Source organism: Mesorhizobium sp. B2-8-3 (assembly GCF_006440815.1).
Classification (GTDB): domain Bacteria; phylum Pseudomonadota; class Alphaproteobacteria; order Rhizobiales; family Rhizobiaceae; genus Mesorhizobium.
In genome coordinates, this window is record NZ_VFTW01000011.1 from 1 (window position 1) to 107,460 (window position 107,460).

The window sequence follows — 107,460 nt, forward strand, 5'->3', positions numbered from 1 at the left end:
TCAGCACGAATCGTTCCATCAAAAGCTTGAATCACGACCAAGCCAAGATGGGAATCCTGAATATCAACAAACCTTAGACCGCGACGATCTGCGTTACCGGCGTTCGGCGACTGCGCGTGCCCGCCCGACTTTGGCCCCATTGCGCGGCACAAGGAACTCCATCCCGCGCCCTGCATTCTATGAGAGGGAGCTGAAGGAGCGTTGCGTGAAGGCTTTGTTGGGAATTGCCGGCGGCTTCGTGTTGACCCTGGCCGTGTTTGCCAGCGGGCTTGCCTTCGCCACCTGGCTGCTCGCCGCCAAGCCGGTGCGGCAGGCAACGCCTGCGATCGGCGTTTCCGAGCTCTGGACGAAGGATGCCCAGCCGGTCGATCGGCAGGAACAGAACCTTCAACGCATTCCCGCCCGACAGGTAGTGGCTGCGCCCGCCAAGACTGGCGAGCCGGCCAAGGCGGATGGCGGAACGCAGACGACGGCGCTTGGCGGGGCCATGGCGCCTCCTGCGGCGCCGCCACTGCAGCCATTGCCCGACGTCTCTGGCCCGGGCCAGCCCGCGCCTGGCGCCGGCGCGACCCAGCAGCCGGCCGCGGCTGATCAGAAGGCGCAGCAACAGCAATTGCCCGTCGCCCACTTGCAATGGTGCGCCACCCGCTATCGCAGCTACCGCCCGGCGGAAAACAGCTACCGCTCCTACAGCGGCGAGCTGCGCCCCTGCGTCTCACCCTATTACGATCCTGGCGACGGCCGCACCGCCTCGACGGGCGCAGGCCAGAATGACCAGACAGCAGCGAGCGATCGCCAGAACGCCATGCCTGACGACCGGACGAGCGACGATCAGACGAGCGACGACCAGGCCGAGATGGAAGGCTACGCCCCGTCGGCCGACGGCTACGCCACCACCTATGGCGGCCCGCCGGAAGAGATTTCGCCCGAGGCAGAGGCCGCCCGGGAACAGGCATCGGGTCGCCCGGTATCGGGCGACCACGTCGACTACTGCTTCAGCCGCTACCGCTCCTACGATCCGCAGGACAACACCTACCAGCCCTTCGACGGCGGTCCGCGCCGCCAGTGCGAGTAGGGGAAGAGTCGCACTCCGAAAGGCTAGGGCCGCCAACCTCACCCTACGACCTTCCCCGGATTCATCACATTACCCGGATCGATCATCTCTTTGATCGCCTTCGCCAAATCCCGCTTCACCGGGTCCGCGTGCCGCTCATAGGCATCGCGCTTCTCCAGCCCGACCCCGTGCTCGGCCGAGAATGAGCCGCCGGCCTCGCGCAGACCCTCGTAAAGCACGTCCTCGATCGCCGCGTGCCGCTCATGCGAGACCGGCCCGTCGCAATTGATCGAGATGTGCAGATTGCCGTCGGCGAGATGGCCGTAGACGTATGGTGCGTAAGAGGCGTCGAGCGTCTTCAGCCCCGCCTCGATGCGCGCCACATATTGATCCAGCCCGCCGCCCGGCACGGACACATCGAAGGAGGGCGCCATGGGATGCGCGCGCTCGATCTGCTCCGTCTCCTCGCGCAGCCGCCACATCGCGGCGGCTTGCGCCTCGGAACTCGCCACCAGCCCGTCGATGATGCCGGCCTCTTCCCAGACCGCCGCCAACCCGTCCTCAAGCACTTGTCGAGCCGCCCCGATGCTGTCGGCGCCGAGCCCGAGCACCAGAAGGCAGGGCGCGTCGAGCGGCAGGCTGCCTGGCGCATAGTTCAGCGCTCGCTGCATGAGCGACGCGAAATTGCGCCACAGGATCTCGGCGGCGGTGAGCCGGGCGCCGGTCAAGTCCAGAAAATGCCGCACGGTGCGCTGAGCGCTTCGTGCGTCCGGCACGCCGACAAGCGCAGTGGCGCTGGCGCCGGCAACCGGATCGAGCCGCACCGCCGCGCGGGTGACGATGCCCAGCGTGCCCTCCGCGCCGATGAAGAGATGTTTCAAATCATAGCCGGCGCTGGTCTTGAGCACCCGGGTGAGATCGCAAAACACCCGCCCGTCCGGCAGCACCGCTTCCAGGCCGGCCACGCGGTGGCGCATCGTGCCGTTGCGAAACGCCATGATGCCGCCGGCATTGGTGGAAACCATGCCGCCGATCGTGGCGCTGCCGCGCGCGGCAAGGTCGATGCCCGGGTCGAGCCCATGCACCGCTGCCGCCTCCCGCAACGCGCCGAGCGTCACGCCCGCCTGCACGATCGCCACGCGCGCGAACGGGTCGATCTCCTCGATTTGGTTCAGCCCGCCGAGATCGCAGATCACCTGGCCGGAGCAAGTCGCCGCCCCGCCCGCCAGCCCCGTGCGCCCACCCTGGGGGACAAGGCTGATGCCGTGCTCCGCGCAGAATTTCACCAGCGCCGCAACACCCTCGACATCGCGCGGCCGCACCAGCGCCGAGGCGCCGAAATTGCGGGCATCGAAGCCGGGATCGCGCGACGCGAGCTCGGCGGCGTTCCAGATGGTCGAGGTGGCGCAGGCAATGCGAAGGGAGGTGATGAGGGCTTTGTCGTCGCTCACGCTGGCTGGCTCCATCCAGGAATCCTTATCCTATAGATGCAGCAAAGCATGGGAGTCACCGCCTTGGCGGGATTAGGATGTCCTGTGAGCGTCTTCCCGCCGTTTGACGTCTTGGATGTTCAGTTCGACAACCAGCTTTTCGGCCCGGCGTGTCCTGATGCCGACCATGATCTTCTGCTCGACCTCGGCAGGTTGGCCGGTGAAGATGTCGAAGACGGTCCAGCTGTTTGGCCGGTCCATTCGAAGCGCGTAACGGTTTGCCATGCTCACATTCCTTTTCGTTTGCGCCTCAGGCGACGGGCCGACCTTGTCAGGCCTTCACCATGACAAATACCGACACCGCCAAGGCGACGATCCAAAGCATCACATACAGCTTCAAGGCGAGCGATCCGTGTGAAGAGAGAGTCGCCAGCCCACGTGTCGCCGCATGCTCCAGGCGCTTGGATCTGACTGGCTCCGCCACGCTGGCGGCCGGCGCCTTGGCGTCGAATTTGCCGAAGGCGTGAGGCGTCGGTTCAGGCATGGAGAGGATCCCGAGTATCGAGGTGGTGGCGGGTGCCGGGAGCGGCGCGCCGGATGACGCGATTGCTTGGGAGAGCGGATTTCAAGGGTGCTTCTTCCTGTGTCGGCAAAGGCGAGGATGCCTGTCTTTATAGACCGCCTGACGGGCGATAGATAGGAATGCCGAAATCAACAGCTGGATTCCGTAAAAATATCGGGCGGAATAATTACGAGACTCGGAAAATATCAGCACGGATGAGAAAAATTTCTGTTTGTTTTTCAGTCTCCAAGCGACGCTTTTATTTAACCAGGAAAAATAAAGCGCGTCCGCCATCTTGTTCGCAGCGTAATTGGGGTGCATACATAAAATTCGTTGATTTGGTCGAGGTGGCTTTCGTCATAGTGAAGCCTCGCCATCCGCCTCCGAATTTTCGATAGCGAATGCACTGCGCCGCTCCCGGCGCGGCAACTCGCTTCGTTTGAACCCTGAAATGATGCCGGCGTTGACCACGGATGTACTGGCAGCGTCGGACATCGTTTCGGCGGTTCGGCTGGAATTGAAGCGGAAGGCGCATGCGCGCGTTTCCGCAGGAAGCCGCAAGTGACCACTCGCACCACGCCGACCGTCGTTCGCTTCAATGCGGCGTTTATGCTGCCGGGCTTCGATGCGCCGCGGCCGCCCGGCGACTACCGCGTCGATCTCGATGAGGAATCCCTCGAAGGGGCTTCGCGCAGCGCATGGCGCCGCGTGGCCGCCTTCGTTCACCTGCCGGCGATCTCCGCAAAAGAGTCCACGCGGCAAATGGTACCGATCGAACCGGCCAGGCTCGAGACCGCGCTCGTCGAGGACCGGAGACAACCATGACAACCCTCTTGCAACGCAACGCACGCCCCATCCAGCACGGGGCTCCCCCTCGTCTTTTTGACATCGGACAAGCGGTCCGGCTGAAGGGCGGTGTTGGCGCCGGTCCGAAGACTGACGAAATCTATCGTGTCACCGGCACACTGCCGCCAAAGGGAAGCTCCCCACAATACCGCATCCGCAGCGACGGCGAACCGCATGAGCGCGTGGTGACCGAGGACAGTTTGGAGCGCGCCGAGACGCCGGCATCGGACAATGGCATTGCCCTCATCGAAAGGACGTTCGGACATGGCCAGGGCACATAAGCGTTCCAACCGCGAGGCCAGGAAGCCAAAGCAGGAAAGTCTGTTTGGCAACCAGACCGAATGCGCCGTCATCAATGCCCAGGCGAAGGCTAAGAACTGATGGCGCGGCGGACCCCGATGAAGGTCGTGATCGAATTTTATCGCACGCGTGTCGCCGACGACGCGCGTGCCGTCATCGGCCGCGAAACGGCGCTGGCGGCCGACCTCGATAACGCCATCGCGATCGCGCGGCTCTTGGCGAGGACGCTGAACATGCCGCAATGGCCGGACGCCGTCACGATCTCCGAAGCCGATGGCGCAGCCCTTTATTCGGAGATCATTGCCGCGCAGGGAGGCGGGGAAAGACGGGTATGAACAGAACCATCCCCAACGACGAAACCGAGCGGGTTCAAAATGCCGTATTCGGCGGCTCGCGACATAACGGCGGCATCTTGGGCCATGACTTCAGCGACCTTCAATATGGTCGCCGCGTCGAATTTGATCATTCCTGGACTGTCTACCACGTCTTCACGGGAATTCCCGCCTATGTCGACGGCGTTCCGATGGTCGGTCTTACCCATGCGCATGCGACGAGAAGGATGTTGGATCTCAACCGTCGCAATGCCGAGGGCCGGAAGGAATGGAACGGGACCCGGTTGGCACTTGAACATACCGAAATGCGGGCGGATCAAACATGACGCTTGCCTTTCCAAATCCCAGCCGAAGTTTCGACGAGACGCGGAACGCCGTATGCTTCATTGGGCATGACGGTATGTTCCAGGTCCGTTTTTTCGTCGAAGTAGAGGCATTAGGCACATTTGGCGACTATCCTGGCGGCAAGGAAACTGCCGAGAACGCATACCTTTCGGCATTCGACGCGTTGCGCGGTTCCATCCAAGACGCCGCAAGCAAAGCTTATGCGCGCGAGCGGCGGAACTCCTACACCTTGACCTCCACCGGTTTCCGATAGGCGGGGAGCCGATATCGAAAGAACGAGCATGCAGGCAAGCGATGCGGCGGCTGGCAGTCCCCCTGGCTGTCGTCTTACGTGAAAGGATAACGCCGATGCGTTCGATGAAAACCCCCGAGGCACCGCCGGTCGCTATCAAGCCGGTCGTGAGGCGCTCAGACATCATGCCAGTGCGGCTGACGATCAGGAAGGACGAGGCAGCGCGGCGCAGACTCGCGGACACCGACGGGACAGTCAGGCGGGCACGCGAGATCGCGGAACGCAATCGCCTGATTTGATATTCCGCCACCGTCCGTTTGGGCCTTCTATCCTATGACCGGTTGCGACCCCAGGCATACCCAAATCCAGGCCGTACAATGATCCAGCGGGAGAAATGCCATGGCGATGAAGCCCAACTATCGATACGAGCGCAGTAAGCGCGACCAGGCGAAAGCGGCAAAGAAGGAGGCGAAGCTCGCGGCCAAAGAGGCGAAAGGCAAGGTAGTGGAGCAGGAAAACGAGCCGGAGCGGAATACTGACAACGGATGATGCCGCGTCAGGCCAGCCTTGGGGACTGCGATGACAAAGCGAGAGTCCGACCACTTCGAAATCGATGTCGAATGCCCTCGGTGCCACCACCAGGCCAAAACACGCGTAGGCTGGATTCGCACTCACACCCAGATGGAGTGCGAAAATTGCGGCGACATCATCGATATTGAAAACAGGAATTTCAGGTCCCGTGAGGAGCCTTAGGAGGTCACCAGAATAGCGGCCTCGCGGGCGGCGACTATGAACGCCTTTCGCGCGAATGAGGCCGGGCGGCGCCCACTATTCGTATCCGCGCAGGCCTGAACGGCCGCACGATGCTTTTCGCTGCGTTTGCCGCGCCATCTTCTGAGCAGGAAGTCCAGGCACGCGGCCGCGTCGCCGATTGTCTCGTGCCCGCCGCCAGTCAACTCGGTGACAACCGTCACTGGCTGGTCGAATTTTTCATTAGCCATTGCTGGGCTTAGGCCGGCGCCCCCAACATAGCAAGCATTGTTCTTACGGATCTGTCGAAAGGCGACCTCGATCGGGTCGCTCCGGCCGCGCGAAACAAAAAATAGTTTAGACGCGCGAACGCGGGTCATATCCATACGAAGCGACAGCGAAGCTTCTGGACAGTCCGAAGCGGAGCTTCTGGACCGTCCGAAGCGAAGCTGCTGGACAGCCCGACCCGTTTAGCAAGAGGTCAAGCCGGACTGTCCTCGCCGCATCAGCGAGAGTCCACTGTGCGCCCACATTTCCTGCCTGGCTAGCGGAACTATCGAGAAGCGAGCGCCGTTGGGGACGAAAGGGGAATGCAATGGCGCGCGACAAAAGCCAGCCGACGCTTGACGATATCGTCAAGCGGCTAGTGCGGCAGACCGGCATCACCGAAGCTCAGGCGCTCGAACTCATTTACCTTGTCGGCCTGAACTGGCCATCTCTTGTGAGAGAGGCAAAGGCGCTCAAGGCCGGGAAATCATAGTCGGGTCCATGCGCCTGGCATTCGACGTCCCTTGCACGACAAATCCACTTGCATCCTTGCGCGTTCTTTCGTCGCTTGCACGCTGGCGCCGATTGCCGACTGGCTGGAGCAGCTCGATCATCCGTCTGCGACGACGTACTCTGCCGCGACGCTTCCAGCCATCGTAGCCACGGCCGATCCCGCAGCAGACCTAGCTCACCCAGATCGAGCACCCCACCTTCTGCCCCGTGGCCGAGTCCCGCACCACTTTTGCAAACACACGCCTGAGCCCAACCCTGTTGGCCCCGACTTCCTTGCTGGCGAGGTAGGTCGGGTCGCCGACTTCCCAATGGTAGCGCGAGTTTGCCGGGGCTCGCTTCCAGGTGAACTTCGAGACGTAGGCCGGCTGTCCAGGCGTGGTGTCGGAGAACCGGCAGTCGATGGTCGCGGGTATCATGCCTTTCGCTGCCATGGCATCGACGGTCTTGTTGGCGTCGGCCGTTCTCAGCCACCGGTCTGCGCCCCGGTATGCGATGCTGCCCGTCTGGTCCCTCCCGCTCGTCATGCATCCGCCAAGCAGCAACAGCGCGCCGATTGCCGCGCCTGCCTTGCTTGCCCGCCGGGTGTCAGCCCATTTGCTGCCTGCTTGATTGATGCGCATGCCCTGTCTCCTTGCTCTGGAGGAAATCAATCGTGCAGGATGGTGCCGGTGCGACTTGTCTTCGTATATTAGGCGCTTCACATGCCTGGCCGGTCGGGCTCAGCTCATTGGCGGCCCCAGGGCGAGCGGCCGGCGCTGTGACCGCGCCGCCACAGAAGTTGGCCGCATCGGCTGTTAACGGCTCCAATCCCCAAAATTAACCTTTTGTTAACCATTGCCCCGGCACCCTTTAACCATTGAGTAAGGATTCGCCTGGACGTGACCTTCGCCGCCCCCCTGCACAACAAATCGATCCGCTTTCGCGCCCGCTCCTTCGTCGCTTTCACGCTGACGCCGGAGGCGCCGATCGCCGACTGGCTGGAGGGGCTGGATCGCTGGATCGCGAACTCGCCGGGCTATTTCAACGGGCGCCCGGTGGTGCTGGATTTGAACATCCTGCAGCCGGGGCCTGAGGAGATCGGCGCGCTGGTCGGCGTGCTCGGCTCGCGCGGCATCCGCGTCTATGCCATCGAGCTGGAGGGCGCCGAGCTTGGGCCTGAGCTGCCGCCGCTGCTCGCCGGCGCCAAGGAGGCGACCGCCGAGGGGCTGCTCGGCCGGGCGGCCCGCAAGGCCCGAGCGGAAGAACTCGAAATGACCGCCGCCGGGGAGCAGGTGCAGGTGACCCAAGAAACCATCCAAGCGGCGGCGTCGGCCGAGGCTCCGCAGATCGAGATGTCCGGCGACGAGCCGGTCGATCCCGAGCTGGCAAGGCTCGAAGCGGTGCGGATCGAGCCGGCGCAGACCGAGGCGGGGCAGGGCGCCGAGAGCGTGCGGACCGAGCCTTCGGCCGGCACTTTGATGATCAAGGCGCCGATCCGCTCCGGGCAGTCGGTCTTCCATCCGCATGGCGACGTGATCGTGCTGGGCTCGGTCGCGTCCGGTTCCGAAATCGTCGCCGGCGGCTCGATCCATGTCTATGGCACGCTGCGCGGCCGCGCGATCGCCGGCTCGGAAGGCAATATTTCGGCGCGCATCTTCTGCCGCAAGAACGAGGCCGAGCTGCTTGCCGTCGATGGCTGGTACACCACGGCCGAGGAGATGGAAGGCGTCTCGCGCGGCAAAGCGGTGCAGGCCTTCCTCGACAACGATGCGCTGTGCGTGGTGCCGCTCGGCTAGTCCGGCGGCGCAAGCTTCGGACCGGTTTCGCGTGCCAAAGTTGTTAACGAGTCCGCCGTGCCGCGCACGGCCAGAGAATAAAAACCGCCAATGGAGGCTGGATATATGGGCAAGGTAGTCGTGGTCACATCGGGCAAGGGGGGCGTCGGCAAGACGACCTCGACGGCCGCGCTCGGCGCCGCCGTGGCCAAGACCGGCAAGAAGGTGGCGCTGGTCGATTTCGACGTCGGCCTGAGGAACCTCGACCTCATCATGGGCGCCGAGCGCCGCGTGGTGTTCGACCTCGTCAACGTCATCCAGGGCTCGGCGAAGCTGTCGCAGGCGCTGATCCGCGACAAGCGGCTGGAGACGCTCTATCTGCTGCCGGCCTCGCAGACGCGCGACAAGGACGCGCTGACCGAAGAGGGCGTGGCCGAGGTCATCGCCCGGCTGCGCTCGGTGTTCGACTACGTGTTCTGCGACAGCCCTGCCGGCATCGAGCGCGGCGCCCAACTCGCCATGCGCTTCGCCGACGAGGCGGTCATCGTCACCAACCCGGAAGTGTCGTCGGTGCGCGACTCCGACCGCATCATCGGCCTGCTCGACGCCCGCACCATGAAGGCGGAGCAGGGCGAGCTGGTGCAAAAACACGTGCTGGTCACCCGCTACGACGCGGCGCGCGCCTCGCGCGGCGAGATGCTGTCGATCGACGACGTTCTGGAGATACTCTCCACGCCGCTGCTCGGCATCATCCCGGAAAGCCAGGATGTGCTGCGGGCCTCCAACCTCGGCTCGCCCGTCACGCTCTCGGAACCGCTCAATGGTGCCGCAAAGGCTTATCTCGAAGCGGCAAGACGCCTGGAAGGCGAGGACCTGCCGGTGGTCGTCCCCTTCGAACGCAAGGGCTTCCTCGACCGGCTTCTCGGAAGGAGGGCCGCATGAGCATCCTCGATCTCTTCAAGCGGCGCACCAGCGCGCCGGTAGCGCGCGAGCGGCTGCAGCTGCTGCTCGCCTATGAGCGCCAGAGCCGCGGCCAGCCGGATCTCGTCTCCATCCTGCGCGAGGAGATCATGGCGGTCATTGCCAGGCATGTGCAGATCGACCAGGACTACCTCCAGGTCTCGATGGATCGCGGCGCCACCATGTCGACGCTGGAGATCGACATCCAGATCCCCAACAAGAGCGCCGCGCCGCTCGCCATGGCGGGGTGAGTTGATGGGGTAGGCCGATCCGCGCAGCGGATCGGGAGGGGGCGTGCCCTGACGCTCGTCATCCTCGGGCTTGACCCGAGGATCCATTCCGTGACCTTGCCACGAGTTCGGCCGTGGAGAATTCTACAATCGTTGCAACGCTTTAGCGTAACGGCATGGATCCTCGAGTCTGCGCGCGTTGCTTCGCTCCTTGCTCCGCCCTGGGACGGCGAAGGCGACAAGCCTCGCTCCCCTTGCCCCATCGATCCGCCTCCCGCTGCCTCACGACAGCGTGGCGCCCGCGTCCTATCTCCATATCTAAACCAGGGATGGAGCCAGGATTGACCGCAGCACAGGAAGCTAACCAACAGGCCCCTGTCGGCGCCATGCCGGTGCTTGGCCTGCTCGGTGCAATGCTCTCCGTGCAGGTCGGCGCCGCCTTTGCCAAGGGGCTGTTCCCGGTTCTGGGCCCGGAAGGCACGACCATGCTGAGGCTCGCCATTGGCGCGCTGATGCTGGCGGCGGTGCTGAGGCCCTGGAAAGTGCTGCCCTCGCGCAAAAACCTGCCCTGGCTCGCCGCCTACGGCATCACCGTCTGCGCCATGAACATGTTGTTCTATGCCGCGCTCCAGCGCATTCCGCTCGGTGTCTGCGTGGCGCTCGAATTCACCGGGCCGCTGTTCGTCGCCACGCTCGGCTCCAGGCGCCTGCTCGACCTTGTCTGGGTGGCGCTGGCCGTCGTCGGCATCGTGCTTTTGTCGCCCTTTGCCGGTATCAGCCGCGGGCTCGATCCGACAGGCGTGGCGCTGGCGCTGGCGGCGGGCGCCTGCTGGGGGCTCTACATCATCTTCGCGCAGAAGGCCGGCGCCGAGCTCGGCGTGCGCACCTCCGCCTACGGCATGGCGATCGCCGCCGTGCTGGCGCTGCCCTTCGGCTTCAACGCCGCTCAGGCCTATCTCACCGACCCGCACATCATGGCGGGCGCCGCCGTGGTCGGCCTGTTCTCCAGCGCGCTGCCCTTCTATCTGGAAATGCTGGTGCTGGCCCGCATGCCGGCCAAGGTTTACGGCATGCTGGTCTGCCTGGAGCCGGCGGGCGGCGCGCTCACGGGCTTTCTATTCCTGCATGAGAAGCTCGACCTTTTGCAATGCGCAGGCGTCGCCGCCGTCATTGCCGCCGCTTTCGGCACGGCGGTTGCGGCGCGGCGGCCGATGCCGTTGCCGGCCTGAATCCATCTTCCGAACCAAGGCGATTCCTGGAAATGCGCGAAGCGGTCAGGCCCGGCGCTTCGCCGTGGCCTTCCGTCCGGAGCTGCTTCAAAACAAGGAGGCGCGGTGGTTTGCCGTTTCCGTGAAACAGTGAACCGCTTCGGAGCCCGCTGCTCGGAATTGGTAGGCTTTGGAAAATGCACTTCTGCGGCGGCAATGTTCGGCCGCACCCAGTGGTTGAAATAAGACTTAGGTCCTATGAAAGAATTGCAATAGGTCCGAGTGGACAAGACAAGGGTCGTGGGCCACTTCCTTATGCCTTGCCGATTGGGGATGCTTATGCTGCGACATTGCCGGTGGGGTAGTTCGGCCGACGGGCTGAAGGGTTGGCATGGGGAGAGCGGAATGCGCGCGTCGAGCGGGGGCTGCAGGCTAGTCTTGCCAGCACTGGCAGCGTTGGCGCTTGTCGTCACGCCTTTCAGTCTCTCCATTGATGGTCTCGTCGTGACCAAGGCCTATGCCGGCAAAGGCGGCGGTGGCGGTGGTAATGGCGGCGGTGGAAACGGGAACGGCGGCGGCAACAGCGGCGGGAACGGCAACAGCGGCGGCAACAGCGGGAACGGCAACGGCAACAGCGGCGGAAACAACGGCAATAATGATGGCAACAGCGACAATGGCAACAGCAGCGCCAGCGCGGCAAGCACCGCCGATGTCGATAGTCACGTCAATGCTATAACCGGCGACAAGGTCGAGGCCACACGCAACAGAATCCAGGTCACGCACCGCAATGGAATGAAGGAGAAGATCGAGAACGGCCGGTTCAGGATGGAAGACAAGTACGGACGCACCATCGTCGACCGGAAAGCCACCATGGCCGATCTCAATCGCCTGAAGAATCTGTGAGACAGAGTTTGTGAGAGCGAGGTTTTATCGGGATTAGATCTTAAGGGACCGGAGGTCAGCGCTGCAAAATCAGGTTGCCACCTTTTGCTTCGTCTCTGCGGTCCTGATCGTCTTGCGGTAGAACTTGGCTACTCACCTTACCCCCGCCTTCGTGCGGGGGTAATTTTTTGCGCGGCAAGACCTGTCCGTTGCGACATTGGTCAGCCATGGCGCCGGAAATGGTCCGACTGGCCGGGGCATGGGTCGTGGGCCGCTTTCGTCGCCTCGCCGGATGTGAATTCTTGCCCGGGTCAAGACACCGGTTCCGCCTCGGCTGTGCCGTGAGCGGAACTTCGGCCATGCCGAGGCAGAACCGGAACGAAGAGAAAATATGCGAAACCGCCTCTTCAGCAGGCTTGCTTGGCTCGCGCTGCGCGCGTTTAGCGCGCTGGCGCTGACCGTTGCGCCTTGGCACGTCATCTTTGAGGGTTCGCCGAGGATTGCCGTAGCCACGGCCGATGCCGGCAACAGCAATAGCGGCGGGAACGGTGGTAATGGCGGCAACGGCAGTGGCGGCAATTCGGGTTCCGCCGGCGGCTCGAACTCAGGCAATAGCGGCAACAGTGGAAACAGCAATGCCGGCGGCAATTCCGGCAACAGCAATGCCGGCGGCGGCAACCCCAATGCCGGGCCGGGCAACAACAGCGGCAAGGGCAATACCGATCCCGGCGGTAAGAACAATACTGATCCTAGCGGTAAGAACAGCTACACCAACGCGGCAACCGGCGACACGCTCTCGATCGATGGCGACAAGGTTACCGTCATCCATAGCAACGGCATGAAGGAGCAGGTCCAGAACGGCCGTTTCGAGATGAAGGACGCGCAAGGCCGCACCATCATCGAACGGCAGGCGACGGAGGAAGATCTGTCACGCCTGCTGAACCTGTGAGGGTTGAAGAATTGAAGAAAGAGGGAACCTAGTTCCTCAGTTCCTCAGTTCCTTTCCCTCGCCTCGTGCATCAGCAGCGCCGCCTCGGTGCGGTTGCGCACATTGAGCTTGGCCAGCACCCTGGTCATGTGATGCTTGACCGTCTTCTCCTGCAGCGACAGCCGGGCCGCCACCTCTTTGTTGCTGAGCCCTTCCGCGACCAGTTTCAGGATCTCGGCCTCGCGGCCGGTGAGTTGGCCGAGCGGATCGGGCTTGCTTCCGGTGGGCTGCAAAAGGTCGGAAAGCAGCCTCGCCGACAGGCTCGGCGATACGTAGCTCTGGCCGTTGGCGACGTCGCGCAGGATCTCGGCCAGCGCCTTGGAGCCGACGCCTTTCAGCACATAGCCGCGCGCGCCGGCCTTCAGCGCCAGGGCGACGTCGGCGTTGGTCTCCGACACGGTGAGCATGACGATCTTCTGCTCGGGCATCGCTGAAAGGATGCCGGCCAGCGCGTTGAGGCCGCCGCCCGGCATGCTGATGTCGAGCAGGAGAATATCGGGTGTGCTGGCGCGCGCCAGCCTTTCGGCGTCCTCGGCGCTGGCGCCTTCGCCCACAAGTTCGAAGCCGCCTATCTCGCCGAGGCTGCGCGCCACGCCCTCGCGAAACAGGGGGTGGTCGTCGACTATTGCGATGCGGATGGATGTGCTCACGGTTGCTCCTCGACAGACAAGGTGATCACCAGCCTGGTTCCTCCCGGGCCGGTCAGCGTTTCGAACTGCCCGCCTATGCTTTCGATCCGTTCCCTGAGGCCGGCAAGCCCAAGGCCTTCGCTTCGGGCCGGGTCGAAGCCGGGGCCGGTGTCCAGCACCTCGACCAGGAGCTTGCCGCCCTTCGTCGTGGCTCTGACCTGCTGGCCTTTGCCCTTGCCGTGGCGGTAGGCGTTGTTCAGGCCTTCCTGCACGAAGCGATAGATGCTGATCTTTTCCGAGGTGCCGAGCTCCGGCAAGCGCTCGGGCAGAGTTAGCAACACTTTGGTGCTGGTGCGCCGCTCGTGCTCGGCCACCGCCAGCCGCAAGATATCGGCGATAGCCTGCGTTTCGATCTGCGGCAGCACCAGTCCGTTGCAGATGCCGCGTATCTCCCGCATCGCCTCGCCGAGCGTCTTGTGGATGCCGGCGATCTCGGCCTCGCGCAGCGTGCTCGATGTGGTCGGGTCGACCAGCACCGGGCTGTCCATCCTTAGCGCGGCGAGCGCCACCAGTTGCGCCGGCCCGTCATGCAGGTCGGCGCCGATACGCCGCAGATACCGCTCGTTGATGGCGGTGGCGCGGCGCGAGGCGCGCTGGACGCGCTGGCGCAGCGACGAGTTCTGCGCCAGCGCCGCCTGCAATTCGGCAACCTTGGCCTCGAGCGCAGCCTGTTGGGTGACGATGGTGCGGCTGCCGCGGAAAACGATGCCGGAGAGCAGCGCCAGCGCCGCCGCGGTGGCGGCCGCCACCACCAGCCACGTCCATCTGAGCGCCGAGTTCAGCGTTTCCTGGAAATCGTCGGCGACCTCGTAGAATTCGGACACCGCCACCACTTCGCCCGACCAGGGCTCGCGCACCGGATTGTAGATCTCGAACAGCGGCGCGTTCACCGCTTTCTCGTCTCCCGATTCGGGATCGTCGCTGAGGTTGTTGTATTCGGCCACGACATTGCCGGCGAAGGCCGACTTCAGATTGGCGTTGGGCGGAAAGGTTCTGCCGATCAGGGCCGAGTCGTCGGAGTAGAGCACCATGCCGTCGCGTCGCCACAGCTTGAACGACACCAGCCTCTTTCCGAGCGCGCCCTGGCCGAGCGTCTCGTCCAGCGCCCGCTTGACCGAATCGTCGAGCTCGCGGCTCCTGCGCAGGTCAGGCAGCAGCGGCGCGATCACGCTGTCGACATAGAGCGCTGTCGTGGTGGCGGAATTGTGCATCACCCCTTCGCGAATCTGCGACGTCACCCACAGCCCGACCACGAGCATCACGGCCAGAAGGCCGATGCCGCCCGCGATCACGAACTGCCAAGCCAGCGACAGCCCGCTCCAGATTCGTGCAAGTCGCTTGAAATATCTCCCAAACATCGGCCCCGCTCACCCACCCGCTTGCAAGATTATAGGCGAGGGACGGCAATTGCGACACCGACCTTGGTCCGTGCCCATGGGGAAGGTTAATGGCGACGGGTTTGCGCGCTCGCGAACGGGCGGGCTTGGCTTCGCCAGCGGCGAGGGCGGCTCTCCCCGAGCGGCAAAAGCCCGCGTCATTCCTGTTGACGGGGAAGACGCGGGCCGGCTGCCACCTGAAATCATGGATGATTTTAGCAATGCCGAGACAACCACCAATCGAGCGCCGGGTCCATACCAAAAGACGTATAACCTGCAAGATATAGCGCCACGCCCGCGCCCTGGCCCGAGGCGGTCTTTTGTCGGGCGTTGTAGCTGTCATATAGCGGCGGACCTGCCGGTTGGATCGGCATGCAACCCGTCCACATCCGGCAGGCGGAGCCCGCATCGTCCCGGCAGAAGACGCGGACGCCGCGGCAAAATTTGCCCCCAAAAGAAGTCAGAGCCACGGTGTTGATGGGTCGAACAGCCGCCGCATATACGATGGGCTTCACCTCGCGGTTCTTGGCAACGCACTATGGACGCCGGCACAAAAAAACAAAAAAGAAACCAGCGGCTGTCGATCTTTGAGCTCGAGGCTCTGCGAGAAGCTTTCAGGCAGTCCGTTCGTGAGAACGACGTCGCGGAAGCGGAATGGGCGCAGCATGCCGAGCTTTTCGTCAGGAGGGCGCTGCAAAAGGGCGGCCGTCTTACGCGGGCTTGAGCGTTCGGGCGTAGAGCAATTCCAGGAAAAGTATGAGCGGTTAGGCTCGGCGCTTTCCCGTAGCCTTCCGTCCGGAATTGCGGCATCACGTCTCCAGCCGGTCGGACCATTGCGCTGGCGCATAGGACCTCAGCGACAATTGCGGGCGCAACGGGAAACGGACACTCTATTCCTGCGCCGGCTTCCCCCCAAGGAAACCCAATGGTCGGCGCTTTAGCCCGGCTTGTCCGTCAAAGAGCCGTACTCTTTTACCGCCAAGGCAAGCCGGGCTACCCCAGCCGCCGATCCGGCGCGCGCTCATGCTCGATACCGCTTGAAACAGGGCGCAAAGAAATGCGCCTTCGCGGGTATTGTGACGCATGGAGGTCCTGCCGCGCCACCGTCGAACCGGGAACGCGTTAGGGTCGAGGCCTCCGACCCGCCGCTTTCGACGGAACGAAAAGCGGGGCAAGCGCGTTTTCCGCCGCTATGTCGAGGATCCTTCACCATCGCAAGGCCGAAAGGCCTTTTCAGGCCTCGGTTGCCGAGGCCGAGCGCCTGGCGCGCGCGCAAAAGAATGCCAGGCTGAAGGATCTTCGCACGCACGCTTCGTGGCTGGTGCTCGATCCGCAGGCAAACTTCCAGGAGGAGATCGACTGTTCGGCGTTGTTCGGCGACGACCTATCGATCCGAAAGGTCGTCCACGACGGCTAATGCATGTCGCGCAAAAGTGTGCAGCGGTTTTGCGATAACGACATCCATGAAAACAAAGGCTTAAAGCGCGTCGACAGAATCCGCTCCAGCGCGACGCGCTTTTAAAGCAATTCCAGGAAAAGTGTGTAACGGTTTTCCGTCCGGAATTGCATAAGCACAGAGAGTTGGAGCGGTTCGGCGCTTCCGCGAAACGCTCTTTAGCAAAGTGGCGGCTCGAGCCTCAGACCGGCTGTAGCCCGACTGCGCCATCCTCGCGCGACATCTCGATGAGCCGCGCGACCGCCCATGGCGCCATCAGCGCAAAGAACGCCGTGACATCGAGGAAGAGCGCCCGTGCCAGATCGAACCCGCTGTGGTCGTAGCAGACTGCGAACTCCATCACGCCTGACCCCTAATTGAACCCACCCATTGCGCCTGCCATTTCACGCGCTCGGCCAGCATGGCCCTGATTTGCATAAATTACAAGGGACAGCTAATTTAGCTGCCGAGTGAGATTCCGCCGGCATGCGCGGCTGCGCTGGCTGAAGGATCTAGGCCGGCTTCGGCCAGAACAGCCAGGCGAGGGCCAACGCCGCAAGAACCCAGAGCGCGATCATGGAGGCGAGCCCGGTCTTGCTCACCGGCTTCTCGCGTCGCGCGGCCTCTTCGCGGAATTCCTGCATCAGATCGGACGGAACCAGCTTGACCGCGAGCATGATGCCGACAGGCACGATCAGCAGGTCGTCCAGGTAGCCGATGATCGGGATGAAATCCGGGATAAGATCGATGGGGCTCAGCGCGTAGGCCGCGACTGCGCCCGCGGCGGCTTTTGCATACCAGGGCACACGCGGATCGCGGGCGGCGATCCAGAGCGCAACCACATCGCGCTTGATCTTGCGCGCCCACCGCTTCGCCGTATCGAATGTCGACATGCCGCTTATATATGGGTGCGCGGGTCTTCAGGCCATTTGGCGATCGATGGCTCGGCCTCTCAGGCGCAGTCCCTCAACTCGACAACCTCGACGCCGAGGCGGAAGGCCTGGCCATCGGCATAGGAGCGCGCATATTGCTCGGCTTCGAAGGGAAAGATTAGCGTCGTGCCATAGGCGGTGACGCGCACCGTCCACTTCTGGCCCCTGACGAGTTCAACGCCGTGAAGCTTCGCCGTAACCATCTCACCCTCCTCAGATCCGGCACTTCGGCGACATCCGCATAACGTCGCCAAAGTCATTTGAATACAAATAATCCGACCTAATCGTGTCGTTGCGGTCTCGATTCCGATATTAGGCCGTTTACGTCCGTGAAATGGTTCACCGACAGCGGCGCTTTTTTGCGGACGGGCCGCGAGCGGGCTGGATGGCCTGGTGGAACCGCGACGGCCCCAGGCGGGTTAGGTTCTTGGCTCACAAGGAGACCGCCATGATCCGCAAGCTGAAATCCGGCGAATACAGGCTCTATTCGCGCAAAATCGATCCGAGAACCGGCAAGCGCCGCAATCTAGGCACCTTCAAGTCGCGCGAAGCGGCGGAAAAGCACGAACGCGAAGTGCAGTATTTCAAGCGCCATTAGACCGGTCATCGTCCCACGACAGAATCGCGGCTCGGCCCCGGCTCACCCATGCGGTCGCGGCGGGGTGCGTGGGCGAGGGTGGCCCGGCACGTTCGAGCCGATATGGTCTAGGTCGCAACGTCGCGTCACCATCTCGACCGACCGGGTGTCGACGGTCACGCGCCCCAGAACCTGCACGGTCGTGCGTCCGAGATCCTCGTCGACATGCACGACCTCGCCCTCGAGTCTGAGCTTGTCGCCAGCCCTGGCATTGGGCTCGACCATCGAATATTTATGGCTGTCGCCGTCGAGCCTCAGCATCACGCGGTCCTCGGTGCGTTCGACCACCGTGGCGATGACAGCCACCCTGTCGCCTATTTCCACTGTCGGCCGTGTCATCGCGGCCTCCTTTCCGCCCTCGGCGATACCTGGCCGACGCAGCCGGCTGGCGCCACGCTGTGTGCCGGCAGCCGCTGAAATAAACGGCAAAACAAGCATTTGGTTGCCGCCGGCCGCCTGCAGCCGCGGGCGGCCGATCACATGAAGCCCGGATTTCGCGGCAGATACTGCGTCCAGTCGCCATAGCCGGGCGATGCCATCAACAGCATAGGGAAGGTGATGCGCATGCCTTGATCGATCGCGAGGCCGAGCGCGCTCCCGCATGTGCCCGGCAGGAAGGCCGATACCTTCTCGGCCGAGCGATCCGCCGCCAACAGCAACGCCGTTGCAAACGCATCGCGAACGATATCGGGCCGCGTCACCGCCAGGGGGCCGATATGCCCGCCGGCATTGATGTAGCCGTAGCCGACCGCATCGCCGCCGGCAAAGAGCAGGACGCCCGTCGTCGAAGGATCGGTGCGCAGGTAGCGATGATGCTTCACCCGCGAGGCGCCCAGGGCACAGGCGTCGATCTCGGCAAGTTTCTCCATCGTCGCGGCGCTGTCGTCCATTTCGACGGCACGCAACGGTCGAGCCAATGCCTTGGTCACCCGTTCGCGCGCGGCGCTGAGAAGGTAGATCGGCGTTTTGGGAAACAAGCCGTGCCGCATGTAAAGCCCCTGCGACACACGATTGAAGGTGAATGTTATAAGTGCCTTGTGGGCTGCGCCTGATGCGCGGGCATGCTCCATGGTCCGTTCCAGCAGCGTGTTTCCGATGCCGCGGCCTTGTCGGCCAGGATCGACGAACAGCTGGGCGAGGAACCAGATATCGCCGCATACCCAGCTCCAGGCGAAGCCGGCAATGTCCCCGTCATCTTCCGCCACCCACAGGCCGCCGGGGTCGTCCTCGAGCGAAAACAGCTGAAAGTTGGGAGGGCTCGTCGCCGCCATCGGGCCAAAGCCGTGCCGAGTGGTAAGCTCATTGATGCTGGCCACCACCAGCGCATCGGTCGCCACGAGATCATCGGCGCGAGCAGGTCTGTAAACGAGCGACATTGAACAACCTCAGCCACGGAGCGTGAGCCGCAACGCCGATCGTATCAGTTGTCCATGCCTGCCGTCTCGGGCGCCATCAGCAAGCATCGTCCGGGGTCCGAGGCCGCGTTGACCCCCGGCGTTTGCCCACCGATGGCAAGCACGATGCCGGCAAGCGCCAGCGCCACGCCCAGCGCCTGCCAGCGGCTGATGGTTTCGCCGAGCACGAGATAGCCGAGCGCCAGGGCGAAAGGCGAGGTGAGCGAGAAGAGCAGCGCCGTGATGCGCGGGCCGACCGAATAGATGGTGGCGAAATAGGTCGAGCTGGCAATGCTGATGCCGGCGAAGCTCGATCCGGCAAGCAGCCAGAACTCCCTCGCTCCGATCGTGTGCCAGCCGCCGATCGCCAACGACACCGAGCCGGTCATCACGAAGGTTGCGAGCATCTGCCAGCGGGCAAGCTGGAGCAGGGGAACGCGGCCCTTGAGCTCGCTCAGGAACATGGAGCTCAGCGCGCTGCATAAGGCGGCGGTGACGGCGAAGGCTTCGGGGGCGAACATGGCTGGCGGCTGCGAATCCGGGAACCGGACAATTGCCGATGCTTACGCCTGCGCGCAGCGCTCGGCTAGGCCGCGCGGGCGCGCGGCGTGCCGAAGATGGACCATGCGGCGGCGACGAGCGCCGCTATCGTGGCAAGCAGCACGCAGAGGCTCGGCAGGTGGAAGACCATGTCGCGCCATCTGGGCTCGACGACGGCGCCGGTGCTGAAAGACTCGCCGCTATACTGGCACAGGATCCACGACGCGCCGCTGCGCACCATGTCGGCGTCGATATCGGAGATCAGTGCTTTCGCGTTGCGTTCGGCTGAGGGCATCGTCGCCATATGGGTGAGCAGCGCCTTGGCGGTGGCGAGGTAGGCGTGGCTGCATTCGTTGAAGGGGCTCTCCTCGTCGGCGAGGCTTCCCGGCATCAGGCCCCACAGGCAATAGGTGTATTGCAGATTGCCGTGATTGTAGAGCCGCCGGAAGGTCGGGTCGGTCGCGGTCTGGTGCTGGGCGAGCTCGAGGATCTCGCCGCGGTAGCGGGCGATCACGGCCATCTGGCCGTGTGTCAGGCTCGGGATCTGGATGCCGGGAGGAGGCGGGGCGAAGGATCCGCTATGCGCTTCGGCGGGTGCTCCCGCCGTCATGATCGAAAGGGCGGTCGCCAAAAAGAAAATGGCCGCCAGGGCAAGGAACCGTGGCGGCCGACGCATCGGATTTCAGGCGAAGCGGCGGGCAGGGCTGCGCTGGTCGCGCGCCGCGACCACGCGCTCGGCAACCGCGCCGAAGCCGAGCCCGACGACGGTCCATAGCACAAGCTGGATGCCGAGCGAGGCGACGCGGAACTGCCACAGCACCGTCGCCGAGAAGTTCTCCGGTACTTCGTTGATGTCTGGCAGGGCTGCCTTCACCAGCGCGAAGACGACGAGGAAGGCCAGCCCAGCCACGATCGAGGCGTTCCAGGCGCCGAGCCGGGTCCACAGCCGCTGCGCCAGGCCGACCGCCGCCACCATCGCCGCGATCGAGACCACGATCATGATGAAGAACAATTCCGTGCGGTAGCCGATGGTCTCGGCATTGCCGACCGCGGGCGGGTTGGCCGGGTATTTGAGGCCGGGCACCACGATCACCGCCAGGAAGCCGAGCAGCGCGATGAGCGCCGAAGTGCCACGGGGCCCAAGCGAACCCAGCCGGCCATAGGCATAGGCGAAGACCAGCGAGAACAGCCCGCCGAGGGCGGCGCCATAGACCAGCACGCCGGTTGCGAGACCGATGCCGGCCTGCGTGACGCGGCTCACCATCTCGGGCTCCGGCGCCTCGCCGGCCGTCTGGGCCTGCTGTTCCTCGAAGGCGATCGCCTTGTCGACCTGCGGCTCGCCATAGACGCGGGCGAAGGCGAATGCCAGAATCCCCGCAACCAGCCCGACAAGCATGCCGCGCAGCAAAAGTTTTCCGACCATGTCGTTAACCCTCTAAGCAATTCCAGGAAAAGTGCGTAGCGGTTTTCCGTCAGGAATAGCGTTAAACCAACCCAGCAATTCCAGGAAAACTGCGTGCCGGTTTTCCGTCCGGAATCGCGTTAGACCAAAATCGAAGCGAGTTCACCGATGCTGAACCGCCTTAGTGGCAGGGGAAGCCGAGCAGGTGGCGGCCGTCATGCACGAATTCGTGCACATAGGTGCCGCGGATCAGCGACGTCGCGCCTTCTTCCGCCCCGACGAAATAGATCGCCAGCATCAACAGCAGGCCGGCGAAGATGGCCCACGGCAGAAGCTCGCGAACCGGAATCGCAACCGGACCGTAGCTGGGGGCGAAGGTGGTGTCGGACATATTGACCTCCCGTGGGATACTGCGTCCCGTTGATCGAACAATGCTGCGGAATAAGGCCTGACTTTCGGCTGGTGCCGATCACAGTGGCGCGACCGTGCCGGACTCGCACCGGCTTCCAATCCCGTATAGCGCTAAAACACTTGTCAGCACTTCGTTCGCCTGTCAACGACATGTAATGGCCAACACGGCTTCGCGCGGCCGAAATTTCACTGGACCACGGAGTTTTGGGATGCTCGCCCGCCTGACGATGATCGCAAGCGGCGCGACGCAGGCCACGCGCAAGGGTCGTTTTCCGAGTGACGAGGCGCCGGAGCCGCGAGCCTTCGAGCGTGCCGGCGCGCTGGCCGCTTCGCTGCGCCGCGCCGACCGCGTCTGGACGAGTCCGGCGCGGGCCGCGCGGCAGACGGCCGAGGCGCTCGGCCTGGCGGCGACGGTCGAGCCGCTGCTTGGCGAACAGGATTTCGGGCGCTGGGCCGGCAAAAGTTTCGAGGAGGTGCAGGCGGAGGATCCGGAAGGCATGGCGGCATGGCTTTCCGATCCGGATGCCGCACCCCATGGCGGCGAGTCGCTTGCCGCGGTGGCCTCGCGCGGCGCGGCACTGCTGGAGCGCCTGGCCGCCGAGAGCGGCCACACCATCGCGCTCACCCATGCCGTGCCGATCCGCGCCGCCATGGTGCATGTGCTGGGTGCGCCGCTCTCCTCGGTCTGGAAGATCGACATCGAGCCGCTGTCACTCACCGAGTTCCGCGGCGACGGCCGCCGCTGGGTCCTGCACGCGAGCGGGGTCATCGTCTCTGGTTGAACCCTCTGGGCATGAAAGATCCCGATGAACGCGGTCGGCCTATGAAGCTGCCGTTCCGCGTTTCAGTGATTGCTAACGGAACGGAAACGCCTCGCTGCTATGGTGCTGCCCTGTTGCGAGGAGAGCCTTGCCTGAGGAGCCCGCCGGATATGGCCAATTTTCCCGAGACCGAGCGCCGTCTTCATGCGCGCGAATTCGTGCTCAAGGAAGCCACGATCATCGCCGCCGGCGTCAGGATCGGCTGCTCGGTCAGAAATCAGCACGAGCAAGGTGCGGAATTGCGCGTCGGCGCCGATGTGGAGATCCCGGACCGCTTCCTGCTCGAGGTCCCGGCCGACGATACGGCCTATCGCGCTCTGGTGCGGTGGCGGCGCAACGACCGCGTCGGCGTGGCGCTCTACAGCAACGCGCCGAAGGACTGATGCGCAGCCGTCCCACCAATTCGTTACTTGATCCTGCCCAAGGCGATGTGCAGCCTGGCATATCGGGAACGTAACCGCCGCGAGCGCGTTCATTGCCGGACCAACAGGGATTTGCGAATGAGCAGGACAGCCGTTTGGGTGGCGCTGCTCGCCATTTACCTGTTGCAGGCCAATGGCCCATGGTGGATCTCCTGTGGTTGTGCAGGGATGAACCTCTGATCGGCTGAGGGTTCCGCCGACGAAGCGAAAGCTGCTCAGCGAAGCGCCGCCCACCCCGTCACGAGGATGAGAACAAGCGTGACCAGCGCGCCCGAGACATAGAAGATTGTCCTGACGCTGCCGCCCTTGGCGGCGTTTCCTCCACGCAGGTAGATGACCATGTGTACGAGGCGTATCGCCAGGTGAACCCAGACAAGCACGGCGAGCGTCACCGGGCCGACGCCGACCATCATCGCCAGCATCACGGGCACGACGAAAGGGGCCAGCGCCTCGACCGAATTCATGTGGACGCGGTCGATCCGGTAGAGCCGGTTGTCGTCGTCCGCCGGGACGACCGGACCCGAAAGCTTGCCCGCAAATCCCTTGGACGAGCCGGAATAGACCGCCAGCGCCACCGACAGGAGACAGAGCGCAAGCACGCCGAGCGTGCTCAGCCAATAAGCTTCCATTTTCCGCGCTCCTTCCAATGGCTGTCGTGCGGGCCAAGCCCTTCGGTACCGGGTGGTGCTGTCAGGCTGCCCGGGAAAAGAGGTCCTGGAACCGCTGCAGGTAGAGCGGCCAGCCCTGATCGCTGTCGACCCCGCCGCGCACGCTTTCCCAGCCTTGGCCATGCCGCTCGATATGGCGGTGCTCGATTTCGACGCGGGTGCGGTTTTCCGCCTCGGCCGTGAAGCGGACTTCCCACTCGCTTGTGCGGGTGAGGTCGGTTTCGATCTGCCAGCGCGGGCTGATGTCCCAGCTCAGAAGCAGCCGGTTCGGCGGATCGTAGGCCAGCACACGGGCGAAGCGGCACTCCGAGCCATCGACGCCACGGTCGTAGACGTGGCCGCCGACCCGCTGCTCGAAGATCGTTTCCGCGATCGGGACGGCGAGCAGATTGTGCTCGCGCGGTTTGATGCTGCCGAAATCCTCGGTGAACACTTTGAAGGCGCGTGCGATCGGCGCCGCGACGACGACGGAATGTTTCACGGGCGCGGGTGCCGGTTGCTTGATCATGTTTCGTCCTCCGTCGGTTGCTCGACAAGCCGCGCGTAAGCCGCGAGCGTCTTCACCCAGAACTCGTCGATCTCCGCCCGGAAAGCCGCGAGGCCGTCCGGGTCGATACGGTAGATGCGTTCCTTGCCCGAGCGCGTGTCGGCCACCAGCCCGGCATCCTTGAGAACCTTCAGATGCTGCGAGACCGCCGGCCGCGTCACGGGCAGTGCATTGGCGAGCCCGCTGACCGAGCTGGGGCGGTCGACCAGCAGTTCGAAGATCGTGCGTCGCGTCGGATCGCCGAGCGCTGTCCAGTATTTCGCGTTAGTGGTCACTAACGCGAAAGCTAGGGCGGCGCGTCTGTCCTGTCAACCCGGATGGAGAGTGCCACCCATGCGGCACGCACGTGGTTGACCTTGCCGGCCGCGCCTGGCGAGCGGTTCTGGATGGGGCCGAAAATGCGATGGTGTCCTATCCGCTGCTGATCGGCGAGGATGGCGGCAACAGCGTGCGCGCAAAGAGCAACTGGCTGGCGAACCGCACCTTCATCGCCGAAGCGGTCAGGGCCGCATCATCGTCGGCTCGACCAAGGAAGCCTTCTTCTCCCTGGACAGGCCGGCGACCTCCCTGCTGAAAGCAGGACTCGACATCAACACCGCGCTCAATCTCGACGGCGGTCCCATCGTCGGTCTCAGCGGTGCGCCCGGGCAGCTACAGCCTGAAACATTACGCGTGGTGGGAGGCCCAGGTGTCGGAAGGCAAGGTTTCCCTGCTGCAGGCGCCAAGGAACATGCCTTGGGGCATGCCTGTCGTGCTCGCCGTGGAGCGCAAATAGAGCATCTTCGGCGGGTCAGCGCTGCCGCTTTGCCTTGAGGCTTCGCGCCGCTTGCTCGATCGCCGCGCGGTCGTTGCCCAGCCGGTCGAGCAGTTCCTGCGCCTCGTCGCCGGAAATGCCGGTGCGCATGGCAAGCGCCTCGACCGTCAGCACATCCGCGCTGTCGATCTCGCGCGTTTCGGGCAGCGCATCGCCTGCCGTCAGCGGCAGGGCGGCCTCGCGGTCGATCTCCAACTCCGCCTGATGCCAGTGCCGTTCGTGATTGCCAAAGATGCCGCCCTCGCGTTGAAAGATCTCATAGGCCCGTTGCCTGATCTTCTCGGTCCGATCGTCGTCCATCGCCGTTCCTCCTTGCGTGTCACAAGAACGCGGGACATGGCGGAACGATCCGTGGCATCGCGAAGGTGATCGGCTGATGCGCGCAGCCGGTCGAAATGCCCGTCCTGAGGACAATCCCATAGGGCGTCCCCCTCTTCGACTGGGGGACGGCGCTGATGATTACCGCCGGCCAGCGGCCATTCCGATCCGAAACTGCGAACCGGCTGCGCCGCTTCCCGCTTACGGCCCATAAATCGCCACAGGCTTGCCGAACATGCCGGGCTCCGGTTTCACGCCCAGCCCCGGCCGTTGCGGTACGGCGATGTGACCTTGCTTGATGACCACCGGGTGCTTCGCGTCGAAATGGCCCTTGATGTATTCCTGCGCGATCCAGGCGCCTTCCATGCGGCGCGGCTCGACCGTGGCGGCCAGATGCACGCAGGCCGCCGCGACGATGTCGCCGCCCCAGGCGTCGTCGCAGCTGTGCGGCAGCGAGCGGATGGCGCAGAGGTCGCGCACCGTCGTCATCTTGGTGAGGCCGCCAAGGCGCGTCACCTTGAAGCCGAAGCCGTCGGCGATGCCCATGGAAATTGCCCTCAGCACGGCGTTCTGGTCCTCGGTGCTTTCGTCGAGATAGACCGGATGCGTCACGCGGCCCTTCAGCGTCGCGATCTCGTCCATCGTGTTGCAGGGCTGTTCGAAGACGAAGGGGATTTGCTGGCAAAGCCGGTCGAGGTGGATCGCGGCGGCGACCGTCAGGCCTCGGTTGCCGTCGACAGCTAGCCGAGCCTTGTAGCCGACCGCTTCCCAGACCTTGTGGACGACGGCCACGTCCTCTTCCAGGTTGCGCCCGCCGATCTTGACCTGCAGGCGCGGATAGCCGGCCTTCACCTTGTCGGCGGCGATCCGCGCCGTCTCGTCCGGCGCCCCGACGATCAGCGAGTAGTAGGCCGGCACGCGGTCGGTCAGCGCGCCGCCCAAAAGCGTCGAGACCGGCACGCCGAGCTTCTGGCCGAGCAGGTCGAGGAACGCCATATCGAACGCGGCCTTGGCGTAGCCGTGCCCGCTAAGCCGCTCGTCCATCTGTTTCGCCAGCTGCCTGATCGAGGCGACCTCCGAGCCGATCAGGCCCGGCGCGATTTCGGCGATCGCGGCGCGGGCGCCCAGCGCATGATGCGGCTGGTAGACCGGGCCGATCGGGCAGCTCTCGCCCCAGCCGGCAAAACCGTCATCCGTAACGATCTCGACCAGCGTCGAGTCCAGCGCCTCCACATCGGCGCTGGCCATCCGGTAGACGCCGCCTTTGACCGGCAATTGCGCCGAATAGACGTTGATCCGGTCGATGCGCATACGGCTTCCCTCCGAAGGACACGTCGGCAACGGGGCCTTTGCAGGCCCCGCCTATTACATCCGCGCCCTGGCCGAGGTCGGATCGTAAGGCGAATCCGCGATCACCTCGGCGATCTTCCAGTCGCCCAGGATCGCGACGTCGAGCTTGGTGCCTGGCTTCGAAAACCGCTCGGGCAGCAGCGCCAGCGCCACGTCATGCCCAAGCGCATAGCCGTAGCCGCCCGACGTGATGCGCCCGACCAGCGCGCCGTCGCTGTAGAGTCCTTCATTGGCAAGGGAGCTTGCGCCTTCGGTGTCGATCCTGAGCGTCACCGAGCGGCGCTGGTCGTTGCGCTCCTTGTATTTCAGCACCGCGTCGCGGCCGACGAAGTCGCCCTTGTCGAGGCGGATGAAACGCTCCAGCCCGCTCTCCAGCGCGTTGAGCTCGGGATTCATGTCGCGGTACATGGCGCGATAGGATTTCTCGAGCCTGAGCGACTCCAGCGCATGCAGCCCGACCAGCCGCATGCCGTGCTTCTCGCCTTGCTTCAGGATCGCGTCGAGCAATTGACGCTGATAGGGCAGGGGATGGTAGAGCTCCCAGCCCAGCTCGCCTTCATAATTGACGCGCAGCAGCCGCACGGCGCTGGCCAGAGCCACATTGCCGGTCTTGACGCCGAACCACGGAAAACTTTCGTTGGAAAGGTCGATCTCGGTGAGAGGTTGCAGCACGTCTCGCGCCTTCGGTCCGACGACCGTGAAACAGCCGCGATCGTTGGTGACGTTTGTCAGCTTCACGCTGCCATCGGTGGGAAGCAGTTTTGTGAGGTCGTCGAAATTCCAGCGCTCGGCGCGCGGCGTCGAGATCAGGTAGAACAGGTCATCGCCCAGGCGCGCCACCATATATTCCGCCTGCACGCCGCCGCTCGCCGTGAGCTGATGCGCCAGCGCCACCTTGCCGACCGCCGGTAGACGGTTGGCGATGATCCGGTCCAGCCAGGCGGCCGCGCCTCGTCCCGACACTTCGAACTTGGTCATCGGCGTCATCTCGACCAGGCCGACGGCGTTGCGCACCGCGAGCACCTCCTCGCCGACGAGGTTGCCCTTCGGCGTCCAGCGCCAGCTATACTGGTCCTTGGCCTCGACGCCGTCGCGCGCGAACCAGTTGGGCATCTCCCAGCCATTGAGCACGCCCCAGACGGCGCCGAGCTCGGTCAGCCTGTCATAGGAGGGCGCGGTCTTTTGCGGCCGCGCGGCGGGCATGTCCTGTCCGGGATATTTCTGCTCGGCATGCGTGCCCCAGGCCTCGCGCACCTTTTCGCGCGTCCAAGCCTTGTTGGCGTAGTCGCCGAAGCGGCGTGGATCGAGATCGGAGGTGTCGATACTGTTGCTTCCCTCGACGATCCGCTCCGACAGATAATATCCGATCGTGCCGCCCCACAGGATGCCGCCCGGCACGCCCTCGGCCAGCCACACATTGGGCAGGCCCCAGGCCGGACCCATCAAGGGCAGCTCGTCCGCCGTCATCTGGAAGGGGCCGCGCACATTGGCCTTGATGCCGACACGTCCGAGCGCCGGGACGAGCTGCAGCGCCTGTTCCCAGTTCCACGCCACCGCGTCGAAATCCTCTTCCAGCAGGTCGGCGCCGAACCAGGACGGCACGCCATCCTCCGCGAAGAGTTTCAGGTGTTCGGTGCGCTCGTAAGGCCCGAACATGAAGCCGTCGCCTTCCTCGCGCAGATAGCCCTCAAAACCTTCGTCGCGCAGGATCGGCATCTCGGGCCGGCCCGCGCGCTTGCGCTCGACCACCTCCGGCACGGCTTCGGTGATCCAGTATTGATGCAGGATCGGGATCGCCGGGATGTCGAGGCCGAGCAGCGCGCCGGTCTGGCGCGCGTAATTGCCGGTGGCGCAAATCACATGCTCGCAGGTGATGTCGCCCTTGCCGGTCTGCACCACCCACTCGCCGCTGGCCATCCGCTTGAAGCCGGTCACCTCGGTGTTGAGATAGACCTTGGCGCCGAGATCCCGCGCGCCCTTGGCCATGGCATGCGTCACGTCGGCCGGCGCGATATGGCCGTCGTCCGGATGATAGAGCGCGCCGAGCATTTGCTTGTTGTCGAGCAGCGGCCAGAGCTTGCGCGCCTCGTCGGGCGTCAGCAGCTGCGCCCGCATGTTCTGCACCTCGGCGACGCTCATATAGCTCTTGTATTCGTCGAGCCGGTCCCTGGAATTGGCGATGCGCAGCTGCCCGCATTTGTGCCAGCCGACCGGCTGCCCGGTCTCGGCCTCGAGACCTTCATAGATCTCGATGGTCTTGTTGATCATCCGCCCGACATTGATGTTGCGGGCGTAGGACGGGATCAGCCCGGCCGCATGCCATGTCGAGCCGGCGGTCAGTTGCGTGCGCTCCAGCAGCGCGACGTCCGTCCAGCCGCGCTTCGCCAGCCCATAAAGGATACCGGCGCCGACGCATCCGCCGCCAACGATCACCACCCGCGCATGTGTCTGCATCAAACCACCGAAACCGTATCATTGTTGAACGAGCGCCGCCGAAGCTACAGGCGGGGAAAGCCCGTGTAACGTCTTCAAAAACTGGGGGTCATGATAAGCTGGATTTATGCAGCAGGTTACAGCTCGGCGGCCTCGACCGGCCGGCATTTCATTGCGCCTGCCCGTCTTGCGCCGTCTCCTGCTCGAAGTCGACTTTGGTCCCGGGCTTGACCATGGCGGCGAGGTCTTCGGCATCCCAGTTGGTCAGCCGGATGCAGCCATGCGAGAAGGTCGTGCCGATCTTGCCCGGATCGGGCGTGCCGTGGATGCCGTAGCTTTCGATCGTGAGATCGATCCAGACGACCCCGACCGGATTGTTCGGTCCCGCGGCGATGGTGAAGGGCCGCTTGCTCCTCACCCCCTTGAAGGCGAACTTCGGATTGTAATTGTAGGCCGGATTGTGGACGACGCGCTTGACCTCCGCCGCGCCACTCGGCGCCGGCTTTTCCTCACTGCCGATCGAGGCGGGATAGACCGCAAGCGCCTTGCCTGACGCATCGAGCGCGCGCACCTGGCGGGCGCCCTTGTCGACCTCGACGCTGGCGACGGTCGCGGGAGGGTCGCCGCGGCCGATATCAGGCACCACCAGCGTGGTGTCGGCCTTCCTGAAAACGGTTTTGGGATTGAGCAGCCTCAGCAGTTGTTCGCTGACATGGAAGCGCTCCGCCAGTTTTTCCCGCACGTTGCGATAGCCGAGCCGCTTCAGATGCGCCATCCGCTCCATGCGGGCGGGGATGCGCCTGGTGAACGGCCCGCGCACATCCTTGGCCGTGACCTCGTAGTTTATCAACACCGGGCCGGCGAAAGTCGCTGCGAGCTTGTCCCAGGTCTCCCGGGTGAGCTTGCCATCGGAGGGCAGTCCGTTCGCCGCCTGGAAGGCCGCGACGGCCTTGGAAAAATTGTCGGAAAGGCGGCCGTCGATCAGGCCGGGGGAGAAGCGGGCGCGATCAAGCAGGATCTGCGCCCTGAGCACCATCGGATCGACGCCCTTCGGCTCGCCCTCGCTGAATTGCGCCTGGTTGACGGCGGCGAGGTCGAGCTTGGCTGCCAGCGTCCCGCCGCACGCAAGCGCGAGCGCCAATGCAACGACACCAAGCAGCCTGACCATCGACGTCCCTCCAGGATCGCGACAAGAGCCTGTCTCTATGACGCGGCACGGCCGATGTGGTTCCTGTCGCGGGGAGCCGCACGAAGATCATCGCGAGTGTGCGCTTTCTCCCATAGACATTTGAATTTTAAGCTGGAAACCAGTTCCCATGAACGCAAAGAACTGGCATTATTGTGCCAGGGCCTGCGCATTTTCTGATTCCATGGCCCCTCGTGCTGGTAACCGACGGCTCCCCAACGCCCCCCGCCCATGCCGTCGGTTGCCCTGTTGGGCGCTTTCCGGTCTGAGCCCCATGGGCTCCGTCAGCAGCGGCTGGTCATTGGCTGGAATTGAGCTTCTGGATGCGCCCCTTATCCAGCCGGAATACGCCGTCCGTGCCGCCTTGAAGCTCGAAATCGGTTTGAAGCTCATCCCATGAGCCGAGATATTTGCCGCACTCGGCGCAATGGATCGCCGTTTCGGGTTGAGCATCGGCCGGAATTTGCAAACGGATGGTGCCGCAAAACGGGCATTCCAGTTTGTGGTCCAGATACTCGCCAGCCATGGTTGTGCAACATCGCGCAATCGGCACGTCTTCGCAAGGCTGGGATTTTGGCAAGCCTTTGCTTCAGCCCGGCCCGATCTCCTCAAACAGCCAATCGCGAAACGCCTTCACCTTGCGCTGGCGGATCGCCTCCGGCGGGTAGACGAGGTAAAAGCTGGAGACCGCTTTCAGCGCATGGTCGAACGGCCGCACCAGCCGGCCGGTGGCGAGATCGGCGGAAACCAGCATGGTGCGGCCGAGCACCACGCCTTCGCCCTGCACCGCCGACTCCACCGCGAAGGTGGCGGAGTCGAAGGTGAGGCCGCTGTTCGGGTCGATGCCCTCGACGCCGGCGCTGGCAAGCCACGTCGCCCAGTCGATGCGGTAGCCGTCGCGGATCAGCGTGTGGTGCCTGAGGTCCTGCGGCGTCCTGAGCGGATGCGGACCCTCCAAGAGCTTCGGGCTGCAGACGGGAAACACCTCCTCGCCCGTGAGGAATTCCGACGTCAGCCCGTGATAATGCCCGCCGCCATAACGGATAGCGACGTCGATGCCGTCGCCGCGGAAATTGGTCAGCTTGCCGGTGGTCGAGACGCGCACGTCGATGTCGCCATGCGCGCGGTGGAAACGGTAGAGCCTCGGCACCAGCCATTTGCCGGCGAAGCCGTCCGAGGTGCTGACATTCAGCGTCGAACCCGAATGGCGCGAGGTCGCCGTCTGCGTCGCCAGCGCGAGCTGGTCGAGCGTCTCGCGCACGGCAGCCGCATAAGGCTCGCCGACCGGGGTGAGCCGCACCGAGCGCGTGGCGCGTTCGAAGAGCTGCGCGCCGAGCTGCTCCTCCAGATGTTTTATCGCCCGGCTGACGGCGCCATGCGTGAGATTGAGCTCGTCCGCGGCCCTGGAAAAATTCAGGTGCCGGGCGGCAGCCTCGAAGGCCGGGAGGGCATTGAGCGGCGGCAGTCTGCGGGTCATGGCCAGATCGATTTGTGAGTGTTGGTAACAAATCCTTGCCAAACTTTGGTTTGTCCGTCGAGCTTTTTCCAGCCAAAAATCCTCACAGAATTTGTGATCAACGCTCACTTCAGATCAAACCTGCGAGGACACCATGGCCACCGTTCATCCCTTCCTCTGGTTCAATCTCGATGCCGAAGCCGCGCGAGATTTCTATCTGTCCGTTTTCAGGAACAGTCGCGCGCTGCGGACCATCGAGTTCACCGACAAGCCGCACGCGATCTTCGACTTCGAACTGGAAGGCCAGCGCTTTACCGCTTTGAATGCCGGCGGCGTGCCGCCCTTCAACGAGCGCATCTCGCTCTACATCGGGACGAAGGACCAGGCCGAGACCGACTATTTCTGGAACGCGCTGACTGCCGACGGCGGTTCTGAGCAGCCCTGCGGCTGGCTGAAGGACAAGTTCGGCGTCTACTGGCAGGTCATTCCCAGCGAAGCCCTGCGGCTGATGAACGACCCGGATCGCGCAAAGGCCGGCCGGGCGCGCCAGGCGATGTATTCGATGAAGAAGATCATCCTCGCCGACATCGCGGCCGCCCACGCCTGAACATCCCGCAATTGAAGAACGGAGAAGACCTATGGCCAGTCTCACGGGAAAGAAGCTCATTGTCGTCGGTGGCAGCTCCGGCATCGGTTTCGGCGTCGCGGCCGCGGCGCTTGCAAGCGGCGCGGAGGTGGTGATCGTCGGCCGTTCGGCCGAAAAGCTGAAGACCGCCGAAAAGCGGCTCGGCGGGGCAGGGCGCGTGACTGGCATCGCCGCCGATATGGCCAATGAGGCCAAGGTGTCCGGCTTGTTCGAGGCAGCCGGCGCCTTCGATCATCTGGTCGCGACGGCCGGCACGCCACCGCCCAATGATCCGATCGGCGAGACCGACATGGATTTCGTACGCGGCTTCGTCGACGGCAAGCTGATCGGCGCGGTGATGCTGGCCAAGCATGCCGTGCGCACGCTGAACAAAGGCGGCTCGATGATCTTCACTTCCGGCATCAACAAGGACCGCCCGCCGGTCCCGGGCGGCTCGGTGGTCTCGGCGGTCGCCGGCTCTTTCAGCTATTTCGCCCGCGCGCTGGCGCTGGAGCTCGCGCCGACCCGCGTCAACATCGTCTCGCCCGGCTGGGTCGATACCGAAATGTGGGACGAGATCGTCGGCGAGGCCAAGTTAGGTTATTTCGAGCAGATGGGCGCGCGTATCCCGGCGGGAAAGATCGCCAAACCCGCCGACATCGCGCCCGCCTATCTCTATCTGATGCAGAACGAATTCATGACCGGCGAGACCGTCCACATCGACGGCGGGCAGCGGCTGGTGTGAGCGGGCAGGGCCGGACCTCTGTCTGAGGATCTGGCCTCATCCATCGCCGCCGCAAGGGCCGGCGTCGCTTTCCAGGCCTTCGCCGGGCAATGGCGTTTCCGGCGGAACGCCAATATAGATGACGCTTGAATGAGCAGCGCCTCCGCTTCGTCGAGGAATGCCATGCGAAGGGTCATCGTCACAGCCATGTGGATTGGCGCCGCGACAGGCGCCAACGCCCATGACTGGTACGAAAACAAGGTCGACCCGGTAACGAACTTCAAATGCTGTGGCGGCACGGATTGCCGCCCCATACCGGAGTCTGCCGTGCAATCCAGGGCCGACGGCGGCTATGTCTATCTTCCCGAAGGTTTCAGCATCCCGCGAGAGCGCGTGCAGGAATCGCCGGACGGCCGCTACCATATCTGCGAGAACCATTACGTCATAACCAACCAGCCCTATCTGCGCTGCTTCTTCGCGCCGCGGCTCAAGGTCTCGCGGTTGCTCCCGCGCTGATCAAACGGTCGCTCCTCGACTACGCTTAGGTCTGGTGATCGACATCACCCGAATGCTCGGCCTGCGCGTATCCGAAATAGTCCATGATTTCCCGCGCTTCGCCAGCGTCGAAACGGCAAGCCACTTCCGTCGGCAGCGTGGATCGCCAGCCGCCCCTATAATCGGTGATCGGCTGGTTCACCTGGGCGTGCCGGCGAGCGGAATGCGCCGTGCGAACCGCCTTTTCCCGCCCCCATACAACAGGCTGCTCGTGATAGTTCAGAATGCCCGGATCGAAAGCCACGCCGATGAAGCGGCACAGCCGTTCGATGGAAAGCGCCGGCGATTCGATGAAGTCCTCATAGCGCCATAGGATGCTTTCGCCCTTTTCGACGCGAAGCATCGAGGCCTTGCTGTCGGCGATCCATCTTTGGAAGGCCTTGTCGAAATCGCCCTCGTAACGCTGCCCGAGCGACGCCACGACGTCCCTGCCGTCGCGCGTGACGACGATAAAGCGCGCGCCCGGGATCGTCTCGGTGATCTGCCTTGTATAGTGGATATGGTTCGGAGTCTTTTCGACCCAGACGCTGCGGCGTGAAATGGCCGCCTGCAATAAGACCAGGCTTAGCTTGGTCCATCGCGCGCCACTGTTGGAGACAAAAGCGCTTGTCTCGCGTCGAATGGCGAAGACATCCGGATGGGCAGCCAGTATCCGGGCGAGCAAGGTCGATCCCGTATGCCCACAACCGCAAATGAATATAGAAACCCTGGGCTTCGGAAGAAGCCGCACCACACCCCTATGCACGATTTTATTCTCCCCGGAAATTTTAATGAACCTTCTTCTTCCGGAGATTGCAACGGGAAATGCTTATATGCGGTCGGCGACGAACAGCTAATTGCCGCTGACGACAGTGATCTGGAGGGCCGGGGCAAATGCCGGGCGTCCGGCTGGTCCAGCCGGCGGAAACGACCAAGACGTTCTGCCGTCAAACGCGATGCCGAAGCGCCGCGACGACCACCGCCATCGCCGGCGAGAGCTGTCGCCGGCTTGGGTAATAGAGGTGGTAGCCTGGAAAGGGCAGGCCCCAGTCGTCGAGCACGAGCCTCAGCCGGCCCTCGGCCACATGCTGGCTGACAAGGTCTTCCGGGACATAGGCTATGCCGTATCCGTTCAGCGCGGCGTCGACCATGGGGATGGTCGTGTTGAAGGTAAGTTGGCCCTCCACCCGCACCCTGAGCTCGCGGCCCTTTTTCTCGAACTCCCAGGCATAGAGCCCGCCGAATGTCGTCTGCCGCAGGCAGATACAGTCATGCGCGACCAGGTCCTGCGGTGCTTTCGGGATGGGACGGCGCGAAAAATAGTCCGGTGAAGCCACCGCCACCAGCCGCCAGTCGGCGCCGATGCGCACCGCGATCATGTCCTTGTCGACGTTCTCGCCGAGCCGCACGCCGGCGTCGAAGCGCTCCTCGACGATGTTGCGCATGCCGTTGTCGCTGTAGAGCTCGACGCGCACGTCGGGATAGTCGCGCAGCATCGGCTGCAGCTTCGGCCAGACAACCATCCGCAGCGCATGGTCCGACAGTGTGATACGCACCGTGCCGGCGGGCCTGTCGCGGAAGGCGACCAGGCTCGACAGGTCGGACTCGATGCCTTCGAACCGCGGGACGAGCGATTCGTAAAGCCGCTCGCCTGCTTCCGTGGGCGCTACGCTGCGCGTCGTGCGGGTCAGCAGCCGCACGCCGAGCCGCGCCTCCAATTGCTTGATGGTATGGCTGAGCGTCGATTGCGACGTGCCGAGCTCGGCCGCCGCCCTGGTGAAGCTGCGCTCCCTGGCCACCGTCAGGAACCACAGCAAATCCTTCAGATCCTCGCGCTGCATGGGCACCATCCCGGCTCGACCGCTCGTTCAAGCTGTGGCGGTTCGTGGCCACCACTCGTCAATTCATATCAAGAATGGATAAGTTCATGCAGATTGCAATGGCTAATCCGGATAGTGTCGATGATCTATATAGCCGCCAGCGAAATGACTGGAGGGCTCGACGGCGAGCCGCGGCACATGGATACGACCTACGACAGCCAATTGGCGAAAGCCCAAGTGGGGAAAGTGCCCAGCGCCTGGGGAGCGGTGACATGTCTGTCGCTGCTCACCTTCGTGCTGGTGGCGTCGGAGTTCATGCCGATCAGCCTGCTCACCCCCATTGCCAATGAGCTAGCCATCTCCGAGGGGCAGGCCGGCCAGGCGATCTCCGTCTCCGGCTTCTTCGCGGTCCTCGCCAGCCTGTTCGGCAATGCGCTCTTGTCGCGGCTGGACCGGCGGACCGTCATTGTCCTCTACACGGCCATCCTCGTGGTCTCCGGCCTGGCGATCACCTTCGCGCCGAACTATCTCGTCTTCATGCTCGGCCGGGCCCTGATCGGCGTGTCGATCGGCGGCTTCTGGTCCTTGTCCACCGCTATCCTGGCCCGCCTCGTGCCTGGCTCCGACCTGCCCAGGGCAATTGCCATGCTGCAGGGAGGAACGGCCTTTGCCACGGTGATCGCGGCGCCGCTCGGAAGTTTTCTCGGCGGACTGATCGGCTGGCGCGGCGCCTTTTTCATCGTCGTCCCGATCGGCCTCCTCGCGATCGTCTGGCAACTTGCCGTCCTGCCAAAAATGCCAGCGGGTGAGCAGGCTTCGGTCGGCAAAATGCTGGGCCTGCTCGGCAATCGCGTCTTCGCCATCGGCATGGCGGCCACCACGCTCGCCTTCATGGGCCAGTTTGCGCTCTCCACCTATCTTCGCCCCTTCCTCGAAGGCGTCACCGGCCTGGAGGTGAATACGCTGTCGCTGGTGCTGCTTGGCCTCGGGCTCGCCGGCCTTGTCGGCGCGTCGCTCGTCGGCTTCATTCTTCGCACGCATCTTGGCGTGGTGCTGGTCGGCCTGCCGACGGTTTTGGCGATCATCGCGTTGCTGCTGATCGCGCTCGGCCCGTTCGCCATCGCGACCGCCGCCCTGCTGATCGCCTGGGGCCTGTTCACCACGCCGATTCCCGTCGCCTGGAACACCTGGATGGCCCGGGTGATCCCGCACGATCTCGAGGCGGGCGGCGGGCTGCAGGTCGCGCTGATCCAGTTCGCCATCACCTTCGGCGCGTTCGCGGGCGGGCTGCTGTTCGACGCGGCCGGCTGGTGGAGCCCATTCGCGCTCGGCGCCGTGCTGCTTCTCGGTTCGGCGCTGCTTGCCGCCGCGGCGACAGCGCGCGGGAGCAGCCATCGATGACGCGACGACCGGTCAGCCGGCGAACGCTGCTCTGCGCCGCGCTTGCAACCGTGGTCGTGCCGCGGCCGGCCAACAGCCAACAGGGCAGGAACCCGGCCAACCAGGAGCCGACCGACATGAGGATCAGGATGACGTTCGATGGCCGGACCATGACCGCCACGCTCCACGACAATCCGTCGGCGCGGGACTTCTTCTCGATGCTGCCGCTGGATCTCAAGATCGAGGACTACGCGCACAATGAGAAGATCGCTTACCTGCCGCGCAAGCTGACCGAGGAGGCCAGCGGTCCATTCGGCAACGAGCAGCCCTATGATCTTTGCTATTCGTGCCCTGGGGCAATCTGGCGATGTTCTACGCCGATTATCGCCATCCCGGGCTGATCAGGCTCGGCCGCTTCGACGAGGGTCAGGAGGCCTTGCACGGTCGCGGCGCTTTCCCTCTTCACATCGAACGCATTTGACGACGTAAAGGAGATTACCATGGACATTCTTCGCGCAGGCACGCGGCCTTCCGGCAAGGGTCCGGCAAGTTGGTTCACCGGCACCGTGCGGATCGATCCGCTCTTCAATCCCTTCGACGCCGAGCGGGTGCAAGGCGCGCAGGTGACTTTCGAGCCCGGCGCCCGCACCGCCTGGCACACGCATCCGCTCGGGCAGACGCTGATCGTCGTTTCCGGCCTCGGCCGCGTGCAGCGCGAGGGCGGCCCGGTCGAGGAGATCCGGCCGGGCGACATCGTCTGGTTCGCGCCTGGCGAAAAACACTGGCATGGCGCGTCCCCTGCAACCGCCATGACCCACATCGCCCTCCAGGAGGTCAAGGACGGCAAGGTCGTCGACTGGCTGGAACACGTCAGCGACGCCGATTACGGCGCCTGAGCTTCCTGCCCGACCCTGTCTGATTGAACGAAAGGAAAGCAAGTGCTCGCAACCGTTCTTCACAAGCCTGGCGACATCCGCTGCGAGGAAGTCGCCGATCCGAAAATCCTGCGCCCGACGGACGCCATCATCAAGCTCTCGGCCAGTTGCATCTGCGGCTCGGACCTGTGGCCCTATCGCGGGCTGCAGCCGGTCGACGGCCCGCAGCACATGGGTCATGAATATTGCGGCATCGTGGTCGAGGTGGGCAGCGAGGTGCGCAATGTCCGTCCCGGCCAGTTCGTCGTCGGCTCCTTCTGCCTCTCCGACAACACCTGCCCGCATTGCCGCTTCGGCTTCCAGTCCTCCTGCGAGCAGCGCGAGTTCATGAGCGGCGCCCAGGCGCCTTACGCCCGCGTGCCGCTGGCCGATGGGACGCTGGTGGCGACTTCCGAGGTTCCGCCGGTCGAGCTTATCCCTGACTTGCTGGCCGTGTCGGACGTGCTCGGCACCGGCTGGTACGCGGCCGATGCGGCCGAGGTGCGCGAAGGATCGACGGTGGTCGTCGTCGGCGACGGCGCGGTCGGCCTGATGGGCGTGCTCGCGGCCAGGGAGATGGGCGCCGAGCGCATCATCGCCATGAGCCGCCATGCAAGCCGCCAGAAACTCGCGCGCGAATTCGGCGCCACCGACATCGTGGCCGAGCGCGGTGAGGAAGGCATTGCGCGCATCAAGGAGCTGACCAGGGGCGTCGGCGCGGATTCGGTGCTGGAATGCGTCGGCACGGGAGAATCCTTCGACCAGGCGCTGGCCTGCTCGCGGCCCGGCGGCACGATCGGTTATGTCGGCGTGCCGCATGGCGTGAGCTTCGACGGCCAGCGCCTGTTCTTCGGCCAGAAGCGCATGCTGGGCGGCCCGGCGCCGGTGCGCCGCTTCCTGCCCGACCTGATGGAGCGCGTGCTGCAAGGCCGCATCAAGCCCGGCAAGGTCTTCGACCTCAAGCTGCCGCTGGCCGAGGTGGCGGAAGGCTACCGCGCGATGGACGAGCGCCGCGCCGTCAAGGTCATGCTCGAGGTCTAGGTTTCGCCGGCAGGTGGCCGCGAGCCCTCGGCAGTCGGGCCCAGGACCCGCGCATGTCAATGCCGGGGCACTTCGGCCCACAGTTTGGTGGCAAAGCCGCGCTTGTCGAGCACCCATGGCTGGCCGGTGATCACCGCCTTGCCAGCCGCGCATTTGTAGGCATAGACGGCGTCGTGTCCCGTCGCGAAAGCCGGCACGACGTCGCCATTCGGGTTGGTCCTGCAGAACTCGTCCGCGCCGGGATTGTCGCGCGCGGCGTTCATCTTCGCGCAGGGCAGGTTGGCGCCGACGAAGCAGGCCAGCAGCTTGCCGTTCATGCAGCGATAGTTGGCTTGCGTCGCAAGCTCCGATTCCTGCGGCGCGCTCTTGGCCTCCGGAAACAGCTTCTTGAACGCCTTGACGGTGCCGGCGTGAAGCGCGTGCGAATAGGGGCGGACCGTGTCGTCGTTCTTCACCTGGCGGCAGAGCTTGTGGAGATCCTGCGCAGCCGCCGCCGTGGCGTTGCCGGCGGCAGCGGCGGTAAAGGCAAGTGCCGATGCAAAAAGGCCGATTGCCGAAAGACGAAACGCAGCCATTGTGACCTCCTCGGACTGGCCGGAGCAAAACCCGCGGAAAACCGTTAGGTCCGATTAAGACCATGCAGGAAGCCGCAAGGATGGCACAATCTGTCAACAAACAGGAATCTCTCGCCTTCCACTTTGCCGATGACGGGCTGGTGCCCAACCATCCGCGCTGGCCGATGCTCGTCTATCCCGGCGCGGTGCAACTGCCGGACGACGCCGATCCGGCGGCCGTCTTCGAGGATATTTTCGGCGCCAATGGCTGGGGCGACAGCTGGCGAGACGGCATCTACGGCTTCGTCCACTATCATTCGCGCATCCACGAGGTGCTGGGCATCGCGCGCGGCGCCGCCGAGGTCCGCTTCGGCGGCGATAAGGGCAAGGTGTTGGAGGTGAAGGCGGGCGACGTGGCGGTGCTGCCGGCCGGCACCGGCCACCAGCGCCTGTCCGCCTCGGCCGATCTTCTGGTGGTCGGCGCCTATCCGCCCTTCGGCACCTATGATTTGTGCCGGGGCCCGGAGCAGCACGGCGAGGCGCTGCGCACCATCCCGAAGGTCGGCCGGCCGGACAAGGATCCGGTCCATGGCGGCGACGGGCCGCTGCTGAAAGCATGGAGCGAAGGCTGAAATGGCAAGGATCGTCGCCATCGAGCATCTGACGCTGGACGGTGTCTTCCAGGCGCCGGCGCGCGCCGATGAAGACACGCGCAACGGTTTTGCGCATGGCGGCTGGGGCATTGCGGGCAGCGACCCGCAGATGCAGGAGGTCATCGGACGCGCCATGGCCGGCGGCTGGTCGCTGCTCGCCGGCCGGACGACCTATGAGGATCTTCACGAAGCCTGGGCTGTCCGCCAGCCAGCCAGTCCGATGACCAGGGCGCTGACCGGCGCGCAGAAATTCGTCGCCTCGCATGACGCCGGCTACGAACCGCGCTGGGAGAATTCGACGCTGCTTGCCGGCGATGCCGGGGAGCCCGTGCGCGCGCTCAAGCAAGGCCACGACAAGACGCTGGTCATGTTCGGCTGCGGCAAGCTGCTGCGCGCGCTGATGCGGCACGGGCTGATCGATGAACTGGTGCTGATGGTCCACCCGCTGGTGCTGGGGGAAGGCTCGCGCCTTTTTGAGCCGGGGCAGGCGCAGTCGGCGCTGAAGCTGTCGGACCTGGTATCGACCGCGACGGGCGTGGCGATCCTCACCTACGCGTTCGACGGGGAGGGCGCGGCGGAGCGGCCGCGGTAGAAACCGGGCCGCGGCCCACCGCCTACGGATAATGCGTCTTCTTCGGCGCGTAGGTCGACGGATCGAAATCCAGTTCCTTCGGCAGCGGCTGGCTCGAGCACTGCAGGTGTATCTGGCGGGCGAGCAGCCGTCGCTGCTGCTGCTCGTGCTCCTTGGCGGCCGCGACGAGCCCCATGCTGTAGGGGCCAACCAGCACGCCGAAGCCCCAGCCGGGGTTCTGCTTCTCGCGGGTGGCGTAATCCGAGGCCGCCTTGCGGGCCTGCTGGCATTCCGGCGACGCCCATTTCGGATCCTGCTGGGGAAGCGAGGCGCCATAGTCGACTGGGGAGGATACGCACCCAGCCGCTGCCGCGCTCAGCGCGACGATCACCGCAATTCTCATTGTTTGAGTCTCTGCTAATTTAGGGCGAAGACTACACGGAACGCGTCTTCGCACAAGCGAGACGGCTCGAAAGCGAATGGAAGGACCGAGGGCCGCATCGTCGCACTTCGAGCCCGGTTCCCGGATTCTTTTCAACGCCCCGTTCCATTTCCGCCCGCCATTTCGTCCTTGGTTCGTCCACCGCAAAAAGGAGAACCGCAATGGCTGGAATGATCGTCATCTACAAGCAGCCGGCGGACGCGCAGGCGTTCGACAAGCATTATTTCGAGACGCGCATACCGCTTGCCAAGAAAATTCCGGATCTCAGGAAATACGAGGTCAGCCGCGGGCCTATCACGGTGCTGGCCGGACCATCCGACGTCTACCTGATCGGGATGCTGCATTTCGACGATCTCGACTCCAGGAAGAAGGGTTTCGCGAGCCCGGAAGGAAAAGCGGCGGGCGCTGATCGCCGGCTTTACGCACCTGACGAGTCGGGCGTTCAGATGTTCCTTTTCGACAGCAGTGAAGTTTAGAACCTGCGGCTGAGATAGGCCGATCCGCCGAGGCCAAAGCGCCACTCGGCTTCCACGCCCTTGGTCAGGCCGATCCGGCGACCGGCAAGGATCGCGGCCGGGTCGGCTTCGGAACGGGCGAATTCGAAAGGTGGCGCGGTCAGCGGCAGCCGGTTGTGCGAGCCGTCGATGCCCAGCGCCTGGCAAAGCTTGCCGGGGCCTGAGCAGAGCAGCCGCTCGTCATCCATTCCGCGCCGCGCGCGCATGGCGGCGATACCGGATTGCGGCTGGATGGCGCGGATCAGCACCGCGCTGCCCGGCAGGCACACCGCGTTCAGGCACCAATGCAGTCCGTAGGAGCGGTACACGTAAGCGGTGCCGGGCACGCCATACATCGGCGCGTTGCGCGGCGTGCGGCCGCGAAAGCTGTGCGAGGCCGGGTCGTCGGGCCGGTACGCCTCGGTTTCGACGACGATGCCGCCGACGCCACTGAGCTCGAGCCTCGCGCCGATCAGCGCGCGTGCCACGACAACCGCGTCGCGGGCGAAGAAGTCGGCGGCGGAGCCAGCACTAAATGGCATGGTGATTGACGTCGATCGGGCAGGCCATCTTTGGCGCGCCGCTCAACCCAAAAGATTGCGCGCCGTGCGCATGAAGATGCGCGAGCCGATCGGGATGAGATCGTCGGGGAAATCATAGTCGGGATTGTGCAGCGAGGGGGTTCGCTCGCCGGCGCCGAGGAAGAACATTGCCGACCTGGCATTGTGGCCGAAAATGCCGAAATCCTCCGAGGCGCGCATCGGCAGCGTCTCTTCGCTGCGTAAAACGCCTTCCTCGTCGAGCGCGCGGTTGAGATGCTCCACCGCGTCCGGCGCGTTGACGCTGGCGACGAAGATTTCGTGATAGTCGAAGCGCACGGCAAGGCCGTGCCTGGCGGCGATTTTTGCCGCAAGCGCTTCCGCGGCGGCGACCTGTTCGGCCATGCGGTCGTCGCGGCGGGTGCGCAGCGTTGCCCACACTTCCGCATAGCCGGGCGCGATGCCGAACACGGCTTCGCCCATCGCGCAATGGGTGACGGTCACCATGCCGAAATCCTCATCAGTGAAGGTCGCGCGCCCGAGCGCTGGGAGCGCCGGCATCAGCTCGCTCACCGCCGGCATCGGCGAGGTGCCGGTTTCCGGCATCGAGGAATGCGCGGTCTTGCCCTCGAGCACGATGCGCATGCCGCGCGAGGCGCAGTTGACGGTGCCGGCCTTCAGCCGCGCCTCGCCGAACGGCACGCCCGGCAGGTTGTGCAGCGAAAACGCGAAATCAGGCTGAATCTCGCCGAAGCGCGGATCGGCGACAACGCCGGCCGCGCCGTTGCCGGTTTCCTCGGCCGGCTGGAACATCAAGACGACGCGGCCGCGTGCCGGCCTTTCGCGCCCGAATTGACGGCCGAGCGCCGCCAGGATCGCGGTGTGCCCGTCATGGCCGCACATATGCGACTTGCCTGGCACCTGCGAGGCATGCGCGACGCCCGAAAGCTCCTCGATCGGCAGCGCGTCGAGCTCCGATCGGAACAGCACCGTCGGCCCGGCCTGTCCGCTGTCATAGACCGCCGCCACGCCATGGCCACCGAGCCCCGTCAGCACCTTGTCCGGCGCCGTATCGGCGAGGAAGGCGACGACCTCGCTCGCCGTCTTCTCCTCCTCGTTCGAGATTTCCGGCTGCCGATGCAGCTTGCGCCGCCATTCGGTCAGCTCGACGATGTCTCGATTGGTGAGGGTCATGGGTTGGGGCTCCGATTGGCTTGCCGGTCACACAAACACGATAGGGTTTTTCTCGCGCCGTGCCATGCCGATCAATTCCGATGGTCCATCGGCCTTCGCAAAAACAAAGCCGCTATCTGACCACCTTCACCTGCGGCAGGTCGCGGCTGATCGGGCGGAAGCCGACGCCGTAATACATGTACCGGGCGGCCGGATCCGCCGGGGCGCCGCGGCAGGCGACCAACATGCGCGTGGCGCCCGCGGCTTTCGCCAGCCGCATGCCGTGCAATTGCAAGGCGGTGCCCAGTCCGCGCCGGCGAAAATCGCGATGCGTGCCGACCGGTTCGAATTCGGCGGTCCGCGTCGTCTCGTCCAGCCAGATGATCGCGGTGGCGGCCAGCGTGTCGTCGGGCGCGGCGATGAGCACATGCAGGTCGCCCCGGCACGGCCAGGTCCGCCGCACGCGCTCGAACGCCGCCTCGCTGAAGCGCGACGCCCGCGACCTCATCGTGCCAGTCGAGGATTTCCCCGAGCATCGCGGCGCGGTGCGGATGCGTCTGCCAGATCAGATTGGCGGTCTCGACCTCGTGCAAGGTGCCGTCGCCGCGCGGCACCCGATGGGGCAGGCAGGCCCATCCCCATGCCGCCAGCCGCCCATCCATGAACCACAGCCGATGCCGCCAGAAGGGGCTGAGCGTATCGAAATCCTTGGCCCAGACCCAGGCCAATTCGCCGATTGTCGCATCGCCATTGAGCAGTTCCGGCCGCAGCGCCGTCACGTCCTGGTCGCCGCCCTGCATCAGCCTGAGCTCGGTCGGGCCAAGAGTGTCCATGCTCCACCGCTTATTCCGGCAGCCCCGCGAGCCGCAGCGCGTCCGTCACCTCATCGATAATCCCAGGCGCAATCCCGACGGCCGCCGTCCAGCCGCTGATCGTGAAATGCGTATCGAGCGCCATCAGCCGCCTGGCGGAGGCCTTTGCCTCCTCGATCCGCCCGACCCTGGCCAGCGGCGCCGCTAGCCAGCCATGCAGGATGCTGAAGCCCGGGGTCATCTCTACCGCGCGGCGGCCGGCAATGATGGCTTGTTCATGCCGGCCGGACAGAAAATTGCCGAAGCCGATAATGCCTTGCGGCACGCAGCTCATGGCGTCGAGCGGCGAGAGCCGCATCGCCTGCTCGCACCAGGCGATGGCACGTGCCGCATCGCCGCCATAGGCCACCGGCACGCAGCCGAAGGCATAGACGAAGGCGCAGGAGGCGCTGAGCAAAAGCGCCGCGGCAAACGCCTCGTCGGCAAGCCTGCGGTCATGCTCGACCAGACCGATGGTGAAGCCGGCCAAGGCCAGCGCCATGGCGTCGCCCGACCCATGTTCGATCGCCGCATGGGCGTGGCGGGCCGCCCTGTCGCGATGCTCTGCTTTGAGACCGCCGCGGATGAACAGGGTCTGGTGTGCCCAGGCGGCAAAGCCGTGGGCGAGTGCGTAGGTCGGCTCGATGGCCAGAGCCTGGTCGAGCAGCGGCAGGCCCTTGGCCGCACCTTGCGGCATGAAAGTGTAGACGGCGGGGAGCGCCCGTAGCAGAAGGTCGTAGGCATCGAGACTGTTGGGCCGCTGGCGCTTGACGCGTTCGATCTCGGCCCGGCGCAGGTTGGGCTCGATCGCCGCCACCACGGAGATGGTGATCTCGTCCTGCAGCGCGAACACGTCGGTGAGGTCGCGATCGTATCGCTCGGCCCACAGATGGCTGCCGTCCTCGGCATCGATGAGCTGTCCGGTGATGCGCACGCGGTTGCCCACCTTGCGCACCGACCCTTCCAGCACATAAAGCACGCCGAGCTCGCGCCCGACCTGCTTCACGTCCACAGCGCGGCCCTTGTAGGTGAAGCTCGAATTCCGCGCGATGACGAACAGCCAGCGGATACGCGACAGACCGGTGATGATGTCCTCGACCATGCCGTCGGCGAAATAATCCTGTTCCGGATCGCCGCTCATGTTCTGGAAGGGCAGCACGGCGATCGACGGGCGGGCGGAAGGCTCGGGGCAGGGCGGCTCCTCTGCCGAAGGGAGCGGCTGCGCCCCGCCTTCCTCGCGCACGCTGCCGACGAAGCGAAAGCCGCGGCGCAGGATGGTTCGGACGAGCCGCTGCTGCTCGCCGCTGTCCTGGAGGGCATTGCGGGCAGCGTTGACGCGGCTGGCCAAAGTCGCGTCGGAAACGATGCGGCCCTGCCACACGGCGTCGACCAGGTCGTCCTTGCTCACCACCCGGTCGCGGTTGCGGATCAGATATTGCAGAAGATCGAACACTTGCGGCTCGACGGCGATCAGGTCGCTGCCGCGGCGCAATTCGCGCCGGTCGCCGTCCAGTGCAAAGTCCTCGAAATGATACGCCAAAATCAATTGCTCCGGGCCGCGCCGTGAATATGGGACACTCTAATCGCGTCGGGCACGCAAAATCAAAGCGATCTCAAGGGAAAATCAAGAAGTCCTGAAGGCCGCCTGAAAGCGAGCCCGGCCGCGCCGTCGCATAGTCCTCCTGCAAGCAACGCAAACAACTTTGAAACAGGAGAACTCAAAATGTCGACCACCGCAGCAATCATCGCTTCCGCCGCGCTCGCTCTCGGCGCAACCGCATCGGCAACCTTCGCGGCCAAGGCCGAGCCAGCGAAATCCGTCGTCCTCGTCCATGGCGGCTTCGTCGACGGCTCGGGCTGGGACGGCGTCTACCAGCAGCTGAAGGAGGACGGCTACGACGTCACCATCGTCCAGAACCCGACCACCTCCTTGGCCGACGACGTCACCGTCACCAGGCGCGCCATCGCCGCCGCCAAGGGCGACGTCATCCTGGTCGGCCATTCCTATGGCGGCGTCGTGGTGTCGGAAGCCGGCACCGATCCCAAGGTGAAGAGCGTCGTCTATATCGCCGCCTTCGCGCCGGACGCCGGCGAGTCGGTCTCCTCGCTGATCGCCAACCCGCCTGCTGGCGCTCCGGTGCCCCCGATCCTGCCGCCCGTCGACGGCTTCCTGATGCTGGACAAGGCGAAGTTCGCCGCCTCCTTCGCCGCCGACGTCAAGCCCGAACTCGCGTCCTTCATGGCCGACTCGCAGGTTCCGTGGGGTGTGGCGGCGCTCGAAGGCAAGGTCACCCAGCCGGCCTGGAAGGTGAAGCCGTCATGGTACCTCGTCGCCACCGACGACCACATGATCCCGCCGCCGGCGCAGCGCCAGATGGCCAGCCGCGCCAAGGCGACGACGGTGGAAGTGGCCGGCAGCCACGCCGTCTACGTCTCCAACCCCAAGGCGGTCGCCGACCTTATCGAAAAGGCCGCCGCCGCGAAAAACTGATACCGCGTTATCCTTGCGAACAGCCCGGACGCCTGGCGGCGCCCGGGCTTTCCGGCTGCCGCGCCGGCCCCTGATCGAGAAATGCACCGTAAACCGCTGAAATCCTTAACACGATTTTCATTCCGCTCGCCTAACCACTATGGCCATGACAGGGCATGATGAGCGGCTGGTTGCAGGTCTCTCCTCCGAGGGACGCAGCGAAGCCGTGGAAGCAGGCATCCTGCGCGACCAGCTTGCGGATCTGAGCAAGTGCGTCTTCATCTCGATGCCCATAGGCACGGTGCTCTCGGCCCTGATCCTGGCGGTGCAGCTCTTGTCGGGCGGCGGCCTTGCCACGGTGCTGTGGTTTATCGCGACCGCCTTGATCAATGGCGCGCGTGTGGTGCTTGCCGCTGTTCAGTCGGATGCTGCCGACGACAGGCCGGAGGCGGTGGGCGCCCGGCTTTCCCTCTATGGCCTGCTGGCGCTGGCCTCGGGTGTCGCCTGGTCTTTCCTGGCGCTGCTCAGCGACGGATACACCACGCCGCAGGCGCCGCTCTATCTGATCGTGCTTGCCGGCACCTCGGCCGGTTCGGTCACTTATGGAACCTCCTACGTGCCGGCTTCGATCAACTTCATCGTCCTGCCGCTTCTTACCGCCGCCGGCTGCGTGTTCGCGCAAGGCGGCGTCGAAAATGGCGTGCTCGCCTTCACGATCCTGCTTTTTCTCGGCGGCATGATCAGGAGCGCGCTGCTCGGACAGTCCCGTTTCCGCGAGACCAGCCGCCTCAAATACGAGGCGCGCGAATTCGCCGCCGAGATGGAGCGCAATTCCAGGCGGGATCCGCTGACCAACCTTCTCAACCGCTATGGCCTGGAGCAGGCGATCGCCAAGCTCGGGCTTTCCGACGGCCCGTTCGTTGCCATGCTGATCGATCTCGACGGCTTCAAATCCGTCAACGACACCTATGGCCACAACATCGGCGACGACCTTTTGGTCAAGGTGGCGCGCCGGATCGAGGACCACGCCCCGCGGGGCGCTACGATCGCGCGCATCGGCGGCGACGAGTTCGTGCTGCTTTTCTCCGCCGACAGGTGTCCGCAGCAGGCCGGCGAGCTTGCGTCGGCCATCATCGCGGCCATCGCCAATCCGGATCCGGAGCTGAATTCGGTGCGCGTCGGCGCCTCGATCGGCATCTATCAGGCGGAAAAGCCGCGCCTGACGGAAATGCTGCTCAAGGCCGATTTCGCGCTCTACGCGGCCAAGCGCGGCGGCAGGAACGAATATTGCCTGTTCGACGCGGGGCTCGACGCCGCGCTGGAACGCAAGAACCGCATCGAGCGCGACCTGCGCGGCGCGATCGAGGCAGGCCGGCTCTGCTCCTGGTTCCAGCCGCTGGTGCGGCTCGACAGCAGCGCGGTCGTCGGCTTCGAGGCGCTGCTGCGCTGGCATCATGACGTCCATGGCGCCATCTCGCCGCCCGAGATCGTCACCGCCGCGCGCGAAACCGGCCTGCTTTCGCTTCTTACCGAGACGGTCTTCCTCAACTGCTGCGCCATGATCGGCGAACTCGTGAAACAGGGGCGCCTCGATGTTCGGGTCGCGATGAACCTTTCGCCGCGCGAGCTCGAGGCCGGCAATGTCGACGACATGATCCTTACCGGCCTGCGGGCGAACAATGTGCCCGCCGCGATGCTCGAGATCGAGATCACCGAGGAGGCGCCGGTCGACCGCGACCGGGTCGACGAAAAGGTCGGGCGCCTGGCGGATGCCGGCATATCGATCGTGCTCGACGATTTCGGCACCGGCTTCTCGACCCTGGTGTCGCTGAAGGACAGCCGCATCCGCAAGATCAAGATCGACAAGGATTTCGTCCGCGACCTGGCGAAATCCGTGGAAGACCAGGCGCTCGTCGAGGCGGTCATCGGCCTTGGCCGGACACTGGGGATAGAGGTGATGGCCGAGGGCGTCGAGACCGACGCCGACCGCATGATCCTGCGCTCGCTGGGCTGCATGATCGCGCAGGGCTATCTGTTTTCGGCGGCGCTGCCGATGCGAGACGCGCTGGCCTTCGACGCCGCTGCCGCTGAGGTTATTTTCGAGCCGTTGCGCAATCCTCGCAGCGGCAACGCCGCGTGATGGGTCGCTCGCCCGTGACCCAGCAGGCAAGCAGCCTGGAAAGGGTAGGGTTGCCGTGAGGCGCGGCACTCGGAGCGGCGGAGCGCTCCGAGAGTGTGACGGGCGTGACTGATCGACCTGAGCTTGATTGCCACGTGGTTCCCCCAATCCGTCGCTGCTTCGCAGCGCCACCTTTCCCCCCTCCGGAGGGAAAGGAAGGGAGCCTTGCCGGACGGGCGTTGACGGCAAAAAAGCTTGGCGCCTTTCCTCTACCCCGTCGATCGGGGGAGCGGTGGCTCGGCGAAGCCGAGACGGAGTGGGGGTCGACCAGAGCTACATTAGACAATGCATGCGGTTCCTCGCCCCCGCCAAAGGCGGGGTGGCTCGGCGAAGCCGAGACGGAGAGGGGGAGCGCCCTCGGCGATTGGCGTGGGCGGCCCGCATGAAACCTTTTGATTTTTGGGCCGTTGTCGCGCGATGCCCCCGGCCAAGCACAAACCGAAACCGGCCGACAGCGCCACGCAGCGCGGTGCAAGCAAGCCGCGTTCGGCGCCGCTGCGCCAGGACAAGCCGCGCCAGTCGAAACCGCGCGGCGCCGCGAAGCCGCGCGCGCAGAAGGCGCGGCAGGACAGACTTCAAGAAGACCAGCTGAAGGACGACGAAGTCCGGCAACGCAAGCCACAGGCCGACGAGAACCCGCCTAAGCAAAAGGCGCCCGCCGAAGCAGCACCGGAAGCCATCGGCCATGCCGGGTCGCCGCCGCCGGAGGCCGCCGAGCCGGGTCCCGCGCTTTCGCCGGAGGAAGCCGAGCGGGCGCGCAAGAAATACCTTTTGCGGCGCTTCTGGATCAGCGGTCGCGGCTATTGGGGTTTGCACGGCGACAGGCTCGCCTGGCCCCTGACGATCGGGCTGCTCACGCTGATCTGCGTCAATGTCGGGTTCCAATACGGCATCAATCGCTGGAACCGCGCGATCTTCGACGCCATCGAGCAGCGCGACGCCCACACCGTCTATTGGCTGAGCGGCATCTTCCTGCCGCTGGTCGCCGGCAGCATCAGCCTGGTGGTCGCGCAAGTCTACCTGCGCATGACCATGCAGCGGCGCTGGCGCTCCTGGCTGACCACGGCCGTCATCCAGCGCTGGCTGGCCAGCGGCCGCTACTACCAGCTCAACCTCGTCAAGGGCGACCATGCCAACCCCGAGGCCCGCCTGACCGAGGATCTGCGCATCGCCACCGAATCGCCGGTCGATTTCATCGCCGGCGTCCTCAACGCCTTCCTGTCGGCCTCGACCTTCATCGTGGTGCTGTGGACCATCGGCGGCGCGCTGAGTTTTACGCTGGGCGGCTCCACCATCACCGTGCCCGGCTTCCTCGTCGTCACCGCGGTCATCTACGCGGCGATCACCTCGACCTCGATGTTCGCCATCGGCCGCCGCTTCGTCCAGCTTTCCGAGGACAAGAACCAGGCCGAGGCCGAGTTCCGCTACGTGCTGACGCGCGTGCGCGAAAACGGCGAGAGCATCGCGCTGCTCGGCGGCGAGGAGGAGGAGAACGCCGGCATCGACCGCACCTTCGCCGGCGTGCTCGGCCGCTGGGCGCGGCTCACCGGCCAGCACATGCGCACGGCACTGGTCTCGCAAGGCTCCAGCCTGTTCGCGCCGGTGGTGCCGGTGCTTCTGTGCGCGCCGAAATTCCTCGACGGCTCGATGTCGCTGGGCCAGGTGATGCAGGCGGCCTCCGCCTTCGCCATCGTGCAGGGCGCCTTCGGCTGGCTGGTCGACAATTATCCGCGCCTGGCCGACTGGAACGCGTCGGCCCACCGCATCGCCTCGCTGATGATGTCGCTGGACGGGCTGGAGCGCGCCGAAGAGAACGACAAGCTCGGCCGCATCCAGCGCGGCGAGACCGAAGACGGGGCGATGCTCAGCCTCAACGATCTTTCCGTGACGCTCGACGACGGCACCGCCGTGGTCAAGGAAACCGAGGTGATGATCGAGCCCGGCGAGCGCGTGCTGGTCTCGGGCGAATCCGGCTCGGGCAAGTCGACGCTGGTGCGCGCCATCGCGGGTCTCTGGCCCTGGGGCAGCGGCAGCGTCGATTTCCACCCCGGCAAGCGGCTGTTCATGCTGCCGCAGCGTCCCTACATCCCGTCCGGCACGCTGCGCCGCGCCACCGCCTATCCCGCCGCCGCCGACAACTGGAAGACGAAAGAGATCGACGCTGCCCTCGACAAGGTCGGCCTCTCCTATTTGAAGGACCGGCTGGAGGAAGAGGCGCCCTGGGACCAGACGCTGTCGGGCGGCGAGAAGCAACGCCTGGCCTTCGCCCGCCTGCTGCTGCACGCGCCTGACATCGTGGTCCTCGACGAAGCGACCTCGGCGCTGGACGAGAAGAGCCAGGACAAGATGATGCGGACGGTGATCAAGGAGCTGCCCCAGGTAACCATCATCAGCGTCGCGCATCGCGCCGAGCTGGAAGCCTTCCACACGCGTAAGATCACGCTGGAACGGCGCCAGGACGGGGCGCGGCTGGTCAGCGACGTCGAGCTCGCGCCGAAGAAGCGCGCGCGAGGCCTGCTGCAGCGCGCGCTGTGGGGCAGCGGCGGGAATGGCAGCAAGGGGTAGGGGCACTCTAACGTGGCGCGTAATCGCCAGCGGTGCTCCCCCGCTTCGTCTCGGCGCTGCGCACCGAGCCACCTCTCCCGCACCTTTGGCGGGGGCGAGGAACCCAAGCTTGCAAAGGCCGCGCCTTGCCGATTAGCATTTCCTCGCCCGACAAAGTGGGGGAGAGGTGGCTCGGCGAAGCCGAGACGGAGCGGGGGGCAGCGCCGGCATCCGCGATGTTGCACCCGCCTTTGTGCCAACCGACGAACCTTGACGCCGCAACACACCCCAGTCTGTAATCGCCGCAGGGAGGAACCATGGAAAAGATCATCCTGGACTGCGACCCGGGGCACGACGACGCCATCGCCATCCTGCTTGCGGCCGGCAACCCGAACATCGACCTGCTCGGCATCACCACGGTTTCGGGCAACCACAATGTCGAGAACACCACGCGCAACGCGCTGGCCACCTGCACGGCCTATGGCATCGAGGTGCCGGTGGCGAAGGGCTCGCCCGGCCCTTTGGTCGGCGATCAGGTGCTGGCGATCGAGATCCATGGCGAGACCGGGCTCGATGGCCCCGTGCTGCCGCCGGCCTCCTTCGAGCTCGACAGGCGGCATGCCGTCGACTTCATCATCGATACCGTCATGGCGCATGAGCCGAACACCGTCACGCTGGTGCCGGTCGGTCCCTACACCAATGTCGCGCTCGCGGCCCGCAAGGACCCGCGCATCGTCGGCCGGGTGAAGAAGGTGGTGGCGATGGGCGGCAGCTTCACGCGCGGCAACATCACGCCCGCGGCCGAGTTCAACGTCTATGCCGACCCGGAGGCCGCCGAAATGGTGTTCCGCGCCGGCTGGGACGTCACCATGGTGGGCCTCGACCTCACGCACCAGGCCTTGGCCACGCCTGAGCTGCAGGACAGGGTGCGCGCCGTCGGCGGTTCGATCGCCAAATTCATCCTCGATATCTGGGAATTCATCGCCACCACGCATGGCGGCCTCCTGCAGATCGAATATCCCGCCGTGCATGACGCCTGCTGCGTGGCGGCCATGATCGACGCAAGGGTCTTCACCACCGACAAGGCCGACATCCGCGTCGAGACCGCCGGGCGCTGGACCAGAGGCATGACGGTCTGCAATTTCGAAAAGATGGGCGGCATGCGCCACTTCGGCGGTACGGCGAGCGAGCAGGTGAATTTCCGCCACACCGTGGCGATGAAGCTCGACCATCAAAAATTCTGCGACCTGATCGTCGACGCGGTCGAGCGGCTGAGCGGCAAGAAAGCCGGCCGAGGTCGCGGCCTTGGCGGTTAGCGTTCCTCGCCCCCATGAAATGGACTACGGCATGCACACATTCCACGCGGCTGGCCTTTGGCGATAGCGTGCATGGCAGCTTGGCGCATGCATTGTCTTATGCAGCGCTGGTCGACCCCCACTCCGTCTCGGCTTCGCCGAGCCACCTCTCCCCCGATCGACGGGGTAGAGGAAAGGCGCCAAGCTTTTTTGCCGTCAACGCCCGTCCGGCAACGCTCCCTTCCTTTCCCTCCGGAGGGGGGAAAGGTGGCGCTGCGAAGCGGCGACGGATTGGGGGAACCACCTGGCAATCAAGCCTCGGCCTGATCAGTCGCGCCAGTCACAGAAGATGTGTGCATAGCGTAGACAAAGTGGGGTAGAGGTGGCTCGGCGCGCAGCGCCGAGACGGAGTGGGGGCCAGCGCCGGCGTCTGCGATCACGCGCCAAACACGCCGATGCTAAACAGTCTGTAGAGCGGCCCGCCGTTTCCAGGCAACGAAGAACCGCCTAGAGTTCCGCACGACAGACTGAACCATCAGGGAGGGGAGCATCGCGATGAACGACGCCACGCCACATGATCCGAGACCGCTCGCGGAGATCGCCAGCTACCACGCCCATATCTACTATGGCGATGCGGCTGAGCGCCGGCAGGCCGAATGGCTGCGCCAGCGCATCGGCGAGCGTTTTCGCGTGCGGCTGGGCAACTGGCGCGACGAGCCGGTCGGTCCGCACGCTGAGGCCATGTACCAGGTCTCCTTCGCCACCGAAGTCTTCGCCACCCTGGTTCCTTGGCTGATGCTGAACCATGGCGGCCTCAGCATCCTCATCCACCCCAACACCACCAACCCCAAGCGCGACCACCTGATCGACCCGATCTGGATCGGCCGCGCGCTCGGTGTGCATGGGGAAGTGCTGGGCGAGGAGGACGAGGCGGAGGAGGCGCTGGAGGTGAACACGGTGCCGACGCTGGGGGCGTGAGGGGGGAGTGCGTGTGGTGTCTTGTCCCTGTCTACATCTTCCGGTAAATTTCGAGTATGGAATACGTCGACATTCTGACAGCTATTCTGAACCTCGCGGTAGCCGTGGTCGGCATCATCTCCTTCAAAAAAACGCAGTTAATGTCCAAGAATCCCGGGACAATAAGCTAACGACTTTCAGCGGTAAGGTAGGCGCTTTCTCGCGGTAGATATCTCAGATTTCCCTTCTAATTCAACTATATAGGGAAGCCGAGCTAGCTTGGCTACGGGGAAGCGCGGATCGTTCGTTACACCGCCCTCCGTGAAACACCATAGCGCCCACGGTATCTCAGAGAGCTTATAAAAATCCGAGAAATCCAGCTTTCGGTTCCCGAGAATCACGATATCTTTCATGAACGTTGCCGGTCCAATGACGGCCAGTTGATCTCGCTTAAGGACCGAAAAAGCGGCGCAAGCGTCCCTTCCGACTGCAACGATCATTTCTTTTGGGCGCGGGAATCCCGAGAGATATTTTTGATCCAGCAGTTCCCAAACTGCCCAGCGCGCGAATATTCCGGCGGTGAGTTCTTCATAAATGTACTGCTTGTCAGCAAGATAGTGGACCTCCAAGCCCGTGAAACCAGATAGGACAGTCCTGTTAAACGACTTTCGACGGTCTGCTTTTCCTGAACTTCCGGGCGAGGCTTCCCCCTCCAAGTAGCGGCAGCAAAGCTCGTTCAGCAGCGCCACGCCAGTTGGTTGACTCTGAACGAGCATATCGAGGACTTGACGTTTTCTTTTTGTCTGGCGCATCGACTGGTCATCTTTCGGCGCTGGCGATTGGCTCAGAGAAGAAGATGGCACGGTTGGGCTGCAAGTGTCATGATTGTTACCGCTCGCCGCACCAGCAGGCCATGTACCAGATCTCCTTCGCCACCGAGATCTTCGCCACACTGGTCCCCTGGCTGATGCTGAACCACGGGGCCCTCAGCATCCTCATCCACCCCAACACCACCAACCCCAAGCGCGACCACCTGGTCGACCCGATCTGGATCGGCCGCGCGCTCGGTGTGCATGGCAAGGTGCTCGGCGAGGAGGATGAGGCCGAAGAGGCGCTGGAGGTGAATACCGAGCCTACGCTAGGGGTGTGAGGGGGCGTGACTTCAATGAGGCCATCCGCGTTCCTCATCGTCTGTCAAAATCGCGCCCTGCTATGGACCTTAAAAGCTCATACAGCTCGACGCGGCTTAAGTTTGCAGAAGCCGATTCAGCCAAATAGTCAAAGTTAACAAGCAAAGCACAATTTCGCCGAGGGTTTAGCAGCAAGCAATCGGACCATACGTCATCCCTTTTCTCTATCGTTGATGCGTACTTGAGAAGCCAGTATATAAGCACCTGCCTGAAGTCGCCTGATACAAAATTCCTGTCCGTATGCTTAACTTCAATAAGAATGTTTCCCATCGAAAAGTCGCCGTTCCCTGATGCAATCCATCCGTATCCCGGTATAAAAGGAGATCGCTCTAGGGGGACGTCCAGGTGTTGCTCTCTCACACTTGCTAGCATTGCCATTAGGTTATGCGCAGCTAGCGCAGCGACGTCGATGTCAGACGGTTCGAGTTTTGTGGGAATCCTCGCATCATAGTGCTGGCTCTGGCGCCTTGCAGCTAGTTTGAGGCAGTCGTCCCATGTCGCCTGAGCTAGCCCATCAAGCACGAAATCGACGCGAGCCATCGCCACCTCGAACAGCATCGCTTTCTGCAGTCGGCTTTGTTCAATTAGCTCAATCGGGATTGCACCCAACTCGCGAAACGAAAACATTGTCTTATTCAGTGATGCTACTAACCCCCCAGACAATCGAGGGAAAAGGACGTCCAATACCCCGGGGATGTCCCGCGCAACGGTCCGTGGGTCCCTTAGGGGGAGCCTGCTAAGAGCCATTTGTCACCCAGTCTTCATAGCACGAAGCAAAAGTGGGCCCGACGTTCGGCTCAAAACCAAGCCGCCATTCCTGCGTCAACGTTCTCCGCAATTGACTTCTGGCATGTGCTCCATCATCCCCGAAGTTCCCGGCAGCAAGCCAAACCATTCTTTGCTCGTCGGGGCCGAGATTTTGCCATTGATTCCTAAGGCGCATAAAGCTGGCGCGGTCACCCCAATGCCGCCAGCAATCGATGCAGGCACGTCTTACCGCCTGCGACGAAGATCCATCATAGGTACGTCGTACAAAACGACCGCGCACATCTGTTCGTCGAAAACGGATAGCTCTCAAATAATGTAGTAAGTTGGCCTCTGGCATAAGTAGGTGCGATGCAGCCGCCGGCAATCTATCCAAGAGGCCATCGATCTGATCGAATACGGCGGCGAAATCTTCGTTCGCACGAACGGAGTATACGCCGCGTAAAATTTTTGCCCACGATGCCCTAAAAGAATCTAGGTTCGCTACGTCTAGTAACGTTGCGCAAAGCTGAGCGGCAACCGTAGGCTCCTGAAATTTTAGAGCTCGTCCTATTTGGGCCAAGACAAAGTTATCGGGCTGCGATTTCTGCTTCTCAATGTCCAAGAGGAATTGAATATCTATGGTTTCAAAAGATTTCTTAAGTTCTTCATACTCGCTTCTCGATGCATCTGAGTAAGGGTCAAAGTGTAGGTCAAGCTCCCTTAGTGCCGTGCTCGCATCCTCGCCATGGCCGATTAGAGCAGAAATATAATCCATATAGTGCTTAGAGCTTAGAATTGTTGTCTTAGTTTTATTTAGAGAAAGACCGTAGTCAGCAAGTGAATGAGACAGTGTCGAGAGTGCACGATAAGCGTCCTGTTGTGAATCGCATATCAGTGTGAAATCGTCTACATAACGATGCCAGACTATACCGGCGTCGGAGAGAGACATGTCTATCGGAGACAGCATGACCTCCGCAAGGATTCGAGCGCATTGTCCTCCCACGGGCAATCCGAAGGATCGACCGGAAGAGAGTTTGCTCAAAATCCGGCTGATTTGTACTGCAACTGTGGACCCTTCAGGACTCAGGTCGTTCAGGAGGTTTTCCAATCGGTGGTGGTAGATATGCTCATAGTAGCTAGATATGTCCGTTTGGACGACGACGCTGTCGTCATTGTTCAAAGTTTCTTCCCGTAAGGTAGCTTCTTTATAGGATCTCCACGAGCGGGACCTGTCGAAGAACGAGGGGAAGTCACGCACGTCGCGGCAAAGTCGATAGGAATGCGCCCTGCCGCTTCGGCTGCCTTCGTTTGCTTCGGCAATAGATAAGCCAAGGCCATTGAGGTATAGATTCCAAAACGGATGTATTTTAGTGGTAATACGAAAACCGTGTGAGCCAGAAGGCGCTAGCAGGCGTTCAGCGCCTACCGTAATCTCGTTCATGAAGGCGGCAGCTTGCTTTATAGGCTTGGAGTCAATACTTTTGAATAGTTCGAAGCAAATTCGCGAAATATCTTGTGCTTTGTCGCGAATAAAGCTGGCGTCTATATCGTAAGGGAGTGTATCGTTCTCGCCGCTTTCCCCGATCTCCAGCGCTGCCGCGAAGAAGTTGCTCTCCTTGACGTCCAATATAATACCCTCCGCGGCAGCCAGTCGAAGAATCTAAGAGCGCCTCACTCTCAACGGAATACGTTGCAATATTCGTAGTGAAAGTCTAGTCACCTAGATGTAGCGATATTGCCGTTTTGATCGCTGGTTTTTTGGTCAGGTTGCTCCCAGGGCGGGTCCCTTTTCAAGGAAGCAACGTCGCTTATTCGGGCAACTTACAGGCTGGTTGAAGCGCTTGAGTTGTCTTTTTTCGCCGTGCTGGACCCCGAACGCTATCTGCAAGACCTCATCTGGTATCACGCTCGCGACCTTTCCGGCAGGGCGGCTGAAATATCCCGAAAGAAGAGTATTCAGTCCGTTTGGGGTAGAGATTCTTTTGAAAGGGCTGGTGCGGTGCTACGGAAGTTGGCCAAGAAGGGATCTCTGGCGAAAAGAAAATAAGCAAGAATGAAGAACGCGAAATCCCGTTGAGTTCGACCAAAAATTGACAGATGAGCTATGTAAAGTGACGCTAATTGAAGTGTACGAGCGGGTAAGGCTCGCTACGAGGGAAATTGATTCAATATTAACGCGCGACCCAGATCGTTGAACGCGCTCGCCTTACCGCTGCCTCACCACCCCCAGCCAACCGCGGCAGCAGAAATATCTCCGCCCCTCCGGCAGCTCCTTCGACCACGTATCCCGGTAGATTGTCCCGTCGATCGCGACCGCGATCCTGCGATCGATCCACGGCTCCCAGAATACTGTTCCGCCAGTTTGCGGAACAGCTCCGTCGTGTCGTTGGCCTCGATGTCGTGCTTGGCCTCCGGCGACGGTGCCAAGAGAGCCCAGAGAGTGACTTCGACCAAGTTGGACAAAGCCCGCGATACCCTCAACTTTCAACCGACACCACAAACGAAAGCGCTATCAGGTCGTCGACGTCGATGCCGCCATGGCCGTTGTCCAGCACGTCCGCGACCCTTTGAAACGCCAGCATGTCATCCATGCTGAGGTTGGCTTCCCTCTCGCGGTCGGCATCGATTGGGACGACCGGCGCCAGATCCTGGCGGTGGAGATGGCCAATCGCGAGAGCCGCTCGGCCTGGAAGGACTTCCTCGTCGCGCTCAAGGCGCGCGGCCTCAGGGGCGTCGAACTGGTCGTGTCCGACGATCATGCCAGCCTGGTCGCGGCGATCGCGAGGTCATCCCGGAAGCGGCCTGGCAGCCCTGCTACGTGCACTTCCTCAGGAACGCGCTCGATCATCTGCTGAGGAAACATGGCGACGACTGCTTGCAAGGAGCTGCGCTGGCTCTATGACAAGCGCGATCTCGCCGAAGCCAAGGCCGATCTCGCCGCGTGGCTTGCCAAATGGTCGGGCAGCTATCCGCGGCTGACGACGTAGGTGGAGGAGACCGTCGAGTATACGCTGACCTTCTTCCGCCTGCCGCGCCAGCACGCCAAGCACCTGAAGCCGACCAACATGCTCGAACGCCTCAACGAAGAGATCAGGCGCCGCACCTATGTCGTGCGCATCTTCCCGAACACCGAAAGCTGCCTGCGCCTGGTCAGGGCGCTGGCCGTCGAGACCAACGAAACTGGATGGAGGCCAACCGCTACATCAACATGGACGACCTGCGCGAGCACAAGAAGCTCGCTTTGCGCCAAGCCGCATGACCAGTATGCATGGCCGCCGCTTTTTGCAGAACTTGACGCACACAACCCTTCGCGCGCTTAAGGCCACATGAGCAGGCGCGGTCTCGACTTCTTAGATCCACGCCGAACCACAGGAACATTAGCGCGCCCTAAGGGTTCTCTCAGCAAGGATCGCACACCCAGGTGGAACCATGGCCGAGTTGGCATTTGCTTTTGTGTATTATTCGGGGCTGACCGGCCACGACATGCTGGGCGCTGTCGTGTCTTTGACTGCGGGGCTTCTTCTCTACAACGTTGTGCGCGAAGACCGGCCAAACCGATAACCAGCCCGACAATCATGAGCGGCCCGGCTCGAAGCGGGGTTGCCCACGAGCCGGGCCTGACCGGCGGGGGCACGGACTAGATACGGGGCGCCGGCTGATATTGGTGTATCAGTCGATGCTAAAGTCATCGCCATTCGAACGAAGGACGCTTGGAACAGCCGCCCGCGGAACATTAGCGAACGCTAATTATTAGTCCTCCATAGGAGGACCTGCCATGCACAGCATTATCTATCTCATCGGCCTCGTCGTTGTCATTCTCGCCATCTTGAGCTTTTTCGGGCTTAGACGGTAAGGGCCGCCACCACAAAGGTCCGGAACGGTCGTCAGACATAGCTGTCGACGCATTCGTCGCCGCCCGTTGCCAAAGCAAAGAGCAGCGGGAGTTTGCGTGAGGGCCCGACAGCCAATGGGACGTATGGCGGCGGCCAGCCGTCGGTTTCACTCACCCCCCAGCCAACCGCGGCAGCAGAAAAATCTCCGCCCCCTCCGGCAACTCCTTCCCCCACGTATCCCGATAAATCACCCCGTCGATCGCCACCGCGATCCCGCGGTCGATCCAGGGCTCTATCCCCGGATACTGTTCCGCCAGCTTGCGGAACAGCTCCCTTATGTCCTTGGCCTCGATCTCGTGCTGGGCCTTGCCGCCGGCGACGGCGCTGAGCGAGCCCCAGAGCGTGACGGCGACCATTAGTTCCTCATCGGGTGATGTCAGCCGAAAACCGCTGCGCGCTTTTCGGCATCAGCCTTCCCGCTCCGCCTCCAGCGCTGCAAGAATCCGCGGCGGCGACATCGGGATGTGGGTCATGCGCACGCCGACGGCATTCGACACTGCGTTGGCGATCGCCGCCAGCGGCGGCACGATCGAGGTTTCGCCCACGCCGCGCACGCCATAGGGGTGGTTGGGGTTGGGGATTTCCAGGATCTGCGTGTCGATCATCGGCAGGTCGGAGCAGACCGGGATGCGGTAGTCGAGGAAGCCCGCATTCTGCAGCCGCCCGTCCTTGCCGTAGATATACTCCTCGTTGAGCGCCCAGCCGATGCCTTGCGCGGCACCGCCCTGGTACTGGCCCTCGACATAGGTCGGGTGCACCGCCTTGCCGGCATCCTGCACCACTGTGTAGCGGATCACCCTGGCAGCGCCGGTCTCGGGGTCGACCTCGATGTCGCAGATATGGGTGGCGAAGGAGACGCCCGCGCCGTCGGCGACGAGCTCGCTATGGCCGGCGATCGGGCCGCCGGTCGTGCCCGACTTGGCCGCGATGTCCTTCAGCGACAGCGGCGACAGGTTGCCGTATTTCTCGCCCTTGGCGATAGCATGGCCCTTTTCCCAGACCACGTCCTCAACCGGGATATCCCACATCTGCGCCGCGCGGTCGCGCAAGATCTTGATCGCGTTGCGCGCGGCCGAGATCGTCGCCATCGAGGACGAGAAGGTGCCGCGGCTGCCGTCGGTCATGTCGTTGTAGCCCAGCGAAGACGTGTCGGCGACGATCGCCTTGACGTTGCTGTAGTCGATGCCGAGCTCTTCCGCCGCCACCAGCGACAGCGAGGCGCGGGAGCCGCCGACATCCACCGTGCCCACGGCCAGCGAGACAGAGCCGTCCATGCCGATGTTCAAGTCCGTGCAGGTCTGGCCGCCGAAATTGAACCAGAAGCCGCAGGCCATGCCGCGCCCCTGGTTGGCTTTCAGCGGCGCCTTCATGTGCGGATGCTTCTTCACCGCCTCCAGCGTCGGCCCGATGCCGATCGGCCCGTAGACCGGACCGTAGGAGGCGCGGGTGCCTTCCTGCGCGGCGTTCTTGATGCGGAAGTCCACCGCGTCCATGCCGATCTCGCGGGCAAGCTCGTCGATCGAGCTTTCCACCGCGAAGGCCGCCATCGGCGCCGACGGCGCGCGGTAGGCCGCGGTCTTGGGCCGGTTGACCAGCACCTCGTAGCCGACGGTCTTGACGTTTTCGAGCTTGTAGCAGGCGAACGCCGTCATGGCGCCGATCTCGGCCCAGGAGCCGGCATAGGGGCCGCAGCTGTAGCGCAGCGTCGCTTCCGCGGCGGTGATGGTGCCGTCCTTCCTGGCGCCGATCCTGACGTCGATCGAGGTAGCGCTGGTCGGGCCCGAGGCGCGGAACACCTCGTCGCGGGTCATCACCAGTTTTACGGGACGGCCGGCCTTGCGGGACAGCGCCAGCGCCACCGGCTCGGCCCAGACATGGGTCTTGCCGCCGAAACCGCCGCCGATCTCCGACGAGGTGACGCGCAGCTTGGAGGCTTCGAGCCCAAGCAGCTGGGCGCAGTGCTGGCGGTAGACGAAATGGCCCTGCGTGCAGACCCACAGGTCGGCCGTGCCGTCCGGGTTGACGCTCGCCACGCAGGCATGCGGCTCGATATAGCCCTGATGTGTCTGCTCGGTCTTGAAGGAGCGCTCGACGATGAAATCGGCCTGGGCAAACCCCTTGTGCACATCGCCATGGCCGAACTGCGTGCGCTTGGTGACGTTGGAGGGTTTCGCCGGTTTTTCCTCCAGCCCCTCGGTGAAGACCTGGTCGTTGATCAGCGGCGCGTGGTGCTGCGCGGCCTCGTCGACATCGGTCACATGCGGCAGCACCTCATAATCGACCTCGATCAGCTTCAGCGCCTGGCGGGCGATGCGGGCGTCGATCGCCGCCACCGCAGCCACCGCATGGCCGTCATAGAGCGCCTTCTTGCGCGCCATCGAGTTGTCGAGGATGTCGTACATGGCGGCGTCACCATCGGTGAGGTCGGGCAGGTCCTTCGCCGTGATTACCGCCTTCACACCGGCGAGCTTTTCCGCCTTCGAGGTGTCGATCTTCTTGATGATGGCGTGCGCGTGCGGGCTGCGCAGCACACGGCCGACCAGCTGTCCGGCCATGTTGAAGTCGGCGCCGTAGCGGGCGCGTCCCGTCACCTTGTCGATGCCGTCGGGACGGATCGGCCGCGTGCCGACCGAGGAGAAATTGCGTCCGGAGTAGCGCGGATCGAAATTCATGGATTACGCTCCCTTCATCACTTGGGCCGCGTCCTGGACGGCGCGCACGATCTTGTCATAGCCGGTGCAGCGGCAGAGATTGCCGGCCAGTCCGAAGCGGATTTCCTCCTCGGTGGGCGAGGGGTTCTTGGCCAGCAGGTCCTTGGCCGCAATCAGGAAACCTGGCGTGCAGATGCCGCATTGCAAGGCCGCGTGCTCCAGGAATTTCTGCTGCAGCGGGTGCAACTGGTCGCCATGCGCCATGCCTTCGATGGTCTCGACCTTGCGGCCCTCGGCTTCCGCGCCCAGCACCAGGCAGGAGCAGACCAGGCGGCCATCGACGATGACGCTGCAGGCGCCGCAGTCGCCGGTGCCGCAGCCTTCCTTGGCGCCGGTCAGCCCCAGCCGGTCGCGCAGCACGTCCAGCAGCGTCTCGTCGGGCTGGCACAGATATTCGACGGCGTCGCCGTTGATCGTGGTTGATACAGCTACACCGGCCATTATTTGCCTCCCGCACGCTTGTAGGCGATAGCGGCGGCCCTTTGCGCCAGCACGCCCGCGACTTTCCGTCTGAATTCGATGGTGCCGCGCTTGTCGTCGATCGGACGGCAGGCGCCGGAGCAGATCTTGGCCAACCGCTCCAGCGTGGCTTCGTCGAGCTTCGAGCCGACCAGCACCTGGCCTGCTTCCTCGACCAGAAGCACGGTGGGCGCCGCAGCGCCCAGCGCCACGCGGGCGGTCTTGATCGCGCCGTGATCGTCCAGCGTCAAGTTGACGCCGGCGCTCACCACCGCGATGTCCATCTCGGTGCGCGGAATGAAGCGCAGATAGGCGTCGCCCGCATGGTCAGGCCGCTTCTCGAGCAGGATCGCCTCGATGATCTCGCCCTTGGCGAGAGACGTGCGGCCGGGTCCCGTCGGCACGCTCTCCACGGCAATGGTGCGCTTGCCCGAAGGCCCGGCGACCACCGCTTGTGCCGCGGCCGCCACCAGCGCCGGCACGCTGTCGGCGGCGGGGGAAGCGTTGCACAGATTTCCGGTGATGGTGCAGCGTCCCTGCACCTGCTTGGAGCCGATCAGGTTGGCCGCCTCGACCACGCCCGGCCATGCCTTGCGCAGCGCCTTGTTCTCGCCCAGCACCGCGCAGGGCACCGCGGCGCCGATCCGAAAACCGTCGGCCGTTTCGGTGATGTCGGCCAGGCCACCGATCGCCTTGATGTCGACGATCAGCTCGGGCTCGATGAAGCCGCCCTTCATCCTCACCAAAAGATCGCTGCCCCCGGCCAGGATCGCGGCCGGTCCTACCGCCTTGGCGAGTTCGCCAACGGCATCTTCGATTGAAAGCGGACGTATGTAACGCATCGTCTCCCCTTGGTCGTCGCTATGTCAGCGACCGTTATAAAGCGTCTGGTTATAATGGCCATCCCGTTCGTGCATGTCCGGGTTGGGCCAGAGCGATGCTCCAGATGCGCCCAGCGGGCGGGCCAGGGGCGGCGGCACAGCGGATGCGGCAAATCGCCTAGGGGGTTCCCCCACTCCGTCTCGGCGCTGCGAAGCAGCGACGGAGCGGGGGGAACCACCCATGCGATTGCCCTGGAGAAGGTGCGGGCAGGCGGATGAGGGACGACGCCACCTCAATGATTGGAATAACTGTTATTCGTCAAGCGATTGCCGTTCCCGATGTCCATACCGCCTCGAACGACACATTGCGCAACCCGGCCTTGCGGACCCGTTCGACGAACACCTCATTGACGAAGACCGGGGAGGCCCGCATCGGCAGCTTGAACACTTCCGCCGTCCCGATCTTTTCCGCGTCGAAGGCGTAGCGCTCGATCGCCAATATGTCGCCGTCCTCGAACCGCACGATCTGCGAGCGCGCCTCGTCCAGCGCGTCGATCACATTGGTGACGTTGAGCAGCCAGACCTTCTCGCCGCGCAGCGCGACGAGCTCGCCATAGGGCCGCAGCGCCGCCGCCAGCGCGTCGACGGTCGGCTGGCGCAAAAGCGGCGCGTGCTCGCCGAGCCATGGGAAATCGGAATAGAGCCGCTCGCCTTCCTCCACACGCCGCATCACCGGCGGCTGCCAGCCCTCCAGCGAGCGTCCGTCGAGGCCGAAGAACTCCTCGTAGGTCTCGTCATCGACCGGCAGCACCCATTCCTGCCCTTCCGACACAGCGAACTGATGGATGGTCGTCATCGCCCGATGGCTCCGCCGGTTTCGATGAAGGTCCGGCGATGATGGCGCCATGCCGGATTGCGACGCCCGGCGGTCGCCGAAAGCGCGCGCGAGGAATCATGCAACGGTTCAAACCGCTATTCAAGGCCACGCGCTGTCCAGTCCGCTCGCCGGTTGATAAACGTCGCGGCTGGCGGTCCAGGATGGCGCCTGGCTCGAATGAGAGGTCGGCTCGCGAATGGCCAAGAAGTTCGCATTTCTCCTGGTGCGCGATTTCACCTTGTCGCCGCTGTCGCTGTTCATCGATACGCTTAGGCTGGCCGGCGACGAGGGCGACCGCAGCCGCAGGATCGAGTTCGACTGGGAGATCGTCGGCGAGCGCGGCCTGCCGATCCGCGCCAGCTGCGGCGTCGAATTGCTGCCGACGAAGGCGATGGGCAATCCGGAGGATTTCGACAATGTCGTGGTGGTCGGCGGCCTGCTCGACACCAACCGCAAGCTGAGTTCGGAAAAGGAAGCGTTCCTGCTGCGCGCCGCCGCGAAAGGCGTGCCGCTCACCGCGCTCTGCACCGGCAGCTTCGTGCTGGCGCGCTATGGCCTGCTCGACGGCTACAGCGCCGCGGTCAGCTGGTTCCACATCAAGGATTTTCGCGCCGAGTTCCCCGATGTGAACGCCCATGCCGACAGCCTCTATTCCGTCGACCGCGGCCGCGCCACCTGCGCCGGCGGCACCGGTGCGGCCGACCTCGCCGGCTATTTCGTCTCGCAATTCATCGGCCAGAAGGCGGCGGAGAAGGCGGCCAAGATCCTGGTGCTCGACCGCATCCGCTCCAGCCGCGACGTGCAGCCGGTCGGCGACCTTTTCCCCGCCGCCGCGAGCCGCGCGGTGAAGCGGGCGCTGCTCCTGATGGAAAGCAATCTGCAGGAGCCGATTCCCGTGGCCGAGATCGCCGCCAGGCAGAACTGCTCGCGCCGCCAGCTCGAGCGCCTGTTCGGCGCCGAGCTCGGCATCGGCCCGATGGCCGCCTATCTGGCGCTGCGGGTTCATTACGCCAGGTCGCTGCTGGAAGGCAGCGACCTGGCGATCGGCGAGATCGCCTATCGCTGCGGCTTTGCCAATGCCGGCCATTTCAGCCGCGTCTTCCGCCAGCAGACCGGCATCACGCCGACCAATCTCAGGCACCCGAACCGCGCGGTTGCAGCCGCCGCGAAATGATCGGGATGCCCCTGGTCGGGTCGCATGCCCGGCCTGGCCGATTGCGCCGGCGCGGAAACGAACCTTAGCTTCGTGACGAGCGGCGGTTGCGCCGCCGTTTCAAGAAGTCGAATTCGCCTTCGGAGAGCCATGCCGCATTATCCCGACGCCATGCCCGGATCGAAGACCCTGTTCGAGCGCGCCAGGAAGGTGATGCCGGGCGGCAACACGCGCACCACCGTCTTCGTCGATCCGTTTCCGATCTACGCCGCGCGCGCAGAGGGGTGCAGGGTCTGGGATGTCGACGGCAATTCCTATTACGACTGCATCAACAATTTCACCTCGATGATCCACGGCTACGCGCATCCGGACGTCGCCGCGGCCGTGGCCGAGCAATTGCCCTCCGGCACGGCCTTCGGCGCCCCGACGCTGAGCGAGATCGAGCTTGCCGAACTCCTGGTCGAGCGGCTGCCCTCGGTCGACCAGGTCCGCTTCACCAATTCCGGCACCGAAGGCGTGATGATGGCGATCAAGGCCGCACGCGCCTTCACCGGACGGCCGAAGATCGTCAAGATCGAGGGCGCCTATCACGGCTCCTACGATTTCGCCGAGGTCAGCCTCGACTCGTCGCCCGCCAACTGGGGCGACCTGCCCAGGTCGACGCCCTATGCCAGGGGCACGCCGCGCGGCGTGCTGGACGACGTGATCGCCGTGCCCTTCAACGACAGCGAGGCGCTGCGTGCCGTCTTCGCCGCCGGAGGCGACGGCATCGCGGCGGTGCTGATCGACCCGATGCCCAACCGCGCGGGATTGATCCCGGCGCGCCGGGACTACCTTCACGCCATGGTGGAGATCGCCCACGCAGCGGGCGCGCTGGTCATCTTCGACGAGGTCATCTCGTTTCGCCTTGGATGGTCGGGCGCGCAAGGGCTGTGGGGCATCGAGCCCGACCTGACGGCGCTCGGAAAAATCATCGGCGGCGGTTTTCCTGTCGGCGCCGTGGGCGGGCGCGCCGATGTCATGGCGGTGTTCGATCCGACCGCCGGCAAACCAGCGCTTCCGCATGGCGGCACCTTCACCGCCAATCCGGTCACCATGCGCGCCGGCCTTGCCTCGATGCGGGCGCTGACGAAAGAGAGCTTTGCCCATCTCGACCGGTTGGGCGCATTTCTGCGCGAAGGGGTCACCGCCTCGTTTGAAAAGCATGGGCTTGCCGGCCAATGCGTCGGCCTGGGCTCGCTGTTCAAAGTTCATTTCACGTCGCATCCGGTCACGGATTACCGCTCCATCTATCCCGGCCAGGCTGAGCGGAAAAAATTCGACGCCTTCCACAAGGGCCTGCTTGGCCGTGGCGTGCTCTCCGCCAGCTACGGCCTGTTCGCGCTGTCGACGCCGATGACCGAAGCGGATGCCGGCGCCATTCTTCAAGCGATCGACGAGACCTTGGGCGACATCGCCGCGCAGTCGTGAAAGCAGACGAGCCACAGATGACAGTTGCTCCTCATGTCGCGGTGATCGGCGCCGGCACGCTCGGCATGTGCACGGCGCTCGACCTTGTCGAGCAGGGCGCGCGCGTCACGGTGCTGGAAGCTCAGTCGATCGCTTCTGGGTCGAGCGGCCGGTCGGTCGGCGTCGTCGGATCGCAATTGACCGACCCGTTCGAGATCATGCTGCGGGTCCATTCGCTGCGCCGGTTCCGCCAATGGGAGGGCGAGGGGCTTCGCTTCAACCATATCGGCTATCTGCGTCTGGCGCGCACGCCCGCCCAGATGGAGCTGTTCGCGAGATCGGTCGAGATCCAGGGCGAAGCGGGGCTGAGGTCGCGCCTGCTCCGTGCCAACGAACTCAAAGACCTCGTTCCCCACATCAATCCTGACGGGCTCGAAGGCGGGTTGTTCGGGCCAGACAACGGCTTCCTCGACCCGCACGAAATGTGCAATTTCCTGGCCGGCATCGTCCGCGCCAAGGGTGGCGAGATCCGCCAGTACCGCAAGCTGCTTGGCGTGCAACGACGGCCGGGCGGCTATACGCTGGAAACCAGCGGCGACCCGATCGATAGCAAGCGACGACCGATCGATTGCGATGCCGTGGTCAATGCGGGCGGTGCCTGGGCGCCGCAGGTGGCCGCGCTTTTCGGCCAGCGTCTGCACATCTGGCCCGAGCGCCACGAAGCCGTCGTCATCCATCTCGACGAGCCGCTCGGCTACACCATGCCGATGGTCATGGACCTCGTGAACGGCGAAGGCAGCGGGCTCAACTTCCGCCACGAAAAGCCGGACGAACTGATCGCCGAAATCCACAAGGTGAAGTCGATCGCGCCCGAGGATCCCGACAACTACAACGACCAGTGCGAGGAGCAGTCGAAGGTCGACCTGGCGGAGCTGCTTCTGGAGCGCGTGCCCGATCTGCCTGGCGCGCGGCTCGGCCGGGGCTGGGCGGGCCTTTATCCCGTGACAGCCGACCATCGCCCCTTCGTCGGGCCGATAGATCTTTCGGAGCCGACATTGATCACCGCTGCCGGCGCCGGCGGCTACGGCATCCAGCTCGCCCCTGTGATAGGGCAAATCGCGGCGGGCTGGGTGCTTCACGGCGCGCCGGTTTCGGTCCCTGGTTCGCAAAGCCTCGCGCCATCGGCCGGGCGAAACATCCCGGGTCACTGACCGATACGTTTCAGGCCAAGCCGGATGCCTAAGATGCGAGCTTTGCCGTTAACCATCAATTAACTATCCGATCGCCTTTAATAGGGTTCTGGAGGATACTGATTTTGGCCGCGGGCGATGATCTCGCGACTGCCAAAAAATAGAAAAGAGCGGCGGATACCGTCGCCGTCTGCCGGGGAGGCGCCCAGCATCTTAGATGAGGGAGCGCCGGAATGAACATCGAGGAAGCGGTCACTGCGGCGACAGCCGGGTCGAGCGCGCTTCTGTCCTGCCTTGGCCAGCCGGTCGTGGCCTATCACGTCACGGCCATCATGCGTGAAACCGACGCAAGGCATGCGCGGCAGATGCAGCTCGCCTTGCTGCGGCGGAGCATCGAGGCCCTTGTCGACGACGGCCTTGAAGACATCGAAGCCGAACGATTTGCATCACAGTTCCATGGTCGCGTCGGCTCGGCCTGGGAGCACTTGCATATGGCCAGCGACACGCCGCATTGATCTGTGCCGGACGGCTTTGTCGGAGCCATATGTAACACCCCCGGGATGATGTAGACTACCGGCTACGTCTGGGCTGACGTTCATTGAACGGGGGGCATGCGATGCAGGCGATACCGATAGTCCATCAGCCGGAACCGCCGGCCATCGCCGCGGTATCATCCCTGGGCGGCTATCCCACCGCCGTGCTGTGCTGGCTGCTCTCGGCCGGCGTCTATATCGCGGCCAAATGGGTGGCGTCGGAAATGCCGCCCTGGGGGCTGTGCTTCTGGCGGCTCTTGCTGGCCTGCGCCATCCTTTTGCCGATCGTGCACCGCCATCACGGCGCCATGCTGGCGCTGCTGCGCTCGCGACCGCTGGAGATCGTCGCCGTGGGGACGATCGGCCTCACGCTCTGCCAGGGCATGATCTACCATGGCCTGAACGACACCGACGCCACAACGGCCGGCATCATCATGGCGATGTCTCCGATCATGACCATGGTGCTCGCGCGCTTGGTGCTTGGCGAGCCGCTCGGACTCTGGAAGTCGCTCGGCGCGGTTGCGGCACTTGCCGGCATGCTGGTGATCGTCGCGCATGGCAAGCTGGATGCGCTGGTGCAACTGCGGTTCAACATCGGCGAATTGTGGATCGTCGGCAGCGCCTTCTGCTGGGCGCTCTATACGGTGCTGCTGCGCCGCTCCAAGTTCGGCCTCGAGCTCTTGCCGCTGGTCGTGCTTTTGCTCGGCGCCGGCGCGCTCGTCGCGCTGCCGTTCCACCTGTGGGAAATCTTCAACGACGAGCGCTCTGCCCTGAACGGCAACGGCCTGCTCGCGCTCGCCTATCTGGCGGGGCCCGGCGGGGCGCTGATGTATTATCTCTACAACAAAAGCGTGGAGGCGCTGGGCGCAAGCCGGGCAAGCATGCTGCTCTACCTGCAGACGCTGTTCGTCGCCGTGCTTGCCTATCTGCTGCTCGGCGAGAGCCTGCACGACTACGATCTGCTCGGCGCTGCCTTCATCGTAGTCGGGGTCGTGTTGGCGACGGTCATCAAGTCGAGGGCGCTTGCGGCAAAGGCGTGAGGGAACGGCAAATAGCGTCGATCGGCTGTCCGCGCCGCCAGTCGATTTGGGTCCTCGGGCCGTGAGCCGTCCGGACCACGCTTCCCTAAATTAGCCGATTTTGCTATGGCGAGCGGCTGCCTTTGGCAGCGCCGGCCAAGGCCGAAGGGGGATCATGGCGATCGACAAGCGCGTGGACGCATGAACGGCGATCAGCACATGCTGGAACTGCGCGTGCTTGGCGATTTTCAGGTTATGCGCGACGGCCAGCCGCTTGACCTGCCGCCGTCGCGCAAGACGCGGGCGCTGCTCGCCTACCTTGCCGTCACCGCCAGGCAGCACCAGCGCGAACGGTTGTGCGAGATATTCTGGGACGTCCCCGACGATCCGCGCGGTGCCTTGCGCTGGAGCTTGTCCAAGATCCGCCAGGTCCTGGGCGGTGTTGAAACAGCCCTTGCCGCCGATCGCAACGCGGTCGCGCTCAATGTCGCGACGGATTACGCGCGGCTGGCGCCGCTGGTGAAGGCCGACCTTTCCTCCCGCTCGACCGAGGAGCTCGAAGCCGTCCTGGCCTCGATCCGTGGCGGCTTTCTTGCCGACCTCTCGCTCGAGCGCTGCTTCGACTATGAAGCTTGGCGGCAGGCCATCGCCAGCGAGGTGGAGATCGTCGAGCTCGGCATCCTGCGCGAGTTGGTCGAGCGCCTGGCGGACCAGCCGCGGCGGGCGCTGCCCTTTGCCCAACGCCTGCGCAGCCTCGTGCCCGACGATGCGAGGCTCGCCGCCGAGACCGAGGCGCTGGAGGACAGGGTCCGGTCGGCCGCTGCTCAAGCCACGGGTCGCGCATCGCAGTCCGGTTCCGCCCGGCCGCCGCAAGCCCCGTTGAAATCCGCGTCATCGCAGGATCCCGGCCGCGCCGTGCAATTCTGCCGTGCTCTCGACGGCACCAGGCTCGCCCATGCCAGCACCGGCAGCGGCCCTGCGATCCTGCGCGCCGCGCACTGGATGTCGCATCTCACCTTCGACTGGGACAGCCCGATCTGGCGGCACTGGATGCGGGAACTGTCGCGCCGGAACCGGCTGGTGCGCTATGACGAGCGCTGCAACGGCCTGTCGCAAAGGCATGTCGTCGATATCTCGTTCGAGACCATGCTGTCGGACCTCGAATGCGTGGTCGAGGCAACGGGGCTCGACCGCTTCACCTTGCTCGGCCTGTCGCAGAGCTGCGCGGTTTCGATCGCCTACGCCATCCGGCATCCCGAGCGCGTCTCGGGCATGATCCTTTATGGCGGCTACGTCAAAGGCTGGCGGGCGCGTGGCGACGCGGGCGAGATCGCGACGCGCGAGGCCGCCGCGACGCTGATGCGCGAGAGCTGGGGCAAGCCGAACCCGATGTTCCGCCAGGCCTTCTGCTCCATGTTCATCCCCGGCGCCACGCACGAGCATTTCGCCTGGATGGACGATCTGATGCTGCGCACCGTCTCGCCCGACGATGCCTGGCGCCTGCAGAGCGCCTTTTCCGTGATCGATGTCAGCGACTTGCTGGAGAAGGTGCGCGTGCCGACGCTGGTGCTGCACGCGCGGGACGACAACGTCGCTCCCGTCGAATCCGGGCGCACCATGGCCGCCGGCATTCCCGGCGCGCGCTTCATCGAGCTCGAGAGCCAGAACCACATCCTCCTCGAAGGCGAGCCCGCCTTCGAGGAGTTCATCGACCACGTCCGCGCCTTCATCGCCGAGACGGCGAGCGCGTAGCCAAGCGGTCCAGAAGCTCTCAGCCCCCGGCCAATGGCACGGTGAACACCGTGGCGGTACCGGTGAGGCAAAGCTCGCCGGCTTCGTTGCGCACCGATGTCTCCAGCTTTGTGATCGGCTTGTCGGCGCGCACGTCCTTGACCTCGACGCGGCCGGTGATCAATTCGCCGACGCCGACCGCCTTGACGAATTTCCACGAGACTTCGAGGAACACCGAGCCGGGGCCGGGCAGATCTTCCGCCACCACCGCGTTCAGGATGCCTGAGGTGACGCCGCCCTGCACGATGAGCTTGCCGAACACCGAAGCCTCGGCCAGCGCCTTGTCGTAATGCAGCGGATTGCGGTCGCCGGTCATCTCGGCGAAGGCGTCGATATCCTGAGGCTGCGTGCGCCGCGAGCGCTCGGCGAAAGCGCCCAATTGTGGTCGCCCTTTGATGACACCGACCCACCCGTCCTTCATCACATGCACAGTCATGGTCTTGCTCCGGTTCGGTTGCGATTGAGGTTCGAGCCGGCCGAGGCCGGCGGCTCGTCCTGGTTGGCCGGCGCCCGGTGGGCCGTCGGCCGCGATGCAGACGAAGGGGCACGGCGGGCCGGCATGGACTGCCCGGCCAGCGCCTGCACCTCGGCCTTCAGCACGGCGCTGAAGCGGCGATGCCGCTCGCCGATATCGTCGAGCGTCCAGTCGAAGCCCGCGACGGCGTCCGTGGTGTCCAGGATCTGGTTGGCGATCATGTCGCGCTGCTGCTGCCAGATCGCGAATGCCGCGTCGGACCCGTCGAGGATGGCGCGCGCGAGGCTCTCGGCGTCGCGCAGCGCATCGGAAATGCCGTGCGAGGTGATCGGGTCGCGGAAGAAGCCGGCGTCACCCACCAGCGCCCATCCGGGGCCGTGCGCCTGACGTATATAGCCCGGCACGCCCCGGAACGCCTGCAGGCGGGCGTCCTTCGGCGCCTGGGCCGCTTGTGCTGCCAGCGCCGGCGAAAGCGCTTCGAGCACGTCCATGCGGGCGCGGGCGTGGCCGAGGCGGAAGCGCTGGTCGAACAGGCTCGTCGGCACCGAGGCGACGATGCAGGCGAGGCCGTCATTGGTCGGGATGAACGAGCCGGCGATCCCGTCGCGGAAGTACCAGTGATAGCCGGCGCCCGGCTCGACCGGCGCATAGCCATAGACATGGGCGGCCGACACTGCGCCGCGCCGCAAGGGCTGGGCGTCAACGCATTTCGCGACCAGCGAGCCGATGCCGTCGGCGCCGACCACGATATCGGCGCTGACCCTCACGGATGCGCGGCCGGCGGCGCGGATTTCGATGCCGCGCACGCGCCCGCGCGTGTCGGCGAAGAGGTCGCCGACCGCCACCTCGTGCAGGACCTCCGCGCCGGCCTTGCGCGCCGCATCGACCAGGATGCGGTCGAGCACCGTGCGCCGCGGCGCGATCAGCCCGGGAAGGTCCGAACCGGCGGCGAGCGGGACGGCGATCTCCTCCTCGCCATAGTGGAAGGTCGTCGTCTCGATCGGCGGCGTCCCGGCCTTGAGCAGCGGCTCGAGCAGGCCCCAGCGCCAAAGCTGCAACACGGCCGGCCGCATCAGCGCATGCGTCGACAGCGTGTCGGAGCCGTACGGCTTGCGGTCGATCGCAAGCACCTTGAGACCCGCGCGGGCGAGCAGCATCGCGGTCGCCGCGCCCGCGCAGCGCGCGCCGACGATGATGGCGTCGTAGTGGCCGCGCCTGGGGGTGGCCATGAGGGAGATGGGATTGGTTGCCATGGTGGTCGTGATCCTCAGGCCGCCTTGCGGCCGTTGCAGTCGAGATGACGCGAGATTTCGGCGGCGATCGCCTCGGCGTCCGCGCCGACGCCGCCGATGAAGTTGGAATCGCGCTTGCGCAGGAAGCGGAAGCCGAGCGCGTAGAGGCCGGGCAGGCAGGTGACGCCGCCCTGATGCGCGAGCTCGCCGTCGGCGCCGAGCGCCAGCGGCTCCAGCCAGCCGAGCGAGCGCGCATAGCCGGTGGCCCAGATGATGCTGCGGATCGATCCGTCGGTGAGCGACAGCTGTTCTGCGCACGCCGCCGGCATCGCAACCGGCTCGGGCCGGTATGGTGTCGCCGCGCCCGTGAAGCGGTCGATCTGGCCGAGCAGGCGCGCCTGCTTCGCTTCCGCCGCGGCCATGTGCTGGCCAAGGTCGCCGGCGAAGGCGATCTCGCGGTCGCCGACGCCGCGCACCCGCCCGGTCAGCTCCACGCCGAGCGCCTGCAGCGTGGCGAGATCGACATCGGCCCTGTCGGGCCGGCCGGCGAGTTGCAGCGACGGCTGGCGTCGCGCGCCTTCCGGATTGGCGAGGTCTTCCCGGCGCTGCGCCATCAGGCCCATTGCGCACAGCCAGAAGAAGATATCCTGGCCGCGCCATGTTCTGGGCAGGCGCGTATGCTTGCCGACCGAAAGCACCACGCGGCGTCCGGCACGGGCGAGCTCGTCGGCGATCTGCACGCCGGACGACGAGGCGCCGACGACCAGCACGCCGCCGCCCGGCAGCTCGCCGGGCGAGCGATATTGCGAGGCGTGAATACTGAGCGGTCCGCGAAGGGTCTCAGCCGAAAAAGGGATGACCGGCCGGTCGCAATGTCCCGTCGCGACGACGACCGCGCGCGCCGACCACTCGCCGGCGCTGGTGCGCAAGGCAAAGCCGTCGCCGGTCCGCTTGACAGATGTGACCTCGACATTGGTCTCGACGGGCGCATGCCACTGCCAGGCGTAGCGCTCCAGGCTTTCCACGAAAGCCCCTTTGCTCATGAAGCCGTCGGGATCGCCGCCCTCATAGGGCGAGCCGGGCAGGGCGTTCAGCCAGTTCGGCGTGAGCAGCCTGAGCGAGCGCCAGCTCTGCGAGCGCCAGCGCTCGCCGATGCGGCCGCGCTCCAGCACGGCATGGCCGATACCGGCCTGGCCGAGGCAATGGCTGAGCGCAAGGCCAGCCTGGCCCGCGCCGATGATGACGACCGCGCGTCTCATGGTTCTGGTCCGTTTGGGAGGAGGCAGGCGGCCCGGATCGGTCCGGATCGCCTGCCGGCTTCGGCTCACTGGATGGTCTTGATGCCGACGGTGACCGGCACGCCCTTGGTCAGCACGTCGAACACGGCCGAACGGGCGCGCGACTGCTCGACCAGCTGCTGCAGCTTCTCGGCCGGCGCGTCGCCTTCGATCTCGAACGACACCTGAATGTTCTGGAAGCCGTTGCGGACCTCGTCGGAAATGCCGAGGATGCCGCGCAGGTCGATGTCGCCGTCGACCGAGCACTTCACCTTGGTGAGCTTGATCCCGCGCGCGGCGGCAATGTTGGCGACGCCAGCCATCAGGCAGCCCGCCAGCCCGTGCAGCAGCCATTCGACCGGGGTCGGCGCATTGTCGGCGCCGCACAGGATCGCCGGATGGTCGGCGTCGGCATAATGCGGCTTCTCGTGCTTCTGCTCCTGGCCAGCGCCGAAGAAGCCATTCATGACGGTCTTGCTGTGCGTGCCCTCGATCCACTCGTTGTGGGCGCGGAACTGGAATTTTGCCAGCTCCGGCTGCCCGGCGACGAAATTGATCGTCGCCAGAAGGTTCGGCGTGTCGACGCCATTGAGCGGAAGCCGTGCAGGTTTGGTGTTGGGTTGCATCTTCATCTCCAAAGGTTCGTTTGCGGCTTGGTTGCCGTGACGGCCTCTGTTTGCCGATGGAGCGTTTGAACGAGAGTGGGTGCGACCGTGGAATTTTTCATACGTCTACCGTTGGAAATTGCGTTGGATGTATCGTTTGAAACGAATGTCGACGCCCGAATGCGCCGGAACGCAAAAGCCCCCGGCGTGGGGAAGCCCCGGGGCTTGTCGAGAGCGTGGTGACGCCCGCCATCGGGGGTCATCCGGCGTTGCGGAAGTCCATCCCGTCGGCGTCGGAGACGTAGCGCATCGAGGTGTAACGGTCGATTTCCGAACGGGCGATACCCAAGTCCTTGAGCAGATGATCGGGCATGGCCTGCATGGCGGCGCGGTCGCTGCGCATCCTCATCGCACGATAGGCAAGCCGCAGCGCACGGCTGGCAAAGCCAATCAGGCTGAGGTCCGCGCGGCTGGGTTCACAGGCGGTGTGCTCCAAACTCGTCATTGTCGTCTCCATCTCTTTGCGGCGTGATCATTCACGTCACCAATGGGAGGACTTGTCGCCGACGACCGGGGGAGCGAGCGTTGGAGCGGGCGTCGAAATTGCCGTGGGAATCTGGTGGTATCTCAGTTTGAAAATATCGTGCCTTGCCAATGCGGCACGGAGCGCTTCGTCGCGAAGTCCTTGGCCTTCTTATTATATCAGGGCTAGCGTATATATGGCTGCGTTACTATGCTCATGTTCAGAGGGGAATTAAATTATGCGCAAACAGAAAACGCTTGGACTGGCGCTTCTGGCTTCTAGTTCGCTTTTCCTCGCCGACGTCGCTTTAGCGAAAGATGCCTACAAAACACCATGCAGGGCGGATGCCCAGCGACTGTGCAAGATGGTCGACAATGCAAAGGGTTGAGCTGTCTTAAACAGCATATCAGTGAGCTCACTCCTGCTTGCAAAGCGTTTCTCTCCAAGCAATGAACTGTAATAGCCATCAAGGGTCGTACTGATTACAGGGCGGCGGCGGTCTTCAGGAAATCCGCCGCCCGGCCTCGTCCAGCAAGACGCAATCGTCCGCGTCGAAGCCGAGCTCGATCGCTTCGCCTTCGCGCAGAACGCGGCCATCGATCGGGGCGTTGGCGCGGATGTTCGTCTTGCCGCCTATGTCGACCTCGTAGATGGCGCTGCCGCCGAGATAGGAGGCCGACACGACCCGGCCAGGCAACCGGTTGGCGCCCGCCTTGGCACCCACCGCGAGTTTCTGCGGCCGCACCACGACGGTTACGGCACTGCCCTGCGGCAGCGCCTTGGGCGAAAGCACATTGACCGTCTGGCCGCTGGCCAGCTTGACTGTCGTCGGTCCGTCCGATCTGCTCACCGTGCCCGAAAGCATGTTGGCCTTGCCGAGGAAGTCGGCGACGAAGGCGGTGGCCGGCCGCTCATAGACCTCTTCCGGCGTGCCGATCTGCTCGGCCGAGCCGGCATTCATCACCACGATGCGGTCCGACATCGACAGCGCTTCTTCCTGGTCGTGCGTGACGAAGATGGCGGTGATGCCGGTTTCCTTCTGGATCTTCTTGATCTCGACGCGCATCTCCTCGCGCATGTTGGCGTCGAGCGCCGAGAGCGGCTCGTCGAGCAAAAGCACCTGCGGCTCGAAGACGATGGCGCGCGCCAGCGCGATGCGCTGCTGCTGGCCGCCCGACAGCTGCGAGGGCAGTTTCTTCTCGCTGCCCGGCAGCCGCACCATATCGAGCGCCTGGCCGACCTTGCGCCTGATCTCAGGCTTGGCGACGTTGCGGTATTTCAGGCCGAAGGCGACATTGTCGAACACGGTTTTGTGGGGAAAGAGCGCATAGCTCTGGAAGACCAGCCCGATATTGCGCTTGTAGATCGGCACGTCGTCGACGCGCCGGCCGCCGATCATGATCTGGCCGGCCGAAATGTCGACCAGCCCGGCGATGGAGCGCAGGATCGTCGTCTTGCCGCAGCCAGACGGCCCGAGCAGCGTGACGAAGCTGCCCTTGCGGATCGACAAAGAGAAATCGCGTACCGCGACGAACTTGCCATAGGCGATGTCGATGTTGCGGAACTCGACCGCCGGGCTGTTCGCCCCGGCGGCCGCGCTTGCGCCTTGTGCCCCGGCCGAGGTCGGCCGGGGATTGAGTGTCGTATCCTGGCCGTCAGGCACCTTTCGAGATCCTGTTCCACTGCTTGGCCCAGGCGTCCTCGTTGGTCGCCCAGTAGGTCGGATCGGCGAAGGTCAACGCCTTCATCGTGCCGGTCGGGTCGAAGGCCGGCAGCTTCGCGATCTTGTCGGTCAGCTTGACCTTGGTCGGGTCGAGCGATGGCGGGTAGCTCTGGCCCTCGGCCACCGCGATCGAGGTCGCCGGGTCGAGCATGAAGTTGATCAGCTCCTCGCATTCGGCCATCGGCGAGCCCTTCAGGATCAGCATGTCCTCCATCCACGCATAGGAGCCGGCCGGATCGAGATAGCCGATCGGATGGCCCTGGTCCTGCAGCGCGGCGACCCGGCCCGACCAGGCGTCGGTCACCACGATCTCGCCCTTGGAGAGCAGGTCCATAAGTTCCGCGCCGGAGTTCCAGAACTTCTTGGCGAGGTCGCGCGTCTCGCGCACCTTGGCCCAGATCGTGTCCATGTCCTTGAGGTTGTTGGGATCCTGTCCGGTGGCCAAGGCCGCGTACCAGACACGCGTCGTCATGTCGGAATAGCCGCCGACCTTGCCGGCATATTTCTTGTCGAGCAGAAGTGCTGCGCCCTTTTCCTTGGCTTCCTCCGGCGAGATCACCTTGGTGTTGTAGGCGATGCCGGTGGTGCCGTAGTCGTAAGGCACGGCCGACAGCTTCGGCGTCAGCTTGCGGAAGGGCTCGATCATCGGCTGCAGCACATTCGCCATGTTGGGAATGTTGGCCTCGTTGATCTCCGAGGTCAGACCGCCATTGACGTATTTGATGTAGTAGTTGACGCCCGAGGAATGAATGACCTGGTAGTCGCCGGGCTTCGCGGTCTTGATCTTGGTGATGATCTCGTCCTCGTCGCCGAACGTGCCCTGCACCACCTTGATCTTGGTCTTGGCCGTGTAGGGCTGGAAGGCAAACTTGTCGATCGCGTCCTGCACCGTGCCGCCCCAGCCGTCGAAGCGGACTTCCTCGACCGCGGCGAGCGCCCGGCCCATCCACGGCATGGAAAGCCCCGCCGATGCGGCTGCGGCCGCCGTCAGCGTCAGGAAAGCGCGGCGGCTCAGATCGCCATTGGCATACCGGTCGTGCAGCCGTTCCAGCCGCTTGGTCGTCGTCAGTTTCATCGTACTTCCTCCTTTGGTTCGCCGCGTCTCTTCAACTTCGTCAGGCTCTGCAGGATCAGGCCGCCGATCAACGGGATGCCGACGGTAACCAGGATCATCACAGTGCCGAGCGCGTTAATCTCGGGGCTGATCGAGATTTTCAGCATGGAAAGGATCTGGGTGGGCATGGTCTCGACGCCTGCCGGCCGCCAGAACAGGCTGGCCGAGGTGTTGTCGAACGAGATGGTGAAGGCGAGCAAGGCGCCGCCGACGACCGCCGGGATCAGCAGCGGCAGCGTGATCTCGCGAAAGGACGAGAAGCGCGAGGCGCCGAGCGACAGCGCCGCCTCCTCATAGACCCGCCTTATGCCCACCATGCGCGCCTGCGCGATCAGCACCACATAGGGCACCGCAAGCAGGATATGGCCGAGCACCAGAAGCAGCATCGTGCGCGGCTGGTCGATCGCCTTGATCAGCACCAGAAGGCCGACGCCGAGAATGGTTTCCGGCACCAGCGCCGGCAGGATCACCAGCGTGCTCAGCGTCTGCTTGCCTGGGAACTCGAAGCGCACCAGCGCGAAGGCCGTGACGACGCCGATCGCCGTGGTGGCGACAGCGGTGACCAACGCGATCCACAGCGAGGTGCGGAAGGCGGTCAGCACCGCGTCATTGTTCATCAGCTTGGCGTACCATTGCAGCGAAAAGCCGGTCATCGGGAAGCCGCCGAACATCGAGGCGTTGAACGACAGGATGACGGTCGCCACGATCGGCGCGAACATGAAGATGTAGACGCAGAGCGTGACGAAGCCGGTCAGCCGCCAGGCCCATTTACCTTCCCTGTTCGGTCGCGCAGCCTTCATCCGGCCAACCCCTTCACAATCTGCGACATGCCCATGTAGCGGGTGTAGATTGCGGCGAAGAAGCCGAGCACGACGAACAGCACGATCGACAAGGTGGCGCCCATCGGCCAGTTCAATTCGCCCATGATGGTGTCGTAGATCAAATTGCCGAACAGCGCGTCGCGGCCCGAGCCGAGCAGTTGCGGCGTCACATAGCTGCCGGCCGCCAGCACGAAGCAGAGCAGCAGCCCCGCCGCCAGGCCCGGCAGCGACAGCGGCAAGGTCACCTCGCGGAACGCCTGCGCGCTGGTGCAGCCCATCGAGCGCGCGGCCGAGATCAGCGTGCGGTCGATACCCTCGAGGCTGACATAGACGTTGAGGATCATGTAGGGCAGGAGGAAGTGCAGCAGTCCCAGGATCACCGCGCCCTCGTTGTAGAGCATCTGCAGCGGCTCGTTGATGATGCCCATCTTGAGCAGAGCGACGTTGATGACGCCCTGTTCGCCCAGGATGTTGATCCAGGAAAAGGTGCGGATGGTGAAGCTGATCCAGAACGGCACGATGAGCAGGAGCAAGAGCAGCCATTTGTGCCTGAAGCTCGTCGCCCAGATGAAATAGGCCGGGAAATAGCCGAGCACGCCGCACAGCAGCGCGGTGATCGCGCCGACCCTCAGCGTCTTCAGAAGGAAGCCGGAATAATAGCTGTCGGTGAAGAATTCCTGCCAGTTGGCGGTGGTCAGCGCGCTGGTCTCGACGCCGGCGGTGACGAAGGTGAAGAACGTATAGGCCGCCATCACCGCGATCGGCAGCACCAGGAAGAAGATCAGCAGCAGAAGCACCGGTGCAACCAGCATCCAGGCCAGGCGTGGATCGTACAAGGTCCAGCGATTATTCATGCGCACCCGGAGGTAGGCGCCTTCTTCGAGGCGCTTATGTTCCCGCAGTGAAGATTGTTTCATTGCCGCCGCGATGTCTACAGGCGGTGGCCCAAATTCGATTCAGCCAGGGCGTCGCGCGCCGATAGGAACATGTGGACCGGGGGGTGTCCAGGCTGACTATAACTAGCAGTCCGACAAGGCGGTCTATGGCGCCAGCGCCGAATACGCGCTCGATGCGAACTGGACGTTCAAGTCTGAATATCTCTACACCGATTTCGGCAAATCGACCGTCAGCCCCGATATCCCTCTTGAAAACGACGTCGCATTCCACCGGGTTCGGGCCGGCCTGAACTAGAGGTTCTGACCGTTGCAAATCTCCGGCCCGGCAAGGCTGTCGAAGACCCTGGTGATGCCATATCGGCGCCACTCAATACCGCCGGGCCAACCGTCGCTCGAAGAAGCCGAAGCCGGTCGTCACCAATACCGCCAGCAGGAAATATCCGAGCGCTGCGGCAAACAACGGCTCGTAGACGCGGAAGGTCTGCGCGCGGACGAGGTTCGCCGCGCCCATGAGTTCGAAGACCGTGATTGTGGAGGCCAGCGCCGTCCCCTTCAGGAGCAGGATATTCTGGCCGCCGATCGCCGGCAGCGCCAACCGGAAAGCCTGGGGCAGAAGCACGGAAATCATGATCCGCGTTTTCGACAGGCCGAGCGACTGGCCGGCCTCGCGCTGCCCGTCCGGTATCGACTGTATCGCGCCTCTCCATATCTCGCCGCAATAAGCCGCGGTGTTCAAAGACAGGGTGAGGAACGCATAGCAATAGGCGCCCCGCAACATGGGCCACAACGGGCTGTAGCGGATCGAAGGCACGCCGGCGAGAAGCTGGCCGACGCCGAAGTAGCAAAGGTAGAGCTGGACGAGCAGCGGCGTGCCCCGGAAGGCAAGGATGAAGGCGACCGCCGGATAGCGAAGCCATGCCTTGGCCGACAAGCGGGCAAGCGCCACCGGAATGGCCAGCAGATTGCCGACGAGGGCGCAGCCGACAAACAGGATGACGGTGGTCTGGATGCCGGCCAGGAGCTGGCTGGCGAGGTATTGCCCGAACTCTGTCACGCTATCTGCGCCTCCCGGTCTTGGCGGTGGATGTTTCCAGAGTGTGGAAGAGCATCGCGGACAGGCTCGACATCACCAGGAACACGAAGGCGATCGCGCAGTAGAACAGGAAATAGGCGCGCGTCGCGCCGGCGGCCATCTTGCCGGCGAGAACCAGCTCCGTGAAACCGATGAGGCTGACCAGCGAGCTTTCCTTCAGGACGACCAGCCACAAATTGCCGAGCCCCGGCAATGCCAGCGGGATCATCTGCGGCAGCGTCACCAGGAAGAAGGTCTGGCGGCGGGTCAGGCCAAGCGCGTGGGCCGCTTCGGCCTGGCCTCGCGGGATGGCGGCGATCGCGCCGCGAAGGACTTCCGTGCTGTAGCCGCCCTGAACGATCCCGAGCGACAGCGTCGCCGCGACGAAGCCGTTGATCTGAAACTCGGAAGCGAGCCCGGTAAAGGTCACGACCGAACGCACTGCATCGGTCGCGGTATAGTAGACGAGAAAGATGATGAGGATGTCCGGGATGGAGCGGATGATCGTCGTGTAGGCGACGGCGACGAAAACGGCCGTCCGGCGCTTCGAAAGCTTGGCCAGGGCGCCCGCAAGGCCAAGCGCCAGGCCGACGATATAGGCGCTGATCGAAATTTCGACGCTTAGCAAAGCGCCGCGAAGCAATTCGTCGCCCCAGCCCTTGTCACCGAAACCGAGCAAGGTCAGCCAAGACACGATCGAATCCATGCGGCAGGTTCCAATGAGGATGGTGCCGGCCAGAACGGGTGACCGGCACTAGGGCATGATGCCGAAAGGTGCGAAGCGGCTGTCGGACGACATCATGCTCTGGTTCTCGGATTTGGAGACGGATTCAGATTTCAGGTCGATACGACCTGAAATCATCCGGCTCCGTGCATCCGATGATCAATCGCCGTAGATGTCGAAGTCGAAATAGCGCTTGGTTATCGTGTCGTATTCGCCGCTGGCCTTCACCGCCTTGAGCGCCGCATTGAGGCGGTCCCTGAGGGCTGTGTCTTCCTTGCGCACGCCGCCGCCGTCTCCGTAGCCGAACATCTTCTCATGCGGCAGGGTGACCTTGATTTCATAGGCCTGGCCTTCCGGCTTTTTCAGGAAGTCCTGGATCTGGATTCCCGCCGCCGCCATCAGGTCCACGCGACCGGCTGTCATGTCGGCGATTTCATCGTCGAGTGTTGGATAGATCTTCACGTCGCCAATGCCGTTCAACTTGTCCTGCATGTAAGTCGCCTGCAGGCTCGCACTCTGCGCCGCCACGGCAACGCCCTTGAAAGTGTCCGGCTTTGCTACGTCGAATTGTCGGGTGTCGGCCTTTGCACCGACAAGCACGTTGGGCGAATAGTAGTACTTGTCGGTGAAGTCGATAACCTCCTTGCGCTTGTCGGTGATCGACATGGAGCTCCAGATCACGTCGAATTTCTTGGCCAACAGCGCGGGAATGATGCCGTCCCAGGCGATATCGACGATCTCGCATTTCGCCTTCATTTGCGTGCAGACGGCATTCATCAGGTCGATTTCCCAGCCTTGCCATTTGCCGCTGGCGTCCTTGACCGAGAAAGGCGCGTACGGCTCGGCGGCGACGCCGAAACGGATGACGTCGTCGGCTGCCGAGGGAGCGCTGGCGGCGCCGAGGGTCGCCGCTATCAGCGATGCGATGACTGCAAGCTTTTTCATGATGGTTCCCCTTTATTGTCTCTGTTGGATTATCTTTTCGCGATGATGATTTCTCAGGCGATGTTCGAAAACGCTAACAGGTCAAATCAAGGCGATCTAATGCCCTCTGCGGCTGGGTTCATCACCAATAGTTATGACAGTGATGAGGCTTTGGATGGTGCAGTCAGGCCCAAGCCTCGACCGCGATCGAAGCCGTCGTCGGAGTGCTGCGATCGGTCCAACCATAAGTTTTCCCCGCTAGCCTCGTTTCGAAGGAAATGGGTTCGGCGCTGTCCGCCAAATCTCGATTATGGCATCGTCTATCGGCTCCTTCCCATGGCGACGGAAATGACGGTAGCGAGATCTCGTGCGACTTGAGCTTGCCAGATGAAAAGCGATGCTTGCGGGTCCATCGAGGAACTGAGCGAGAAGATCGCTTCCGGCCTCCCGCCGGTGAAGATCGTGGAAGGTTGCCTGGAAAGGATCCACGATCTGAATGGGCAGATCAGGGCGATGATCTTCGTGAGCGAAACCGAAGCCCTCGATGCCGCGCTTCAGGCAGAGCGCGAAATCCGATCAGGCCGCCGGCGCGGTCCGCTGCATGGCGTGCCCATCGCGATCAAGGACGTTGTCGATGTGAAGCACTGGCCGACCACCGGGGGTTCCCGATTGTTCGGCGACCGGGTCGCCCAAAACACCGCGGCCTGCGTCGCCAACCTTCAGGCGGCGGGCGCGATCGTCATCGGCAAGACCAACCTTCACGAACTCTGCGCCGGCGGTCACGACAATCCGTGGTTCGGCAAGGTCGTCAATCCGCTCGACAGAAGCCGTGGCACGGGCGGCACCAGCAGCGGATCGGCCGCCGCGGTCGCCGCGGGCTTCTGCGCGGCGGCGATCGGCACCGATACCGGCGGGTCGAACCGGTCGCCGGCCGCCGCAACGGGACTGTTTGGTTATAAGCCGAGCAACGGCTTGATCGATACGAACGGCGTGATGGGTATCGCGCCTTCGCTGGACTGCGTCGGCGTGCTGGCGCGCTCGGCGAGGGATGTTCGCCTGGTGACCGAGGCGCTGGCGGGAACGCGGCTCAGCGTTCAGGATGGGAAGCAAAGCGCGTCGAGGACCGGGATGACGATCGGGATCTGCCCCGAACTGACCGGCGCTCCCGTCGACAGCACTGTCGAGACCGCATTGGCCGCGCTGTTTGATCGTTCAAACGTTCGCACGGTGGAAATCGCCTTCGACGACAGGGAGGAGTTCGTCGCCGCGGGCCTGACGATCCTGCAGTACGAATTTGCGCAGATCTACCGGGAGCCGATCGAGCGGAATCCTGATCTGGTTGGCGAGGCGGTTCGCGCTTTCCTGCAGGATGGCATCGGCATCGGCGCTGACGTCTATGACAGAGCCGTAGAGGTTCGCGAGGAAGCGTGCAGGCGGGTCATGGCAAGGATGGCGGGCCTGGATGCGCTGGCCGTCCCGACCGCGCCCGGATCGGCGCCGCGGCTTGCGGACGAACTCACGCAGGTGAATGGGGAATTGGTGTCGTGGGGCATGGCCGGTGGCCGGTTCCGCCGCTGGGCGAACGTGCTCGCCATGCCGGCTTTGGCTGTGCCCCTGGATATTCCAGGCGGCCTTCCGGTATCGGTACAGCTTGCCGCTCTTCCCGGCCGGGATGCGGCCTTGCTCGATCTGGTCGAGGCGTTGACCGGAAGCTGACCCGCGTCTCGCGAACAGCCAAAGTTCATAACCTGCAGGAATAAACTTCATTCGTGGGGTTATTGGAACGACGGCTATGCTTCGTTAACATCGGCCTCGCCGTGGGTTGCTTCGGCGGCGTATCGATCGACGGGTGGTCAGCGGCCATGAAGTTCACTGAAAAGGACACGATTGCGAAAGACGCGGAGTTCACGCCCCGCGAGATCGAGATTTTCGCTTCCGTGATGCTGCATGGCACGACGACGAAGGCGGCCGATGCGCTGGACATCACGCAGCCCGCCGTCAGCAAGATGCTTCAGCAGCTCACCGACAAGGCGGATTTCCAGCTGTTCAGGAAAAGCCGCCAGCGGCTGATCCCGACCCCTGAAGCACACATGCTCTATGCCGAGGTGCAGCGGGTTTTCGAATCCGCGCGCGGCATTTCCCGCGCCGCCAGGGAAATCCGCGAGTTGCGCAGCGGCAGGCTGAACATCTGCGCGCTGCCTGCCTTCGGGTCCACGCTGCTGCCGTCCATCATAACCAGCTTCTCGAAACAGCATCCGTCCGTGTCCATCTCGCTCGATATCCGCAGCTCCGCGACGGTGGTGCAGCGGGCAAGCCGAAACCAGCTCGACATCGGCATCGGCGTCACCGCGTCGGATGAGAACCCTTCCATCGTCAGGCGCGCGCTGACCGCGACGCCGCCCGTATGCGTCATGCCGGCGGGGCATCGGTTGTCTGAGCTCGATGTCATCCAGGCGGACGATCTCGACGGCCTCGACTTCATCTCGATGGGTTCCGCCGATCCCATGCGGCGGCAGCTCGATGCCTTGTGCGAGGAACGCGGCGTCAAGCGCCTGCTGAAGGTGGAGGCGAGCCTTTCCAGCGCCTGCATCGCGCTCGTCGCCGCCGGGGCAGGCGTGACGGTCGTCGACCGGCTTTCCGCCTGGCTGGCGCGCGATCTGCCGATCGAGATCAGGGACTTCCGGCCGCATCTCGATTTGAATCTCAGTGTCTACCGGCCCTGGGGCGTCATCGCATCGACGGCGGCGGACGCCTTCACCGAGCATCTTATCCAGACCACGAGAAGCTTCATGAACGGCGTGGACGCCGGAATCAGCGCCTTGAGGTCGAGGTCGGCTTAGCCGGCATCGATATCTAGCGGAGCGGCAGGCTGCGGAACAGGCGCTCGATATCGGCTTCGTCATTGTAGACGTGCGGCGACACGCGCATCTTGGTGCCGCGCAGCGTGACATGGACATTGACGCGCTTCAATTCCTGCGCCGCATCCGGCGACAGGCGATCGCCGATATCGAGGATCGAGATATGCGGCGTCGGGTGGCGCGGACGTGCGACCGGGAGCCCCCGATTTTCCGCCTCGGCCCAGACGCACTCGTTGAGGTGGCGAAGGCGCTCGAACACCCGGCTGACGGTCCATTCGCGGATGAGTGTCATGGCGGCGATCGCCACCGGCAGGACCGCGAAGTCGGAGCGTTCGCCCATGTCGAAGCGCCGCGCGCCCGGCAGAAACTCCGCCACCGTCACCTTGTAGAAGTCGGACCGGTCGCCGCCCAGGCGGTTCCATGAATGATGCTCCAGCGTGCGGCCCGCTTCGTGCCAGCGCGGATCGGCGTAGAGGAAGGCCAGGCGATAGGGACCGAGCAGGAATTTGTAGGTGGCAAAGACCAGGAAATCCGGCCGCACGCGACGGACGTCGAAGGGTACCGCGCCCACCCATTGGGTGCCGTCGACGACAAGCGCGGCGCCTGCCGCCCGCGCGGCTTCCGCCACGGCCTCGAGGTCGATCGCCATGCCCTCGAACCAGTGGACGAGGGTGCCGGCAACGACCGCGATCGGACGGGCCGAGTTGCGGATTGCCGATATGATCGCGCCGGTCCAATCCCCGTCGGCCGGTTGCGCAACGATGTCGACAAGAGCGCCCAAGCGCTGCGCCAGATCGTACCAGATATATCGGTGCGAGGTGTGCTCGTTCTCCATGAGAAGGATCGCCGAACCCGCCGGAACCGCCACGTTGGCGGCCGCGATCGCCATGCCGTAGCTGGTGGCGGCAACGATGGCGATGTCGTCGGTGGCGGCGCCGACCATCGAGGCGGCGAGCTGCCGCGCCTGTTCCACATCGTCGTAATAGGATGCGATGGTCATCTTCCAGGGTTCGGCCTTCACCCTGACGCCTGCCTCTCCGGCCGCGACCGCGGCATTCGGGATCGGAGACATGTAGGCGGCGTCGAGATAGGCCGTCTCGCGGGGTATGGAAAAGAGATCGCGCTGGCAGCTCAGCATGGCGTCACAACCTGAAATCGATCGAAGTGCCCAGCCCGGCTTCGCGGGCGCGGGCATAGACAAGATTGGCAAGCTCGATGTCCTGGGCTGGAACGCCGAGGGACCGGTAGAGGGTGATGTCGGCATCGCCGGCGCGGCCGGGCTTGATGCCAGCCAGCACGTCGCCGATCTCGCCGCGAATATGGTCGCGGCCGATCTCGCCGATCTCTATCGCCTCGACCAGCTCCCCCGCGGCCACCAGCGCCATGGGCAGGTAATCAACCCAGATCTTCGATCTGCGCACGCATTCGAGGTCGATCTCGCGGCATGAGGCGACGCTCGCGCCGACCGCGTTGACGTGGACGCCGGGCGGCAGCCATCTGCCGAACAGCACCGGCTGCTCGGACGATGTCGTCGTGCAGATGATGTCGGCTCGGCGAACGGCCTCGCCGGCATCGCGATGCGCCTCCGCGTCGAAGCCGTCGGTCGATAGGCTCTCGGCGAAGCGCCGCGCCTTTGCAAGATCGCGGCCCCAGACATGGACCGCCCGGATCGGCCGCACCTGCGAGATGGCCTCGACGTGCCGGCGGGCCTGCTCGCCATAGCCGAGGACGGTCAGCATGGAACTGCCTGGGCGCGACAGCGCCCTCGTGGCGACCGTGCTCGCGGCCGCGGTTCGCCACGCCGTCAACTCTCCCCCGTCGATCAAGGCCACGGGCCGCCCGTGATCCTTATCGAACAGGAAGACACCGCCGCGGTGAGACGCGAGCCCGTGGGCGAAATTGCCGGGAAACACCGACAGCACCTTCGCCCCGAACAGCGGCCGGTCGTCAAGCGCGGCATACATCAGCGACAGGCAACTGCCTGCCGCTCCCGGCAGGTCGAGCGTGCGCCTGATCTGCTGGCGGGCTGCGCCGTTCGAGGTCTTGAGCAGCGCCGCCTCGGTCGCTTCAAGCGCCAGGGGAAGCGTCAATGCCTGGCGGATCGCGTTCCTGTCGATCAGCAGGAATTCGGTCTCGGCATTCACCTTGCGGTCTCTTCCATTCCACCGACCTCCATATATGCCAGCGTGTGCGCCAGGCTCCGCCGAGCCTAGCATCGCCTTCGCAAGCTCTTGCCCACGACTTTCATAACTTCGTGCGAGAAGCTGCCCATGCGGCATCATGCGCCGACGAATGCATCCGTCGGATCGCGGCACGCGTCGGTTCATAACTTTTGGCCACCAACGGCAGCGGCCAGTTCAATTGACCGTGATTGCCCGCCCGTTGCAATGTTTTTCAGCCAACTCGGATGTCGAGCTGGACATCTGCGGCAAATCATCTGGCGAGCGAAAAAATAGTTTCGATCGAATAGGCAATATCAGAGATAGAAATACACTCGGGGTGTTGATAATTCGACCATCGAGTAGAATGAAATGCCTAGCAAATATTAAAATAACTGATTGGCAGGAAGAGTAAAAGATTATCGGAGGTTATCAATATGCGCGTCGTGGTCATCGGTTCCGGCATTGTCGGCAGCTCTGCTGCTTATGAATGCGCCAAGGCGGGAGCGGAGGTTGTCGTGCTGGAGGCCGAGAGGATAGCGGGAGGTACGTCGGCGGTAAGCTTTGCCTGGACGAACGCGACAACCAAGCGGCCGCGGCCCTATTTCGATCTCAACGTTGCGGGCATGCGCGCCCATCTCGAACTGAAGCGCGACTTCGGCGCCGCTCCCTGGTTCACGCAAACCGGCAGTTTCGATTGGCGCACGGTGCCGGAGTCGATGGATGATTATTTCGAGAACTTCCGGCAGATGAAGGAGTGGGGCTACGGCGTCGAGTGGATCGACAAGAAGTTGGTCGCCGAGATGGAGCCCGATATCGACATCGCTGCCATTGGCGATTGTCCGGTCTCCTATTATCCGGAGGAGGGCTGGGTCGATCCGGTCCTTTATTCGGCCTGGCTTTTGCGGGCGGCCAAGGAGCGCTGGGGCGCCAAGGTGAGGGTCAACGCGCGCGTGACCGAGATCGAGACCGAAGGCGGCCGCGTCGGGGCGGTTCGCACGGCAGATGGCGAGCGCTACGCCGCCGATGCCGTGGTGAACTGCACCGGCGGCTGGTCCAGCCAGAGGCTCGGCGATGCCCAGGGCATCCCGCTGTCCTCGACGATCGGCGTGCTCGCCTTCACCCCGCCGGTGGCGTTGACGCTGCGCAGCCAGTTGCATGCCGACGATCTGGATATACGGCCGGACGGTGCGGGCCGTATCATGATCCACAAGGTCTCGGTGGATCTGACCTTCAAGAAGCCGCAGCCGCTGAGCCCCGCGGGCGACGAGGCGAAGACGCTGCTGGAGGCGGCAGGCAAGGTCTTGCCTTCGCTTCGCGCCGTGGGTGTGGAAGCGATCCGCACCACCGTGCGACCCTTCCCGGAGGACGGCTACACCTGCGCCGGCGCGATGCCGGACGTCGCCGGCCACTATATGGCCGTGACGCACAGCGGCGTCACCATCGGTCCGCAACTGGGCAGGGTGGTCGCCGACGAGGTCGTACGCGGCAAGATCCATGACGAGATGGAGACGTTTCGTCCGCAGCGCTTCTTCCAGGCCAGCGCAAAACGCGCCGCCACCGCGCACGCATGATCCCTCTTCGAACGCAGGCCCACGATGGTGAAGATTGAAAGATACCAGAAGAACGAGAAGCTCAGCCGGATCGTCGTCCACAACGGAACGATCTATCTTTCCGGTCTGACCGCCGATGACAAGGAAGCCGACACGGCCGGCCAGACCAGGCAGATACTGAAAAAGGCCGATGCGCTTCTGAATGGCGTCGGCGCGGATCGATCGCGGCTGCTGTTCGCGCAGATCTGGTTGAAGGACGTCGAGGATTTCGATGCGATGAACAAGGCCTGGGTCGAGTGGCTCGACGGCGCCGAGCCACCGGCCCGTGCCACGGTCGGAGCAAGCTTCGCGCTACCCGAAATACTTGTCGAAATCCAGCTTACCGCGGCAAGCTGAGCATAGCGCTGCGAAGCGGCGTGCGAACCTGCGAAAAGCCGCCGCTACCTTTCCCTGAACGCCCTTGCGAACGAGTCCATCATCGGGCGTACCAGATACTCGAAGAAGGTCCGGTCGCCGGTGCTGATGAAGGTGTCGACCGGGGTGCCGGGATAGAGCTGTTCTCTCTTGATGTCCTGGGGGAGGGCATCGGTGATCTTCAACCTGGCGCGGAAATAGGGTTCGTGGGTAGCCTCGTCGATCAGCCGGTCGGCGGAAATCTCGCTCACCGTGGCCGGGACTTCCGGCGTCAGGCGGGCGTTGAGCGCGGAGAGCCTGAGCTTCGCCTGTTGGCCGACATGCACCTGGTCGATGTCCTTCGGCCGCAGCCTGGCGTCCACCACAAGGCCCGATGACGTGGGCAGGATCTCCATGATCTTTTCCCCGGGCGCCACCACACTGCCTTGCGAATTGTAGGTCGACGACACGACGATGCCCGCCGCCGGCGCGGTGATCGTCGTGCGCTGCAGCACCGCTTGCGCCGCGCGCATCCGCTCCTCGATGTCGGCGAGATTGGTGCGCACATCGTCGAGCTTGGTCAGCGCTTCCTCGACGCGCTGCGTGGTCGCGCGCTCGGTCTGCGCCTGCGCCTCCACGATCTGCGTGTTGGCCGAGGCGAGGTCCGCCTCCAGCGCGCCGGCCTGGCCGACCAGGTCGGCCTCCGAGCGCAGCAGCTGCGAATATTCGCTGCGGTTGGTGAGGCCCTTATCGAGAAGGTCGGTCTTGATGCCGAGCTCCTTCTTCACTACTTCGGCCTGCTGCTCGATGGCGAGTTTCTGCGCGTTCAAGCCCTTGACCGACTCGCGGTGCATGGCGACGCGCTGCGCCAGGATCGACTGCTCCGAGCGGAACCGTGCAAGCCTGGCGTCGAACTCCTTCTGCTGTTCGCGGATGAGGTTTTCGAATTCCGGCTGGAACGGCGCTGGAGCGGGCTCGGCGATCGGCGCCAGCCTGGCGAGGCCGTCGCGCTCGGCCTCCAGCCGCGCGGCACTGGCCTTCAACGCGATCCACTGCCTTGTCAGGCGGTTGAGATCGGCTTCCGCGGCGGTCCGGTCGAGCATGATGAGGTTCTGGCCTTCCCGCACGCGGTCGCCTTCATGCACCAGCAACTGCCTGATGATGCCGCCGTCGCGATGCTGGATCAGGATGTTGCCGCCCGTCGCCGCGATCGTGCCTTGCGTGATCACCGCGCCTGCCAGCGGCGCTTTAGCCGCCCAATAGCCGAAGCCGCCGACCATCAGCGCGATTGCCGCATAGCCGGCGAAGGCCGCGCGCCGGAAATCGGTGCGCGGGCGGCCGTCGAAGGTGAGGCTCTGCGTCATCGTTCAGGACCCATAGCGGATGCTCTGCGAGGCGCGGATGGTCGGTGCGAACGATCCGGTCACCACTGTGCTCTGCCGCGTGCCCTTGCCCGGCTGGCGCAGCACCTCCGCGCTCGGCCCGAACGCCTCGATGACGCCGCCGCGCAAAACCATCACGCGGTTGCAGGCCGCGGCGATGGAAGGGCGATGCGTGATCACGATCGTGGTGACGCCGGCGGCGCGCGCGGCGGCAAGCACTGCCTCGAGTGCCGCCTCGCCGGCGCCATCGAGATGCGTGCTCGGCTCGTCCAGCACCAGGATGCGCGGGTTGCCGTAGAAGGCGCGCGCGAGCCCGATCCGCTGCCGCTCGCCGCCGGACAGCGTCCCGGCGATCACCGTCTGGTAGCCGTCGCGCAACGAAAGGATCAGCTCATGCGCCTCGGCGCGTTTTGCCGCCTCGACGATTGCGGCGTCGTCCGCGTCCGCGTCGAAGCGGGCGATGTTTTCGCGGACCGAGCCGGGGAAAAGCTCCACTTCCTGCGCCAGATAGCCGATATGCCGGCCGAGCTGATTTTCGTCCCAGGTCCTGAGTTCCGCGCCGTCGATCCTGACCGAGCCGCCGCTCGGCTGGGCTGCCCCGACAAGCAGCCGCGCCAGTGTCGACTTGCCGGCGCCGCTCGGGCCGATGATCGCCACCGCCTCGCCGGGCTTGATCGCAAAGCTCAACCGCTTGAGGATCGGCTCGGCGCCGAACGTGGCATTCGGCGCGATGAAGAAAAGATCCTGCGCCGAAATCGCGCCGGTCGGGTCGGGCAAGACGAGCTTGCGTGCCTCGGCCGGCTGTGCCGGGAGCGCGCCCTCGAGCCGCGCCCAGGCGCGCCGCGCCTCGACGAGCTGCCGCCACGAGCCGATCAACTGGTCGAGCGGCTGCAGCGCGCGCGACGACACCAGCGAGGAGGCGAAGATCATGCCGGCCGTCATCTGGCCCTTGAGCACCAGCCATGCGCCGGTGCCGAGGATCGCCAGCTGCAGCATCATGCGCAGCGCCCTGGAAGCGCCGCTGAAGATGGCGTTGGCGCTGGCCGAACGATCATGCAGGACAAGCGCCTCCGCCACATGCCGGCCCCATGCGCGTGCGGCGTTTTCCACCATGCCCATGGCGCGCAGCGTCTCGGCGTTGCGGGCAAAGGCCTGCTCGGCCCGGCTGGCCAAGGCCGAACGCTCCGCCGACAGCGCATCGTTCCTGCCGATGGCAAGCTGGTTGGCGAAGACCAGCACGACGAGCAGCGCCGCGCCGCCGAGCGTCACCCAGAACAACAACGGATGGATCAGGTAGAGCAGCGCCAGGAAGACCGGCGCGAAGGGCAGGTCGAACAGCACCGCCACGCCGCGCGAGCGGATGAAGGCGCAGACCGAGGCGAGGTCGGTGAGCGGCGACGGCACGTTCCTGGCGCCGAGCGAAGCGGCGAACATTCTTGCGCCAAGCGTGTCATTGACCGTCGCGGCGACGCGCTGCGTGTAGACCGCGCGGATGGCGTCGAGGAAGCCGAGGAAGCCGAGCGCCGCGACCGCGATGACCGACAGATAGACAAGCGTCTCGAGGCTGGAGGAGGGCAGGACGCGGTCATAGATTTGGAGCAGGTAGAGCGGGATCACCAGCAGCAGCAGGTTGATGAGCAGCGAGAACAGCCCGACATCGGCGATGGCGCGACGCAAGACTGGCCGCAATCCCGACTGTCCCGTCATTTCCCGCACTCCTCTCCAACCCGGATCACGGGTAGTCGCCTAACGTCCGAATCAGGCCGAATGCTCGCTTGCCGTGCCGAGATGCTGCTGCGTGCTGCTTGCGGTGTGGCTGGTCAGCGCCGCCGCCTGGCTTGGCAAGTCGTTCAGCGTATAGGCCCTGATATAGTCGATCTTCATCTCGGCCGGTGTGGCGAGATGGTCCGGCGGCGCGCCGGCTTGGCCGCCGATCGCAAGGTCGACCAGCATGTACATCGGCTTGTTCATGTCCGACGGCGTCGCCGCTTCGGCGACCTGCACGCCGTCATAGGTCCAGACTAGCTTGTCCGGCGTCCACAGCAGGCCATAGGTGTGGAAGCCGGCGGTGTCCATGGCGTTCACCGTGGATCCGACAGTCGTGTGCTGGCCCGTCTGGTTGGTATGCGCGGTCATCAGCAGCGAATTCGGGTTCTGGCCATACTTTTCGATCACGTCGAGCTCCGGCGGCCAGGAGCCGTCCTCCGGCAGCAGCCAGAAGGCTGGCCAGGCGCCGGCATTTTCCGGCAGGTCGGCCTTCATTTCGAAATAGCCATAGGTCTGCGAGAACGAGTCATGCGTGGTCAGGATGCCGGAGGTGTATTCGTAATTGTTGATCAGCGGCTTGATGTCGGCCGGCGCCTGCGCGGCGGTGATGGAGAGCACGCCGTTCTGCACGCTGAACGGATGCACCGAGCTGGTCGGGCCGTAATTGGCGTCGATGTACCATTGCAGTTCGCCATTGCGGGTGAGCGTGCTGCCGTTCGCCGCGCCCCACCAGAAGTTGGTGTCCCAGGTGCCGCCCTGGCTGTTGTGAAGGTTCAGCGTGTTGAACTCGTCGCTGAAGGACAGCGTCATGCCGGACTTGTCGATCGGCAGCTCGAACTGGTTGGGCTGCAGCTTGTCGATCGTCATGTTCTTGAATTCGAGAATCTCGCCCGACCCCAGATTCAGCATCACATTGGGCCCCGCCTGGATCAGGTTCTCGTGGATGGCGGCGAACGACGTGAATCCATAGCCATCGAGGCGCACGGTATCGTTCGACGCGAAATTGACGATCGAGTCGCTCCCGTTGCCCTTCGCGATGATGAAAGTGTCGGCGCCGGCGCCGCCATCGATCAGGACATCATTGCCCGCGCCGCCGTCCAGGGTCTGGCCGCCCGCCGTGGCGGTGATGATGTTGTCCAGCGCGTTGCCGAAGGCGTAGTTGTGGGCGTTGGTGACGACGAGGTTTTCGACATTGTCCGGCAGCGTGTAGCTCATCCATGTGTTGATCGTGTCGACACCCTGCCCAGGGTTCTCGAACACCTTGTTGCTCGCCGAATAGAGGTAATAGATATCGTCGCCGGAGCCGCCATACATGGTGACGTTGACACCGCTGGCGCCCCAGATGGAGTCGTTGCCGGAGGTGCCATACAAGGCAGGTCCGGACGAGGCCGCCGAAAGCCAATGGTTGGAAGCGCCGCTATAGTAAAGAGGAACGCCTACCGCGTTGACGACGAAGCTCATCGGAGAATCCTTCCGCGCTGCCCCGCCCGGAGGTTCATTGCAGGTTCAAACGACCACTTCGAACCAATTTGCAACGTGGACTATGGTTCCCGAAAACAAGCAATTAGTACAGAGAAAATTGCCAGTATTTTTATCGATATTTTGTGAAGATAGAATAAGTGGTATCTAATACAATCATGGCGTGAGTTATTCTCAATTTACTTAATTTTGCAAGATTTTCTGCCAAAAGATTGTGCAGACAGCTGCCAATGGATGCGTTTGTCGCAGCGGTGCCACAGGTGGTGGCCGATCGAGTCTTGGCTTTTAGGATTGGAGCGTCCGCTCACGTCTCGCCCATCGCGATCGACTTCCTGAACGCCGCCTCGAGCCCCTTGGCGACGGCATCGTCGAACCCGGCTTCGCACATCGTCTCGATCGCGGCGGCGGTGGTGCCGCGATAGCCGAGGAAGGTCTTTACCGTGTCGGCTGGCGAAGCGTCGTTCAAGTCGAGCAGTTGGCCAGTGCCGGTCAGCACCGTGTTGACGGCGCGCTGCGCGACTTCGGGCTTCAGGCCAAACGCGACGGCGTGGCGCATCATGGCGTCGGCCAAAAGGGCGGGGAAGGCCGGGCCGGATCCGGTCAGGCCGGTGAGATAGTCGATGTCGCGTTCGCTGCCGACCTCGTCCTGGCTGCCGCAGGCGCAAAAGATCGCGCGCACGATGGCGCGGTCCTCGCTGGTGGCATCGCTGCTGGCGATCCAAGGCGTGTAGGATTTCGCGACCTCGGCCGCGGCGTTGGGCAATGTGCGCACAACCCGGCGCGTGCCATGCTTCGCGCCGATCTCGGCAAGGCGGATGCCGGCCATCACCGAAATCACCAGCTTGCCCTTGGCGTCGATGGCGAGCGAGGGCCAGTCCTGCGGCCGTACCGAAAGCATGATGATGTCGCAGCGGTCGGCGAGCGCCTGGTTGTCGTCGGTCCAGAACGCGCCGGCAAAACGATCCGGCTTGGCGCTCCGGTAGGAGAGGGCAAGGTCCTGTGCGCGAACGATGCCGGCCTGAAGCGCGGCATCCGCGATGGCGCCGCCCAGCCAGCCCGCGCCGCCGACGATGCCGAGTCTGATCGAAGCGTTCATGTCTGTTCCCCTCCATTGGAAGGCGCACGGTAGCCGCCCGACTCTAGATCAAAAGATAGAGCATGATGTCATCCGAAAAACCGCTTCACACTTTTCGGCACCATGCTCTAGTCAAAAAATTTGACAGCCTCTGTCGGATCGGCTGGGGGCCGCCCGTCCTTGGGGCATCGATCAACAAAGCAAGGATACCGAGATATGCCGAGCACAATCCACCTGCATCGCGTCCTGGCGACCAAGCCGGAAAAAGTCTACCGCGCATTCATCGAGGCCGATGCGCTGGCCAAGTGGCTGCCGCCGAATGGCTTCACCTGCACGGTCCACGAGTTCGAGGGCAAGGTGGGCGGCAGCTATAAGATGTCCTTCCGCAACTTCACCACCGGCGACAGCCACGCCTTCGGCGGCGAATTCGTCGAGCTCGTTCTGGGCGAGCGCCTGCGCTACACCGACCGCTTCGACGACCCCAACCTGCCGGGCCAGATCGAAGTGACCGTGACCTTGAAGAAAGTGTCGGTCGGCACCGAGATCAACATCACCCAGGCCGGCATCCCGGACGCCATCCCCGCCGAGGCCTGCTATCTCGGCTGGCAGGAATCGCTGCGCAACCTGGCCAAGCTCGTCGAGCCCGAGATCAACCAGTAAGTTGAGGTGGGCGGCGGCCGGTGCAACGGCCGCCGCCTTACCCAAGGTAAGTAAAATTTCACCAAGCGCTGTTAAAAGCCGCTTCCATGGATCGCAACAAGAACAACGACCTGTTTGTCCTGATGGCGGCGCTCGCCGCCATCGCGATCTACAACATTGCCTGCGGCATCAGGACTGGCGAAGTCCGCGGCAAGTTGCATTGGGTCGCCCTCGCGGACGATCCGACTCGCTTCTGGAACATCGTGGTCGGCAATTCGATTGTCCTGGTGGCGTCGATAGCCTTCCTGTGCGTTCTGTGCGTGCTAAAATCCCGTAAGCTCGGATGATCCGAGGCGACATACCTTTCACACGACGATGAGCAAAATTTCATCGGGCGCGGCTAAACGTGCTCCATGGACCGCAACAAGCACGACGCCGTCTTTGTCCTGGTGGCGGCACTCGCCGCCTTCGCCATCTATAACCTTGCCTACGGCCTCAAGACCGGCGAAATCCGGGGCAGGCTCAGCTGGATTTCGTGTGTGGACGACCCGGCGCGTTTTTGGAGCAACGTTTTCGGCAATGTCGCCGCTGTCGTTGCCTTGTTGGGCTTTCTCTGGCTGTTGCATCTTCGCCGTCGCAAATGACGTTGCGCCCGGCAATAATACCGGGCGCCGTCCGCTGCGGCGTGACTTACAGCGCCCTTGTGATGCCGCCGTCGACGCGGATGTTCTGCCCGGTGATGTAGGCGGCCCCATCGGACGCCAGGAACGAGATCGTCGCGGCGATCTCTTCCGACGTGCCGTAGCGCTTCATCGGCACGCTGTCGCGACGCTCATTGGTCGTCGGCAGGCTGTCGATCCAGCCGGGCAGCACATTGTTCATGCGGATGTTGTCGGCGGCATAGGTGTCGGCGAAGATCTTGGTGTAGACGGCAAGCCCGGCGCGCGCCACGGCCGAGGTCGGAAACATCGCGCTCGGTTCGAATGTCCAGGCGGTCGAGATGTTGATGATGACGCCTGACTTCTGCTTCTGCATCACCGGCGTCACCAGCCGGGTCGGGCGCACGGCGTTGAGGAAATAAGTGTCGATGCCCTTGTGCCAGTCCTCGTCGCTGATCTCGATGATCTCCGCGCGCGGCCCGTGGCCGGCGCTGTTGACCAGCACGTCGATGCGGCCCCAGCGTTCCAGCGCGCCGTCGGCAAGGCGCTTCAGGTCTTCGTTCGACTGGTTGGAGCCGGTGACGCCGAAGCCGCCGAGTTCCTTGCCCAGCGCCTCGCCCTTGCCGGAGGAGGAGAGCACGCCGACCTTGAAACCGTCCGCCGCCAGCCGCTTGGCCGCGGCAGCCCCCATGCCGCTGCCCCCCGCCGTCACCAGAGCTACTTTTTCTACTGCCATGTCGCTGTCCATCCCGGGTGTTAGGTTGAAAGCGATCCTGTTAGCATGCGGAGCGCGGGGGATGAACCGGATTGGATTGCGCCAAGGCGTCCGCGATTGGCGGTTCGCGCGCTGGCTCACACCCCAAAGGCGCTCATCGCCATCTTCGACGGCCACGCGCCGGCCGATGCGAGATTATCCGAAGCGGTTGGCCGCAACGCCGCGCACGCCGGGCTTGAGCGCGAACAGGCCGCCCTCCGAGGGATTGGCGACAAGATGCTCCGCGCTCATCGTGAAGCGCGCTGAGGTCACGAACAGCGTGTCGAGACCCGCGCCGCCGAAGGCGCAGCTCGTCGGCCAGCTGCAGGGCAGTTCGACGATCCGGTCCAGCCTGCCGTCGGGCGCGATGCGGGCGAGGCAGCTCCCGCCCACCACCCGGCAGTTCCATACATAACCCTCGGCATCGAGACAGGAGCCGTCCGGCAGGCCGCGCTCGAAACCGGTGAAGAAGGGCAGGGGTTCGCCGAGCCGGCCGGCCTTCTCATCCCACTCATAGCTGTAGAGCGCGTTCTTCGTCGTGTCGGCGGTGACGAAGCGGCCGTCCGGCAGCCACGCCATGGTGTTGGTGATGCCGAAGCGGTCCTCGCTGAGCGACGCCGCCTTGCCGTTGGAACCGACCCGGTAGAGCCGGCCCTCGTCGCTTGCGATGGCCAAGGGCGCGTCGTCAGGTCCGATATTGTTGGCCATCGTGCCGACCCAGAACGAGCCGTCCGGCGCCACCACGCCTTCGTTCAGCCTTGTGCCCGGCCGGTCGGCCTCGATCGTCGCGAGCGTCCGGAACGGCCCGCCGAAATCCCACAGCGCAATCGCCTTGCGCAACCCGACGACGGCGCCGCCATCGGCGCGCAGGCCGACCGAGGTGACGAGGTCGTCCGTCGGCCAGTTCTCATGCGCTCCGGTCGACGGGTTCAGCCGATGGATCCGGCGGCCGATGATATCGACCCAGACCAGCCTGCCGCAGCGGTCATCCCACACCAGGCTCTCGCCGACCACGTCGCGCGCGTCGAAGATCAGGCCGGCTTCCGTTTCGTGCATGAGGCTTCTCCAGGGGCAGGGTTCCAGAAATCGGCTTGACATATAGCTTTTGCATGAAATATGAGCAATTGAATAACAACCTGTCATACAGGTTTTGAGGGAGCGGCATGCAGGAGCAGACAGATCCACCGGGCGAACCGAATCCCGGACTGGTCAGCACGGCGATCCAGGCGATCTCCCAGCACATCCGCTCGCAAGGCCTGGCGCCGGGCGATCCGCTGCCCAGCGAAGCCGCCATGACGCGCCAGCTCAACGTCTCCCGCACCGTCGTGCGCGAGGCCTTCCGCTCGCTGTCGGCGATGCGCCTGATCGACATGAGCGCCGGGCGCCGCGCCACCGTCGCCAAGCTCGATACCGGCGCCATGTCGATGGTCATCGAGCACGGCATCACCACCCAGCAGATAAGCGTCCAGCAGGTCTATGACGTCAGGCGCACCATCGAGATGCGCACGGTTGCGCTTGCCGCACTGCGCCGTACCGACCAGGAGGCCGAGGCGATCGCCCGGTCGGCCCGGCTGATGCGCGAGAATTTCACGAACCCGGAGGCCGTCATGGAACATGACATCGCCTTCCACGAGGCGATCGCGGCGGCCTCGCACAACCCGGTCTTTTCGCTGATCGTCACCGCCTTCAGCGGTGTCACGCGCCGCACCTGGGTGATCGGCTGGCGGACCCGCTCGTCCGGCGAGGCCCAGCTCAAGATGATCAAGGGCCATGAGGACATCGCCGACGCCATCCTCAAGGGCGATCCACGGCTGGCGGCCGAGCACATGGCCGAGCATTTCGACAAGAGCGTCAAGGCGCTGCTCGACGCGGGGATTGCCTGATGAAGATCCGCGCCATCGAAACCGTCCGCATCGAGGAGCGGCCCAATTTGCTCTGGGTCGAGGTTCATACCGACGAGGGCATCATCGGGCTCGGCGAGACCTTCTTCCTGTCGCGCACCGTCGAGGAATATCTGCACGAATATGTCGCGCCGCGGGTGATTGGCCGCGACCCGCTGCAGATCGACCTCCTGGCCGCCGACCTCGTCGGCTATCTCGGCTTCCGCTCCAGCGGCGCCGAAGTGCGCGGCAACTCGGCCTTCGACATCGCGCTGTGGGATATTTTCGGCAAAGCCACCGGCCAGCCGGTCGCGCAACTGCTCGGCGGCTTCAGCCGCCGTTCGATCCGCACCTACAACACCTGCGCCGGCACCGAATACATCAAGGACGCCAAGGGCCAGACGACGGCCAATTACGGCATCGGCGCCGGGCGCGACTATGACGACCTCAACGCCTTCCTCACCCGCGCCGGCGACCTGGCCGGGGAACTGCTGGAGGACGGCATCACCGCCATGAAGATATGGCCGTTCGACCACGCCGCGGAAAAGACGCGTGGCAACGACATTTCCGCCGCCGACCTGAAGGCGGCACTGGAACCGTTTGAAAAGATTCGCAAAGCCGTCGGCGACAAGATGGACATCATGGTCGAGTTCCACTCCATGTGGCAGCTCCTGCCGGCCATCAGGATCGCGGAAGCGCTGAAACCCTACGCCACCTACTGGCACGAGGATCCGATCCGCATGGACAGCCTCGGCGACCTCAGGCGCTACGCCGCGGCAAGCCCGGCGCCGATCTCGGCCTCGGAGACGCTGGGCAGCCGCTGGGCTTTTCGCGACCTGTTGGAGACGGGAGCGGCCGGCATCGTCATGCTCGACATCTCCTGGTGCGGCGGCCTGTCGGAAGCGCGCAAGATCGCCTCGATGGCCGAGGCTTGGCGGCTGCCGGTGGCGCCGCATGACTGCACCGGTCCAGTCGTGCTCGCCGCCTCGACGCATCTTTCGCTCAACGCGCCCAATGCGCTCGTCCAGGAAAGCGTGCGCGCTTTCTACCGCACCTGGTACCGTGATCTGGTCACCGCGCTGCCGGAAGTGAAGGACGGCATGATCACCGTGCCGCCCGGGCCGGGGCTGGGGCTGGCGCTCAGTCCGGACCTCGGCCGCGCCTACACCGTCCATCGCCGCGTCAGCGACGGGGCAAGCATTTGAAAAATCCAAAGGGAGGAACAGACATGAAGAAACTCACCGCAATGCTATTGCTCGGCGTCGCCCTGATCGGTGGCCAAACCGTGGCCCGTGCCGACGGGCTCAACATCGTCTTCACCCATCATTCGTCGGCCTCGAACACGTTCTGGCAGGCGGTGAAGAAAGGCTTCGACGATGCCTGCGCCAAGGTCGAGGCGAACTGCAACATGGTCTTCACCCAGACCGAGGGCTCGGTTGAGCAGCAGGTCGCGAACATGCGCGCCGCGCTTGCCGCCAAGCCCGACGCGCTTTTGACCTCCATCGTCGACGACCACGCCTTGGACGACGTCATCAAGGAGGCGCGCGACGCGGGCGTGCTGGTGATCGCCGTCAATGTCGACGACACCGAGGGCGCCAAGGGCAACGCCCGGCAGGCCTTCGTCGGCCAGGGTTTCAAGCCGGCCGGCTATTCGCTCGCCAAGGCGATTTCCGAGAGCTTCCCGAAGGACGGCCCGATCAAGGTGCTGGTCGGCATTTCGGCGCCCGGCCAGAACTGGTCGGAAAGCCGCGGCGCCGGCATCATGCAGTTCCTCGATGAGTACAAGGCCGCGCATAAAGACCGTGACGTGTCGTGGGAGCGCATTGACAGCGGCACCGATCTCGCCATCACCTCCGACCGCGTCGGCGCCTATCTGAACGCCCATCCCGACACCACGGCCTATTTCGACACCGGCTTCTGGTGCGCCGGCGTGGCGCGCGTGCTGGCCGATCGCGGCGTGGCGCCCGGCAAGGTGCTGCTCGGCGGCTTCGACCTCGTTCCGGAAGTGCTGCAGCAGATGCAGAAGGGCTATGTCCAGGCGCTGGTCGACCAGCAGCCCTACATGCAGGGCTTCATGCCGGTGATGGAGGCCTATCTGAACAAGAAGATAGGCCTTGCTCCGTCGGATATCGACACCGGCCAGGGCATCGTGCGGCCGAAGGAAGCCGACAGCATCATGGCGCTGTCCGCCCAGGGACTGAGATAAGCTCTCCAACAGCGAGACCCGCATCGGCGGCGCCAGCCGTCGCCGATGCGTCTTAATCCCGAACCCCGGAGCCTTTCGTTGAAGCGCCTGTTCAAGACCTATCTCGAAAAACCGGAGCTGGCCGGGCTGATCCTTCTGGTGCTGCTCATCGTCCTGTTCCAGGTGCGCTCGCACGGCGTGTTCCTGAACGCCGACAATCTGCGCGGCATCCTCGGCATCCTGCCGGAGGCCGGCCTCGTCGCCATCGGCGTCACCATCCTGATGATCAGCGGCGAGTTCGACCTCTCGGTCGGGTCGGTGTTCGCGCTGATGCCGATGTCGATGGCGGTGCTGATGGTGCATGGCTGGCCGTTCCCGCTGGCGCTGCTCGCCGGACTGGCGGTCGCGGCGGCGATCGGCTTCATCAACGGCTACATCGCCATCCGCTTCGCCATCCCCAGCTTCATCACCACGCTCGGCATGCTGTTCATGGCGCGCTCGCTGACAGTCGTGGTCTCGGGCGGTTTCCCGCCGCTCTTACCCGCCGACCTGCCCAACTGGCTGTTCACCTCCTTCGTCGGGCCGGGCAACATGTTCCGCATGTCCTTCCTGTGGTTCGTTGCGGTCGCGGTGCTGACCTCGCTGATGCTGTCGCGCACCAATTTCGGCAACTGGATCAAGGCCACCGGCGGCTTCCTGCCGGCCGCCGCCTCGATGGGCATCCCGACCGCCAGGGTCAAGATCGTCTGCTTCATGCTGTGCTCGGTGCTTTCCGGCTTCGCCGGCATGCTGCAGGTGCTGCGGCTGGGCTCGCCGTTGCCCTCGATCGGCGAGGGGATGGAGCTGCAGGCGGTTGCCGCCGCGGTCATCGGCGGCGCCTCGCTCACCGGCGGCATCGGCACCGTGATGGGCGGCATCATCGGCACGACGCTGATCCGCGTCATCGACAACGGGCTTGTGCTCAGCCACGTCGACGCCAACTGGTTCAAGTTCGCCATCGGCTTCCTCACCATCTTCGCCGTCGTCGCCAATGCCTGGATGCGAAAACGCGCCAAGGCGATCAAGATGGAGGGCTGAGCCGTGGGCGACGCGATCATCTCGGTGCGCGACCTGCACAAATGGTATTCCGGCGTGCATGCGCTGAAGGGCGTCTCGCTCGACTTCAAGCGCGGCGAGGCGCTCGGCCTTGTCGGCGACAACGGCGCCGGCAAGTCCACGCTGATCAACATCCTGTCCGGCGTCCACCGTGCCGACCAGGGCGAAATCCACGTCGAGGGCAGCGCGGTCAGCATCGCCACGCCGCGCGACGCCATGGATCTCGGCATCGAGACCATCTACCAGTACAACTCCATGGTCCCCACCATGTCGATCGCCAGGAATCTGTTCATCGGCCGCGAGCCGACCCGCTTCTCGATCCTCGGCGTCGGCATCCTCGACCAGAAGAAGATGGCAGAGGAAAGCATCCGCGCCATCGCCAATGTCGATCTGCATTTGCGCTCGCCGGAGGCGCTGGTCGGCGAGCTCTCCGGCGGCCAGCGCCAGGGCGTCGCCATCGCGCGCGCCATGCATTTCAAGTCGAAGGTGATGATCCTCGACGAGCCGACCAACCATCTCTCGGTCAAGGAGACAAACAAGGTGATCGGCTTCGTGCGCGGCCTGAAGGAGCAGGGGGTGACAGGCGTCTTCATCAGCCACAACATGCATCACGTCTTCGACTGCTGCGACCGCATCGTGGCTATGGCGCGCGGCGAGGTGGTGCTGGACAAGCGTATCGAGGATACCTCGATCGACGAAGTCCATTCCGTGCTGTGAGGAATAGGCGATGAAGGCGCTCGTTGGTCGTAAGGTGCTTCTGACGGGCGGGCTGGGCTCGCTCGGCCGGGCCCAGGCGGTGGCACTGGCGCGAGCCGGCGCGCGCGTGCTGTTGCTCGACCGCCCTGATGCCACGGGCGCGGCGGAGATAGTCGCCGGGTTGGCCGGCGAGGCCGCAGGCGACATTGCCTTCATAGGCTGCGATCTCAACCGGCTGGCCGAGGCGGAAGCGGCGGTTGCCGCGCTTGCGGCGAAGGAAGGCGGCATCGACATCCTGATCAACAACGCGGCGCTGATCATCAACCGGCCGTTCGAGGAATTCTCGCTCGCCGAGTATGAGGACCAGATCCGCGTCAACTCTTCGGCCGCCTTCGCGCTGGCGCGGGCCTGCGCTCCAGGCATGAAGGCCAAGGGCCACGGCAAGATCGTCAACTTCTGCTCGATCACGCTCAACGGCCGCTGGGACGGCTACGTGCCCTATGTCGCGTCGAAAGGCGCCATGCTCGGCCTCACCAAATCGCTGGCGCGCGAGCTTGGGCCGCATGGCATCAGGGTGAACGCCGTATCGCCGGGCGCGGTGGTCTCGGAGGCGGAAGAGCGCGTCTTCGGCGATCGGCTGAAGGAATACAATGACTGGATTCTCGCGAACCAGAGCCTGAAGAAGCGCATCGAGCCGGGCAACGTCGCCGATCTCGTGCTGTTCCTCGTCTCGCCTGCCTCCGACATGATCAGCGGCCAGAACATCGCCGTCGACGGCGGCTGGTGAGGGCTGGCATGGTTGAGCTTCGCGATGGCCGCGCGCGGCTCGTGGTCGCGCCCGACAAGGGTGGCGCGATCGCCCGTTATGATGCGCTTGTCGGCAGTGCGCGGGTTCCGCTTTTGCGGGCAGGGGACGGCACCGGCACGTCCGGTTGCCAACTCCTCGTGCCGTGGTCGAACCGCATCTCCGGCGGCGGCTTCACCTTCGACGGCCGCTTCCATGCCATCGGGCCGAATGTGCCCGGCGAAGCCTTGCCGATCCACGGCGACGGTTTCCAGAAGCCCTGGCGGCTTGCCCGCCATACCGACACCGAGGCCGAGCTGATGCTCGATGACGGCGCGATCGGTCCTTACCGCTACGCGGCCTCCGTTGTGTACTCGCTACACGACGGCGCTCTCGAGGCCCACCTTACGGTGGAGAACAGTGCCGGCATGCGCTTGCCCTATGGCCTCGGTTTCCATCCCTGGTTTCCACGCGGCGCCAGGACCACGCTGAAGGCGAAGGCAGGGCGGGTTTGGCTGGAGGATGAGCGCCATTTGCCAACAGGCGTCGCGCCGCTTGCTGAGCATCCGTGGTGGGATTTCTCGCGGCTCTCGCTTTTGCCGGCGGGTTGGGTAAACAACGCCTTTGTCGGCTGGGATCGTAGCGCTACCATCGTCCAGCCGGCGCAGGGGATTGTGCTTGAGCTGGCAGCCTCGCCCGAGCTGGACGTGTTCATCCTCTATTCCCCGTCGCATGATGCCGGCTTCTTCTGCTTCGAGCCGGTGTCGCACCCGGTCGATGCGCATCATGGCCAGGGGCTGACGGTGCTCGATGATGGGGCGACGATGAGTGTGACGATGCGGATGGATTGGGTGGAGGTGGGCGCAGGCCCCTTTACAACTCCTTCTCCGCCAGTTCCCTGAACCCGTCCGGCACCGAGCGCGCGCCTTCCAGCGCCACCGTGCCGTAGCCGACGGCTTCCTTGCCGAAGCGCTGCCGGATCTTGTCGATGGCGCGGTCTGCGCCGAAGCGGGCCTGCCCCTTGCGGCTGCCGGGCCTGAGCTTCTCGTCCGCCAGGCCGAGCGGCAGTTCGAGCTGCAGCTCGGCATGCTCCTCCAGATGCGAGACAGAGATGGCGAGCAGCGAGATGTCGCGCTCGCCCGGATGGGCGGCCAGCACGCCGCGCACCAGCTCCTCGGCGATCTCGGCCAGCATCGCGGTCGCCTGAATCGGCTGCTCGAGCGTAATCGAGCGGCTCACGGCGCGCATGTCGGCGAAGCGCACGCGCACCGTGACCGTGCGCCCGGGCCGGTCCTTGGCGCGCAAGCGGCTGGCGACGCGGTCGGCCAGATGCAGCAGCGTCGGCACGAAGACGCGCGGCAGCGCCGGCTTCCTGCCCAGCGCCGATTGCGCGCCGGCCGAATGCGCGCGCCGATGCGTCTCGAGCTTGCGCGGGTCGCGGTTCCAGGCAAGCGCGGCAAGCTTCTGGCCGGCGGCATGGCCGATCAGCCGCTCCAGCGCCCCGCTATGCGTGCGCGCCAATTGCCCGATCGTCTCGACGCCGATTTCCGCGAGCCTGGCCTTGGTCGCGGGGCCGACGCCCCACATCAGCGTGACGGGCAAATCGTGCAGGAAGGCGAGCTCGGTGCCGGGCTCGACCACCACCAATCCGTCTGGCTTGGCGACCTGCGAGGCGATCTTGGCGAGATGTTTTGTCCGCGCCACGCCGATCGAGATCGGCAGGCCGAGCTCGGTCTTCACCCGCGCGCGGATTTTTCGCGCGATCTCTTGCGGAGGGCCAAACAGATGCGTGCAGCCGGCGACGTCGGCAAAGGCCTCGTCGATCGAGATGCGTTCGACCACCGGCGTGAAATCGTCGAGCACCTTGATCGCCGCATCGCCGAGACGCTGGTACTCGGAAAAATGGCCGCCGACGAAAATGAGCCGCGGGCAGAGCTCGCGCGCCTTGCGGCCGGACATGCCGCCGCGCACGCCGAAGACCTTGGCCTCATAGGAAGCCGCCAGCACCACGCCGCCGCCGACGGCGATCGGCTTGCCGCGCAATGACGGATCGAGCAGCTGCTCGACGGAGGCATAGAAGGCATCGAGATCGGCATGCAGGATGGTGGCGGCAGCGGCGTCCTTAGCGAGCATCCTGCGCTCCCGTCTGCAGCGCCCGCTTTGCCGCGGTGCAGTATTAGATTTCTCTGTTGGAAAAGGCTGATTTAGGGAACATAAAGAGAACAAAGGCAGTCTAGTGTCAAGGCCCCTATGAGCCTGCTTTCTGTGTCTTCATACAAATGAATGAGCCTGCCTCATTCATTCGAATGAGGCAGCGATTGCACCTGCGAACGGGATCAAGGTGACGTCGCCTTGATCCCGCAGCTTGGCTGGTGCAGCTTCGTAGCCGCCCATCGGCTGGATCCGGCCTATGCTGGTTTGGCATATTGCTCGGCGCTCAGCACCTCGATGCACTGGAAGGGCTGATTGCCTTCCACCCAGGCGTCATGGCCCGGCGGGATGGTATAGGACGTGCCGGCCTCGAAGGTCTTTTGCGTGCCGTCGGTCATGCGCACGGTGATCGATCCGGACACGACGTAGCCGACATGCGAGACCTGGCAGCTGTCGGTCTTGACCACCGGCTTGACGCATTCGGACCATTTCCAGCCCGGCTGCATGTTCATTCGCGCCAGGGAATAGCCCGGCAGCCGGACGATTTCGACGCGCGTCTTGGCGGGCGCGCGGACCTCGTCGGGAGTGTTGTGCGATTTGGATTCGAGTTTTGTAACCTGCATTGCAGCTTCGGCCATGGTATCCCTCCATGCGTGAAGCGGCGCCTGACGTTGCGATCGTCGGCGACCGCGACGTTATTTATAAGCCTTATTATGAGTTATTGCTAATGTAATCGGAGCGACCGCGAGCTCGGCCGGGCGCTTGGCGCGTCGTCGTGGAAGACGGATATGCCAAGCCCTCGGGCGACGGTCCGGGGCCATGCTCAGACCGAAGTCTCACCCGCCGAACGCAGAGGCCCGAGGCGCCGATTTCCGGGAAACAACAACGGCCCCATTTCATTGGCTAGCAAGCCGCCGGACAAAGTCCCTTCATCGGCGGTTGACGATGGGTGCCCGCCATTCCTGCGATATGGCGGGCATTCCTTTCGCCCTGGAAACTCTCTTGGAGTTGCTGGCCGTGCAACCCGGCAACGTGATCGCGAACCTGTTTGCCGCGCTGCTTTTGGCGGGATTGATCGGCGGCGTCTTCCTCCTCTTCGGCAGGCCGCTCTGGCCACAACGCCATGCCCAGATGGTGGTCCTTCTTCCGATCGACACGATGGCCACCGGATCGGTGCGCAAGGCCTGTGCCGAGCCATGCCTGCCTGCTCGCTTCGATCTCAAGCTCGCGCCCGTCAGGCCATCCGCCGAACGCAGGCGAGGGAACCAGTCCGCGCCTCGTACCGTTGATTGAGCGAAGGGATGGCGCAGGCGGAGGCCGCCATGCATAATTTCGAACTCATCGATCTTTTGTGCGTCATCGACGCATGTGCGAGCGACCTGTCTGCCGGGCGCCTGGTGCCGATGTCGAAGGCCGTCGAGGAATTTCGCGTCCTGACCGGCGATTTCGTCTCGTCGGATGCGGATGCGGCCAACGCCTTGACGCAGG

Annotated in this window: 122 protein-coding genes, 3 pseudogenes and 1 riboswitch (1 of these 126 only partly in view); of the genes and pseudogenes, 62 read left to right on the forward strand and 63 right to left on the reverse strand. The window is 64.3% G+C overall.

All coding sequences use genetic code 11. The features are described from left to right. Window positions 1-205: 205 nt before the first annotated feature. A complete protein-coding gene (locus tag FJ418_RS17435; protein ID WP_140867611.1) occupies window positions 206-1,075 on the forward strand; it encodes a BA14K family protein in 870 nt (289 codons plus the stop codon). Window positions 1,076-1,113: 38 nt separating this feature from the next. Here FJ418_RS17435 and FJ418_RS17440 read toward each other — a convergent pair whose 3' ends face one another. From FJ418_RS17440 to FJ418_RS17450, 3 genes are all read right to left on the reverse strand, one after another. Beyond that, on the reverse strand, window positions 1,114-2,505 hold the full coding sequence (locus tag FJ418_RS17440; RefSeq protein ID WP_181166976.1) for an FAD-binding oxidoreductase: 1,392 nt from the start codon (window positions 2,503-2,505) through the stop codon (window positions 1,114-1,116). A 72-nt stretch (window positions 2,506-2,577) separates the two neighbouring features. Beyond that, window positions 2,578-2,769 carry a hypothetical protein gene (locus tag FJ418_RS17445; protein WP_140644967.1) on the reverse strand — a complete coding sequence of 64 codons (192 nt, stop codon included), beginning with the start codon at window positions 2,767-2,769 and terminating at the stop codon, window positions 2,578-2,580. Window positions 2,770-2,815: 46 nt separating this feature from the next. After that, window positions 2,816-3,028 carry a hypothetical protein gene (locus FJ418_RS17450; protein WP_140658401.1) on the reverse strand — a complete coding sequence of 71 codons (213 nt, stop codon included), beginning with the start codon at window positions 3,026-3,028 and terminating at the stop codon, window positions 2,816-2,818. A 579-nt stretch (window positions 3,029-3,607) separates the two neighbouring features. Here FJ418_RS17450 and FJ418_RS17455 point away from each other — a divergent pair. From FJ418_RS17455 to FJ418_RS31940, 7 genes are all read left to right on the forward strand, one after another. After that, window positions 3,608-3,871, forward strand: a complete 264-nt coding sequence (locus tag FJ418_RS17455; RefSeq protein WP_140867617.1) for a hypothetical protein — start codon at window positions 3,608-3,610, stop codon at window positions 3,869-3,871. Then, the gene (locus FJ418_RS17460) at window positions 3,868-4,173 is read left to right on the forward strand and encodes a hypothetical protein (RefSeq protein ID WP_140867620.1); all 306 of its coding nucleotides are present in this window, start codon (window positions 3,868-3,870) and stop codon (window positions 4,171-4,173) included. Before FJ418_RS17455 ends, FJ418_RS17460 begins: the two co-directional genes overlap by 4 nt. Window positions 4,174-4,290: 117 nt before the next feature. Beyond that, complete coding sequence (locus FJ418_RS17465; RefSeq protein WP_140645013.1) at window positions 4,291-4,527, forward strand: hypothetical protein; 237 nt, start codon at window positions 4,291-4,293, stop codon at window positions 4,525-4,527. Continuing rightward, on the forward strand, window positions 4,524-4,850 hold the full coding sequence (locus tag FJ418_RS17470; protein WP_140867623.1) for a hypothetical protein: 327 nt from the start codon (window positions 4,524-4,526) through the stop codon (window positions 4,848-4,850). Before FJ418_RS17465 ends, FJ418_RS17470 begins: the two co-directional genes overlap by 4 nt. After that, window positions 4,847-5,122, forward strand: coding sequence for a DUF1488 domain-containing protein (locus tag FJ418_RS17475; protein ID WP_140867626.1), 276 nt, complete (start codon window positions 4,847-4,849; stop codon window positions 5,120-5,122). The genes FJ418_RS17470 and FJ418_RS17475 overlap by 4 nt, the downstream gene beginning before the upstream one ends. 95 nt (window positions 5,123-5,217) lie before the next feature. After that, complete coding sequence (locus tag FJ418_RS17480) at window positions 5,218-5,400, forward strand: hypothetical protein (protein WP_140867629.1); 183 nt, start codon at window positions 5,218-5,220, stop codon at window positions 5,398-5,400. Between the two features lie 100 nt (window positions 5,401-5,500). After that, window positions 5,501-5,650 carry a hypothetical protein gene (locus tag FJ418_RS31940; protein WP_181166977.1) on the forward strand — a complete coding sequence of 50 codons (150 nt, stop codon included), beginning with the start codon at window positions 5,501-5,503 and terminating at the stop codon, window positions 5,648-5,650. 200 nt (window positions 5,651-5,850) lie between these two features. Here the strand turns inward: FJ418_RS31940 and FJ418_RS17485 are convergent, their stop codons facing one another. Then, window positions 5,851-6,237 carry a DUF982 domain-containing protein gene (locus tag FJ418_RS17485; protein ID WP_140703411.1) on the reverse strand — a complete coding sequence of 129 codons (387 nt, stop codon included), beginning with the start codon at window positions 6,235-6,237 and terminating at the stop codon, window positions 5,851-5,853. A 209-nt stretch (window positions 6,238-6,446) separates the two neighbouring features. Between FJ418_RS17485 and FJ418_RS31945 the strand changes: the two genes are divergently transcribed. Then, window positions 6,447-6,611, forward strand: a complete 165-nt coding sequence (locus tag FJ418_RS31945) for a hypothetical protein (protein WP_181166978.1) — start codon at window positions 6,447-6,449, stop codon at window positions 6,609-6,611. A 190-nt stretch (window positions 6,612-6,801) separates the two neighbouring features. Here the strand turns inward: FJ418_RS31945 and FJ418_RS17490 are convergent, their stop codons facing one another. Further along, window positions 6,802-7,251, reverse strand: a complete 450-nt coding sequence (locus FJ418_RS17490; RefSeq protein WP_140867632.1) for a hypothetical protein — start codon at window positions 7,249-7,251, stop codon at window positions 6,802-6,804. Between the two features lie 258 nt (window positions 7,252-7,509). Between FJ418_RS17490 and minC the strand changes: the two genes are divergently transcribed. From minC to FJ418_RS17520, 6 genes are all read left to right on the forward strand, one after another. Next, window positions 7,510-8,406 (forward strand): septum site-determining protein MinC, encoded by an 897-nt coding sequence (gene minC / locus FJ418_RS17495; RefSeq protein WP_140867635.1) that lies wholly within the window; start codon window positions 7,510-7,512, stop codon window positions 8,404-8,406. 105 nt (window positions 8,407-8,511) lie between these two features. Next, on the forward strand, window positions 8,512-9,327 hold the full coding sequence (gene minD / locus FJ418_RS17500; RefSeq protein WP_140644956.1) for a septum site-determining protein MinD: 816 nt from the start codon (window positions 8,512-8,514) through the stop codon (window positions 9,325-9,327). Next, window positions 9,324-9,596 carry a cell division topological specificity factor MinE gene (minE, locus tag FJ418_RS17505; protein ID WP_140644955.1) on the forward strand — a complete coding sequence of 91 codons (273 nt, stop codon included), beginning with the start codon at window positions 9,324-9,326 and terminating at the stop codon, window positions 9,594-9,596. Before minD ends, minE begins: the two co-directional genes overlap by 4 nt. Window positions 9,597-9,916: 320 nt before the next feature. Continuing rightward, window positions 9,917-10,804 carry a DMT family transporter gene (locus FJ418_RS17510; RefSeq protein WP_246680658.1) on the forward strand — a complete coding sequence of 296 codons (888 nt, stop codon included), beginning with the start codon at window positions 9,917-9,919 and terminating at the stop codon, window positions 10,802-10,804. 384 nt (window positions 10,805-11,188) lie between these two features. Beyond that, entirely contained in the window at window positions 11,189-11,686 is a 498-nt protein-coding gene (locus FJ418_RS31950) for a hypothetical protein (RefSeq protein WP_181166979.1), read from the forward strand. Window positions 11,687-12,056: 370 nt separating this feature from the next. Next, window positions 12,057-12,614 (forward strand): hypothetical protein, encoded by a 558-nt coding sequence (locus FJ418_RS17520; protein WP_140658423.1) that lies wholly within the window; start codon window positions 12,057-12,059, stop codon window positions 12,612-12,614. Window positions 12,615-12,658: 44 nt separating this feature from the next. On the opposite strand, the gene FJ418_RS17525 is transcribed toward FJ418_RS17520, so the two are convergent. Then, complete coding sequence (locus FJ418_RS17525) at window positions 12,659-13,303, reverse strand: response regulator transcription factor (RefSeq protein WP_140644951.1); 645 nt, start codon at window positions 13,301-13,303, stop codon at window positions 12,659-12,661. Next, window positions 13,300-14,700 carry a sensor histidine kinase gene (locus tag FJ418_RS17530; RefSeq protein WP_140867638.1) on the reverse strand — a complete coding sequence of 467 codons (1,401 nt, stop codon included), beginning with the start codon at window positions 14,698-14,700 and terminating at the stop codon, window positions 13,300-13,302. The genes FJ418_RS17525 and FJ418_RS17530 overlap by 4 nt, the downstream gene beginning before the upstream one ends. A 556-nt stretch (window positions 14,701-15,256) precedes the next feature. On the opposite strand from FJ418_RS17530, the gene FJ418_RS17535 reads away from it, so the two are divergent. Next, window positions 15,257-15,442 carry a hypothetical protein gene (locus FJ418_RS17535; protein ID WP_140644949.1) on the forward strand — a complete coding sequence of 62 codons (186 nt, stop codon included), beginning with the start codon at window positions 15,257-15,259 and terminating at the stop codon, window positions 15,440-15,442. Window positions 15,443-15,910: 468 nt separating this feature from the next. Beyond that, window positions 15,911-16,135, forward strand: a complete 225-nt coding sequence (locus FJ418_RS17540) for a hypothetical protein (protein ID WP_140658427.1) — start codon at window positions 15,911-15,913, stop codon at window positions 16,133-16,135. A gap of 220 nt (window positions 16,136-16,355) precedes the next feature. Here FJ418_RS17540 and FJ418_RS31955 read toward each other — a convergent pair whose 3' ends face one another. The 3 genes from FJ418_RS31955 to FJ418_RS17550 all read right to left on the reverse strand — a co-directional run bounded on the left by FJ418_RS31955 (window position 16,356) and on the right by FJ418_RS17550 (window position 17,288). Next, on the reverse strand, window positions 16,356-16,517 hold the full coding sequence (locus FJ418_RS31955) for a hypothetical protein (RefSeq protein ID WP_181166987.1): 162 nt from the start codon (window positions 16,515-16,517) through the stop codon (window positions 16,356-16,358). Between the two features lie 148 nt (window positions 16,518-16,665). After that, on the reverse strand, window positions 16,666-17,046 hold the full coding sequence (locus FJ418_RS17545; protein WP_140867641.1) for a YkvA family protein: 381 nt from the start codon (window positions 17,044-17,046) through the stop codon (window positions 16,666-16,668). A gap of 59 nt (window positions 17,047-17,105) precedes the next feature. Further along, window positions 17,106-17,288, reverse strand: coding sequence for a hypothetical protein (locus tag FJ418_RS17550; protein WP_140658431.1), 183 nt, complete (start codon window positions 17,286-17,288; stop codon window positions 17,106-17,108). 245 nt (window positions 17,289-17,533) lie between these two features. Between FJ418_RS17550 and FJ418_RS17555 the strand changes: the two genes are divergently transcribed. After that, window positions 17,534-17,683, forward strand: coding sequence for a hypothetical protein (locus FJ418_RS17555; protein ID WP_112100506.1), 150 nt, complete (start codon window positions 17,534-17,536; stop codon window positions 17,681-17,683). Window positions 17,684-17,725: 42 nt separating this feature from the next. On the opposite strand, the gene FJ418_RS17560 is transcribed toward FJ418_RS17555, so the two are convergent. The 6 genes from FJ418_RS17560 to FJ418_RS17585 all read right to left on the reverse strand — a co-directional run bounded on the left by FJ418_RS17560 (window position 17,726) and on the right by FJ418_RS17585 (window position 21,449). Beyond that, window positions 17,726-18,061 (reverse strand): hypothetical protein, encoded by a 336-nt coding sequence (locus FJ418_RS17560; protein ID WP_140658433.1) that lies wholly within the window; start codon window positions 18,059-18,061, stop codon window positions 17,726-17,728. A gap of 137 nt (window positions 18,062-18,198) precedes the next feature. Continuing rightward, window positions 18,199-19,098, reverse strand: coding sequence for a GNAT family N-acetyltransferase (locus FJ418_RS17565; protein WP_140867644.1), 900 nt, complete (start codon window positions 19,096-19,098; stop codon window positions 18,199-18,201). A gap of 44 nt (window positions 19,099-19,142) precedes the next feature. Next, window positions 19,143-19,637 carry a DMT family transporter gene (locus FJ418_RS17570; protein ID WP_140867647.1) on the reverse strand — a complete coding sequence of 165 codons (495 nt, stop codon included), beginning with the start codon at window positions 19,635-19,637 and terminating at the stop codon, window positions 19,143-19,145. Between the two features lie 65 nt (window positions 19,638-19,702). Continuing rightward, window positions 19,703-20,287, reverse strand: coding sequence for a hypothetical protein (locus FJ418_RS17575; protein WP_140867650.1), 585 nt, complete (start codon window positions 20,285-20,287; stop codon window positions 19,703-19,705). A gap of 51 nt (window positions 20,288-20,338) precedes the next feature. Then, window positions 20,339-21,079, reverse strand: a complete 741-nt coding sequence (locus tag FJ418_RS17580) for a CbtA family protein (protein ID WP_140867653.1) — start codon at window positions 21,077-21,079, stop codon at window positions 20,339-20,341. Between the two features lie 160 nt (window positions 21,080-21,239). Then, window positions 21,240-21,449 (reverse strand): CbtB domain-containing protein, encoded by a 210-nt coding sequence (locus FJ418_RS17585; protein WP_140658443.1) that lies wholly within the window; start codon window positions 21,447-21,449, stop codon window positions 21,240-21,242. After that, window positions 21,450-21,593: riboswitch (adenosylcobalamin (AdoCbl) riboswitch) on the reverse strand. An 85-nt stretch (window positions 21,594-21,678) separates the two neighbouring features. On the opposite strand from FJ418_RS17585, the gene FJ418_RS17590 reads away from it, so the two are divergent. Both FJ418_RS17590 and FJ418_RS17595 read left to right on the forward strand, forming a co-directional pair. Then, a complete protein-coding gene (locus FJ418_RS17590; protein WP_140867656.1) occupies window positions 21,679-22,251 on the forward strand; it encodes a histidine phosphatase family protein in 573 nt (190 codons plus the stop codon). A 149-nt stretch (window positions 22,252-22,400) separates the two neighbouring features. Beyond that, window positions 22,401-22,673, forward strand: a complete 273-nt coding sequence (locus FJ418_RS17595; RefSeq protein WP_140658448.1) for a PilZ domain-containing protein — start codon at window positions 22,401-22,403, stop codon at window positions 22,671-22,673. Between the two features lie 254 nt (window positions 22,674-22,927). Here FJ418_RS17595 and FJ418_RS17600 read toward each other — a convergent pair whose 3' ends face one another. The 9 genes from FJ418_RS17600 to FJ418_RS17640 form a co-directional block, all read right to left on the reverse strand. Then, window positions 22,928-23,341, reverse strand: a complete 414-nt coding sequence (locus FJ418_RS17600) for an MAPEG family protein (RefSeq protein ID WP_140867659.1) — start codon at window positions 23,339-23,341, stop codon at window positions 22,928-22,930. Between the two features lie 61 nt (window positions 23,342-23,402). Next, a complete protein-coding gene (locus FJ418_RS17605; RefSeq protein WP_140644936.1) occupies window positions 23,403-23,888 on the reverse strand; it encodes an SRPBCC family protein in 486 nt (161 codons plus the stop codon). Beyond that, window positions 23,885-24,202 carry a metalloregulator ArsR/SmtB family transcription factor gene (locus FJ418_RS17610; protein ID WP_140867662.1) on the reverse strand — a complete coding sequence of 106 codons (318 nt, stop codon included), beginning with the start codon at window positions 24,200-24,202 and terminating at the stop codon, window positions 23,885-23,887. The genes FJ418_RS17605 and FJ418_RS17610 overlap by 4 nt, the downstream gene beginning before the upstream one ends. Window positions 24,203-24,717: 515 nt before the next feature. Continuing rightward, window positions 24,718-25,041 carry a DUF2934 domain-containing protein gene (locus FJ418_RS17615; protein WP_140867665.1) on the reverse strand — a complete coding sequence of 108 codons (324 nt, stop codon included), beginning with the start codon at window positions 25,039-25,041 and terminating at the stop codon, window positions 24,718-24,720. A gap of 219 nt (window positions 25,042-25,260) precedes the next feature. Then, window positions 25,261-26,370 (reverse strand): mandelate racemase/muconate lactonizing enzyme family protein, encoded by a 1,110-nt coding sequence (locus FJ418_RS17620; protein ID WP_140867668.1) that lies wholly within the window; start codon window positions 26,368-26,370, stop codon window positions 25,261-25,263. A gap of 54 nt (window positions 26,371-26,424) precedes the next feature. Then, the gene (locus tag FJ418_RS17625) at window positions 26,425-28,863 is read right to left on the reverse strand and encodes an FAD-dependent oxidoreductase (protein WP_140867670.1); all 2,439 of its coding nucleotides are present in this window, start codon (window positions 28,861-28,863) and stop codon (window positions 26,425-26,427) included. 148 nt (window positions 28,864-29,011) lie between these two features. Further along, complete coding sequence (locus tag FJ418_RS17630; protein ID WP_140867673.1) at window positions 29,012-30,010, reverse strand: L,D-transpeptidase; 999 nt, start codon at window positions 30,008-30,010, stop codon at window positions 29,012-29,014. Between the two features lie 316 nt (window positions 30,011-30,326). After that, window positions 30,327-30,554, reverse strand: a complete 228-nt coding sequence (locus tag FJ418_RS17635) for a hypothetical protein (RefSeq protein WP_140867676.1) — start codon at window positions 30,552-30,554, stop codon at window positions 30,327-30,329. Window positions 30,555-30,617: 63 nt separating this feature from the next. Then, window positions 30,618-31,505: a transcriptional regulator GcvA gene (locus tag FJ418_RS17640; protein WP_140867680.1), complete on the reverse strand. Its 888-nt coding sequence runs from the start codon at window positions 31,503-31,505 to the stop codon at window positions 30,618-30,620. A gap of 133 nt (window positions 31,506-31,638) precedes the next feature. On the opposite strand from FJ418_RS17640, the gene FJ418_RS17645 reads away from it, so the two are divergent. The 3 genes from FJ418_RS17645 to FJ418_RS17655 all read left to right on the forward strand — a co-directional run bounded on the left by FJ418_RS17645 (window position 31,639) and on the right by FJ418_RS17655 (window position 33,349). After that, window positions 31,639-32,091: a VOC family protein gene (locus tag FJ418_RS17645; protein WP_140867683.1), complete on the forward strand. Its 453-nt coding sequence runs from the start codon at window positions 31,639-31,641 to the stop codon at window positions 32,089-32,091. A 31-nt stretch (window positions 32,092-32,122) separates the two neighbouring features. Further along, on the forward strand, window positions 32,123-32,854 hold the full coding sequence (locus FJ418_RS17650; RefSeq protein WP_140867686.1) for an SDR family oxidoreductase: 732 nt from the start codon (window positions 32,123-32,125) through the stop codon (window positions 32,852-32,854). 162 nt (window positions 32,855-33,016) lie between these two features. Then, window positions 33,017-33,349 carry a hypothetical protein gene (locus FJ418_RS17655; protein WP_140658475.1) on the forward strand — a complete coding sequence of 111 codons (333 nt, stop codon included), beginning with the start codon at window positions 33,017-33,019 and terminating at the stop codon, window positions 33,347-33,349. Between the two features lie 25 nt (window positions 33,350-33,374). On the opposite strand, the gene FJ418_RS17660 is transcribed toward FJ418_RS17655, so the two are convergent. Beyond that, window positions 33,375-34,133 (reverse strand): sulfotransferase, encoded by a 759-nt coding sequence (locus FJ418_RS17660; RefSeq protein WP_348643108.1) that lies wholly within the window; start codon window positions 34,131-34,133, stop codon window positions 33,375-33,377. Window positions 34,134-34,314: 181 nt separating this feature from the next. Next, window positions 34,315-35,208: a LysR family transcriptional regulator gene (locus FJ418_RS17665; protein WP_140867692.1), complete on the reverse strand. Its 894-nt coding sequence runs from the start codon at window positions 35,206-35,208 to the stop codon at window positions 34,315-34,317. A 177-nt stretch (window positions 35,209-35,385) separates the two neighbouring features. Between FJ418_RS17665 and FJ418_RS17670 the strand changes: the two genes are divergently transcribed. From FJ418_RS17670 to FJ418_RS17685, 4 genes and pseudogenes are all read left to right on the forward strand, one after another. After that, window positions 35,386-36,588 carry an MFS transporter gene (locus FJ418_RS17670; protein ID WP_140867909.1) on the forward strand — a complete coding sequence of 401 codons (1,203 nt, stop codon included), beginning with the start codon at window positions 35,386-35,388 and terminating at the stop codon, window positions 36,586-36,588. Continuing rightward, window positions 36,585-37,048 (forward strand): annotated as a pseudogene (locus FJ418_RS17675) (cyclophilin-like fold protein). The gene FJ418_RS17670 and the pseudogene FJ418_RS17675 overlap by 4 nt, the downstream one beginning before the upstream one ends. Window positions 37,049-37,067: 19 nt before the next feature. Continuing rightward, the gene (locus FJ418_RS17680; protein WP_140854903.1) at window positions 37,068-37,463 is read left to right on the forward strand and encodes a cupin domain-containing protein; all 396 of its coding nucleotides are present in this window, start codon (window positions 37,068-37,070) and stop codon (window positions 37,461-37,463) included. A gap of 42 nt (window positions 37,464-37,505) precedes the next feature. After that, on the forward strand, window positions 37,506-38,522 hold the full coding sequence (locus tag FJ418_RS17685; protein ID WP_140854905.1) for a zinc-dependent alcohol dehydrogenase family protein: 1,017 nt from the start codon (window positions 37,506-37,508) through the stop codon (window positions 38,520-38,522). 56 nt (window positions 38,523-38,578) lie between these two features. On the opposite strand, the gene FJ418_RS17690 is transcribed toward FJ418_RS17685, so the two are convergent. Further along, a complete protein-coding gene (locus FJ418_RS17690; RefSeq protein WP_140786023.1) occupies window positions 38,579-39,097 on the reverse strand; it encodes a hypothetical protein in 519 nt (172 codons plus the stop codon). A gap of 80 nt (window positions 39,098-39,177) precedes the next feature. On the opposite strand from FJ418_RS17690, the gene FJ418_RS17695 reads away from it, so the two are divergent. Next, entirely contained in the window at window positions 39,178-39,708 is a 531-nt protein-coding gene (locus tag FJ418_RS17695; protein ID WP_140867695.1) for a cupin, read from the forward strand. A 1-nt stretch (window position 39,709) separates the two neighbouring features. Then, window positions 39,710-40,321 (forward strand): dihydrofolate reductase family protein, encoded by a 612-nt coding sequence (locus FJ418_RS17700; RefSeq protein WP_140867698.1) that lies wholly within the window; start codon window positions 39,710-39,712, stop codon window positions 40,319-40,321. A gap of 22 nt (window positions 40,322-40,343) precedes the next feature. On the opposite strand, the gene FJ418_RS17705 is transcribed toward FJ418_RS17700, so the two are convergent. Further along, window positions 40,344-40,703, reverse strand: coding sequence for a hypothetical protein (locus FJ418_RS17705; RefSeq protein ID WP_140644915.1), 360 nt, complete (start codon window positions 40,701-40,703; stop codon window positions 40,344-40,346). 209 nt (window positions 40,704-40,912) lie between these two features. On the opposite strand from FJ418_RS17705, the gene FJ418_RS17710 reads away from it, so the two are divergent. Then, window positions 40,913-41,218: an EthD family reductase gene (locus tag FJ418_RS17710; protein ID WP_246683089.1), complete on the forward strand. Its 306-nt coding sequence runs from the start codon at window positions 40,913-40,915 to the stop codon at window positions 41,216-41,218. Here the strand turns inward: FJ418_RS17710 and FJ418_RS17715 are convergent. The 4 genes from FJ418_RS17715 to FJ418_RS17730 form a co-directional block, all read right to left on the reverse strand. Beyond that, window positions 41,215-41,778 (reverse strand): DNA-3-methyladenine glycosylase, encoded by a 564-nt coding sequence (locus FJ418_RS17715; protein WP_140658495.1) that lies wholly within the window; start codon window positions 41,776-41,778, stop codon window positions 41,215-41,217. The two genes, FJ418_RS17710 and FJ418_RS17715, sit on opposite strands and share 4 nt — an antisense overlap. 42 nt (window positions 41,779-41,820) lie before the next feature. Continuing rightward, window positions 41,821-42,969: an amidohydrolase gene (locus FJ418_RS17720; RefSeq protein WP_140867704.1), complete on the reverse strand. Its 1,149-nt coding sequence runs from the start codon at window positions 42,967-42,969 to the stop codon at window positions 41,821-41,823. Between the two features lie 112 nt (window positions 42,970-43,081). After that, the gene (locus FJ418_RS32185) at window positions 43,082-43,456 is read right to left on the reverse strand and encodes a GNAT family N-acetyltransferase (RefSeq protein ID WP_210243153.1); all 375 of its coding nucleotides are present in this window, start codon (window positions 43,454-43,456) and stop codon (window positions 43,082-43,084) included. A 335-nt stretch (window positions 43,457-43,791) separates the two neighbouring features. Beyond that, window positions 43,792-45,339: a winged helix-turn-helix domain-containing tetratricopeptide repeat protein gene (locus FJ418_RS17730; protein WP_140867707.1), complete on the reverse strand. Its 1,548-nt coding sequence runs from the start codon at window positions 45,337-45,339 to the stop codon at window positions 43,792-43,794. A 183-nt stretch (window positions 45,340-45,522) separates the two neighbouring features. On the opposite strand from FJ418_RS17730, the gene FJ418_RS17735 reads away from it, so the two are divergent. The 5 genes from FJ418_RS17735 to FJ418_RS17755 all read left to right on the forward strand — a co-directional run bounded on the left by FJ418_RS17735 (window position 45,523) and on the right by FJ418_RS17755 (window position 53,265). Further along, entirely contained in the window at window positions 45,523-46,290 is a 768-nt protein-coding gene (locus FJ418_RS17735) for an alpha/beta hydrolase (protein WP_140644910.1), read from the forward strand. 145 nt (window positions 46,291-46,435) lie between these two features. Then, window positions 46,436-48,409, forward strand: coding sequence for a GGDEF domain-containing phosphodiesterase (locus tag FJ418_RS17740; protein WP_140867710.1), 1,974 nt, complete (start codon window positions 46,436-46,438; stop codon window positions 48,407-48,409). 456 nt (window positions 48,410-48,865) lie between these two features. Continuing rightward, window positions 48,866-51,013 carry an ABC transporter ATP-binding protein/permease gene (locus tag FJ418_RS17745; protein WP_246683090.1) on the forward strand — a complete coding sequence of 716 codons (2,148 nt, stop codon included), beginning with the start codon at window positions 48,866-48,868 and terminating at the stop codon, window positions 51,011-51,013. A 296-nt stretch (window positions 51,014-51,309) separates the two neighbouring features. Continuing rightward, on the forward strand, window positions 51,310-52,308 hold the full coding sequence (locus tag FJ418_RS17750) for a nucleoside hydrolase (protein ID WP_140867713.1): 999 nt from the start codon (window positions 51,310-51,312) through the stop codon (window positions 52,306-52,308). A 534-nt stretch (window positions 52,309-52,842) separates the two neighbouring features. After that, on the forward strand, window positions 52,843-53,265 hold the full coding sequence (locus FJ418_RS17755) for a DOPA 4,5-dioxygenase family protein (protein WP_140867716.1): 423 nt from the start codon (window positions 52,843-52,845) through the stop codon (window positions 53,263-53,265). A 176-nt stretch (window positions 53,266-53,441) separates the two neighbouring features. Here the strand turns inward: FJ418_RS17755 and FJ418_RS17760 are convergent, their stop codons facing one another. Beyond that, window positions 53,442-54,056, reverse strand: a complete 615-nt coding sequence (locus FJ418_RS17760; protein ID WP_140867719.1) for a hypothetical protein — start codon at window positions 54,054-54,056, stop codon at window positions 53,442-53,444. Window positions 54,057-54,109: 53 nt separating this feature from the next. Between FJ418_RS17760 and FJ418_RS17765 the strand changes: the two genes are divergently transcribed. Next, entirely contained in the window at window positions 54,110-54,394 is a 285-nt protein-coding gene (locus tag FJ418_RS17765; protein WP_348643109.1) for a DOPA 4,5-dioxygenase family protein, read from the forward strand. Window positions 54,395-54,428: 34 nt separating this feature from the next. Here FJ418_RS17765 and FJ418_RS17770 read toward each other — a convergent pair whose 3' ends face one another. Both FJ418_RS17770 and FJ418_RS17775 read right to left on the reverse strand, forming a co-directional pair. Continuing rightward, complete coding sequence (locus tag FJ418_RS17770) at window positions 54,429-55,061, reverse strand: hypothetical protein (RefSeq protein ID WP_246683091.1); 633 nt, start codon at window positions 55,059-55,061, stop codon at window positions 54,429-54,431. Between the two features lie 109 nt (window positions 55,062-55,170). Further along, complete coding sequence (locus FJ418_RS17775; protein WP_246683092.1) at window positions 55,171-56,808, reverse strand: RNA-directed DNA polymerase; 1,638 nt, start codon at window positions 56,806-56,808, stop codon at window positions 55,171-55,173. 910 nt (window positions 56,809-57,718) lie between these two features. Here FJ418_RS17775 and FJ418_RS17785 point away from each other — a divergent pair. Together FJ418_RS17785 and FJ418_RS32570 are read left to right on the forward strand one after the other, a co-directional pair. Next, window positions 57,719-58,440 (forward strand): annotated as a pseudogene (locus tag FJ418_RS17785) (transposase). A 170-nt stretch (window positions 58,441-58,610) separates the two neighbouring features. Next, window positions 58,611-58,742 (forward strand): hypothetical protein, encoded by a 132-nt coding sequence (locus FJ418_RS32570; protein ID WP_263484016.1) that lies wholly within the window; start codon window positions 58,611-58,613, stop codon window positions 58,740-58,742. 442 nt (window positions 58,743-59,184) lie between these two features. Here the strand turns inward: FJ418_RS32570 and FJ418_RS17790 are convergent, their stop codons facing one another. The 5 genes from FJ418_RS17790 to FJ418_RS17810 all read right to left on the reverse strand — a co-directional run bounded on the left by FJ418_RS17790 (window position 59,185) and on the right by FJ418_RS17810 (window position 63,921). Then, window positions 59,185-59,430, reverse strand: coding sequence for a MoaD/ThiS family protein (locus FJ418_RS17790; protein ID WP_140854928.1), 246 nt, complete (start codon window positions 59,428-59,430; stop codon window positions 59,185-59,187). A gap of 51 nt (window positions 59,431-59,481) precedes the next feature. Beyond that, window positions 59,482-61,746 carry a xanthine dehydrogenase family protein molybdopterin-binding subunit gene (locus FJ418_RS17795; RefSeq protein ID WP_140867731.1) on the reverse strand — a complete coding sequence of 755 codons (2,265 nt, stop codon included), beginning with the start codon at window positions 61,744-61,746 and terminating at the stop codon, window positions 59,482-59,484. 3 nt (window positions 61,747-61,749) lie between these two features. Then, entirely contained in the window at window positions 61,750-62,226 is a 477-nt protein-coding gene (locus FJ418_RS17800) for a (2Fe-2S)-binding protein (RefSeq protein ID WP_140867734.1), read from the reverse strand. Then, window positions 62,226-63,086 (reverse strand): xanthine dehydrogenase family protein subunit M, encoded by an 861-nt coding sequence (locus FJ418_RS17805; RefSeq protein ID WP_140867737.1) that lies wholly within the window; start codon window positions 63,084-63,086, stop codon window positions 62,226-62,228. The genes FJ418_RS17800 and FJ418_RS17805 overlap by 1 nt, the downstream gene beginning before the upstream one ends. A gap of 298 nt (window positions 63,087-63,384) precedes the next feature. After that, window positions 63,385-63,921, reverse strand: a complete 537-nt coding sequence (locus tag FJ418_RS17810; RefSeq protein ID WP_140867740.1) for a DUF1629 domain-containing protein — start codon at window positions 63,919-63,921, stop codon at window positions 63,385-63,387. 217 nt (window positions 63,922-64,138) lie between these two features. Here FJ418_RS17810 and FJ418_RS17815 point away from each other — a divergent pair, with 217 nt between their 5' ends. From FJ418_RS17815 to FJ418_RS32395, 6 genes are all read left to right on the forward strand, one after another. Further along, window positions 64,139-65,116: a GlxA family transcriptional regulator gene (locus FJ418_RS17815; protein ID WP_140867743.1), complete on the forward strand. Its 978-nt coding sequence runs from the start codon at window positions 64,139-64,141 to the stop codon at window positions 65,114-65,116. A 129-nt stretch (window positions 65,117-65,245) separates the two neighbouring features. After that, the gene (locus FJ418_RS17820) at window positions 65,246-66,565 is read left to right on the forward strand and encodes an aspartate aminotransferase family protein (RefSeq protein WP_140867746.1); all 1,320 of its coding nucleotides are present in this window, start codon (window positions 65,246-65,248) and stop codon (window positions 66,563-66,565) included. Window positions 66,566-66,582: 17 nt separating this feature from the next. Further along, window positions 66,583-67,755, forward strand: coding sequence for an FAD-dependent oxidoreductase (locus FJ418_RS17825; RefSeq protein ID WP_140867749.1), 1,173 nt, complete (start codon window positions 66,583-66,585; stop codon window positions 67,753-67,755). 212 nt (window positions 67,756-67,967) lie between these two features. Further along, window positions 67,968-68,249 (forward strand): hypothetical protein, encoded by a 282-nt coding sequence (locus FJ418_RS17830; protein ID WP_140785672.1) that lies wholly within the window; start codon window positions 67,968-67,970, stop codon window positions 68,247-68,249. A gap of 101 nt (window positions 68,250-68,350) precedes the next feature. Further along, on the forward strand, window positions 68,351-69,307 hold the full coding sequence (locus FJ418_RS17835) for an EamA family transporter (RefSeq protein ID WP_140867752.1): 957 nt from the start codon (window positions 68,351-68,353) through the stop codon (window positions 69,305-69,307). Between the two features lie 180 nt (window positions 69,308-69,487). Then, a complete protein-coding gene (locus FJ418_RS32395) occupies window positions 69,488-71,038 on the forward strand; it encodes an alpha/beta fold hydrolase (RefSeq protein WP_246683094.1) in 1,551 nt (516 codons plus the stop codon). A gap of 19 nt (window positions 71,039-71,057) precedes the next feature. Here FJ418_RS32395 and FJ418_RS17845 read toward each other — a convergent pair whose 3' ends face one another. From FJ418_RS17845 to FJ418_RS17865, 5 genes are all read right to left on the reverse strand, one after another. Next, window positions 71,058-71,513, reverse strand: a complete 456-nt coding sequence (locus FJ418_RS17845) for a MaoC family dehydratase (protein WP_140785673.1) — start codon at window positions 71,511-71,513, stop codon at window positions 71,058-71,060. After that, complete coding sequence (locus tag FJ418_RS17850; RefSeq protein WP_140867755.1) at window positions 71,510-72,805, reverse strand: NAD(P)/FAD-dependent oxidoreductase; 1,296 nt, start codon at window positions 72,803-72,805, stop codon at window positions 71,510-71,512. The genes FJ418_RS17845 and FJ418_RS17850 overlap by 4 nt, the downstream gene beginning before the upstream one ends. Before the next feature lie 14 nt (window positions 72,806-72,819). Further along, a complete protein-coding gene (locus FJ418_RS17855; protein WP_140867758.1) occupies window positions 72,820-74,043 on the reverse strand; it encodes an NAD(P)/FAD-dependent oxidoreductase in 1,224 nt (407 codons plus the stop codon). A gap of 65 nt (window positions 74,044-74,108) precedes the next feature. Further along, the gene (locus FJ418_RS17860; RefSeq protein WP_224529713.1) at window positions 74,109-74,687 is read right to left on the reverse strand and encodes an OsmC family protein; all 579 of its coding nucleotides are present in this window, start codon (window positions 74,685-74,687) and stop codon (window positions 74,109-74,111) included. A 238-nt stretch (window positions 74,688-74,925) separates the two neighbouring features. After that, window positions 74,926-75,171 carry a DUF1127 domain-containing protein gene (locus tag FJ418_RS17865; RefSeq protein ID WP_140867761.1) on the reverse strand — a complete coding sequence of 82 codons (246 nt, stop codon included), beginning with the start codon at window positions 75,169-75,171 and terminating at the stop codon, window positions 74,926-74,928. Window positions 75,172-75,427: 256 nt separating this feature from the next. Between FJ418_RS17865 and FJ418_RS31960 the strand changes: the two genes are divergently transcribed. Further along, on the forward strand, window positions 75,428-75,577 hold the full coding sequence (locus tag FJ418_RS31960; RefSeq protein ID WP_181166981.1) for a hypothetical protein: 150 nt from the start codon (window positions 75,428-75,430) through the stop codon (window positions 75,575-75,577). Between the two features lie 114 nt (window positions 75,578-75,691). On the opposite strand, the gene FJ418_RS17870 is transcribed toward FJ418_RS31960, so the two are convergent. From FJ418_RS17870 to FJ418_RS17885, 4 genes are read right to left on the reverse strand one after another with little or no spacing between them, the layout of a single operon-like run. Next, window positions 75,692-76,852 (reverse strand): ABC transporter ATP-binding protein, encoded by a 1,161-nt coding sequence (locus tag FJ418_RS17870; protein ID WP_140867764.1) that lies wholly within the window; start codon window positions 76,850-76,852, stop codon window positions 75,692-75,694. Continuing rightward, window positions 76,845-77,987: an ABC transporter substrate-binding protein gene (locus FJ418_RS17875; RefSeq protein ID WP_140867767.1), complete on the reverse strand. Its 1,143-nt coding sequence runs from the start codon at window positions 77,985-77,987 to the stop codon at window positions 76,845-76,847. Before FJ418_RS17875 ends, FJ418_RS17870 begins: the two co-directional genes overlap by 8 nt. Further along, entirely contained in the window at window positions 77,984-78,826 is an 843-nt protein-coding gene (locus FJ418_RS17880) for an ABC transporter permease (protein WP_140644884.1), read from the reverse strand. Before FJ418_RS17880 ends, FJ418_RS17875 begins: the two co-directional genes overlap by 4 nt. Next, on the reverse strand, window positions 78,823-79,701 hold the full coding sequence (locus tag FJ418_RS17885; RefSeq protein WP_140644883.1) for an ABC transporter permease: 879 nt from the start codon (window positions 79,699-79,701) through the stop codon (window positions 78,823-78,825). The genes FJ418_RS17880 and FJ418_RS17885 overlap by 4 nt, the downstream gene beginning before the upstream one ends. 190 nt (window positions 79,702-79,891) lie before the next feature. On the opposite strand from FJ418_RS17885, the pseudogene FJ418_RS32705 reads away from it, so the two are divergent. Continuing rightward, a pseudogene (locus FJ418_RS32705) lies at window positions 79,892-80,038 on the forward strand (porin family protein); the annotation flags it as partial. 72 nt (window positions 80,039-80,110) lie between these two features. Here the strand turns inward: FJ418_RS32705 and FJ418_RS17890 are convergent. The 3 genes from FJ418_RS17890 to FJ418_RS17900 all read right to left on the reverse strand — a co-directional run bounded on the left by FJ418_RS17890 (window position 80,111) and on the right by FJ418_RS17900 (window position 82,484). Beyond that, window positions 80,111-80,797 carry an ABC transporter permease subunit gene (locus FJ418_RS17890; RefSeq protein ID WP_140652264.1) on the reverse strand — a complete coding sequence of 229 codons (687 nt, stop codon included), beginning with the start codon at window positions 80,795-80,797 and terminating at the stop codon, window positions 80,111-80,113. A 1-nt stretch (window position 80,798) separates the two neighbouring features. Then, the gene (locus tag FJ418_RS17895) at window positions 80,799-81,521 is read right to left on the reverse strand and encodes an ABC transporter permease subunit (RefSeq protein WP_140867770.1); all 723 of its coding nucleotides are present in this window, start codon (window positions 81,519-81,521) and stop codon (window positions 80,799-80,801) included. Window positions 81,522-81,698: 177 nt separating this feature from the next. Further along, entirely contained in the window at window positions 81,699-82,484 is a 786-nt protein-coding gene (locus FJ418_RS17900; protein ID WP_140652261.1) for a transporter substrate-binding domain-containing protein, read from the reverse strand. Window positions 82,485-82,850: 366 nt separating this feature from the next. Between FJ418_RS17900 and FJ418_RS17905 the strand changes: the two genes are divergently transcribed. After that, the gene (locus FJ418_RS17905) at window positions 82,851-84,179 is read left to right on the forward strand and encodes an amidase (protein WP_140652259.1); all 1,329 of its coding nucleotides are present in this window, start codon (window positions 82,851-82,853) and stop codon (window positions 84,177-84,179) included. 146 nt (window positions 84,180-84,325) lie between these two features. Next, window positions 84,326-85,303, forward strand: coding sequence for a LysR substrate-binding domain-containing protein (locus FJ418_RS17910; RefSeq protein ID WP_140785683.1), 978 nt, complete (start codon window positions 84,326-84,328; stop codon window positions 85,301-85,303). 13 nt (window positions 85,304-85,316) lie between these two features. Here the strand turns inward: FJ418_RS17910 and FJ418_RS17915 are convergent, their stop codons facing one another. Continuing rightward, window positions 85,317-86,459, reverse strand: a complete 1,143-nt coding sequence (locus tag FJ418_RS17915; RefSeq protein ID WP_140867773.1) for an aminotransferase class V-fold PLP-dependent enzyme — start codon at window positions 86,457-86,459, stop codon at window positions 85,317-85,319. A 4-nt stretch (window positions 86,460-86,463) separates the two neighbouring features. After that, on the reverse strand, window positions 86,464-87,465 hold the full coding sequence (locus tag FJ418_RS17920; protein ID WP_181166982.1) for an ornithine cyclodeaminase family protein: 1,002 nt from the start codon (window positions 87,463-87,465) through the stop codon (window positions 86,464-86,466). 452 nt (window positions 87,466-87,917) lie between these two features. Here FJ418_RS17920 and FJ418_RS17925 point away from each other — a divergent pair, with 452 nt between their 5' ends. Both FJ418_RS17925 and FJ418_RS17930 read left to right on the forward strand, forming a co-directional pair. Then, complete coding sequence (locus FJ418_RS17925; protein WP_140867779.1) at window positions 87,918-89,054, forward strand: FAD-dependent oxidoreductase; 1,137 nt, start codon at window positions 87,918-87,920, stop codon at window positions 89,052-89,054. Window positions 89,055-89,078: 24 nt separating this feature from the next. After that, complete coding sequence (locus tag FJ418_RS17930; protein ID WP_140867782.1) at window positions 89,079-89,429, forward strand: RidA family protein; 351 nt, start codon at window positions 89,079-89,081, stop codon at window positions 89,427-89,429. A 44-nt stretch (window positions 89,430-89,473) separates the two neighbouring features. Here the strand turns inward: FJ418_RS17930 and FJ418_RS17935 are convergent, their stop codons facing one another. The 4 genes from FJ418_RS17935 to FJ418_RS17950 all read right to left on the reverse strand — a co-directional run bounded on the left by FJ418_RS17935 (window position 89,474) and on the right by FJ418_RS17950 (window position 95,150). Beyond that, on the reverse strand, window positions 89,474-90,790 hold the full coding sequence (locus FJ418_RS17935) for an HlyD family type I secretion periplasmic adaptor subunit (protein WP_140867785.1): 1,317 nt from the start codon (window positions 90,788-90,790) through the stop codon (window positions 89,474-89,476). A gap of 3 nt (window positions 90,791-90,793) precedes the next feature. Beyond that, window positions 90,794-92,515 (reverse strand): type I secretion system permease/ATPase, encoded by a 1,722-nt coding sequence (locus FJ418_RS17940; protein ID WP_140867788.1) that lies wholly within the window; start codon window positions 92,513-92,515, stop codon window positions 90,794-90,796. A gap of 51 nt (window positions 92,516-92,566) precedes the next feature. Next, window positions 92,567-94,036, reverse strand: coding sequence for a family 16 glycosylhydrolase (locus FJ418_RS17945; RefSeq protein WP_140854965.1), 1,470 nt, complete (start codon window positions 94,034-94,036; stop codon window positions 92,567-92,569). A 322-nt stretch (window positions 94,037-94,358) separates the two neighbouring features. Further along, window positions 94,359-95,150: a pyrroline-5-carboxylate reductase dimerization domain-containing protein gene (locus FJ418_RS17950; RefSeq protein ID WP_140867791.1), complete on the reverse strand. Its 792-nt coding sequence runs from the start codon at window positions 95,148-95,150 to the stop codon at window positions 94,359-94,361. Window positions 95,151-95,345: 195 nt separating this feature from the next. On the opposite strand from FJ418_RS17950, the gene FJ418_RS17955 reads away from it, so the two are divergent. From FJ418_RS17955 to FJ418_RS17965, 3 genes are all read left to right on the forward strand, one after another. Beyond that, window positions 95,346-95,789 (forward strand): SRPBCC family protein, encoded by a 444-nt coding sequence (locus tag FJ418_RS17955; RefSeq protein WP_140867794.1) that lies wholly within the window; start codon window positions 95,346-95,348, stop codon window positions 95,787-95,789. An 86-nt stretch (window positions 95,790-95,875) separates the two neighbouring features. Further along, the gene (locus FJ418_RS17960) at window positions 95,876-96,115 is read left to right on the forward strand and encodes a hypothetical protein (RefSeq protein WP_140644868.1); all 240 of its coding nucleotides are present in this window, start codon (window positions 95,876-95,878) and stop codon (window positions 96,113-96,115) included. Window positions 96,116-96,181: 66 nt separating this feature from the next. Next, complete coding sequence (locus FJ418_RS17965) at window positions 96,182-96,412, forward strand: hypothetical protein (RefSeq protein WP_140644867.1); 231 nt, start codon at window positions 96,182-96,184, stop codon at window positions 96,410-96,412. A gap of 46 nt (window positions 96,413-96,458) precedes the next feature. Here the strand turns inward: FJ418_RS17965 and FJ418_RS17970 are convergent, their stop codons facing one another. Then, window positions 96,459-97,163, reverse strand: coding sequence for an SDR family oxidoreductase (locus FJ418_RS17970; RefSeq protein ID WP_140644866.1), 705 nt, complete (start codon window positions 97,161-97,163; stop codon window positions 96,459-96,461). Window positions 97,164-97,337: 174 nt separating this feature from the next. Then, on the reverse strand, window positions 97,338-98,237 hold the full coding sequence (locus FJ418_RS17975; RefSeq protein WP_140644865.1) for an SMP-30/gluconolactonase/LRE family protein: 900 nt from the start codon (window positions 98,235-98,237) through the stop codon (window positions 97,338-97,340). A 107-nt stretch (window positions 98,238-98,344) separates the two neighbouring features. Between FJ418_RS17975 and FJ418_RS17980 the strand changes: the two genes are divergently transcribed. From FJ418_RS17980 to FJ418_RS18010, 7 genes are all read left to right on the forward strand, one after another. Further along, entirely contained in the window at window positions 98,345-99,064 is a 720-nt protein-coding gene (locus FJ418_RS17980; protein WP_140644864.1) for a FadR/GntR family transcriptional regulator, read from the forward strand. Further along, window positions 99,064-100,266 carry a mandelate racemase/muconate lactonizing enzyme family protein gene (locus FJ418_RS17985; RefSeq protein ID WP_140644863.1) on the forward strand — a complete coding sequence of 401 codons (1,203 nt, stop codon included), beginning with the start codon at window positions 99,064-99,066 and terminating at the stop codon, window positions 100,264-100,266. Before FJ418_RS17980 ends, FJ418_RS17985 begins: the two co-directional genes overlap by 1 nt. 23 nt (window positions 100,267-100,289) lie before the next feature. Then, a complete protein-coding gene (locus tag FJ418_RS17990; protein ID WP_140644862.1) occupies window positions 100,290-101,267 on the forward strand; it encodes a sugar ABC transporter substrate-binding protein in 978 nt (325 codons plus the stop codon). 78 nt (window positions 101,268-101,345) lie between these two features. Beyond that, the gene (locus tag FJ418_RS17995) at window positions 101,346-102,323 is read left to right on the forward strand and encodes an ABC transporter permease (RefSeq protein ID WP_140644861.1); all 978 of its coding nucleotides are present in this window, start codon (window positions 101,346-101,348) and stop codon (window positions 102,321-102,323) included. Window positions 102,324-102,326: 3 nt separating this feature from the next. Then, on the forward strand, window positions 102,327-103,058 hold the full coding sequence (locus FJ418_RS18000; RefSeq protein ID WP_140867797.1) for an ATP-binding cassette domain-containing protein: 732 nt from the start codon (window positions 102,327-102,329) through the stop codon (window positions 103,056-103,058). 10 nt (window positions 103,059-103,068) lie between these two features. Further along, window positions 103,069-103,824 carry an SDR family oxidoreductase gene (locus FJ418_RS18005; protein ID WP_140652226.1) on the forward strand — a complete coding sequence of 252 codons (756 nt, stop codon included), beginning with the start codon at window positions 103,069-103,071 and terminating at the stop codon, window positions 103,822-103,824. 8 nt (window positions 103,825-103,832) lie between these two features. Next, complete coding sequence (locus tag FJ418_RS18010) at window positions 103,833-104,723, forward strand: aldose 1-epimerase (RefSeq protein WP_140867800.1); 891 nt, start codon at window positions 103,833-103,835, stop codon at window positions 104,721-104,723. On the opposite strand, the gene dinB is transcribed toward FJ418_RS18010, so the two are convergent. Both dinB and FJ418_RS18020 read right to left on the reverse strand, forming a co-directional pair. Next, window positions 104,695-105,954, reverse strand: a complete 1,260-nt coding sequence (gene dinB, locus FJ418_RS18015; RefSeq protein WP_140867803.1) for a DNA polymerase IV — start codon at window positions 105,952-105,954, stop codon at window positions 104,695-104,697. The genes FJ418_RS18010 and dinB overlap by 29 nt on opposite strands. 275 nt (window positions 105,955-106,229) lie before the next feature. After that, the gene (locus FJ418_RS18020) at window positions 106,230-106,610 is read right to left on the reverse strand and encodes a cupin domain-containing protein (protein WP_140644857.1); all 381 of its coding nucleotides are present in this window, start codon (window positions 106,608-106,610) and stop codon (window positions 106,230-106,232) included. 307 nt (window positions 106,611-106,917) lie between these two features. Between FJ418_RS18020 and FJ418_RS18025 the strand changes: the two genes are divergently transcribed. Both FJ418_RS18025 and FJ418_RS18030 read left to right on the forward strand, forming a co-directional pair. Then, on the forward strand, window positions 106,918-107,265 hold the full coding sequence (locus FJ418_RS18025) for a hypothetical protein (RefSeq protein WP_246683096.1): 348 nt from the start codon (window positions 106,918-106,920) through the stop codon (window positions 107,263-107,265). A 29-nt stretch (window positions 107,266-107,294) separates the two neighbouring features. After that, window positions 107,295-107,460, forward strand: partial view of a hypothetical protein gene (locus FJ418_RS18030; RefSeq protein ID WP_140644856.1) — the 5' portion only. Its footprint extends 71 nt past the window's final position; the window shows 166 of its 237 coding nt (coding positions 1-166); it begins with the start codon at window positions 107,295-107,297; its stop codon lies off the right edge, out of view.

What these genes read in the sequence shown, in the direction of transcription:
- FJ418_RS17445 (WP_140644967.1), bottom strand. Translation starts at nt 2,769, where the DNA reads ATGGCAAACCGTTACGCGCTTCGAATGGACCGGCCAAACAGCTGGACC.
- FJ418_RS17450 (WP_140658401.1), bottom strand. Translation starts at nt 3,028, where the DNA reads ATGCCTGAACCGACGCCTCACGCCTTCGGCAAATTCGACGCCAAGGCG.
- FJ418_RS17460 (WP_140867620.1), top strand. Translation starts at nt 3,868, where the DNA reads ATGACAACCCTCTTGCAACGCAACGCACGCCCCATCCAGCACGGGGCT.
- FJ418_RS17465 (WP_140645013.1), top strand. Translation starts at nt 4,291, where the DNA reads ATGAAGGTCGTGATCGAATTTTATCGCACGCGTGTCGCCGACGACGCG.
- FJ418_RS17470 (WP_140867623.1), top strand. Translation starts at nt 4,524, where the DNA reads ATGAACAGAACCATCCCCAACGACGAAACCGAGCGGGTTCAAAATGCC.
- FJ418_RS17475 (WP_140867626.1), top strand. Translation starts at nt 4,847, where the DNA reads ATGACGCTTGCCTTTCCAAATCCCAGCCGAAGTTTCGACGAGACGCGG.
- FJ418_RS17480 (WP_140867629.1), top strand. Translation starts at nt 5,218, where the DNA reads ATGCGTTCGATGAAAACCCCCGAGGCACCGCCGGTCGCTATCAAGCCG.
- FJ418_RS31940 (WP_181166977.1), top strand. Translation starts at nt 5,501, where the DNA reads ATGGCGATGAAGCCCAACTATCGATACGAGCGCAGTAAGCGCGACCAG.
- FJ418_RS17485 (WP_140703411.1), bottom strand. Translation starts at nt 6,237, where the DNA reads ATGGATATGACCCGCGTTCGCGCGTCTAAACTATTTTTTGTTTCGCGC.
- FJ418_RS31945 (WP_181166978.1), top strand. Translation starts at nt 6,447, where the DNA reads ATGGCGCGCGACAAAAGCCAGCCGACGCTTGACGATATCGTCAAGCGG.
- FJ418_RS17490 (WP_140867632.1), bottom strand. Translation starts at nt 7,251, where the DNA reads ATGCGCATCAATCAAGCAGGCAGCAAATGGGCTGACACCCGGCGGGCA.
- minD (WP_140644956.1), top strand. Translation starts at nt 8,512, where the DNA reads ATGGGCAAGGTAGTCGTGGTCACATCGGGCAAGGGGGGCGTCGGCAAG.
- minE (WP_140644955.1), top strand. Translation starts at nt 9,324, where the DNA reads ATGAGCATCCTCGATCTCTTCAAGCGGCGCACCAGCGCGCCGGTAGCG.
- FJ418_RS31950 (WP_181166979.1), top strand. Translation starts at nt 11,189, where the DNA reads ATGCGCGCGTCGAGCGGGGGCTGCAGGCTAGTCTTGCCAGCACTGGCA.
- FJ418_RS17520 (WP_140658423.1), top strand. Translation starts at nt 12,057, where the DNA reads ATGCGAAACCGCCTCTTCAGCAGGCTTGCTTGGCTCGCGCTGCGCGCG.
- FJ418_RS17530 (WP_140867638.1), bottom strand. Translation starts at nt 14,700, where the DNA reads ATGTTTGGGAGATATTTCAAGCGACTTGCACGAATCTGGAGCGGGCTG.
- FJ418_RS17535 (WP_140644949.1), top strand. Translation starts at nt 15,257, where the DNA reads ATGGACGCCGGCACAAAAAAACAAAAAAGAAACCAGCGGCTGTCGATC.
- FJ418_RS17540 (WP_140658427.1), top strand. Translation starts at nt 15,911, where the DNA reads ATGTCGAGGATCCTTCACCATCGCAAGGCCGAAAGGCCTTTTCAGGCC.
- FJ418_RS17545 (WP_140867641.1), bottom strand. Translation starts at nt 17,046, where the DNA reads ATGTCGACATTCGATACGGCGAAGCGGTGGGCGCGCAAGATCAAGCGC.
- FJ418_RS17550 (WP_140658431.1), bottom strand. Translation starts at nt 17,288, where the DNA reads ATGGTTACGGCGAAGCTTCACGGCGTTGAACTCGTCAGGGGCCAGAAG.
- FJ418_RS17555 (WP_112100506.1), top strand. Translation starts at nt 17,534, where the DNA reads ATGATCCGCAAGCTGAAATCCGGCGAATACAGGCTCTATTCGCGCAAA.
- FJ418_RS17560 (WP_140658433.1), bottom strand. Translation starts at nt 18,061, where the DNA reads ATGACACGGCCGACAGTGGAAATAGGCGACAGGGTGGCTGTCATCGCC.
- FJ418_RS17565 (WP_140867644.1), bottom strand. Translation starts at nt 19,098, where the DNA reads ATGTCGCTCGTTTACAGACCTGCTCGCGCCGATGATCTCGTGGCGACC.
- FJ418_RS17570 (WP_140867647.1), bottom strand. Translation starts at nt 19,637, where the DNA reads ATGTTCGCCCCCGAAGCCTTCGCCGTCACCGCCGCCTTATGCAGCGCG.
- FJ418_RS17580 (WP_140867653.1), bottom strand. Translation starts at nt 21,079, where the DNA reads ATGGTCGGAAAACTTTTGCTGCGCGGCATGCTTGTCGGGCTGGTTGCG.
- FJ418_RS17585 (WP_140658443.1), bottom strand. Translation starts at nt 21,449, where the DNA reads ATGTCCGACACCACCTTCGCCCCCAGCTACGGTCCGGTTGCGATTCCG.
- FJ418_RS17590 (WP_140867656.1), top strand. Translation starts at nt 21,679, where the DNA reads ATGCTCGCCCGCCTGACGATGATCGCAAGCGGCGCGACGCAGGCCACG.
- FJ418_RS17595 (WP_140658448.1), top strand. Translation starts at nt 22,401, where the DNA reads ATGGCCAATTTTCCCGAGACCGAGCGCCGTCTTCATGCGCGCGAATTC.
- FJ418_RS17600 (WP_140867659.1), bottom strand. Translation starts at nt 23,341, where the DNA reads ATGGAAGCTTATTGGCTGAGCACGCTCGGCGTGCTTGCGCTCTGTCTC.
- FJ418_RS17605 (WP_140644936.1), bottom strand. Translation starts at nt 23,888, where the DNA reads ATGATCAAGCAACCGGCACCCGCGCCCGTGAAACATTCCGTCGTCGTC.
- FJ418_RS17615 (WP_140867665.1), bottom strand. Translation starts at nt 25,041, where the DNA reads ATGGACGACGATCGGACCGAGAAGATCAGGCAACGGGCCTATGAGATC.
- FJ418_RS17620 (WP_140867668.1), bottom strand. Translation starts at nt 26,370, where the DNA reads ATGCGCATCGACCGGATCAACGTCTATTCGGCGCAATTGCCGGTCAAA.
- FJ418_RS17625 (WP_140867670.1), bottom strand. Translation starts at nt 28,863, where the DNA reads ATGCAGACACATGCGCGGGTGGTGATCGTTGGCGGCGGATGCGTCGGC.
- FJ418_RS17630 (WP_140867673.1), bottom strand. Translation starts at nt 30,010, where the DNA reads ATGGTCAGGCTGCTTGGTGTCGTTGCATTGGCGCTCGCGCTTGCGTGC.
- FJ418_RS17635 (WP_140867676.1), bottom strand. Translation starts at nt 30,554, where the DNA reads ATGGCTGGCGAGTATCTGGACCACAAACTGGAATGCCCGTTTTGCGGC.
- FJ418_RS17640 (WP_140867680.1), bottom strand. Translation starts at nt 31,505, where the DNA reads ATGACCCGCAGACTGCCGCCGCTCAATGCCCTCCCGGCCTTCGAGGCT.
- FJ418_RS17645 (WP_140867683.1), top strand. Translation starts at nt 31,639, where the DNA reads ATGGCCACCGTTCATCCCTTCCTCTGGTTCAATCTCGATGCCGAAGCC.
- FJ418_RS17650 (WP_140867686.1), top strand. Translation starts at nt 32,123, where the DNA reads ATGGCCAGTCTCACGGGAAAGAAGCTCATTGTCGTCGGTGGCAGCTCC.
- FJ418_RS17655 (WP_140658475.1), top strand. Translation starts at nt 33,017, where the DNA reads ATGCGAAGGGTCATCGTCACAGCCATGTGGATTGGCGCCGCGACAGGC.
- FJ418_RS17665 (WP_140867692.1), bottom strand. Translation starts at nt 35,208, where the DNA reads ATGCAGCGCGAGGATCTGAAGGATTTGCTGTGGTTCCTGACGGTGGCC.
- FJ418_RS17670 (WP_140867909.1), top strand. Translation starts at nt 35,386, where the DNA reads ATGGATACGACCTACGACAGCCAATTGGCGAAAGCCCAAGTGGGGAAA.
- FJ418_RS17680 (WP_140854903.1), top strand. Translation starts at nt 37,068, where the DNA reads ATGGACATTCTTCGCGCAGGCACGCGGCCTTCCGGCAAGGGTCCGGCA.
- FJ418_RS17690 (WP_140786023.1), bottom strand. Translation starts at nt 39,097, where the DNA reads ATGGCTGCGTTTCGTCTTTCGGCAATCGGCCTTTTTGCATCGGCACTT.
- FJ418_RS17695 (WP_140867695.1), top strand. Translation starts at nt 39,178, where the DNA reads ATGGCACAATCTGTCAACAAACAGGAATCTCTCGCCTTCCACTTTGCC.
- FJ418_RS17700 (WP_140867698.1), top strand. Translation starts at nt 39,710, where the DNA reads ATGGCAAGGATCGTCGCCATCGAGCATCTGACGCTGGACGGTGTCTTC.
- FJ418_RS17705 (WP_140644915.1), bottom strand. Translation starts at nt 40,703, where the DNA reads ATGAGAATTGCGGTGATCGTCGCGCTGAGCGCGGCAGCGGCTGGGTGC.
- FJ418_RS17710 (WP_246683089.1), top strand. Translation starts at nt 40,913, where the DNA reads ATGATCGTCATCTACAAGCAGCCGGCGGACGCGCAGGCGTTCGACAAG.
- FJ418_RS17715 (WP_140658495.1), bottom strand. Translation starts at nt 41,778, where the DNA reads ATGCCATTTAGTGCTGGCTCCGCCGCCGACTTCTTCGCCCGCGACGCG.
- FJ418_RS17720 (WP_140867704.1), bottom strand. Translation starts at nt 42,969, where the DNA reads ATGACCCTCACCAATCGAGACATCGTCGAGCTGACCGAATGGCGGCGC.
- FJ418_RS32185 (WP_210243153.1), bottom strand. Translation starts at nt 43,456, where the DNA reads ATGAGGTCGCGGGCGTCGCGCTTCAGCGAGGCGGCGTTCGAGCGCGTG.
- FJ418_RS17735 (WP_140644910.1), top strand. Translation starts at nt 45,523, where the DNA reads ATGTCGACCACCGCAGCAATCATCGCTTCCGCCGCGCTCGCTCTCGGC.
- FJ418_RS17740 (WP_140867710.1), top strand. Translation starts at nt 46,436, where the DNA reads ATGACAGGGCATGATGAGCGGCTGGTTGCAGGTCTCTCCTCCGAGGGA.
- FJ418_RS17745 (WP_246683090.1), top strand. Translation starts at nt 48,866, where the DNA reads ATGCCCCCGGCCAAGCACAAACCGAAACCGGCCGACAGCGCCACGCAG.
- FJ418_RS17750 (WP_140867713.1), top strand. Translation starts at nt 51,310, where the DNA reads ATGGAAAAGATCATCCTGGACTGCGACCCGGGGCACGACGACGCCATC.
- FJ418_RS17755 (WP_140867716.1), top strand. Translation starts at nt 52,843, where the DNA reads ATGAACGACGCCACGCCACATGATCCGAGACCGCTCGCGGAGATCGCC.
- FJ418_RS17760 (WP_140867719.1), bottom strand. Translation starts at nt 54,056, where the DNA reads ATGCGCCAGACAAAAAGAAAACGTCAAGTCCTCGATATGCTCGTTCAG.
- FJ418_RS17770 (WP_246683091.1), bottom strand. Translation starts at nt 55,061, where the DNA reads ATGTTTTCGTTTCGCGAGTTGGGTGCAATCCCGATTGAGCTAATTGAA.
- FJ418_RS32570 (WP_263484016.1), top strand. Translation starts at nt 58,611, where the DNA reads ATGGCCGAGTTGGCATTTGCTTTTGTGTATTATTCGGGGCTGACCGGC.
- FJ418_RS17790 (WP_140854928.1), bottom strand. Translation starts at nt 59,430, where the DNA reads ATGGTCGCCGTCACGCTCTGGGGCTCGCTCAGCGCCGTCGCCGGCGGC.
- FJ418_RS17795 (WP_140867731.1), bottom strand. Translation starts at nt 61,746, where the DNA reads ATGAATTTCGATCCGCGCTACTCCGGACGCAATTTCTCCTCGGTCGGC.
- FJ418_RS17800 (WP_140867734.1), bottom strand. Translation starts at nt 62,226, where the DNA reads ATGGCCGGTGTAGCTGTATCAACCACGATCAACGGCGACGCCGTCGAA.
- FJ418_RS17805 (WP_140867737.1), bottom strand. Translation starts at nt 63,086, where the DNA reads ATGCGTTACATACGTCCGCTTTCAATCGAAGATGCCGTTGGCGAACTC.
- FJ418_RS17810 (WP_140867740.1), bottom strand. Translation starts at nt 63,921, where the DNA reads ATGACGACCATCCATCAGTTCGCTGTGTCGGAAGGGCAGGAATGGGTG.
- FJ418_RS17815 (WP_140867743.1), top strand. Translation starts at nt 64,139, where the DNA reads ATGGCCAAGAAGTTCGCATTTCTCCTGGTGCGCGATTTCACCTTGTCG.
- FJ418_RS17820 (WP_140867746.1), top strand. Translation starts at nt 65,246, where the DNA reads ATGCCGCATTATCCCGACGCCATGCCCGGATCGAAGACCCTGTTCGAG.
- FJ418_RS17825 (WP_140867749.1), top strand. Translation starts at nt 66,583, where the DNA reads ATGACAGTTGCTCCTCATGTCGCGGTGATCGGCGCCGGCACGCTCGGC.
- FJ418_RS17830 (WP_140785672.1), top strand. Translation starts at nt 67,968, where the DNA reads ATGAACATCGAGGAAGCGGTCACTGCGGCGACAGCCGGGTCGAGCGCG.
- FJ418_RS17835 (WP_140867752.1), top strand. Translation starts at nt 68,351, where the DNA reads ATGCAGGCGATACCGATAGTCCATCAGCCGGAACCGCCGGCCATCGCC.
- FJ418_RS32395 (WP_246683094.1), top strand. Translation starts at nt 69,488, where the DNA reads ATGAACGGCGATCAGCACATGCTGGAACTGCGCGTGCTTGGCGATTTT.
- FJ418_RS17845 (WP_140785673.1), bottom strand. Translation starts at nt 71,513, where the DNA reads ATGACTGTGCATGTGATGAAGGACGGGTGGGTCGGTGTCATCAAAGGG.
- FJ418_RS17850 (WP_140867755.1), bottom strand. Translation starts at nt 72,805, where the DNA reads ATGGCAACCAATCCCATCTCCCTCATGGCCACCCCCAGGCGCGGCCAC.
- FJ418_RS17855 (WP_140867758.1), bottom strand. Translation starts at nt 74,043, where the DNA reads ATGAGACGCGCGGTCGTCATCATCGGCGCGGGCCAGGCTGGCCTTGCG.
- FJ418_RS17860 (WP_224529713.1), bottom strand. Translation starts at nt 74,687, where the DNA reads ATGCAACCCAACACCAAACCTGCACGGCTTCCGCTCAATGGCGTCGAC.
- FJ418_RS17865 (WP_140867761.1), bottom strand. Translation starts at nt 75,171, where the DNA reads ATGACGAGTTTGGAGCACACCGCCTGTGAACCCAGCCGCGCGGACCTC.
- FJ418_RS31960 (WP_181166981.1), top strand. Translation starts at nt 75,428, where the DNA reads ATGCGCAAACAGAAAACGCTTGGACTGGCGCTTCTGGCTTCTAGTTCG.
- FJ418_RS17875 (WP_140867767.1), bottom strand. Translation starts at nt 77,987, where the DNA reads ATGAAACTGACGACGACCAAGCGGCTGGAACGGCTGCACGACCGGTAT.
- FJ418_RS17880 (WP_140644884.1), bottom strand. Translation starts at nt 78,826, where the DNA reads ATGAAGGCTGCGCGACCGAACAGGGAAGGTAAATGGGCCTGGCGGCTG.
- FJ418_RS17885 (WP_140644883.1), bottom strand. Translation starts at nt 79,701, where the DNA reads ATGAATAATCGCTGGACCTTGTACGATCCACGCCTGGCCTGGATGCTG.
- FJ418_RS17895 (WP_140867770.1), bottom strand. Translation starts at nt 81,521, where the DNA reads ATGGATTCGATCGTGTCTTGGCTGACCTTGCTCGGTTTCGGTGACAAG.
- FJ418_RS17900 (WP_140652261.1), bottom strand. Translation starts at nt 82,484, where the DNA reads ATGAAAAAGCTTGCAGTCATCGCATCGCTGATAGCGGCGACCCTCGGC.
- FJ418_RS17905 (WP_140652259.1), top strand. Translation starts at nt 82,851, where the DNA reads ATGAAAAGCGATGCTTGCGGGTCCATCGAGGAACTGAGCGAGAAGATC.
- FJ418_RS17910 (WP_140785683.1), top strand. Translation starts at nt 84,326, where the DNA reads ATGAAGTTCACTGAAAAGGACACGATTGCGAAAGACGCGGAGTTCACG.
- FJ418_RS17915 (WP_140867773.1), bottom strand. Translation starts at nt 86,459, where the DNA reads ATGCTGAGCTGCCAGCGCGATCTCTTTTCCATACCCCGCGAGACGGCC.
- FJ418_RS17925 (WP_140867779.1), top strand. Translation starts at nt 87,918, where the DNA reads ATGCGCGTCGTGGTCATCGGTTCCGGCATTGTCGGCAGCTCTGCTGCT.
- FJ418_RS17930 (WP_140867782.1), top strand. Translation starts at nt 89,079, where the DNA reads ATGGTGAAGATTGAAAGATACCAGAAGAACGAGAAGCTCAGCCGGATC.
- FJ418_RS17935 (WP_140867785.1), bottom strand. Translation starts at nt 90,790, where the DNA reads ATGACGCAGAGCCTCACCTTCGACGGCCGCCCGCGCACCGATTTCCGG.
- FJ418_RS17940 (WP_140867788.1), bottom strand. Translation starts at nt 92,515, where the DNA reads ATGACGGGACAGTCGGGATTGCGGCCAGTCTTGCGTCGCGCCATCGCC.
- FJ418_RS17945 (WP_140854965.1), bottom strand. Translation starts at nt 94,036, where the DNA reads ATGAGCTTCGTCGTCAACGCGGTAGGCGTTCCTCTTTACTATAGCGGC.
- FJ418_RS17950 (WP_140867791.1), bottom strand. Translation starts at nt 95,150, where the DNA reads ATGAACGCTTCGATCAGACTCGGCATCGTCGGCGGCGCGGGCTGGCTG.
- FJ418_RS17955 (WP_140867794.1), top strand. Translation starts at nt 95,346, where the DNA reads ATGCCGAGCACAATCCACCTGCATCGCGTCCTGGCGACCAAGCCGGAA.
- FJ418_RS17960 (WP_140644868.1), top strand. Translation starts at nt 95,876, where the DNA reads ATGGATCGCAACAAGAACAACGACCTGTTTGTCCTGATGGCGGCGCTC.
- FJ418_RS17965 (WP_140644867.1), top strand. Translation starts at nt 96,182, where the DNA reads ATGGACCGCAACAAGCACGACGCCGTCTTTGTCCTGGTGGCGGCACTC.
- FJ418_RS17970 (WP_140644866.1), bottom strand. Translation starts at nt 97,163, where the DNA reads ATGGCAGTAGAAAAAGTAGCTCTGGTGACGGCGGGGGGCAGCGGCATG.
- FJ418_RS17975 (WP_140644865.1), bottom strand. Translation starts at nt 98,237, where the DNA reads ATGCACGAAACGGAAGCCGGCCTGATCTTCGACGCGCGCGACGTGGTC.
- FJ418_RS17980 (WP_140644864.1), top strand. Translation starts at nt 98,345, where the DNA reads ATGCAGGAGCAGACAGATCCACCGGGCGAACCGAATCCCGGACTGGTC.
- FJ418_RS17985 (WP_140644863.1), top strand. Translation starts at nt 99,064, where the DNA reads ATGAAGATCCGCGCCATCGAAACCGTCCGCATCGAGGAGCGGCCCAAT.
- FJ418_RS17990 (WP_140644862.1), top strand. Translation starts at nt 100,290, where the DNA reads ATGAAGAAACTCACCGCAATGCTATTGCTCGGCGTCGCCCTGATCGGT.
- FJ418_RS18005 (WP_140652226.1), top strand. Translation starts at nt 103,069, where the DNA reads ATGAAGGCGCTCGTTGGTCGTAAGGTGCTTCTGACGGGCGGGCTGGGC.
- FJ418_RS18010 (WP_140867800.1), top strand. Translation starts at nt 103,833, where the DNA reads ATGGTTGAGCTTCGCGATGGCCGCGCGCGGCTCGTGGTCGCGCCCGAC.
- dinB (WP_140867803.1), bottom strand. Translation starts at nt 105,954, where the DNA reads ATGCTCGCTAAGGACGCCGCTGCCGCCACCATCCTGCATGCCGATCTC.
- FJ418_RS18020 (WP_140644857.1), bottom strand. Translation starts at nt 106,610, where the DNA reads ATGGCCGAAGCTGCAATGCAGGTTACAAAACTCGAATCCAAATCGCAC.
- FJ418_RS18025 (WP_246683096.1), top strand. Translation starts at nt 106,918, where the DNA reads ATGGGTGCCCGCCATTCCTGCGATATGGCGGGCATTCCTTTCGCCCTG.